The organism is Bradyrhizobium sp. USDA 4354, assembly GCF_054060315.1.
This window is the reverse complement of the sequence record NZ_JBSSDC010000001.1, coordinates 4,894,665-5,005,290: the sequence shown is the minus strand read 5'-3', so window position 1 is coordinate 5,005,290 and position 110,626 is coordinate 4,894,665. Positions and strand designations below refer to the sequence as shown.

At 65.1% G+C, this 110,626-nt stretch carries 110 protein-coding genes and 1 tRNA gene (2 of these 111 only partly in view); 45 read left to right on the top strand and 66 right to left on the bottom strand.

Annotated elements, in window-relative coordinates:
* Positions 1–366, top strand: partial view of an outer membrane protein assembly factor BamE gene (locus tag ACVIIV_RS23150; RefSeq protein ID WP_456746217.1) — the 3' portion only. It extends 120 nt beyond the left edge of the window; 366 of the gene's 486 nt are visible here — the last part of the coding sequence; its start codon lies off the left edge, out of view; its stop codon occupies positions 364–366.
* Between the two features lie 218 nt (positions 367–584).
* Positions 585–1,586 carry a Bug family tripartite tricarboxylate transporter substrate binding protein gene (locus ACVIIV_RS23145; protein WP_456746216.1) on the top strand — a complete coding sequence of 334 codons (1,002 nt, stop codon included), beginning with the start codon at positions 585–587 and terminating at the stop codon, positions 1,584–1,586.
* 170 nt (positions 1,587–1,756) lie between these two features.
* Here the strand turns inward: ACVIIV_RS23145 and ACVIIV_RS23140 are convergent, their stop codons facing one another.
* The 12 genes from ACVIIV_RS23140 to ACVIIV_RS23085 all read right to left on the bottom strand — a co-directional run bounded on the left by ACVIIV_RS23140 (position 1,757) and on the right by ACVIIV_RS23085 (position 12,473).
* Positions 1,757–3,877: a sodium-translocating pyrophosphatase gene (locus ACVIIV_RS23140; RefSeq protein WP_456746215.1), complete on the bottom strand. Its 2,121-nt coding sequence runs from the start codon at positions 3,875–3,877 to the stop codon at positions 1,757–1,759.
* Positions 3,878–4,113: 236 nt separating this feature from the next.
* Positions 4,114–5,106 (bottom strand): thiamine-phosphate kinase, encoded by a 993-nt coding sequence (gene thiL / locus ACVIIV_RS23135; protein ID WP_456746214.1) that lies wholly within the window; start codon positions 5,104–5,106, stop codon positions 4,114–4,116.
* A gap of 175 nt (positions 5,107–5,281) precedes the next feature.
* Complete coding sequence (gene nusB / locus ACVIIV_RS23130) at positions 5,282–5,779, bottom strand: transcription antitermination factor NusB (protein ID WP_456746213.1); 498 nt, start codon at positions 5,777–5,779, stop codon at positions 5,282–5,284.
* Positions 5,780–5,783: 4 nt separating this feature from the next.
* The gene (ribH, locus tag ACVIIV_RS23125) at positions 5,784–6,275 is read right to left on the bottom strand and encodes a 6,7-dimethyl-8-ribityllumazine synthase (protein ID WP_456746212.1); all 492 of its coding nucleotides are present in this window, start codon (positions 6,273–6,275) and stop codon (positions 5,784–5,786) included.
* Between the two features lie 62 nt (positions 6,276–6,337).
* Positions 6,338–6,964 carry a riboflavin synthase gene (locus tag ACVIIV_RS23120; RefSeq protein WP_456746211.1) on the bottom strand — a complete coding sequence of 209 codons (627 nt, stop codon included), beginning with the start codon at positions 6,962–6,964 and terminating at the stop codon, positions 6,338–6,340.
* A complete protein-coding gene (gene ribD / locus ACVIIV_RS23115; protein ID WP_456746210.1) occupies positions 6,964–8,112 on the bottom strand; it encodes a bifunctional diaminohydroxyphosphoribosylaminopyrimidine deaminase/5-amino-6-(5-phosphoribosylamino)uracil reductase RibD in 1,149 nt (382 codons plus the stop codon). Before ribD ends, ACVIIV_RS23120 begins: the two co-directional genes overlap by 1 nt.
* On the bottom strand, positions 8,109–8,591 hold the full coding sequence (gene nrdR / locus ACVIIV_RS23110; protein WP_011087793.1) for a transcriptional regulator NrdR: 483 nt from the start codon (positions 8,589–8,591) through the stop codon (positions 8,109–8,111). Before nrdR ends, ribD begins: the two co-directional genes overlap by 4 nt.
* 71 nt (positions 8,592–8,662) lie before the next feature.
* Entirely contained in the window at positions 8,663–9,961 is a 1,299-nt protein-coding gene (gene glyA / locus ACVIIV_RS23105; RefSeq protein WP_456746209.1) for a serine hydroxymethyltransferase, read from the bottom strand.
* A gap of 264 nt (positions 9,962–10,225) precedes the next feature.
* On the bottom strand, positions 10,226–10,447 hold the full coding sequence (locus ACVIIV_RS23100) for a hypothetical protein (protein ID WP_271590689.1): 222 nt from the start codon (positions 10,445–10,447) through the stop codon (positions 10,226–10,228).
* A gap of 37 nt (positions 10,448–10,484) precedes the next feature.
* Positions 10,485–10,721, bottom strand: a complete 237-nt coding sequence (locus ACVIIV_RS23095; protein ID WP_456746208.1) for a hypothetical protein — start codon at positions 10,719–10,721, stop codon at positions 10,485–10,487.
* 198 nt (positions 10,722–10,919) lie between these two features.
* Positions 10,920–11,438 carry a transcriptional regulator LdtR gene (gene ldtR, locus ACVIIV_RS23090; protein WP_018320040.1) on the bottom strand — a complete coding sequence of 173 codons (519 nt, stop codon included), beginning with the start codon at positions 11,436–11,438 and terminating at the stop codon, positions 10,920–10,922.
* 531 nt (positions 11,439–11,969) lie between these two features.
* The gene (locus tag ACVIIV_RS23085; RefSeq protein WP_456746207.1) at positions 11,970–12,473 is read right to left on the bottom strand and encodes a DUF6163 family protein; all 504 of its coding nucleotides are present in this window, start codon (positions 12,471–12,473) and stop codon (positions 11,970–11,972) included.
* A gap of 150 nt (positions 12,474–12,623) precedes the next feature.
* On the opposite strand from ACVIIV_RS23085, the gene hemB reads away from it, so the two are divergent.
* From hemB to ACVIIV_RS23070, 3 genes are all read left to right on the top strand, one after another.
* Complete coding sequence (hemB, locus tag ACVIIV_RS23080; RefSeq protein WP_456746206.1) at positions 12,624–13,685, top strand: porphobilinogen synthase; 1,062 nt, start codon at positions 12,624–12,626, stop codon at positions 13,683–13,685.
* 377 nt (positions 13,686–14,062) lie between these two features.
* Positions 14,063–14,605: an RDD family protein gene (locus tag ACVIIV_RS23075; RefSeq protein WP_456746205.1), complete on the top strand. Its 543-nt coding sequence runs from the start codon at positions 14,063–14,065 to the stop codon at positions 14,603–14,605.
* Between the two features lie 68 nt (positions 14,606–14,673).
* Complete coding sequence (locus ACVIIV_RS23070; RefSeq protein WP_456746204.1) at positions 14,674–15,450, top strand: arginyltransferase; 777 nt, start codon at positions 14,674–14,676, stop codon at positions 15,448–15,450.
* A gap of 71 nt (positions 15,451–15,521) precedes the next feature.
* On the opposite strand, the gene ACVIIV_RS23065 is transcribed toward ACVIIV_RS23070, so the two are convergent.
* A complete protein-coding gene (locus tag ACVIIV_RS23065) occupies positions 15,522–16,874 on the bottom strand; it encodes an Nramp family divalent metal transporter (RefSeq protein WP_456746203.1) in 1,353 nt (450 codons plus the stop codon).
* Between the two features lie 168 nt (positions 16,875–17,042).
* On the opposite strand from ACVIIV_RS23065, the gene ACVIIV_RS23060 reads away from it, so the two are divergent.
* Positions 17,043–18,287: an MFS transporter gene (locus ACVIIV_RS23060; protein ID WP_456746202.1), complete on the top strand. Its 1,245-nt coding sequence runs from the start codon at positions 17,043–17,045 to the stop codon at positions 18,285–18,287.
* 115 nt (positions 18,288–18,402) lie between these two features.
* On the opposite strand, the gene ACVIIV_RS23055 is transcribed toward ACVIIV_RS23060, so the two are convergent.
* On the bottom strand, positions 18,403–19,662 hold the full coding sequence (locus ACVIIV_RS23055; protein ID WP_456746201.1) for an adenylate/guanylate cyclase domain-containing protein: 1,260 nt from the start codon (positions 19,660–19,662) through the stop codon (positions 18,403–18,405).
* A 174-nt stretch (positions 19,663–19,836) separates the two neighbouring features.
* Here ACVIIV_RS23055 and ACVIIV_RS23050 point away from each other — a divergent pair, with 174 nt between their 5' ends.
* Both ACVIIV_RS23050 and ACVIIV_RS23045 read left to right on the top strand, forming a co-directional pair.
* Positions 19,837–20,994, top strand: a complete 1,158-nt coding sequence (locus tag ACVIIV_RS23050; RefSeq protein ID WP_456748797.1) for an MFS transporter — start codon at positions 19,837–19,839, stop codon at positions 20,992–20,994.
* Between the two features lie 31 nt (positions 20,995–21,025).
* Entirely contained in the window at positions 21,026–21,217 is a 192-nt protein-coding gene (locus tag ACVIIV_RS23045) for a hypothetical protein (RefSeq protein WP_456746200.1), read from the top strand.
* 6 nt (positions 21,218–21,223) lie between these two features.
* Here ACVIIV_RS23045 and ACVIIV_RS23040 read toward each other — a convergent pair whose 3' ends face one another.
* Together ACVIIV_RS23040 and dmeF are read right to left on the bottom strand one after the other, a co-directional pair.
* A complete protein-coding gene (locus ACVIIV_RS23040) occupies positions 21,224–22,054 on the bottom strand; it encodes an N-acyl homoserine lactonase family protein (RefSeq protein WP_456746199.1) in 831 nt (276 codons plus the stop codon).
* A gap of 73 nt (positions 22,055–22,127) precedes the next feature.
* On the bottom strand, positions 22,128–23,087 hold the full coding sequence (dmeF, locus tag ACVIIV_RS23035; protein WP_456746198.1) for a CDF family Co(II)/Ni(II) efflux transporter DmeF: 960 nt from the start codon (positions 23,085–23,087) through the stop codon (positions 22,128–22,130).
* 196 nt (positions 23,088–23,283) lie between these two features.
* On the opposite strand from dmeF, the gene ACVIIV_RS23030 reads away from it, so the two are divergent.
* Positions 23,284–24,102, top strand: a complete 819-nt coding sequence (locus tag ACVIIV_RS23030; RefSeq protein WP_456746197.1) for a chromate resistance protein ChrB domain-containing protein — start codon at positions 23,284–23,286, stop codon at positions 24,100–24,102.
* Positions 24,102–25,487, top strand: a complete 1,386-nt coding sequence (chrA, locus tag ACVIIV_RS23025; protein WP_456746196.1) for a chromate efflux transporter — start codon at positions 24,102–24,104, stop codon at positions 25,485–25,487. The genes ACVIIV_RS23030 and chrA overlap by 1 nt, the downstream gene beginning before the upstream one ends.
* A gap of 905 nt (positions 25,488–26,392) precedes the next feature.
* Here the strand turns inward: chrA and ACVIIV_RS23020 are convergent.
* The 13 genes from ACVIIV_RS23020 to rpoZ all read right to left on the bottom strand — a co-directional run bounded on the left by ACVIIV_RS23020 (position 26,393) and on the right by rpoZ (position 40,769).
* A complete protein-coding gene (locus tag ACVIIV_RS23020; protein WP_456746195.1) occupies positions 26,393–27,937 on the bottom strand; it encodes a GMC family oxidoreductase in 1,545 nt (514 codons plus the stop codon).
* A 4-nt stretch (positions 27,938–27,941) separates the two neighbouring features.
* Positions 27,942–29,492, bottom strand: a complete 1,551-nt coding sequence (locus tag ACVIIV_RS23015; RefSeq protein ID WP_456746194.1) for an ABC transporter substrate-binding protein — start codon at positions 29,490–29,492, stop codon at positions 27,942–27,944.
* 391 nt (positions 29,493–29,883) lie between these two features.
* Positions 29,884–32,142 carry a DNA topoisomerase IV subunit A gene (parC, locus tag ACVIIV_RS23010; protein WP_456746193.1) on the bottom strand — a complete coding sequence of 753 codons (2,259 nt, stop codon included), beginning with the start codon at positions 32,140–32,142 and terminating at the stop codon, positions 29,884–29,886.
* Positions 32,143–32,203: 61 nt separating this feature from the next.
* Positions 32,204–32,491, bottom strand: a complete 288-nt coding sequence (locus ACVIIV_RS23005; protein ID WP_456746192.1) for a hypothetical protein — start codon at positions 32,489–32,491, stop codon at positions 32,204–32,206.
* A gap of 100 nt (positions 32,492–32,591) precedes the next feature.
* A complete protein-coding gene (recO, locus tag ACVIIV_RS23000) occupies positions 32,592–33,344 on the bottom strand; it encodes a DNA repair protein RecO (RefSeq protein ID WP_456746191.1) in 753 nt (250 codons plus the stop codon).
* 147 nt (positions 33,345–33,491) lie between these two features.
* The gene (locus tag ACVIIV_RS22995) at positions 33,492–33,872 is read right to left on the bottom strand and encodes a hypothetical protein (protein ID WP_456746190.1); all 381 of its coding nucleotides are present in this window, start codon (positions 33,870–33,872) and stop codon (positions 33,492–33,494) included.
* 21 nt (positions 33,873–33,893) lie between these two features.
* The gene (gene era / locus ACVIIV_RS22990; protein ID WP_456746189.1) at positions 33,894–34,820 is read right to left on the bottom strand and encodes a GTPase Era; all 927 of its coding nucleotides are present in this window, start codon (positions 34,818–34,820) and stop codon (positions 33,894–33,896) included.
* On the bottom strand, positions 34,810–35,661 hold the full coding sequence (gene rnc / locus ACVIIV_RS22985; RefSeq protein ID WP_456746188.1) for a ribonuclease III: 852 nt from the start codon (positions 35,659–35,661) through the stop codon (positions 34,810–34,812). Before rnc ends, era begins: the two co-directional genes overlap by 11 nt.
* Positions 35,658–36,422 carry a signal peptidase I gene (gene lepB, locus ACVIIV_RS22980; protein WP_456746187.1) on the bottom strand — a complete coding sequence of 255 codons (765 nt, stop codon included), beginning with the start codon at positions 36,420–36,422 and terminating at the stop codon, positions 35,658–35,660. The genes rnc and lepB overlap by 4 nt, the downstream gene beginning before the upstream one ends.
* A gap of 249 nt (positions 36,423–36,671) precedes the next feature.
* Positions 36,672–37,091 (bottom strand): holo-ACP synthase, encoded by a 420-nt coding sequence (acpS, locus tag ACVIIV_RS22975; protein ID WP_456746186.1) that lies wholly within the window; start codon positions 37,089–37,091, stop codon positions 36,672–36,674.
* On the bottom strand, positions 37,088–37,840 hold the full coding sequence (locus tag ACVIIV_RS22970) for a pyridoxine 5'-phosphate synthase (RefSeq protein ID WP_456746185.1): 753 nt from the start codon (positions 37,838–37,840) through the stop codon (positions 37,088–37,090). The genes acpS and ACVIIV_RS22970 overlap by 4 nt, the downstream gene beginning before the upstream one ends.
* A 45-nt stretch (positions 37,841–37,885) precedes the next feature.
* Complete coding sequence (locus ACVIIV_RS22965; protein WP_456746184.1) at positions 37,886–40,168, bottom strand: RelA/SpoT family protein; 2,283 nt, start codon at positions 40,166–40,168, stop codon at positions 37,886–37,888.
* Positions 40,169–40,376: 208 nt separating this feature from the next.
* A complete protein-coding gene (gene rpoZ, locus ACVIIV_RS22960) occupies positions 40,377–40,769 on the bottom strand; it encodes a DNA-directed RNA polymerase subunit omega (protein ID WP_007603391.1) in 393 nt (130 codons plus the stop codon).
* Between the two features lie 329 nt (positions 40,770–41,098).
* On the opposite strand from rpoZ, the gene ACVIIV_RS22955 reads away from it, so the two are divergent.
* Positions 41,099–41,743 carry a LabA-like NYN domain-containing protein gene (locus tag ACVIIV_RS22955; protein WP_456746183.1) on the top strand — a complete coding sequence of 215 codons (645 nt, stop codon included), beginning with the start codon at positions 41,099–41,101 and terminating at the stop codon, positions 41,741–41,743.
* A complete protein-coding gene (locus ACVIIV_RS22950) occupies positions 41,724–42,398 on the top strand; it encodes a uracil-DNA glycosylase (RefSeq protein ID WP_456746182.1) in 675 nt (224 codons plus the stop codon). Before ACVIIV_RS22955 ends, ACVIIV_RS22950 begins: the two co-directional genes overlap by 20 nt.
* A gap of 248 nt (positions 42,399–42,646) precedes the next feature.
* On the opposite strand, the gene ACVIIV_RS22945 is transcribed toward ACVIIV_RS22950, so the two are convergent.
* Genes ACVIIV_RS22945 through dapA form a run of 4 tightly spaced genes read right to left on the bottom strand, consistent with a single transcriptional unit; the run spans position 42,647 to position 45,125 of the window.
* Entirely contained in the window at positions 42,647–43,228 is a 582-nt protein-coding gene (locus ACVIIV_RS22945) for a peroxiredoxin (protein ID WP_456746181.1), read from the bottom strand.
* Positions 43,229–43,232: 4 nt separating this feature from the next.
* Entirely contained in the window at positions 43,233–43,706 is a 474-nt protein-coding gene (gene smpB / locus ACVIIV_RS22940) for an SsrA-binding protein SmpB (protein ID WP_100232608.1), read from the bottom strand.
* Positions 43,707–43,765: 59 nt separating this feature from the next.
* Positions 43,766–44,179: a large conductance mechanosensitive channel protein MscL gene (gene mscL, locus ACVIIV_RS22935; RefSeq protein WP_456748796.1), complete on the bottom strand. Its 414-nt coding sequence runs from the start codon at positions 44,177–44,179 to the stop codon at positions 43,766–43,768.
* 55 nt (positions 44,180–44,234) lie between these two features.
* Complete coding sequence (gene dapA, locus ACVIIV_RS22930) at positions 44,235–45,125, bottom strand: 4-hydroxy-tetrahydrodipicolinate synthase (RefSeq protein WP_456746180.1); 891 nt, start codon at positions 45,123–45,125, stop codon at positions 44,235–44,237.
* Positions 45,126–45,405: 280 nt separating this feature from the next.
* Here dapA and ACVIIV_RS22925 point away from each other — a divergent pair, with 280 nt between their 5' ends.
* Entirely contained in the window at positions 45,406–47,766 is a 2,361-nt protein-coding gene (locus ACVIIV_RS22925; protein ID WP_456746179.1) for a lytic transglycosylase domain-containing protein, read from the top strand.
* 400 nt (positions 47,767–48,166) lie between these two features.
* Here ACVIIV_RS22925 and ACVIIV_RS22920 read toward each other — a convergent pair whose 3' ends face one another.
* The gene (locus tag ACVIIV_RS22920; protein ID WP_456746178.1) at positions 48,167–49,696 is read right to left on the bottom strand and encodes a porin; all 1,530 of its coding nucleotides are present in this window, start codon (positions 49,694–49,696) and stop codon (positions 48,167–48,169) included.
* Positions 49,697–50,534: 838 nt separating this feature from the next.
* Here ACVIIV_RS22920 and ACVIIV_RS22915 point away from each other — a divergent pair.
* A tRNA-Ser gene (locus ACVIIV_RS22915) sits at positions 50,535–50,627 on the top strand.
* Positions 50,628–51,068: 441 nt separating this feature from the next.
* Here ACVIIV_RS22915 and ACVIIV_RS22910 read toward each other — a convergent pair.
* The 7 genes from ACVIIV_RS22910 to ACVIIV_RS22880 all read right to left on the bottom strand — a co-directional run bounded on the left by ACVIIV_RS22910 (position 51,069) and on the right by ACVIIV_RS22880 (position 57,888).
* A complete protein-coding gene (locus tag ACVIIV_RS22910; protein WP_456746177.1) occupies positions 51,069–51,335 on the bottom strand; it encodes a hypothetical protein in 267 nt (88 codons plus the stop codon).
* Between the two features lie 1,615 nt (positions 51,336–52,950).
* Positions 52,951–54,429 (bottom strand): Asp-tRNA(Asn)/Glu-tRNA(Gln) amidotransferase subunit GatB, encoded by a 1,479-nt coding sequence (gatB, locus tag ACVIIV_RS22905; protein ID WP_456746176.1) that lies wholly within the window; start codon positions 54,427–54,429, stop codon positions 52,951–52,953.
* Complete coding sequence (locus tag ACVIIV_RS22900; RefSeq protein WP_456746175.1) at positions 54,426–54,728, bottom strand: hypothetical protein; 303 nt, start codon at positions 54,726–54,728, stop codon at positions 54,426–54,428. The genes gatB and ACVIIV_RS22900 overlap by 4 nt, the downstream gene beginning before the upstream one ends.
* A complete protein-coding gene (gene gatA, locus ACVIIV_RS22895) occupies positions 54,719–56,194 on the bottom strand; it encodes an Asp-tRNA(Asn)/Glu-tRNA(Gln) amidotransferase subunit GatA (protein ID WP_456746174.1) in 1,476 nt (491 codons plus the stop codon). Before gatA ends, ACVIIV_RS22900 begins: the two co-directional genes overlap by 10 nt.
* Positions 56,191–56,403 (bottom strand): hypothetical protein, encoded by a 213-nt coding sequence (locus ACVIIV_RS22890; RefSeq protein WP_027547180.1) that lies wholly within the window; start codon positions 56,401–56,403, stop codon positions 56,191–56,193. The genes gatA and ACVIIV_RS22890 overlap by 4 nt, the downstream gene beginning before the upstream one ends.
* Positions 56,404–56,417: 14 nt before the next feature.
* Positions 56,418–56,705 (bottom strand): Asp-tRNA(Asn)/Glu-tRNA(Gln) amidotransferase subunit GatC, encoded by a 288-nt coding sequence (gatC, locus tag ACVIIV_RS22885; protein ID WP_456746173.1) that lies wholly within the window; start codon positions 56,703–56,705, stop codon positions 56,418–56,420.
* 205 nt (positions 56,706–56,910) lie between these two features.
* A complete protein-coding gene (locus tag ACVIIV_RS22880; protein WP_456746172.1) occupies positions 56,911–57,888 on the bottom strand; it encodes an NAD(P)H-dependent flavin oxidoreductase in 978 nt (325 codons plus the stop codon).
* Between the two features lie 106 nt (positions 57,889–57,994).
* On the opposite strand from ACVIIV_RS22880, the gene ACVIIV_RS22875 reads away from it, so the two are divergent.
* Positions 57,995–58,885: a LysR substrate-binding domain-containing protein gene (locus tag ACVIIV_RS22875; protein WP_456746171.1), complete on the top strand. Its 891-nt coding sequence runs from the start codon at positions 57,995–57,997 to the stop codon at positions 58,883–58,885.
* Positions 58,886–59,075: 190 nt separating this feature from the next.
* Positions 59,076–60,011 carry a cyclase family protein gene (locus ACVIIV_RS22870; RefSeq protein WP_456746170.1) on the top strand — a complete coding sequence of 312 codons (936 nt, stop codon included), beginning with the start codon at positions 59,076–59,078 and terminating at the stop codon, positions 60,009–60,011.
* 85 nt (positions 60,012–60,096) lie between these two features.
* Here the strand turns inward: ACVIIV_RS22870 and ACVIIV_RS22865 are convergent, their stop codons facing one another.
* Positions 60,097–62,307: a DNA/RNA non-specific endonuclease gene (locus tag ACVIIV_RS22865; protein WP_456746169.1), complete on the bottom strand. Its 2,211-nt coding sequence runs from the start codon at positions 62,305–62,307 to the stop codon at positions 60,097–60,099.
* A 272-nt stretch (positions 62,308–62,579) separates the two neighbouring features.
* On the bottom strand, positions 62,580–62,807 hold the full coding sequence (locus ACVIIV_RS22860; protein ID WP_456746168.1) for a hypothetical protein: 228 nt from the start codon (positions 62,805–62,807) through the stop codon (positions 62,580–62,582).
* Between the two features lie 46 nt (positions 62,808–62,853).
* On the opposite strand from ACVIIV_RS22860, the gene ruvX reads away from it, so the two are divergent.
* Together ruvX and ACVIIV_RS22850 are read left to right on the top strand one after the other, a co-directional pair.
* Positions 62,854–63,345: a Holliday junction resolvase RuvX gene (ruvX, locus tag ACVIIV_RS22855; RefSeq protein WP_456746167.1), complete on the top strand. Its 492-nt coding sequence runs from the start codon at positions 62,854–62,856 to the stop codon at positions 63,343–63,345.
* A 3-nt stretch (positions 63,346–63,348) separates the two neighbouring features.
* Complete coding sequence (locus ACVIIV_RS22850; protein WP_456746166.1) at positions 63,349–64,272, top strand: AEC family transporter; 924 nt, start codon at positions 63,349–63,351, stop codon at positions 64,270–64,272.
* Here ACVIIV_RS22850 and ACVIIV_RS22845 read toward each other — a convergent pair.
* The 3 genes from ACVIIV_RS22845 to ACVIIV_RS22835 form a co-directional block, all read right to left on the bottom strand.
* Positions 64,269–65,039 carry a CPBP family intramembrane glutamic endopeptidase gene (locus tag ACVIIV_RS22845; protein WP_456746165.1) on the bottom strand — a complete coding sequence of 257 codons (771 nt, stop codon included), beginning with the start codon at positions 65,037–65,039 and terminating at the stop codon, positions 64,269–64,271. The two genes, ACVIIV_RS22850 and ACVIIV_RS22845, sit on opposite strands and share 4 nt — an antisense overlap.
* 138 nt (positions 65,040–65,177) lie before the next feature.
* Positions 65,178–66,821: an isovaleryl-CoA dehydrogenase gene (locus tag ACVIIV_RS22840; RefSeq protein ID WP_456746164.1), complete on the bottom strand. Its 1,644-nt coding sequence runs from the start codon at positions 66,819–66,821 to the stop codon at positions 65,178–65,180.
* A gap of 95 nt (positions 66,822–66,916) precedes the next feature.
* The gene (locus ACVIIV_RS22835) at positions 66,917–67,636 is read right to left on the bottom strand and encodes a M15 family metallopeptidase (protein WP_456748795.1); all 720 of its coding nucleotides are present in this window, start codon (positions 67,634–67,636) and stop codon (positions 66,917–66,919) included.
* A gap of 282 nt (positions 67,637–67,918) precedes the next feature.
* On the opposite strand from ACVIIV_RS22835, the gene ACVIIV_RS22830 reads away from it, so the two are divergent.
* The 4 genes from ACVIIV_RS22830 (at position 67,919) to ACVIIV_RS22815 (ending at position 72,210) form a co-directional block, all read left to right on the top strand.
* Complete coding sequence (locus ACVIIV_RS22830) at positions 67,919–68,866, top strand: aspartate carbamoyltransferase catalytic subunit (protein WP_008548449.1); 948 nt, start codon at positions 67,919–67,921, stop codon at positions 68,864–68,866.
* A gap of 5 nt (positions 68,867–68,871) precedes the next feature.
* Positions 68,872–70,173, top strand: coding sequence for a dihydroorotase (locus ACVIIV_RS22825; protein WP_456748794.1), 1,302 nt, complete (start codon positions 68,872–68,874; stop codon positions 70,171–70,173).
* 44 nt (positions 70,174–70,217) lie between these two features.
* The gene (gene plsY, locus ACVIIV_RS22820; RefSeq protein ID WP_456746163.1) at positions 70,218–70,814 is read left to right on the top strand and encodes a glycerol-3-phosphate 1-O-acyltransferase PlsY; all 597 of its coding nucleotides are present in this window, start codon (positions 70,218–70,220) and stop codon (positions 70,812–70,814) included.
* A gap of 223 nt (positions 70,815–71,037) precedes the next feature.
* Entirely contained in the window at positions 71,038–72,210 is a 1,173-nt protein-coding gene (locus ACVIIV_RS22815) for a patatin-like phospholipase family protein (protein ID WP_456746162.1), read from the top strand.
* 8 nt (positions 72,211–72,218) lie between these two features.
* Here the strand turns inward: ACVIIV_RS22815 and ACVIIV_RS22810 are convergent, their stop codons facing one another.
* The 3 genes from ACVIIV_RS22810 to ACVIIV_RS22800 all read right to left on the bottom strand — a co-directional run bounded on the left by ACVIIV_RS22810 (position 72,219) and on the right by ACVIIV_RS22800 (position 75,035).
* The gene (locus ACVIIV_RS22810) at positions 72,219–72,821 is read right to left on the bottom strand and encodes a cupin domain-containing protein (RefSeq protein ID WP_456746161.1); all 603 of its coding nucleotides are present in this window, start codon (positions 72,819–72,821) and stop codon (positions 72,219–72,221) included.
* Positions 72,822–72,865: 44 nt separating this feature from the next.
* A complete protein-coding gene (locus ACVIIV_RS22805) occupies positions 72,866–73,723 on the bottom strand; it encodes a helix-turn-helix domain-containing protein (RefSeq protein ID WP_456746160.1) in 858 nt (285 codons plus the stop codon).
* Positions 73,724–73,793: 70 nt separating this feature from the next.
* Positions 73,794–75,035, bottom strand: a complete 1,242-nt coding sequence (locus ACVIIV_RS22800) for an amidase (protein WP_456746159.1) — start codon at positions 75,033–75,035, stop codon at positions 73,794–73,796.
* Between the two features lie 91 nt (positions 75,036–75,126).
* Here ACVIIV_RS22800 and dprA point away from each other — a divergent pair, with 91 nt between their 5' ends.
* On the top strand, positions 75,127–76,269 hold the full coding sequence (gene dprA / locus ACVIIV_RS22795; RefSeq protein WP_456746158.1) for a DNA-processing protein DprA: 1,143 nt from the start codon (positions 75,127–75,129) through the stop codon (positions 76,267–76,269).
* 211 nt (positions 76,270–76,480) lie between these two features.
* Here dprA and ACVIIV_RS22790 read toward each other — a convergent pair whose 3' ends face one another.
* The gene (locus tag ACVIIV_RS22790; RefSeq protein ID WP_456746157.1) at positions 76,481–76,912 is read right to left on the bottom strand and encodes a winged helix-turn-helix transcriptional regulator; all 432 of its coding nucleotides are present in this window, start codon (positions 76,910–76,912) and stop codon (positions 76,481–76,483) included.
* An 83-nt stretch (positions 76,913–76,995) separates the two neighbouring features.
* Between ACVIIV_RS22790 and ACVIIV_RS22785 the strand changes: the two genes are divergently transcribed.
* A complete protein-coding gene (locus ACVIIV_RS22785) occupies positions 76,996–77,604 on the top strand; it encodes an FMN-dependent NADH-azoreductase (protein WP_456746156.1) in 609 nt (202 codons plus the stop codon).
* A gap of 63 nt (positions 77,605–77,667) precedes the next feature.
* Here ACVIIV_RS22785 and ACVIIV_RS22780 read toward each other — a convergent pair whose 3' ends face one another.
* The gene (locus ACVIIV_RS22780; protein WP_456746155.1) at positions 77,668–77,850 is read right to left on the bottom strand and encodes a hypothetical protein; all 183 of its coding nucleotides are present in this window, start codon (positions 77,848–77,850) and stop codon (positions 77,668–77,670) included.
* Positions 77,851–78,021: 171 nt separating this feature from the next.
* The gene (locus ACVIIV_RS22775) at positions 78,022–78,795 is read right to left on the bottom strand and encodes an SDR family oxidoreductase (RefSeq protein ID WP_456746154.1); all 774 of its coding nucleotides are present in this window, start codon (positions 78,793–78,795) and stop codon (positions 78,022–78,024) included.
* Between the two features lie 121 nt (positions 78,796–78,916).
* On the opposite strand from ACVIIV_RS22775, the gene ACVIIV_RS22770 reads away from it, so the two are divergent.
* Entirely contained in the window at positions 78,917–79,387 is a 471-nt protein-coding gene (locus ACVIIV_RS22770; RefSeq protein WP_456746153.1) for a winged helix-turn-helix transcriptional regulator, read from the top strand.
* Positions 79,388–79,580: 193 nt separating this feature from the next.
* On the opposite strand, the gene ACVIIV_RS22765 is transcribed toward ACVIIV_RS22770, so the two are convergent.
* Positions 79,581–79,820, bottom strand: a complete 240-nt coding sequence (locus tag ACVIIV_RS22765; protein WP_211402276.1) for a hypothetical protein — start codon at positions 79,818–79,820, stop codon at positions 79,581–79,583.
* A gap of 228 nt (positions 79,821–80,048) precedes the next feature.
* On the opposite strand from ACVIIV_RS22765, the gene topA reads away from it, so the two are divergent.
* The 6 genes from topA (at position 80,049) to rpmG (ending at position 88,218) form a co-directional block, all read left to right on the top strand.
* Positions 80,049–82,811: a type I DNA topoisomerase gene (gene topA / locus ACVIIV_RS22760; protein WP_456746152.1), complete on the top strand. Its 2,763-nt coding sequence runs from the start codon at positions 80,049–80,051 to the stop codon at positions 82,809–82,811.
* A 19-nt stretch (positions 82,812–82,830) separates the two neighbouring features.
* Positions 82,831–85,179 (top strand): ribonuclease R, encoded by a 2,349-nt coding sequence (rnr, locus tag ACVIIV_RS22755; RefSeq protein ID WP_456746151.1) that lies wholly within the window; start codon positions 82,831–82,833, stop codon positions 85,177–85,179.
* Entirely contained in the window at positions 85,173–85,613 is a 441-nt protein-coding gene (locus tag ACVIIV_RS22750) for a DUF983 domain-containing protein (protein ID WP_456746150.1), read from the top strand. Before rnr ends, ACVIIV_RS22750 begins: the two co-directional genes overlap by 7 nt.
* A 32-nt stretch (positions 85,614–85,645) precedes the next feature.
* Positions 85,646–86,398 carry an NUDIX hydrolase gene (locus ACVIIV_RS22745; RefSeq protein WP_456746149.1) on the top strand — a complete coding sequence of 251 codons (753 nt, stop codon included), beginning with the start codon at positions 85,646–85,648 and terminating at the stop codon, positions 86,396–86,398.
* Positions 86,399–86,599: 201 nt separating this feature from the next.
* Positions 86,600–87,925, top strand: coding sequence for an LLM class flavin-dependent oxidoreductase (locus ACVIIV_RS22740; RefSeq protein WP_456746148.1), 1,326 nt, complete (start codon positions 86,600–86,602; stop codon positions 87,923–87,925).
* Positions 87,926–88,050: 125 nt separating this feature from the next.
* Entirely contained in the window at positions 88,051–88,218 is a 168-nt protein-coding gene (gene rpmG / locus ACVIIV_RS22735) for a 50S ribosomal protein L33 (protein WP_007603295.1), read from the top strand.
* Between the two features lie 368 nt (positions 88,219–88,586).
* Here the strand turns inward: rpmG and ACVIIV_RS22730 are convergent, their stop codons facing one another.
* Positions 88,587–89,825 carry an MFS transporter gene (locus ACVIIV_RS22730; RefSeq protein ID WP_456746147.1) on the bottom strand — a complete coding sequence of 413 codons (1,239 nt, stop codon included), beginning with the start codon at positions 89,823–89,825 and terminating at the stop codon, positions 88,587–88,589.
* Between the two features lie 130 nt (positions 89,826–89,955).
* On the opposite strand from ACVIIV_RS22730, the gene ACVIIV_RS22725 reads away from it, so the two are divergent.
* Positions 89,956–90,564 (top strand): TetR/AcrR family transcriptional regulator, encoded by a 609-nt coding sequence (locus tag ACVIIV_RS22725; RefSeq protein ID WP_456746146.1) that lies wholly within the window; start codon positions 89,956–89,958, stop codon positions 90,562–90,564.
* A gap of 143 nt (positions 90,565–90,707) precedes the next feature.
* Here ACVIIV_RS22725 and ACVIIV_RS22720 read toward each other — a convergent pair whose 3' ends face one another.
* Together ACVIIV_RS22720 and ACVIIV_RS22715 are read right to left on the bottom strand one after the other, a co-directional pair.
* A complete protein-coding gene (locus tag ACVIIV_RS22720; protein ID WP_456746145.1) occupies positions 90,708–92,081 on the bottom strand; it encodes a PleD family two-component system response regulator in 1,374 nt (457 codons plus the stop codon).
* A 14-nt stretch (positions 92,082–92,095) separates the two neighbouring features.
* Complete coding sequence (locus tag ACVIIV_RS22715; RefSeq protein WP_027553080.1) at positions 92,096–92,461, bottom strand: response regulator; 366 nt, start codon at positions 92,459–92,461, stop codon at positions 92,096–92,098.
* 241 nt (positions 92,462–92,702) lie between these two features.
* Here ACVIIV_RS22715 and ACVIIV_RS22710 point away from each other — a divergent pair, with 241 nt between their 5' ends.
* On the top strand, positions 92,703–93,014 hold the full coding sequence (locus ACVIIV_RS22710; RefSeq protein WP_166815614.1) for a DUF3572 domain-containing protein: 312 nt from the start codon (positions 92,703–92,705) through the stop codon (positions 93,012–93,014).
* Positions 93,011–94,300 (top strand): DNA polymerase IV, encoded by a 1,290-nt coding sequence (locus ACVIIV_RS22705; protein ID WP_456746144.1) that lies wholly within the window; start codon positions 93,011–93,013, stop codon positions 94,298–94,300. Before ACVIIV_RS22710 ends, ACVIIV_RS22705 begins: the two co-directional genes overlap by 4 nt.
* Before the next feature lie 16 nt (positions 94,301–94,316).
* On the opposite strand, the gene ACVIIV_RS22700 is transcribed toward ACVIIV_RS22705, so the two are convergent.
* Positions 94,317–94,472: a hypothetical protein gene (locus tag ACVIIV_RS22700; RefSeq protein ID WP_008548553.1), complete on the bottom strand. Its 156-nt coding sequence runs from the start codon at positions 94,470–94,472 to the stop codon at positions 94,317–94,319.
* A gap of 199 nt (positions 94,473–94,671) precedes the next feature.
* Between ACVIIV_RS22700 and ACVIIV_RS22695 the strand changes: the two genes are divergently transcribed.
* Entirely contained in the window at positions 94,672–95,079 is a 408-nt protein-coding gene (locus ACVIIV_RS22695) for an ACT domain-containing protein (protein WP_456746143.1), read from the top strand.
* 41 nt (positions 95,080–95,120) lie between these two features.
* Here ACVIIV_RS22695 and ACVIIV_RS22690 read toward each other — a convergent pair whose 3' ends face one another.
* Together ACVIIV_RS22690 and ACVIIV_RS22685 are read right to left on the bottom strand one after the other, a co-directional pair.
* Complete coding sequence (locus ACVIIV_RS22690; RefSeq protein WP_456746142.1) at positions 95,121–95,522, bottom strand: RidA family protein; 402 nt, start codon at positions 95,520–95,522, stop codon at positions 95,121–95,123.
* Positions 95,523–95,690: 168 nt separating this feature from the next.
* On the bottom strand, positions 95,691–96,536 hold the full coding sequence (locus ACVIIV_RS22685) for a cell envelope integrity EipB family protein (protein ID WP_456746141.1): 846 nt from the start codon (positions 96,534–96,536) through the stop codon (positions 95,691–95,693).
* Positions 96,537–96,768: 232 nt separating this feature from the next.
* Between ACVIIV_RS22685 and ACVIIV_RS22680 the strand changes: the two genes are divergently transcribed.
* The 4 genes from ACVIIV_RS22680 (at position 96,769) to ACVIIV_RS22665 (ending at position 99,946) form a co-directional block, all read left to right on the top strand.
* Positions 96,769–97,236, top strand: a complete 468-nt coding sequence (locus ACVIIV_RS22680) for a RidA family protein (RefSeq protein WP_061021329.1) — start codon at positions 96,769–96,771, stop codon at positions 97,234–97,236.
* A gap of 6 nt (positions 97,237–97,242) precedes the next feature.
* Complete coding sequence (locus ACVIIV_RS22675) at positions 97,243–97,989, top strand: glycerophosphodiester phosphodiesterase (protein ID WP_456746140.1); 747 nt, start codon at positions 97,243–97,245, stop codon at positions 97,987–97,989.
* A 193-nt stretch (positions 97,990–98,182) separates the two neighbouring features.
* The gene (locus tag ACVIIV_RS22670; protein ID WP_456746139.1) at positions 98,183–99,454 is read left to right on the top strand and encodes a GNAT family N-acetyltransferase; all 1,272 of its coding nucleotides are present in this window, start codon (positions 98,183–98,185) and stop codon (positions 99,452–99,454) included.
* A 66-nt stretch (positions 99,455–99,520) separates the two neighbouring features.
* Positions 99,521–99,946: an HIT family protein gene (locus ACVIIV_RS22665; RefSeq protein ID WP_456746138.1), complete on the top strand. Its 426-nt coding sequence runs from the start codon at positions 99,521–99,523 to the stop codon at positions 99,944–99,946.
* 120 nt (positions 99,947–100,066) lie between these two features.
* On the opposite strand, the gene tsaA is transcribed toward ACVIIV_RS22665, so the two are convergent.
* The 4 genes from tsaA to ACVIIV_RS22645 form a co-directional block, all read right to left on the bottom strand.
* Positions 100,067–100,558 (bottom strand): tRNA (N6-threonylcarbamoyladenosine(37)-N6)-methyltransferase TrmO, encoded by a 492-nt coding sequence (gene tsaA / locus ACVIIV_RS22660; protein WP_456746137.1) that lies wholly within the window; start codon positions 100,556–100,558, stop codon positions 100,067–100,069.
* A gap of 32 nt (positions 100,559–100,590) precedes the next feature.
* On the bottom strand, positions 100,591–100,941 hold the full coding sequence (locus tag ACVIIV_RS22655; RefSeq protein WP_456746136.1) for an AzlD domain-containing protein: 351 nt from the start codon (positions 100,939–100,941) through the stop codon (positions 100,591–100,593).
* The gene (locus ACVIIV_RS22650) at positions 100,938–101,678 is read right to left on the bottom strand and encodes an AzlC family ABC transporter permease (RefSeq protein ID WP_456746135.1); all 741 of its coding nucleotides are present in this window, start codon (positions 101,676–101,678) and stop codon (positions 100,938–100,940) included. The genes ACVIIV_RS22655 and ACVIIV_RS22650 overlap by 4 nt, the downstream gene beginning before the upstream one ends.
* Before the next feature lie 179 nt (positions 101,679–101,857).
* Positions 101,858–102,823, bottom strand: coding sequence for a transglycosylase SLT domain-containing protein (locus tag ACVIIV_RS22645; RefSeq protein ID WP_456746134.1), 966 nt, complete (start codon positions 102,821–102,823; stop codon positions 101,858–101,860).
* A 76-nt stretch (positions 102,824–102,899) separates the two neighbouring features.
* Here ACVIIV_RS22645 and ACVIIV_RS22640 point away from each other — a divergent pair, with 76 nt between their 5' ends.
* Complete coding sequence (locus tag ACVIIV_RS22640) at positions 102,900–103,538, top strand: HAD family hydrolase (RefSeq protein ID WP_456746133.1); 639 nt, start codon at positions 102,900–102,902, stop codon at positions 103,536–103,538.
* Positions 103,539–103,542: 4 nt separating this feature from the next.
* Here the strand turns inward: ACVIIV_RS22640 and ACVIIV_RS22635 are convergent, their stop codons facing one another.
* Together ACVIIV_RS22635 and ACVIIV_RS22630 are read right to left on the bottom strand one after the other, a co-directional pair.
* Entirely contained in the window at positions 103,543–104,583 is a 1,041-nt protein-coding gene (locus tag ACVIIV_RS22635) for a phenylacetaldoxime dehydratase family protein (RefSeq protein WP_456746132.1), read from the bottom strand.
* A gap of 28 nt (positions 104,584–104,611) precedes the next feature.
* Positions 104,612–105,628 carry a carbon-nitrogen hydrolase family protein gene (locus ACVIIV_RS22630; protein WP_456746131.1) on the bottom strand — a complete coding sequence of 339 codons (1,017 nt, stop codon included), beginning with the start codon at positions 105,626–105,628 and terminating at the stop codon, positions 104,612–104,614.
* A 188-nt stretch (positions 105,629–105,816) separates the two neighbouring features.
* Here ACVIIV_RS22630 and ACVIIV_RS22625 point away from each other — a divergent pair, with 188 nt between their 5' ends.
* The 5 genes from ACVIIV_RS22625 (at position 105,817) to ACVIIV_RS22605 (ending at position 110,395) form a co-directional block, all read left to right on the top strand.
* Entirely contained in the window at positions 105,817–106,773 is a 957-nt protein-coding gene (locus tag ACVIIV_RS22625; protein WP_456746130.1) for an AraC-like ligand-binding domain-containing protein, read from the top strand.
* A 51-nt stretch (positions 106,774–106,824) separates the two neighbouring features.
* The gene (locus tag ACVIIV_RS22620; protein WP_456746129.1) at positions 106,825–107,115 is read left to right on the top strand and encodes a hypothetical protein; all 291 of its coding nucleotides are present in this window, start codon (positions 106,825–106,827) and stop codon (positions 107,113–107,115) included.
* A gap of 115 nt (positions 107,116–107,230) precedes the next feature.
* A complete protein-coding gene (locus ACVIIV_RS22615; RefSeq protein WP_456746128.1) occupies positions 107,231–108,256 on the top strand; it encodes an aldo/keto reductase in 1,026 nt (341 codons plus the stop codon).
* A 135-nt stretch (positions 108,257–108,391) separates the two neighbouring features.
* Positions 108,392–109,813, top strand: a complete 1,422-nt coding sequence (locus tag ACVIIV_RS22610) for an MFS transporter (protein WP_456746127.1) — start codon at positions 108,392–108,394, stop codon at positions 109,811–109,813.
* Between the two features lie 126 nt (positions 109,814–109,939).
* Positions 109,940–110,395: a PEGA domain-containing protein gene (locus ACVIIV_RS22605; RefSeq protein WP_456746126.1), complete on the top strand. Its 456-nt coding sequence runs from the start codon at positions 109,940–109,942 to the stop codon at positions 110,393–110,395.
* A 63-nt stretch (positions 110,396–110,458) separates the two neighbouring features.
* Here ACVIIV_RS22605 and clpA read toward each other — a convergent pair whose 3' ends face one another.
* Positions 110,459–110,626, bottom strand: the end of a protein-coding gene (gene clpA, locus ACVIIV_RS22600; RefSeq protein WP_456746125.1) for an ATP-dependent Clp protease ATP-binding subunit ClpA. The gene runs 2,241 nt beyond the window's last position; the window shows 168 of its 2,409 coding nt (coding positions 2,242–2,409); its start codon lies beyond the right edge, outside the window — the gene reads right to left on this strand; the stop codon is at positions 110,459–110,461.

Sequence of the window (110,626 nt, the reverse complement as noted above, 5' to 3'; positions counted from 1 at the left end):
ACCGGCGAGCAGTTCCAAAAGGGGTACATCCTGCCGCCCGGCGCACTCGAGCAGATTCCGATCGGTGCGAGTCAGGACCAGGTGCTAATCGTGATGGGCACGCCCTCGACGGTCGCGACCCTCGACGGCGAAGTGTTCTATTATATCTCGCAGCGCTCGGAACGCCCGGTCGCCTTCATGAACCAGAAGGTGGTCGATCAGCGCGTGATCGCGATCTATTTCGACAAGAACCGGCGCGTGCGCCGGCTTGCGAATTACGGCCTCCAGGACGGCAAGATCTTCGACTTCATCAGCCGCACCACGGCGACGTCGGGTCAGGAAATGAGCTACCTCGCGCCGCTGTTCAAGCTGCTCAGCTTCAACTGAGACGGTAAGAGAGTTTTCGAGCGAGGCGGCTACCGCTTCGCGTCGAGAATGCGCGTCGAAATGAGACTCTCGAGCCCGCCAAATTCCATCGGAAGGTAAATGGCTTGAGCCTGCGGCTTCGTGCCGCCCTCCACGCGGCACTTGCGCACGCGCGCGACTTGCGGTCGTACGAGCGGTTCCGTACCGTCTCTGCAAAGAAAGAAGCAGGGAGCGGATTCGTGCCTAAGCCTTTGTTGTCCCGTCGTCGTGTGCTCGCCGGCGCTGCCGGCCTTTCGGCCGCAGCCATTCTGCCGCGATCGAGCCTTGCCGATTGGAAGCCCACCGAAAACGTTCGCCTCATCGTGCCGGCTGCAGCTGGCGGCTCGACCGACGTGATGGGCCGGCTCCTGGCCGCGCATCTGCAAACCGCCTGGGGCCAGTCAGCGGTCGTGGAAAACCGCTCCGGCGGCGGCGGCACGATCGGCACAGCCGAGGCCGTGCGCGCCAAGCCGGATGGTCACACCATCCTAGTCGGCAACCCCGGGCCGAACGCGATCGCCTACAGCATCTTCAAGAACCTCAGCTACAAGCCGGACCAGCTTCAGCCGGTCTCGAACATGATCCGGATTCCGAACATCGTCTCGGCGCATCCGAAGACCGGCATCAAGTCGATCCCCGAGCTGATCGCTTACCTGAAGGCCAATCCAGACAAGCTCAGCTACGCCTCCTCGGGCGTCGGCCAGAGCCCTCACCTCACCGGCGCCTGGTTTCTCCAGCTCACCGGGTTGAAGATGACGCACATCCCGTTCCGCGGCGCCGGACCCGCGCTGCAAGCGGCTCTCGCCGGCGACATCCAGATCCTGTTCGACAATCTCTATCCGAGCCTGCCGCAGGTGCAGAGCGGCACGCTCAACGGCCTGTGCGTCACCACGCCCGAGCGCAGCGACCTCGCGAAAGACCTGCCGACCATGCGCGAGAGCGCGCCAGAGCTGGCGAACTTCGACGTCTCCTCCTGGTTCTCCGTGTTCCTGCCGAAGGGCGTCTCGCCCGACGTGCTCAATGCGCTCAATCTCCAGGTCAAGGCGATGCTGGAGCGCGACGACGTCAAGAAGCAGATCGCCGCCATGGGCGCCCGCGCGGACTACGGCACGCCGGAGCAGTTCGCCGCCTTCCTGGAGGCCGAGACGAAGAAATTCGCCGGCATCATCCAGAAGGAAGGGCTGCAGATGGACGTGCAGTGACGCGCAGCGTCATTCCGGGGCCGCTCGAAAGAGCCGAACTCCGGTGTGCAATGCGCACCTGAGAATCTCGAGATTCCGGGTTCGGTCCTGCGGACCGCCCCGGAATGACAGAGGGAAGCAAAAACCCCGCGGCTCGCGCCGCGGGGTTTTGTCTTATCTCTCCAACGCGCTCAGTGCGCCAGGATCGCCAGCAGCAGCAACGCCACGATGTTGGTGATCTTGATCATCGGATTCACGGCAGGTCCCGCCGTGTCCTTGTAGGGATCGCCGACGGTGTCACCGGTCACGGCCGACTTGTGGGCATCGGAGCCCTTGCCGCCGAAATGGCCGTCCTCGATGTACTTCTTGGCGTTATCCCAGGCGCCGCCGCCCGAGGTCATGGAGATCGCGACGAACAGGCCCGTCACGATGACGCCGAGCAGCATGGCACCGACGGCAGAGAACGCCGCCGACTTGCCGGCCGCGCCGCCGCCCGCGATTGCGTAGATCAGGAAGTAGACGACGATCGGCGACAATACCGGGAGCAGCGAGGGAATGATCATCTCCTTGATCGCTGCCTTGGTCAGCAGGTCGACCGCCTTGCCGTAGTCCGGCTTGTCAGTGCCCTGCATGATGCCCGGCTTCTCGCGGAACTGGCGACGGACCTCCTCCACGATCGCGCCGGCCGCACGGCCCACCGCGGTCATGCCCATCGCGCCGAACAGATACGGCAACAGGCCGCCGAACAGCAGCCCCACGACCACGTAGGGGTTGTTGAGCGAGAAGTCCGGATTGACGCCCGCGAAGTACGGATGCTGCGCGGAGCCGGCCACGAAGAACTTGAGGTCCTCGTTGTAGGCCGCGAACAGCACGAGAGCACCCAGGCCGGCCGAGCCGATCGCGTAGCCTTTGGTGACCGCCTTGGTGGTGTTGCCGACCGCGTCGAGCGCGTCGGTCGACTTGCGCACCTCCTTCGGCAGCCCCGCCATTTCGGCAATGCCGCCGGCATTGTCGGTGACGGGGCCGAAGGCGTCGAGGGCGACGATCATGCCGGCCAGCGCCAGCATGGTGGCGGTCGCAATGGCGATGCCGAACAGTCCGGCGAGGCTGTAGGTGACCAGGATGCCGGCGATGATGACGATCGCGGGCAACGCGGTCGCTTCCATCGAGATGGCGAGGCCCTGGATCACGTTGGTGCCGTGGCCGGTGACTGAGGACTGGGCGATCGACTTCACCGGACGATAGTCGGTGCCGGTGTAGTATTCGGTGATCCAGATGATCAGCGCGGTGACGACGAGGCCGACCACGCCGCATTCGAACAGCGCCATGCCCGTGTAGTCGACGCCGTCGAGCTTGCCGAAGCCGATCAGGTAGTAGATCACCAGCGCGATGCCGATCAGCGACAGGATGCCGGTCGCGATCAGGCCCTTATAGAGCGCGCCCATGATCGACTGGCTCGGCCCGAGCTTGACGAAGAAGGTGCCGATGATCGAGGTGATGATGCAGATGCCGCCGATCGCCAGCGGCAGCGTCATCATGTTGGCGAGGATCGGCGTCTTGGCGAAGAAGATCGCCGCCAGGACCATGGTCGCGACCGCGGTCACCGCATAGGTCTCGAACAGGTCGGCGGCCATGCCGGCGCAGTCGCCGACGTTGTCGCCGACGTTGTCGGCGATGGTCGCCGGGTTGCGCGGATCGTCCTCGGGAATGCCGGCCTCGACCTTGCCGACGAGGTCGCCGCCGACGTCCGCACCCTTGGTGAAGATGCCGCCGCCGAGACGGGCAAAGATCGAGATCAGCGAGGCGCCGAAGCCGAGCGCCACCAGGGCGTCGACGACGGTGCGGCTATCGGGCGCGAGCTTCAGCGAGTGGACCAGGAAGCCGAAATAGAGGGTCACGCCCAGCAGCGCGAGGCCGGCAACCAGAAGTCCGGTAATGGCGCCCGCCTTGAAGGCGAGCTCGAGGCCGCCGGCAAGTGACGTCGTTGCGGCCTGGGCCGTGCGCACATTGGCGCGGACCGAGACGTTCATGCCGATGAAGCCGGCCGCCCCCGACAGGACGGCGCCGATGGCGAATCCGATCGCGACATAAAGCCCGAGGAAATAGGCAAGCAGCACGAAGATGACGATGCCGACGAGACCGATCGTGGTGTATTGGCGCCGCAGATACGCCTGTGCGCCTTCGCGCACCGCTCCTGCGATCTCCTGCATGCGCGGCGACCCCGCATCCGCGCCCAACACCGAAGACGTCGCCCAAATCGCGTAGACGACGGAAAGCACTCCGCAGAGCACTATCAACCATAATGCTGTCATGTGATTTTTGCCTCAGATCCTTGATGTACCCCCGGCGCCTTTTGTTGTCCGTCGTGCGGTGCGGCGCCTTGATTTTGAACAAAGCCGCCCCCTTGCCCTTAAGGGGCGGCTCCAGTCGGCCGCGAGCTTGCCAAAATCAAATTGAGGGTGCAACGCCGGATAAGGCCGAAAACGCCGATCTCGGCGGGTATTTAGGACCAAGTGCTGCGAACTAAGATGCCGGTTTGGAGCAATTCCTAGAAGTGGCTGTAGGACAGCTGCGTCAAGAGCAGCTCCTGGCCCTGCCCGTCCAGGAAGCGCGGCCGCTCGTGCCCCTCCGCGATCGTACCGATCGCGGTCACGGCAACGCCCATGGCCTGCCCCGCGGCAATCAGCGCGTCGCTTTGCGCGGGCGGAACGGTGCACAGCACCTCATAGTCATCGCCTCCCGCAAGCAGCGTCTCCACGCGAACGACGTTGCCGGCGAGCAGGCCGGCCGCCGCGGCCGAGAGTGGCACGCTCGTCACGTCGACCGAAGCCGAAACCCCGGATGCTGCGCAGAGCTTGGTCAGATCGCCGGCGAGGCCGTCGGAGACGTCCATCGCTGCGGTCGCATGATCGCGCAAGGCTCGCGTCAGCGCGGTGCGCGGCTGCGGCACCCGATAGCGTGAGACCATAGCTTCCCTTGCAGCGGAATTGGACGCGAGCGCCGCGGCTGCGGCGCCGCCTCTGAGGACGTCGAGGCCGAGCGCCGCGTCGCCGATCGTCCCCGTCACCAGGATGCGGTCGCCCGGTCTCGCGCCGGTACGGCCGATCATCCGCCCCCGAGGCACACGGCCGAACGCCGTGATCGAGATCATCTGCGGGCCCGGCGTCGACACCGTGTCGCCGCCGAGCAGAGGACAAGCGAAGGTCTTTGCGTCCTCGCCCAGCGCGTCCGCAAAGGGACGGAGCCAGGCATCTTCCTTGCTGCGCAACGCCAGCGTCAGCACGAAGCCGGCAGGCAGCGCGCCCTTGGCGGCGAGATCGGACAGGTTCACCCGCAGCGCCTTGCGCGCGATGGTGTCAGGGGGATCATCGGCAAGATAATGCACACCCTCGACGACGGCATCGGTGGTGACGACGATGTCGTCGCCGGATGAGGACAGGACCGCAGCGTCATCGACCAGCCCGAACGCGCCGGGATCGGTCGCCAGCGGCTTGAAATAGCGCGCGATGAGGGCGTCTTCGCCGGAGGGATTGTTTGCCATCAGCGCCAGCCACATCCACCGCTGTCATCGCCCGGCTTGACCGGGCGATCCAGTATTCCAGAGACGGTTACGTAAGATGGATAGGCCGCGGCGTGCTGGATCACCCGCCTTCGCGGATGATGACAGCGGAATATGGGGCAGCCGTCTCGCATCAGTTTACCGCCCTCGCGGGTAACTACCCCCGCCCGAACTCGTCGCCACGAAACTGCCGGCCGATCTGGTCGAGCACGGCGTTGACCATGCCGGTCTCCTCGCGATCGACGAAGGCATTGGCGACATCGACATATTCCGAGATCACCACCCGGCCCGGCACGTCCTTACGATGCTGGAGCTCATAGGCCCCTGCGCGCAGCACCGCGCGCAGGATGGCTTCGATCCGCTTCAAGGGCCAGCCCTTCGACAACGCCTCGTCGATCAGCGGATCGAGCTTCTTCTGGTCGCGCACCACCCCCGAGACGACGTCGCGGAAGAACGCGGCTTCGGCCGGCAGGTACGTGTCGCCCTCGACCTCGTTGCCGAGCCAATGGCTCTCGAACTCGGCGAAGATGTCGTTGATGCCGGCGCCGGCGATGTCCATCTGGTACAGCGCCTGCACGGCTGCGAGCCGCGCCGCACCGCGCCGGTTCGCCTTCTTTTCCGTAAGCCCCGCCGGCTTCTTGGTGTTATCAGCCATGGCTTTAGGCCTGCGCCAGGCGGCGTTTGATGCGCAGCATCGCAAGCGCGGCGCGCGCGGCATCGCCGCCCTTGTTGAGCTCGCTGGCGCGCGCCCGCGCCCAGGCCTGCGCTTCGGTGTTGACGGTGAGGATGCCGTTGCCGAGCGGCAGTTTTCGCGCCACGGCGAGGTCCATCAGCGCGCGCGAGGATTCCTGCGAGACGATCTCGAAGTGGATGGTGTCGCCGCGGATCACGCAGCCGAGCGCGATCACCGCGTCATAGGGCTTGCCGTTCGCCGCCGCGGCATCGACCGCGATGGCGATTGCTGCCGGGATTTCCAGCGCACCGGGAACCGTGATGACGTCATGCGTCAGGCCAGCCGCCTTCAGCTCGGCCACCGCGCCATCCAGCAGCGCGTCCTGGAGATCGTCATAGAACCGTGCCTCGACAATCAGCGCGCGTGCGCCGGAAATGTCGGTCTGGTCCTTCAGGGGTGCGCGCCGCGCGTCTGCCATCGTTCAATCCGTTTCGAAAGGGGTCGGCGCTATGTAGTCGCCGGAAGCATGTAAGCCAAGTTCTAAGAGACCGTCATTTCCGTCAGCCGCGCCGCGTAGCGGGCCATCAGATCGACCTCGATATTGACCTCGTCCCCCGCCTTCCAGCCGCCGATGGTCGTAACCGTCAGCGTGTGCGGGATGATCAGCACCGAAAAGGTCGCGTCTGCAACCGTATTGATCGTCAGCGAGACGCCGTCGAGCGTGATCGAGCCCTTGGTGGCGATGAAACGCGCCAGCTCGCGTGTCGTCGAGAGGACGAACCGCGCCATGTCGGGCAGGTCCTCGCGGCTGACGATGGTGGCGATCCCGTCGGCATGGCCGGCGACGATATGCCCGCCCAGCTCGTCGCCGATCTTCAGCGCACGCTCGAGGTTGAGCTTCGTTCCCACCTTCCAGTGCTTGGCCGTCGTCAACGCCAGCGTCTCGGCCGCGGTATCGACGTCGAACCAGGTACTTTGCTTAGAGTCCCCATCCGCGACGCCCGAGGCGACCACGGTCAGGCAGACGCCATTGCAGGCGATCGAGGCGCCGTCGGCGATGGTGCTCTGATCGTAGCGGCAGGCGATGCGCAGCCGGTGCAGCTGCCCTTGCGCCGTTGGCGTGAAGCTGACGATCTCGCCGATATCGGTGACAATGCCGGTGAACATTACGCGCGCTCGTAGATGGTGAGAGTATCCTTGCCGAAGGTCTCGCTAGCATGAACCTTGTAGGCCTGCGACTGCGTGATTTTCGACAGGGGCAATGCATCGAGTGCATCGACGCCGTCGGAGCCGACCTCTTCCGCGCCGCGGAACAGCCAGATCTCATCGACGAGATCGGCCGCGACGAAGGACGCGGCAACGCGGCTGCCGCCCTCGACCATCAGCCGCGTGATGCCCTTCTCGGCCAGCGCATGCAGCACGGCCGGCAGATCGAGCCCTGATGCCGTTCCTGCCGGCACGCGCAACATTTGCGCACCGGCCGCCCCAAGCCGCGTTGCGGCGGCGGCTTCGGCGAGCTCAGAACCCACCACCCAGAGCGGCGTCTCGCGCGCGGAGCGCACGAGCTGGCTCGATGCGGGAATGCGCAGGCTCTGGTCGAGCACCACACGCACCGGCGAGCGCGTCGCCATGCCGGGCAGGCGGCAGCTGAGAAGCGGATCGTCCGCCAGCACCGTGCCGATGCCGACCAGGATGGCATCGCTCTGCGCGCGCAAGAGATGCACGCGATCGCGCACGGCCTCCCCCGTGATCGCAAGTGGCTTGCCGCCGGCCGCGCCGATCTTGCCGTCGGGCGAAACCGCGAGCTTCAGGATCACATGCGGGCGCTTGTCCCGGATGCGGCGGAAATGGCCGGCGTGGTCGAACGCGGCCTCTGCCGCGCAAAGACCGACATCCACCGTGATGCCCGCGGCGCGCAAGCGCGCATGGCCCTGGCCCGCGACCTCCGGATTGGGATCCTCGATCGCCGCCACCACGCGCTTGATGCCGGCTGCAATCACCGCATCGGCGCAAGGCGGTGATTTGCCGAAATGCGAGCACGGCTCGAGCGTGACGTAGAGTGTGGCGCCCCGCGCCGCCTCGCCCGCGCGACGCAACGCTTCAGGCTCGCCGTGCGGCCGTCCTCCGGGCTGCGTCCAGCCGCGGCCGACGATGACGCCGTCCTTGACGATGACCGCGCCCACAGCAGGATTGGGCCAGGTCCTCCCCTGCCCGCGCTTACCCAGCGCCAGTGCAAGCTCCATGAAGCGGCGATCGGCCTCTTTGGCCTCGCGGGCCTTCTGCGCGAACTGATCCTCCAGGATGCGGAAGATCATTTGCGGATCGCGGCGAGCCGCGCTTCCTCCTCACCGGAGAGCTCGCCGAGCACGTCGGCGAAATCCTTGGCCTCGCGGAAATTGCGGTACACCGAGGCGAAGCGCACATAGGCGACGTCGTCGAGCGTACGCAGATGCTCCATCACGGTCTCGCCGATCACCTCGGAGGAGATCTCGGCCTCGCCCCCGGTCTCGAGCTCGCGCACGATGGTGGAGACCATCTTCTCCACCCGCTCCGGCTCGACCTGCCGCTTGCGCAGCGAAATCTGTACCGAGCGCATCAGCTTGTCGCGATCGAACGGGACGCGACGGCCGTTACGCTTGATCACAGTAAGCTCGCGCAGCTGCACACGCTCGAAGGTGGTGAAGCGGAAATTGCAGGCGACGCACACGCGCCGCCTGCGGATCACGGACGAATCCTCGGTCGGACGCGAGTCCTTTACCTGCGTATCGAGACTGTTGCAGTTCGGGCAGCGCATCCAACGAGACCTTTATTTTCGCATGATCTTTTCGGAAAACAGGTACCCATTTTTCCGGATCATGCGGCGCCTTACTGGTAGATCGGGAACCGGTCGGTGAGCGCCTTGACCCGTTCCTTGATCGCGGCTTCCACCAACGGGGCCTTGCCGTCGGAGGATTGCGCGATCGCGCCCAGAACCTCGGCGATCATGCCGCCGACCTGCTGGAATTCGGCCACACCGAACCCGCGGCTGGTCGCGGCCGGCGTGCCGAGCCGAATCCCGGAGGTGACGAAAGGCGACTCCGGGTCGAACGGAATGCCGTTCTTGTTGCAGGTGATGGCCGCGCGGACCAGCGCCTTCTCCGAAACGTTGCCCTTCAGGCCCTTCGGCCGGAGATCGACCAGCATCAGATGATTGTCGGTGCCGCCGGAGACGATATCGAGACCGTGGCCCTTCAGGGTCTCAGCCAGTGCCTTGGCGTTCTCGACGACGTTCTTGGCGTAGACCTTGAAGTCCGGACGCAGCGCCTCACCGAAGGCAACCGCCTTCGCCGCGATCACATGCATCAGAGGACCGCCCTGGAGGCCCGGGAAGATCGCCCCGTTGAGCTTCTTGGTCAGCGTCTCGTCATTCCACAGCATGAGGCCGCCGCGCGGACCGCGCAGCGACTTGTGCGTCGTCGTCGTGGTGACGTGCGCGTACGGCACGGGCGAAGCATGCACGCCGCCGGCGACGAGCCCGGCGAAATGCGCCATGTCGACCAGGAGGTAGGCGCCGACGCTATCCGCGATCTCGCGGAAACGCTTGAAGTCCCAGGCGCGCGAATAAGCCGAGCCACCGGCGATGATCAGCTTCGGCTTGACCTGCTCGGCCTGCTTGGCCACCGCGTCCATGTCGATGATCTGGTCCTCGCGGCGCACGGTGTAGTGCGCGGCCTTGAACCACTTGCCGCTCATGTTGACGGGCGAGCCATGGGTGAGATGGCCGCCGGCGGCGAGATCGAGACCCATGAAGGTGTCGCCGGGCTGGAGCAGCGCCAGGAACACCGCCTGGTTCATCTGGCTGCCGGAGTTCGGCTGCACGTTGGCGAAGCCAGCGCCGAACAGCTTCTTGGCGCGATCGATCGCAAGATTCTCGGCGACGTCGACCCACTCACAACCGCCGTAATAGCGTGCGCCCGGATAGCCTTCCGCGTATTTGTTGGTCATCACCGAACCCTGCGCTTCCAGCACGGCCCGGCTGACGATGTTCTCGGAGGCGATCAGCTCGACCTCATGGCGCTGCCGGCCGAGCTCGCCCTTGATGGCGGCTGCGATTTCCGGGTCGGCCTGCTCGAGCGAGGCGGTGAAAAACGAATCGGGCGCGGAGGCGGTTTTTGCGAGGGTCATCTTGCGAATATCTCCACCGCCGCAGCCTTTTGGCGGGCTACGGGCGGGTCTGGTGTGGCGATCGGAAGCACGCGCGATCTACCACATCGCCCGCAACAGGCCAAGCATTTGCGGGTCGGGCGTGATATTTATGCAAGATATGGTGGGATTGGAGGTTTTCAGCCCGGGAGCGGTTCTATGGAACCGCTCCTCTGCACTACCTGGACTAGGGCCGCTTTGGGCCTCATCTCTCGCCAGCAGCCATCGGGCGAAGCCGGCGTCATTTCACAGCCCCGTATACCCCGCCTTCACTGGATCGACGCTGCCATCGAGCTGGCGCAGATAAGTCAGGCCGCACACTGTCAACCTGTGAGTGTCCGTCTCGCCGGCTTCCATCAGGATGTTGAGGTAGTTCGTGACCTTGACACGCGCCTCCTCGCTGGCCGCGGCGGTGCGGTTGGCGAGCAGGTCATAAGTCTGCATGATGCGGTCGATGGCAGCTTCCATAGCATCCTCTGGTTCGTGGGGATTTTGGGAGGTTTGATCAGGCAACCGCTTTGGCCTCGGTCTGCGCCTGGAACCGGGCGATCGCCTTGTTGGCCAGCCTGAGCTTGTTGAATTCACCTTGCTGGAGCAGCTTGACGATGAGGCCGAGCAGGCGTTCGTCGGTGACGAGAGAGTCGGGGATCGCGCCGCAGCGGCGAAGGTAGTTCGCGGCGATTGCGTAGGCCTCGCTTACGAGTTCCACGTTCATCGCCTGAAGCCCACGCTCGACCAGCATCGACGTTTCTCCGATCCGAAGGAGATAAGCACCGAGCGCGGAACTGGTTCCTCACGGCCAGGATATTTTTTCGCAAGTGCAAAAATATTGAACGCACCGGTCCGGAGAATCCGGGCCGGCGCGTTTGGGGAAGTCAGGCACGTTTGGGAGGGCTGCCGGTCTTGTTGCGGGCCGGCTTGGCCTTGATCCCTTCAGAACTCAGAGGCGATAGAGGATCTGGTCGGTCCAGAACCGCTCGAGCCGGTGCAGCGACTTGTTGAGGGTCGAGAACTCCTCGCCCGAGATGCCGCCGACCTGCTCCACCGTCTTGACGTGCTTCTGGTAGAGCGCGTCGACGATGCGGCGGACTTCCTGGCCCTGCGGGGTCAGGCGGATGCGCACCGAGCGGCGATCAACGCGCGAGCGCTGATGATCGAGGAAGCCGAGCTCGACGAGCTTCTTCAGATTGTAGGAGACGTTGGAGCCGAGATAGTAACCGCGCGTGCGCAGTTCGCCCGCGGTCAGCTCCTTATCGCCGATGTTGTAGAGCAAGAGCGCCTGGACCGAGTTGATGTCCGCACGGCCGCGGCGATCGAATTCGTCCTTGATGACGTCGAGGAGCCGGCGATGCAGCCGCTCCACCAGCGTCAAAGCTTCCAGATAGAGCGACTGCACCGAACCCTGCTGGCCGGAGACGCGCTCTGCGGTATCTGCCGCAGTTGCGACGGCTTTCATCATGACACTTCCCCTGTTGTCGTTTTTATCGACACTTATTCGACGAAACTTGTGTCCCGTCTGATAGGTGCAACTTAAGGGGCGCGTTTGAAGATCGGCTTAAATAAGAGAATAAAGAGATCATGAATTTAAGACAGTGAATTGCGCATTAAGCCTGTCCCACAAGCACTTTTCGAAAGCCTCTGTTGACCTTCGCAAGGTCCTGTTCACCCTCCGTCCGCCGCTGTTGTCGCATTCCAGAACAGCCCCGCCCCGTTTCGAAACGCACGCGTAACGGCTGTGGCGGAACCGGCTGGTCAATGAAAACTTACCGCGAATTTTAGGCAACCAACGGTCAACCAAGCGCAACATTCTCGTGTCCCGGACAAGCGAAGCGGAGCGCAGAGCCGGGACCTAGAAAGCCACAAGTGAGATCGGGGATAGATGGGCCCCGGCTCTGCAGCACATCACGCCGCACTGGACGATGCTTCGCATCGCCAGGGGCGCGCTGCGCTGCGTCCGGGGCACGAGAGCATTTCGGATCGAAGGTGTAGCCTATGGCGGCCGTTCGCGCGCGGCCATCCAGGCGAGCGCAAGATAGGCGGCAAGCATGAAGGCCTCGACGCCGACCACGACGAGGCTGCCGCCGTAGATTCCCGGGAACATCAGCTCGATCACGGCCATCGACACCACGGTCGTCAGCCACACCACCGCGCCCCAGGGCGTCGCGAGCCACAGGCCAACGGCGGCGACGAGCTCGATTACGGCGAAGTAGACGGTCGCGGCCTGCCAGGCCATCGACTGGTTCTCGAACGCCTCGTCCTCACCACCGACGAAACCCGTCACCTGCGCCCAGTGATAGAGACCTTTGAGGATCGAGAGCAGCGCCATCACCCGGAGGAACAGCACGAGCCGGCGCGTCCAGACATTGTCGTCGGACTCTGAGCGCTCCGATGAGATCGCCGCCACCGACAGTGCACTCTCTCTGGCATTGTCGCGGGCGGCGTCCCTGGCGTTGGCGCTGTCGCGGGTCGCATCGCGGGTGGATATCTCGGACATGGCCCCTTCTGGCTGCTTCGCCCCGCAAAATCAATCGGCTGCCCAAGATCGACTGCCAAGTCAGTTCAATTCTGCCTTGCGGCAGGTCAAGCCGCGGTGACGGGAACCATGCGAGCTGGTATAAGAATAATTCCAGTGGGAGGAAGAGTGATGGCGATCAAATACGGACGGCCGATCGAATTGCGCGAGGTTTCGCGCAAGGATGGCGGAGCGGCCTCCCCTGCCCTCGATCTGACCGTCCGTCCACGCCGCAACCGCAAGGCCGAATGGGCCCGACGCATGGTGCGCGAGAACGTCCTCACCACCGACGATCTGATCTGGCCGCTGTTCCTGATCGACGGCCACAACAAGCGTGAGCAGGTCGCCTCGATGCCGGGTGTCGACCGCCTCAGCGTCGACCAGGCCGTGCGCGAGGCTGAGCGCGCGATGAAGCTGACGATCCCCTGCATCGCGCTGTTCCCCTACACCGATCCCTCCTTGCGCGACGAGGAAGGCTCGGAAGCCACCAATCCGAACAACCTAGTCTGCCAGGCGGTGCGCGCGATCAAGAAGGAGTTTCCGGAGATCGGCATTCTCTGCGACGTCGCGCTCGATCCCTTCACCAGCCATGGCCATGACGGCCTGATCTCCGACGGCAAGATCCTGAACGACGAGACAGTGGCAGTGCTGGTGCGCCAGGCGCTGGTGCAGGCCGAAGCCGGCTGCGACATCATCGCGCCCTCCGACATGATGGACGGCCGCGTCGCTGCGATCCGCGAGGGACTGGATCGCTCAGGTCTGCTCGATGTGCAGATCATGGCCTATGCGGCCAAATATGCCTCCGCCTTCTACGGCCCGTTCCGCGATGCGATCGGCTCGGCCAAGACGCTGACGGGCGACAAGCGCACCTATCAGATGGACAGCGCCAACACCGATGAAGCGCTGCGCGAGGTCGAGCTCGACATCGCCGAGGGCGCCGACATGGTGATGGTGAAGCCCGGCATGCCCTATCTCGACGTGGTCCGCCGCGTGAAGGACACGTTTGCGATGCCGACCTTCGCCTACCAGGTCTCCGGCGAATACGCGATGATCGCCGCCGCCGCCAACAACGGCTGGCTCGACGGCGAACGTGCCATGATGGAAAGCCTGCTCGCCTTCAAGCGCGCCGGCGCCGACGGCGTGCTGAGCTATTTTGCGCCGACGGCCGCGGAGAAGCTGCGCGCGCAGGGATGAGTTCATCCACTTTATCCGTCATCCGTCTCCCGTGCCCCGGACGCAATGCAGCACGGCGCACTTGCGGCGTGATGCGTTGCAGAGCCGGGCCCATCTCACCGCGATCTCGCTTGTGGCCTGTGGGTCCCGGCTCTGCGCGCCGCTTGGCGGCGCTTGTCCGGGACACCAGGGCGGTTGCGCGGACATCGTTGCGGGATGGGTGGAGCGCAGCGAAACCCATCGATGCAAGCGGCTACCGCTGCGCTCTGCCCACGGCACCGCGCCGGTCCCGCCCCCGAATCGCCGGAATATTTCGGCTTGCTACCGCCAGCGCGCCCTTGGCACGGGCATGGCCTGTTCCCATGTCCTGCGACGGGGCTTCGCTGGGAGAACGGACTATGTCGTACGACTCGGGCAATTCAGGCGCCTGGCGCAATGACGGCGGGATGCAACCGCACGCTTACGACCCCTACCTGCATCCGGAGCTGTTCCGGGGCGTGGCGACGCGGCGGGTGTTTGCCTTCCTGATCGACATGGTCGTGATCTCGGTGCCGGTGATCCTCGGCTACATCTTCATCGGCTTGTTCGGCGTGGTCACCCTCGGCATCGGCTGGGCGCTGTTCTGGATCGCCTGGCCGGCCTCCGTGATCTGGGCCATCGTCTATTACGGCGCCAGCATCGGCGGTCCGTCCTCCGCCACGGTCGGCATGCGCCTGATGGACCTGGAATTGCGCACCTGGTACGGCGCGCCCGGCTACTTCGTGCTCGGCGCCACCCATGCCGTGCTGTTCTGGGTCACGGTCTCGTTCCTGTCGCCCTTCGTGGTGCTGGTCGGCCTGTTCAACGGCCGCCGTCGCCTGCTGCACGATTTCGTGCTGGGAACGGTCGTGATCAACAATTCGGTTCGCATACCCGCACCCCAGGCGGCGCGGACGTGGTGAGCTAACCGATTGACCGGAGGCTTCTGGAGCGCGATGCTGATGCCTGTTTCGGAGGCCCACGACGTCCCTTGACCCAGCACTCGCGCGACACCCCACAGTTCTACCTCACGGCGCCATCCCCCTGCCCGTACTTGCCGGGACGCCATGAGCGCAAGGTGTTCACGCATCTTGTTGGGGACCGGGCCGGCGACCTCAACGACCTCCTGACCCATGGCGGCTTCCGCCGCAGCCAGTCGATCGCCTACCGGCCGGCCTGCGACCAGTGCCGCGCCTGCGTCTCGGTCCGGGTCATCGCAAACGAGTTCCGGCCCTCCCGCAGCTTCCGCAAGGTGATGGCGCGCAATGCCGACATCATCGGCGAGCAGCGCAGTGCGGTGCCGACCTCCGAGCAATATTCGGTGTTCCGCGCCTATCTCGACGCCCGCCACCGCCATGGCGGCATGGCCGACATGACGGTGCTCGATTACGCCATGATGGTCGAGGACAGCCACGTCGAGACCCGCATCATCGAGTATCGCAAGCGCGGCCCCGACAGCGGCCTCACCGGCCGCGGCGAGGAGTTGATCGCGGTGGCACTCACCGACGTGCTCAGCGACGGCCTGTCGATGGTCTATTCGTTCTTCGATCCGAGCCAGGTCAGCCGCTCGATGGGCACCTTCATGATCCTCGACCACATCGCCCGCGCGCGCCGGCAGGGCCTGCCTTACGTCTATCTCGGCTACTGGATCGAAGGCTCCACGAAGATGGACTACAAGGCCCGCTTCCTGCCGCAGCAGCGCCTCGCGCCCTCAGGCTGGCTGCGCGTGGATGCGCAAGGGGACGCGGCGTCCGAGCCGCAGGACTGAAAAGGCGAATGGTGGGTGGCAAATCGCGATTAGAACTCAATTCGCTATTCGCCACTCACCATTCGCGCTCCTCACCCGAACAGCGTATCCGCCAGCAGCTTCACGTTCAAAATCACGATGACGCCCGCGACGATCCACGCGACCGCGGCGACTGACACCGGTATCGCGAACTTGCCCATCTTGCGGCGATCGGAGACGAAGCGGACCAGCGGGATGACGGCGAAGGGCAACTGCATCGACAGCACGACCTGGCTGAACACCAGCAAATCGGCCGTGCCTCGTTCGCCATAGATCGCCGTGACGATGATCACGGGAACGATGGCGATGCCGCGCGTGAGCAGGCGGCGCGCCCAGCTTGGCAGGCGCAGGTTGAGAAAGCCCTCCATCACGATCTGGCCGGCGAGTGTTGCCGTCACCGTCGAATTGAGACCGGAGGCGAGCAGCGCCACCGCGAACAGCGTCGAGGCGATGCCGAGACCGAGCAGCGGCGATAGCAGCTCGAACGCCTGGCCGATCTCGGCAACATCGGAATGACCGCTCTTGTGGAAGGTCGCGGCGGCCACGACGAGGATCGCGGCGTTGATGAACAGCGCCAGCATCAAAGCGATGGTGGAGTCGGTCGTCGCCCATTTGATCGCTTCGCGTCGGCCGCTGTCGTTGCGCTCATAAGCGCGCGTCTGCACGATCGAGGAATGCAGGTAGAGATTATGCGGCATCACCGTCGCGCCGATGATGCCGATCGCGATGTAGAGCATGTCGGAGTTGGTGAAGATCTCGCTCTTCGGCACGAAGCCCCGCAAAACCTCCGCCACCGGGGGAGCTGCCGCCGCGATCTGCACAACGAAGCAGACCGCGATCACCGCCAGCAGCGCAATGACGAAGGCCTCCAGGAAGCGGAAGCCGCGGTTCATCAGCAGCAGCAGCAGGAAGGCGTCGAGCGCGGCGAGCAATGCGCCGCCGATCAGGGGAATGCCGAACAATAGCTTTAGCGCGATCGCCGTGCCGATCACCTCGGCGAGATCGCAGGCGATGATCGCCGCCTCGCAGGCGAGCCAGAGCAGGAAGTTCACCGCCGGTGAATAGGTGGCGCGGCAGGCCTGCGCGAGGTCGCGGTCGGTGACGATGCCGAGCCGCGCTGCGAGTGACTGGAGCAGGATCGCCATCAAGTTCGAGAGCAGGATGACCGAGAGCAGCGTGTAGCCAAACTTCGACCCGCCGGCGAGGTCGGTCGCCCAGTTGCCGGGGTCCATGTAGCCGACGGAGACCAGATAGCCCGGCCCGACGAATGCCAGCAGCCGCCGCGACCAGTGGCCAGCGGCCGGGATCGCGACTGTGGAATTGACCTCGGCGAGGCTCTTGGTGACGGGTGCATCAGTGCGCCAGCCGCGGGCGTCGGGGCTCAGGTGGGGTGATCGGGCATCCATACCGGCAGAATACCCAAGTTCGTTCTTATTGCAACTCATTTGCAACTGCATCTAGCGGCACCGTTCCCGCCGCGGACCGTGGGTTTCGCCTCCTGTCGGGAAGCGGGTGGGTTTGGTGGTCGTCAGGGGCGAACATTGGCGCAAACTCGCCTTTGCAGGATATGAGCCATGTCAACGCCCCCTCGCCTCCCTGACACCTTCAACCGCCTCGCCTGGTCGAATCTCGCGGCGCAGTCGGCCGAGCAGATCGCGCTCGCTGCAGCGCCCATCGTCGCCGTGCTGACGCTGGGCGTTGCGGAAGGTCAGACCGGCCTGCTGCAGACCGCGCTCACCCTGCCCTTCGTCCTGTTCGCCATTCCCGCCGGCGTGCTCGCCGACCGCATCTCCCGGCGCTGGCTGATGGCAGGCGCCGAGGCGTTGCGGGCGGTGGCGCTCGCCGCCATCGTGCTGCTGCTGGCGCTGGGGGCCCTCAACTTGCCGCTGCTGGCGCTGCTCGGCTTCGCTGCCGTGTGCGGCACCGTCGTCTACAGCGTGGCGGCGCCGGCGCTGGTGCCCTCGCTGGTGAGCTCCGACCTGTTGCCGGCGGCGAATGCCCGCATCGAGCTCGCGCGCACCATCGCCTTCGCCAGCGGCCCCGCGCTCGGCGGAGTGCTGGTGGGATGGTGGGGCGCAAGCCCGGCCTTCGGTTTTGCCGCGGCGCTCTCGGCCATTGCCGTGGTGCTGCTCTCCGGGATCTACGAGCCCGCGCGAGCGCCTGCGCCGCGCCGTCATCCCTTCCAGGAGATCCGCGAAGGCGCGGCCTTCGTGTTTCACCATCCGCTGCTGCGGCCGGTGTTCATCACCCAGTTCATCTTCAACACCGGCTGGTTCCTGCAGATCGCGGTGTTCGTGCCCTACGCCGTGCGTCATCTCGGCTTGACCGCCGCCGGCGTCGGCACGGTGCTGACGATGTACGGTGTCGGCATGGTGATCGGCGCGCTGGTCGCCACGCGCGTGATGAAACGCATCGCGTTCGGCCTCGTGGTCGGACTAGGCCCCGTCACCGGCTTCGTCGCCGCATTGGTGATGGCGCTGACGGTGCTGCTCCCCTCGCCCTGGCTCGCGGGCTTGAGCTTCTTCCTGCTCGGCGCCGGGCCGATCCTGTGGGTGATCTCGACCACGACGTTGCGCCAGTCCGTGACGCCGCCGCGCCTGCTTGGTCGCGTCTCCGCCATCAACATCATGAGCTACGGCGCCCGTCCCCTCGGCTCGGCGCTGGGCGCTGTCGTCGGCGGACTCTGGAGCGCGGAAGCGTGCCTCTATGTCGCCGCCGCCGTCTTCGGCTTGCAGGCGCTGGTGATCCTGCTGTCACCGGCCGTGGCGCTGGATCGGCAGCCGGACATGGTGGGGGATGAGGCGGCGGCGCGGTGCTAGCCACAGCCGTCATTGCGAGGAGCTCTTGCGACGAAGCAATCCAGACTGCCTCAACAGAAAGACTCTGGATTGCTTCGCTGCGCTCGCAATGACGGAGTGTGTTGACGCGACCGGTCTAACCCGCCAGATAGCGCTCGTAGCTCCCCATCACCGGCTCGCTCGCGTCGACCTCCGGATCCAGCGTATAGAGATCCTGCGCGCGGCCGATGCCGCGCAGCGCATAGCGGCCGGTGGAGACGAGATAGCGGCGGCCGGCGGCATCGAGGCCCTTGTAGAACTCGGATGAGGCCAGCAGCTCGCGGTCGACCGAGCGGCTCATCGAGGCGATGCGGCTGACCTCGTTGACGGTCGGGCCTACAACCGTGAAATCAAGCCGGTCCTCGCTGCCGATATTGCCGTAAAAGACCTCGCCGACATGCAGGCCGATATAGGCTGACGTGGTCGGACGGCCCTCCGCCGCCCGCCGCTTGTTCAAGGCAGTGACATTCTTGCGGAACAGGTGCTCGGCCCGTAATGCGGACCGGCGCGCATCCGCCATGTCCTCGCCCCAGAACATCGCGAGCACGCCGTCGCCGATCAGCTTCAGCACGTCGCCGCCGGCGTCGTGGATCGCATCGATCACGGCCTGAGCATAGTCGTTGAGGAACGGAATGATCTCGTCGGGACCGATGCTCTCGCTGATCCCGGTCGAGCCGCGCAGGTCCGAATACCACAGCACCGCGTTGATGCGCTCGGTGACGCCGCGCGAGATGCGCCCGCGCAAGACCTGCTCGGAGGCGTCGCGGCCGAGATAGACGCGGCCGAGCGTGCGCGCGATGTCGACCTGCTGCGCCGATTTGATCGCGAGCCCCAGCACCGGCACGAGGTCGCGCAGCGCAGCCAGCTCGGATTGCGTGAAGCCGTCCTCGCGTCGCGTCGTCCAATAGGAGTAGAGACAGTCCATCTGCCCCAGCGCGCCGCTTTCGCCGAAGCGATGAACGAAGGCGAGGAAATGCCGATGGCCTTTCTCGGCGAGGTCGCCGATCTGCGAAAAATCGAGCGTGGCTGCCTCGGCGAGATCGATCACCATCTCGTCCTCGCCATGCTCGAGCAAATGATAGAACACCGACCGGCGCCAGTTCTTGTTCGGATCTCCCGCAGCTGTCGAGCCGTATTCGAACATGTCGCTCTCGTTGCTCGACCGATCGGTCCAGCGGAAGCCGCGGCCCTCATAGATCGGGTGCAACGTGTCGATGAAGACGAGCCCGCGCGACAGGTCGAGCCCTTCGGCGCAGCAGCGCTCGCAGAAGCCGCGGAGCAGTTCGGGTTCAGGTAGCCCCGTAAGCCCCTGGCTGGTGACCCAGTTCATCAGTGAGAGGCGCGAAGTGACTTGCATGCGCCATTATGGCGTGCATTCGTGACCGGCGAAAGGCGCGAGGGCCGGGCCTGCGCGCCAGGCTCCCGCCCCTTGCAGATCGAATATGTCGCGGCCGCGGTTGACGCACTTGCCGCGCGGGCGGCAAATGCCGGCGATGAAGACCACCTCGGCCAGAATCGGCGGCACGCGCCGATGACCCAGCGCCAGCTTCCAATCATCCTGGCGCTCGGCACCACACAGACCCTGGCCTGGGCCTCGAGCTACTATTTGCCGGCGCTGCTCGCCGATCCCATGGCGCACGACCTCGGCGTCTCCTCCAACTGGATCTTCGGCGCGTTTTCGGCCGCGCTGGTGATCTCGGCGATGCTCGGCCCGCGCATCGGACGGCAGATCGATCTCGTCGGCGGCCGTCAGGTGCTGTCGGCCTCGAACCTGACCATTGCCGCCGGCCTCGTGCTCCTTGGATTCTCGCAATCGATCGCGGTGATGGCGATCGCCTGGCTCGTGCTCGGCATCGGCATGGCGATGGGACTCTATGATGCCGCCTTCGCCGCTTTGGGGCGCATCTACGGCACCGAGGCGCGCAGGCCGATCACGGGGATCACGCTGATGGCGGGCTTCGCCTCCACCGTGGGCTGGCCGCTCACTGCCTGGGGCATCGCCCATATCGGCTGGCGCGATACTTGTTTTGCGTGGGCCGCCGCCAACATCCTGATCGGACTGCCGCTCAACTTCTTCATGCTGCCGGCGATCAAGGGCGCCAAGCAAGCCGCGGCAACTGCCGAGAAGCCGCATCTGCCGCTCGACCGCACCATGCTTCTGCTGGCCTTTATCTTCGCGGCGGTCTGGACCGTCACCGGCGCGATGGCCGCACATTTCCCGCGCATCCTGGAGACGACGGGGGCCACGCCGGCCGAGGCGATCGCGGCCGGCGCCTTGATCGGTCCGGCGCAAGTCGGTGCACGCATGCTGGAGGCCGGTTTCCTCAGCCGCTTCCATCCGCTGTGGTCGACGCGGCTCGCCAGCCTCACCCACCCGGTCGGCGCCGTGATCGTCGCGATCTTCGGCGGCGCTGCGGCGAGCGCGTTTGCGTTGTTCCACGGCTCCGGCAACGGCATTTTGACGATCGCACGCGGCACGCTGCCGCTGTCGATCTTCGGCCCGAAGGACTTTGGTTACCGTCTCGGCATCATCGGCGCCCCCGCGCGGATGGCGCAGGCGGTGGCGCCGCTCGCCTTCGGCCTGCTCATCGACCTCATGGGTGCCAAGGTGCTGATCGTCTCGTCTGCGCTCAGCCTCTCGGCGCTTGTGGCGCTGTTCCTGATCCGCCCCAAGCCGCGGCCGGATTGACCGCACCGTCGCTTTCGCGCACAAGCGAACCATGAGCAGCGACGCCGGCCCGCCCCGCACATTCAAAGGTCTCCTGCGCTGGGCGACCACGCCGCCGCAGGCCTGGGGCGTCTACCTGCTCGCCCTCCTCCTGGTCTGGCTGCTCTCGTTCTATGCCGGCACGCTGAAGCCGAAGAAGACGCCGGACGCGAGCCCGCCGACGGTGACCGCGCCGAAAGGCTGACCCGCCTCAGTCGTAAAACTCCGGCGCCATCTTCTGGCTGTCGCGCTGGGCCTTGTCGTGGTTGATCCAGAGCTGCGCCTTCTCCTTGGCGAGCGTGTCGGCGATCTTCTGCATCGAGGCCGCGGTCTGGTCTTTGTTGACGTTCATGCTCGGCACGCGGCGGTTGTCCCAATTATCCCTAAAGTGCACAGCATCGCCCGACAGCACCACGGCACCGGTCTTGGGCAATTTCACCAGCAGCGACTGGTGTCCCGGCGTGTGGCCCGGCGTCGACAGAATGATCACGCTGCCGTCGCCAAAGACATCCTTGTCGCCCGCGAGCAGCTCGACCGGATGTGAGGGCTTGAAGCGCGGCGCGTTGTTGGCGCCGGGCCAATCGTATTCAGTCTTCTGCACGTAGAGCATGGCCTGCGGAAACAGCTCGACATTGCCGGTATGGTCCGGGTGCGTATGCGAGACGGCCATGACCTTGATGTCCTCAGGCTTGAGGCCGAGCTGTTCGAGCTGTCCGGCAAGCGTCTTCGGACGGCGCCAGGTCACGGCTTTGGGATCGGCGGGCGCGAGACCATTCGGCATCGCGGCAACGGAATCGGCAATGCCGGTGTCCCAAAGGAACCAGCCCTTGGCGTGCTTGATCAGATAGCAGGTGTCGACGAAATCCATCGACTTGCCTTCGTTCAGGCCCGGCGTCCAGCGCGAGATGTCGCCGGCGGTACCCTCGCCGCAATTCAGCACGTAGAGCTTTTCGACGCCGGTCCTTTCCGATTGCGCCAGCGCCCCGGGGCCGGACAGAGCCAGTGCAGCGATGGCGAGCGCGAACGTGATCCTGGACATCATTGTTCCTCCCATACAGCCATGCAGGTTGCGACCGAGGATCAACCCCGGCCGCGCAGCAGAATTCCGGCCCCCGTCAATGCGGGCAGGTTTCGACCTCGACCGTGACGTGGCTGAGGCCCTTCAACCCCGCGAGCCGCCGCTTGTAGACGGCCGGCTGCTTCGGCTGGTCCGACACCAACGAGAGCAGCACGGCACAATGTCCGGGGCCGACCTGCCAGAGATGCAGGTCGGTCACGCGATCATCGCCGACCTCCATGCGGGCCCGGATCACCCGCTCCAGCTTCTCGTCGGCGCGCACGTCGAGCAGCACCGCACCTGATGTCTTGATCAGGCCGAACGCCCAGCTCGCGATCACGACGCTGCCGATCAGGCCCACCGCCGGATCGGCCCAGACCCAGCCCGAATACATGGCGACGGCGAGTGCTGCGATCGCCAGCACCGAGGTCGCGGCATCGGTCATGACATGGACATAGGCCGCGCGAAGGTTGTTGTCGTGGTGATGGTGACGATGGCCGTGATGGTCGTGGTCATCGTGCTCATCATGCGCATGGCCATGGCCGTGATGGTGATGATCGTGGCTATCGCGCAGCAGCCACACGCTGGCGAGATTGACGCACAAGCCGAGGGCAGCCACGGCCATGGCTTCGCCGTAGACGATCGGCACCGGCGTGATCAGCCGCAGCACGCTCTCATAGGCGATCTCGACCGCGATCAGGCCGAGGATGATCGCGCTGGCGAAGGCGGCGAGGTCGCCGAACTTGCCGGTGCCAAAGGTAAAATGCGCATTGCCCAGATGCCGCCGCGCGAAGCGATAGGCAAAGGCGGCAATGCCAAGCGCCGCCGCATGGGTGCCCATATGCCAGCCGTCGGCCAGAAGCGCCATCGAGCCGAACAGCGAGCCGGCAACGACCTCGCCGACCATCATGACCAGCGTCAGCACGACCACGAACCAGGTGCGGCGCTCGTTCTCGTCGTGCTTTTCGCCCAGGAACGCGTGGTCATGGGTCCATTGTTCGATGGAATGGGAATGCATCGAATTCTCCCGAAGATTCAGCTCTGTCGGCGCGCAATATAGACGGCGGGCAGCAATTTTCTAAGGCCCATTCGTCCCGCGGATTGACAGTGCTTCTTAGTTTCGCTGTAATCTGCCTCATGGGGATTTGAGCGATCTCCCCACGAGGCGACACGCCCAAGCATCGCGTCCCGTTCGTTTCTTGCGAGGACGCATCATGTCTACATTCACGACTATCTCATCTGACAAACTGGCACGGCTGATCGGCACGGCGAACGCGCCTGCCCTGATCGATGTTCGCACCGAGGAGGATTTCGCCGCCGATCGGCGGCTGATCCCCGGCTCCATCAAGCTCAGCCACGACAATGTGACGGACTGGGGCGGCGCCTTTGCCGGCCGCCGTGCCGTCGTCTCCTGCTTCCGCGGCGAGAAGCTCGCGCAGGGCACCGCGGCCTGGCTACGCCAGCTTGGCGTGCAGGCCGAAACGCTGGAGGGCGGCTTCGAGGGCTGGAAGGCGGCCAAGCTGCCGCTGGTCGACGCCCGCAAGCTGCCGCCGAGCGATGCCAAGGGGCGCACCGTCTGGGTCACCCGGGCGCGGCCGAAGGTCGATCGCATCGCCTGCCCCTGGCTGATCCGCCGCTTCGTCGATCCCAACGCGGTGTTCCTCTATGTGGCGCCGTCCGAGGTGGTCGCCGTCGGCGAGCGCTTTGGCGCAGCCCCCTTCGACATCGAGAACGTGTTCTGGAGCCACCGCGGCGAGCTCTGCACCTTCGACGTCATGATCGAGGAATTCGGCCTTGCGACGCCGCCTTTGCTGCGGCTGGCCACGCTGGTGCGCGGCGCCGACACCGCGCGACCGGATCTGGCGCCGGAGGCACCGGGCCTGCTGGCGGCCTCGCTCGGACTGTCGCGCATGTATGACGACGACCTCGAGCAGCTCGAGGCCGGCATGACGCTCTACGATGCCTTCTACCGCTGGTGCCGCGACGCCACCACCGAGACCCACAACTGGCCGACCAACAAGGTGAAGGCGTAATGGACACCCGTAACGTTCAAGCAGGAGCTGACGCCGGTCACGGCGTCAGCTTCAATGAGGCCTTTCGCGTCTGGCTCCGCGTCGCGTCCTTGAGCTTCGGCGGGCCCGCGGGCCAGATCGCGGTGATGCACCGCATCCTGGTCGAGGAGAAGAAGTGGATCTCCGAAGGCCGCTTCCTGCATGCGCTGAATTACTGCATGCTACTGCCGGGACCTGAGGCGCAGCAGCTCGCGACCTATGTCGGCTGGCTGATGCATCGCACCGCCGGCGGGCTGATGGCGGGCGGCCTGTTCATCCTGCCCGGCATCATCGCCATCATGGGCCTCAGCTACATCTATGCCGCCTTCGGCAATGTCAGCTTCGTCGAGGCGCTGTTCTTCGGCCTCAAGGCCGCCGTCCTCGCCATCGTCGTCGAGGCCGTGGTGCGCGTCGGCAAGCGCGCGCTGAAGAACCGCATCATGATCGCGCTCGCCGCCGCGGCCTTCGTCGCCATCTTCTTCTTCGCGGTCCCGTTCCCGATCATCATCATCGCCGCCGGCATGATCGGCTATGCCGGCGCGCGGGCTGGCCGTCCGGAATTCGCGCCGGCCGGCCACGGCCACGGCGACAGCAGCGCCGCGATCGACAGCATGCTCGGCGAAGCCGTGCCCGATCACGTCCGCCCCAACACGGCGCGCGCGATCCGCGTCGGTGCGCTGTGGCTTGCGCTCTGGCTGGTGCCGGTCGTTGCGCTGCTGGTGGCCGTTGGCCAAGCCAATGTGTTCAGCCAAATCGCACTGTTCTTCTCGAAAATGTCGCTCGTCACCTTTGGCGGCGCATATGCGGTGCTGGCCTATGTCGCGCAGCAGGCGGTCGAGCACTATCACTGGCTGAGGCCGCACGAGATGCTCGACGGCCTTGGCATGGCCGAGACCACGCCGGGCCCGCTGATCATGGTGCTCCAATTCGTGGGCTTCATGGCGGCCTATCGCGATCCCAGCGGCCTGTCGCCCATGCTCGCGGCTACGCTCGGCGGACTGCTTGCGACCTGGGTCACCTTCACGCCCTGCTTCCTCTGGATCTTCGTCGGCGCGCCCTATATCGAGCGCCTGCGCGGCAACACGGGATTGGCCGGCGCACTCGGTGCGATCACCGCCGCGGTTGTCGGCGTGATCCTGAACCTCTCGATCTGGTTCGCCCTGCACACGCTGTTCCGCGAGACGGTGCCGGTGCATGCGTTTCCGCTGGATTTCGATAGGCCGGTGCTGACGAGCGTCGATCTCCCGGCGCTGGTCCTGGCAATTGCGGCGGCGACCGCGATCTTCCGGTTCAAGCTCGGGATGCTGACGGTGCTGGCGGGTAGCTGTGCGGCAGGCGTGGCGCTAAGGCTGGCGGGGGTGATTTAGGGCGTGTATTCATAGAGTTCGTCGCCTCCGGTTTGCTGTCGGAAGGCGACGTTGAAGTTGACGGGGCTGCATGCGGGCTCGGGCCAGAAGCGGCTACGGCTTATGAAGGAGGTTGATAGCCTCTTCGACGCATTCCTCCAAAATGTGCTCGCCCCCGAAACCATGCGAAGACGCTGTCAGCGCCGTGTCGTCGGCGCGAACCCCTCGGATTCCCAGCGAGGACGTGCGCGGACGGAGAAGTCGTGTGGTCCTGACGCCCGGGGTCTGTGCGTCAAGGCTTGCGGCGATGTGGCGGCCGACCGGCACGCGCATCGATCATCCGCAAGGCGACGGGGGCAATAGTGCATCGCTCCCCGAGGAGAGCACGAAGGACACCGTTAAAACCATTCGCGCAGGGAAGGCCGGGCGACCGGCACCACCTGTGGTCCACCCCGTGTGCATTTCTCATCGCGCACGGATCTCGGGTGCCCGCCGGCGCCCGGTCTTCCCTGCGCCCTTGTCATTTTCGAGGGCGGCACATGGAGCAAAACTCGGGCGAGCTGCGCCGCGAGAAGGCGAACGTTTGTCTGCTGTTTGAAGAGTGTAACGAGCGATGGCCTCGCCCCTTGCTCGTCATTGCGAGGAGCCCTTGCGACGAAGCAATCCAGAATCCCTCCGCGGAAAGATTCTGGATTGCTTCGCTGCGCTCGCAATGACGTGGGACGCGCTCGCCTCGCACTCGGTGTCATCGCCCGGCTTGCCGCCTTCGCTGAAGCTTCGGCGGCCGAGCACACTTGTGGCCCGGCGTAGCCTTGGCGGAGCCGGGACCGGGCGATCCAGTACTCCGAGACGGTAATGGTTGAGAAGAGAGGCCGCGGCGTACTGGATGCCCCGCCTTCGCGGGGCATGACAGGGTCATTGTGGCACTACCGCATCATCATCCGCGCGATCGCCTCGCCAATCACCACTGTCGTGAAATGCGTATTGGCGCGGCAGTCGGACGGCATAATCGAGGCGTCGGCGACACGCAGGCCGCTTATCCCTTTCACGCTGCCGTCGGGGTTGACCACACCATCTCCGTCGTTGACGCCGCTCATGCGGCAGCTGCCGGCGGCGTGCTGGATGTCGCCGGTCTCCCGCCGCAGCACCGCGTCGAGCTCGTGATCCGGGAGGCTAGCGGCCTGCGGCAGCGACAGATCTGTGTCAGCGAGCCGGATCCAGTCGGCGATGCCTGATAGCGCCGGCTGCGAGGTGATCACCGCGAGGCGCGTCACCGCATCCATCATCCGCACCATGTCGCGGGGGTCGGCCAGCATGTTCTCCTCGACAATGGGATCGATTCCAGGATCGGTCGAGGCCAGCTTGAGCGTCCCACGCGAATAGGCGTTGAACAGCCCCGCGCCGATCGCCCCGGGGTTACCGATGCCGCGGTGGTTGAACGCGATCAGGATCATGTCGCGCTTGCCACCATTGGCGAGGCCCGAGGAGTAGGTCACGCAGCAATTGGTGTGGCGCGTATCGGGATCGGTGGGACGAAGCTCCTCCCGGAGCTGGATCGTGGCACGAAACAGCGGGTGATCGAAGAAATGGCGGCCGACCGGCAGATCGCGCTCGACCGCGATCCCCATCGCCTTCAATTCCTCGGCAGGGCCAATGCCCGAGCGCAGCAGGATCGCCGGACTGTGAATGGCGCCGGCACAGAGCACGATCTGGCGCGCGCTGATGTCGTGGGTGCCCTGCCCTTCGATGTGGACGCGGACGCCGGTTGCCCGCCCGTCGCTGATCAGCACGCGATCGACCAGCGCATGGCCGCGTATTTCCAGATTGGCGCGGCCGCGGGCGGGCTCGAGATAGCCCTCATTGGTGGTGATGCGGCGCAAGTTGCGGCTGTTGATGGGATAGCTGGCGACGCCCTCGCCATCAGGACCGTTGAGGTCCGCGCACCAGGGGTAACCGCTCGCCAGCGCTGCATCGCGCAAGCCCCGGTCGATCGGTCCCCATGTCTCGGGCGGCGCGCGGTACACCGGCAGCGGTCCGCCGCGGCCGTGGCCATCGGCATCGCCGAACTCCAGATCGTCCTCGATCACCGAGAACAGCGGCATCACCTCCTTGGCCGACCAGCCGGTGCAGCCATTGGCCGCCCATTCGTCGAACGCATCGGCAACACCGCGGATCGCAATCTGGCCGTTCATCATCGACGAGCCGCCCAGCCCCTTGCCACGCCAGTAGAAGCGCGGCTCCTGCCCCGCCACGCGGCGCGTCAGCAGATCGGGCCACTGCCATTTCTCCTGGTACTCGCGCTTGTGGATGATCGGGATGGGATTCGGCGTCCGCACCTCCCACGGCGCCTCATCGGCGCGCCAGTCGCGGCCCGCTTCGAGCAGCAGGACGCGCCGTGCGGGATCCTCGGAGAGCCGTGCCGCAACGGCGGCGCCGGCGGAGCCGCCGCCGACAACAATGACATCGTACATCGCGTTACTTCTCGACATTCCAGAACAATGGGATGGCGGACGGTATCAGACCGCGCAGAGTGGCGCGATAGGCTGCCGGCTGCGCGAACTGACCCCACGGGATTGCGGGCGCCTGATCGTACATGACGGCCTGGATCTCGCCCGCGATCTTCTTGCGGTCCTCCTCGGCCGGCGCCTTGGCGAAGGCTTCCATCAGCGGCGTGATGCGCGCATCGCATTGCCAGCCGGTGAAGTCGGCGCAGTTGAAGGCGACCATGACGTTGGTCAGCGGCGAGCCGAGATCGAAACCGCCGGCGTGGACGCCATAGACGCTCCAGCCCTCCTTCTTGGCACGGCGCGCCAGCACGCTCGCCCAGTCCATCACCTGCAGGTCGACGTTGAAGCCGGCAGCCTTCAGCCGTTCGGCCAGCACCTGCGCCGAGACGCGCGGAGCTTCGAGATCGTTGGCCTCCATGACGACGACGGGCTCGCCGGCATATCTGGTCGCCTTCAGCGCAGCCTTCGCCGCCTCGATCGAGGGCTTGGCGGCGGCTTCCGTGGCGGCCTTGCTCTCATAGGTGGTGCCGCAGGTGAAGTAGGTCGCGCAGGGCGTGGCGTACTTGGCATCGAGGCCGAGCGCATCCAGCACCTCGCGCTGGTCGACCAGCTTCCACAGCACGCGCCTGATCTCGGGATCGTCGAACGGTTTCGACGCGGCGTTGAGGCGGTAGGCGCCGGCGAACATGTTGCCGCCGGTGAAGTTGACGAGTTTGACGCGCGAGTTCTTCTCCAACTGCGGCAGCAGATCGAACGGCGCGTATTGCATGAAGTCGACTTCGCCGGCCTGCAGCGCAGACGCGGCCGTTGCGCCGTCGGGAATGACGCGGATCTCGAGCGTGTCGATGTTGGCGCGCTTGCCGCCGGCCAGGAAGTCGGCGGGCTCGGGACGCGGCACATAGTCGGCGAACTTCTTCAGGATCATCCGGTCGCCGGTGCGGTGGTCGGCCTTGCTGTAGACGAACGGTCCGGAGCCGATGATCTCGGTGATGCGTTGGTCGCCGGGCGTCTTCGCAATGCGCTCGGGCATCATGAAAGCGACAGGGCTGACGGGATTGCCGAGCGCATCGATGACGAGGCCGGAGGGCTCCTTCAGCGTCAGCACGAAGGTTGTGGCGTCGGTCGGCTCGAGCGAGGCCGTTATCGCGAAGATGCGGCGGCCGAGCGCGCTGCGGGTGCCCCAGCGGCGCAGCGAGGCCACGCAATCGGCCGCCGTGACCGGCTGGCCATCATGCCACTTCAGGCCGTCGCGTAGCGTAAACGTATAGGTCAAGCCGTCGGCCGAGACTTTCCAGTCCTGCACCATTTGCGGCTTGATGTCGCCCTTGGAATCCTTCGCAAACAGCGTGTCGAACACCATGTAGCCGAACGTGCGCGAAATATAGGCCGTGGAGAAATGCGGATCGAGCGTGACGATTTCCGCCTCGAGCACCGCGACCAGGTTGCCCGCCGCATGCGCGGGCGCCGCCACCAGCGCGAGGCCGAACAGCGCCGGAATGAAAGCCTTCAGTTTGAACATTGAGTGTGTTTTTGCCTTTTGACCAGCCGTTTGCAGTCGCCAGGAAAAAGCAATGTTCGTGCCCCTACTTATGCGCTCGTGGCTATCTGCCACGCGTTTGCGGGATGCACAAACTTTGAGTTGGAGAGCAGCGCTCTCACCTCTCGTCATTGCGAGCGCAGCGAAGCAATCCAGAGCCTTTCCGCTGTGGGATTCTGGATTGCTTCGCTGCGCTCGCAATGACGAGGGGGGACAAATGCGCGCCCCCCTCGTGCCCCGGACGCGGCGCAGCGCTTCTTCAGCGGTGCGCCGCAGAGCCGGGGCCCATGTCTCCGAGCAATCCGTGCAGCATGGGTCCCGGCTCTGCGCAGCAGCGTTGCACGCAGCCGCGCGTCCGAGACAAGCGACCGCCCTACCCGATCACCCGACCGAACTTGTTCGACTTCGGGAAACCCTTCGGCGGCAGGCGGCCGGCGTCGGCGCGGGTGCCCTGCCACTCCGCGAGCTCCTTCATGGTCGCCGAGAATTCGCGTCCCGCGGAGTCGTTCCAGGTCAGGCCCGCCTTGGAGTCGAATACCGCAACGTCGGAAAGGCCGCCGTCCTTGTACTTCTGCAGGCGCACGCCGCGGCCGCGGGCCATTTCCGGCACCTGGTCGAGCGGGAAGACCAGCATCTTGCGGTTCTCGCCGATCACCGCGACGGTGTCACCGAGCACTTCGGTGATCGCGCGCGCCTCGTTCGGCATGTCGACGTTGAGGACCTGCTTGCCCTTCTTGGTGGTGCCGACACAATCGTCCTCGTTGACGATAAAGCCCTGGCCCTCGTGGCTCGCGACCAGGAACTTGCGCCCGCCCTTGTTGACGAACAGCGCAACGGGCGCCGCTTCCTGCTCGAGGTCGATGAACAGGCGGATCGGCTCGCCGTGACCGCGGCCGCCCGGCAGCTTCGCAACGTCGAGCGAGTAGAACTTGCCGTTGGTGGCGAACAGCAGCAGCTTCGAGGTCGTCTCGGCGAAGAAGGCGAAGCCGAGCTTGTCGTCCTGCTTGAAGGCGAGACCCGAAAGATCCTCGACATGGCCCTTCATGGTGCGGATCCAGCCCTTGTCGGAGACGACGACCGTCACCGGCTCGCGTTCGACGAAGGCCTCCTCGATCGCGGCGAGATCGTGCTCGGGCGCATCGGCAAAAGTGGTGCGGCGCTTGCCGAGCGGCGTCTTCGGCCCGAACATGTCGCGGACCTTGCCGACCTGCTCGGCGACCTTCTTCCACTGCTCGGGCTCGGAGGCCAGCAGGGCCTGGATGCCCTTCAGCTCCTTCCGCAGATCCTTGTCCTCGGTGCGGATCTCCATTTCCTCGAGCTTGCGCAGATTGCGCAGCCGCATGTTGAGGATGGAGTCGGCCTGCAACTCGGTGAGCTTGAACGCCTTGATCAAGGCCGGCTTCGGCTCGTCCTCGGTGCGAATGATCCGGATCACCTCGTCGATGTTGAGATAGGCGATCAGCAGACCGCCGAGGATTTCGAGCCGATGCTCGATCTCGCCCTTGCGGTAATTGGTGCGGCGGATCAGGACGTCGCGCAAATGATCGAGCCATTCGCGCAAGGCTTCCGCGAGGCCGACCACCTTGGGGATGCGCCCCTTGATCAGGACGTTGAGATTCAGCGGGATCTTGTTTTCGAGCTCGGTGAGACGGAACAGCGATTCCATCATCAGCGCGGGATCGACGTTCTTCGATTTCGGCTCGATGACGATGCGGACGTCTTCGGCCGATTCGTCCCTGATGTCGCCGACCAGCGGCAGCTTCTTCTGGTCGAGCAGCTCGGCGACCTTCTCGATCAGCCGCGACTTCTGCACCAAGAAGGGAATCTCGGTGACGACGACGACCCAGGCGCCTCGCGCGCCCTCTTCCTGCTCCCACCGCGCGCGAACGCGGAACGAGCCGCGGCCCGTGGTGTAGGCTTCTGCAATGGCCTGCTTGGAATCGACGCAGATGCCGCCGGTCGGGAAATCGGGCCCCTTGACCCACCTCATCAGCGCCTTGGACTTGGCGTCGGGCTTCTCGATCAGATGCAGCGCGGCCTCGCACAGCTCGGCGGCGTTGTGCGGCGGGATCGAGGTGGCCATGCCGACCGCGATGCCCTGCGCGCCGTTGGCGAGCAGGTTCGGGAAGCCGCCGGGCAACACGACCGGCTCCTTCGACTGGCCGTCGTAATTGGCGCGGAATTCGACGCCGTCCTCGTCGATGCCCTCGAGCAGAAGCCGCGCGACATCGGTCATGCGCGCTTCGGTGTAGCGGTAGGCGGCGGGGTTATCGCCGTCGATATTGCCGAAATTGCCCTGACCGTCGACCAGCGGATAGCGCGAGGAGAAGTCCTGCGCGAGACGGACCATGGCGTCGTAGATCGCCTGGTCGCCATGCGGATGGAACGAGCCCATCACGTCGCCGACGATCTTTGCGGATTTCTTGAATGCCGTGCCGGGGTCGAGCCGGAGCAGCCGCATCCCGTAGAGGATGCGCCGGTGCACCGGCTTCAGGCCATCGCGCGCGTCCGGCAGCGCGCGGTGCATGATGGTGGAGAGCGCATAGGCGAGATAGCGCTCTTCCAGCGCTTCCTGCAGCCGGACCTCGTGAATTTCGGCCGGTTCTTCCGGCGGAACGATTCGTTTTCCCATGCCGCCCGGTTAAACCGTGGAAGCGAATCGGGCAAGGATCGAATGGTTCCCCGTGGGCGGCCTACTGGCCTGCCCAGCCGGCCGTGAATGTCTGGGTTTTGGCCTGACCTGGCGTTTGGGCGGGCGCCGGCGCATTGGTCACGCAGCGGCGGGCCGCCTCGATCTCGGCCTCGGTCGCGCCGTGCGACCGCGCCCATGTCTCTGCGGCGGCAGCGGAATATTTCGCCACATAATACCGGACGAGCGTGCAGGACGCCCGGCGAAACACGCCAGGTTGCGGCTCGCCGGCCATTGCATCAGGCGCAAACGCAAGCAGCGCCGCGGACAAGGCGAATCCTCTGATCAACATTTAGGCTGTCCCCCAATGTGGAACCTGAAGGCGAACTCGATCGGCCCGATTCCGTTCCGTGGAACTCCATGCGGTGGAGCAATACAGAATCCCGATTGGCTCATGGCGCAGGGATTGCCGCCCTCGCCTGCTGCCGCATCAAGGCGTTGATGAAGCCGGCCCGCGCATCGGAATGGCCCTGCCCGCGCGGCTCCAGCACGTGGCGCAGCAGGAACAGGCCGGTCAGCCGGAAGCCGTCCTGGAGATCCTGTTCGGTGAGATCGCTTGCGGTTTCGCCATGCCGCAGAAACGGGGGCAGACGCAGCAGCCGGTCACGCCACGGCTCGCCCGCGCCGCGCGACACCGCGCCGCCGGATTTCGGCGAGACGTAGATCAGGTCCGTGGTCTCGCCGGTCACCGCGCAATTGTCCAGCGCCAGGCCGAAGCCGAGCTCGGCGAGCATCGCCAGCTCGAAATGGATCACGTGCACGGCGGCGCTGCCGATGTCGTCGAAATCATCCAGCGAATGTTCGAGCAGCGCAAAGATGTCTTCGTGCGGATCGCGTTCCGGCAAGAGCCGCGCGACCGAGGCGAGATGGGTGACGCCATAGACGCCGTGGGACGATGCCAGCAGCGTCGCCGCGCGCAGCTTCAATCCCTCGATGGCATAGGTCCCGAGATGCTCGTCGAGCCGGGCTCGCCACACCGCGCTGACGCTGTTCCCCGGCTGCAGCAAGGGCCGCATCCGTGAGCCGGCGCCGCCGCGGACGAGCCCGAGATGCCGGCCGTGCGCGCGCGTCAGGAGCTCGACGATGGCGCTGCTCTCGCCATGCCGCCGCACGCCCAGCACGATGCCTTCGTCGGTCCATTCCATGGGAGAAAGTCTAGCGCAATTCGAGCTGTCGTAGGGTGGGCAAAGCGAAGCGTGCCCACCAATTTTCACCGACCATACGCCGGGGAATGCGGTGGGCACGGCGCGCGAAAGCGCGCCTTTGCCCACCCTACGGCATCGCCCGAAAACTCACGCGTCGAACCAGCCCTGCGCGTCGCCGGTGAAGGAGAAGTACAATCCCATCGTCGTCAGCGCGCAGGAGACGATCTCGATGGCGCTGTCGAGCTCCATGCCCTTCTCCCCGATGATCTGGCCGAGCGAGATCACCGACAGCACGAGGGCCGCCGCCAGCACCCAGCGCGGCCAGTTCTTGCGCCAGTGCGCAGCGAGCCAGACGAAATAGACCAGCAGCAGGATCATGCCGCCGGCGAGCAAAGTCGCCGTCATGATCATCTGCTCGGTCACCTCGGCGCTGGGCGTGCGGTCCTGCACGGCGACCGAGAGGGCGTCCAGCATCAACGATGCATAGAGCAGCGCTTCGAAGCGCCGGACGTTGCTGGGCACGCTCATCGGATACCGATCTTGTCTTGGTTATTCCTTGGGGAAGTCCAGGCCCATCTCGCGGTAGCGGTCGGGATCGTCGCCCCAATTCTCGCGCACCTTGACGAACAGGAACAGGTGCACCGGCACGTCCAGGATCTGCATCAGCTCTTTCCGCGAATCCGCGCCGATCGACTTGATGGTGGCGCCGCCCTTGCCGAGCACGATCTTGCGCTGGCTTTCGCGCTCGACGAAGATCGTCTGCTCGATGCGCACCGACTTGTCCTTGCGCTCCTCCCACTTGTCGGTCTCGACCGTGGACTGGTAGGGCAATTCCTGGTGCAGCTTCTGATAGATCTTCTCGCGCGTGATCTCGGCCGCGAGCTGCCGCATCGGCGCGTCCGACATCTGGTCCTCGGGATAGAGGAATGGGCCCGGCGGCACCATTTCCGCAAGCGTCTTGCGGATGTCGTCGACGCCGTCGCCCGAGATCGCCGCGATCATGAACGTCCGCGCGAACTTCATGCGCTCGTTGGCGGCCTGGGCCAGCGCCAGCAGCTTCTCGCGCTGGACCAGATCGACCTTGTTGATGACGAGGATCTTCTCGTGATTGACGCTGGCCGCCTTGGCGAGGATCGCCTCAGCCTCCTCGTCGATCCCGGTCTTGGCATCGAGCAGCACGCAGACGAGATCGGCGTCATGCGCCCCGCTCCAGGCGGTCGAGACCATGGCGCGGTCGAGCCGGCGCTTGGGCAGGAAGATGCCGGGCGTGTCGACCAGGATGATTTGCGCGTTGCTCTCGATGACGATGCCGCGGATCAGCGCACGCGTGGTCTGCACCTTGCGCGAGACGATCGTGACCTTGGCCCCGACCAGCGCGTTGACCAGTGTGGACTTGCCGACATTTGGCGCGCCGATCAGCGCAACGAAGCCGCAGCGCGTTGCGGTGGGCGCCTCGCCGCTTGCTTCAGCCGTCATTGCCGCCGCCAACGCCTTCGCGTTCGATCATCACCGAAGCTGCCACCTTCTCTGCCGCGCGCTTGCTGCCGCCGATGCCCTCGGCCGGCGCCAGCCCCGGCAGATCGACCGCGACACGGAACTGCGGATCGTGATGCGGGCCGGTGCGCTCGACCTCGCGGTAAACCGGCGTCGGCAATCCCTTGCCCTGCGCCCATTCCTGCAGCACGGTCTTGGGATCGCGCAAGGGACGGCGCGGCTTGTGCATGCGTTCGGTCCAGTTGCGCTTGACGAATTCGGCTGCCGCAGCATGGCCGCCGTCGAGGTAGATGGCGCCGATCACGGCCTCGCAGATGTCGCCGAGGATGGATTTGCGCAGACGGGCATCGGCGCTGGAGCCGACCGAGCCGAGCTTGATGTCGTCGAGCAGACCGAGCGACTTGGCGACGTCGGCGCAGCTTTCCTTGCGCACGAGCTCGGCAAGGCGCTTGGACAGCTCGCCCTCGTCGGCGTTCGGGAACGCATGATAGAGCATGTCGGAGACGACGAGCCCGAGCACGTGGTCGCCGAGGAATTCCAGCCGCTGATAGCTGTCGCCGCGCTTGCGACCGGACTTCAACGCCGAGACATGCGTGATCGCCTGCATCAGCATATTCGGGTCGGCGAAGCTGTGGCCGATGCGCGCCTCGAGCGCCGCGTTGGCATCCGTGCCCTTGGCCTTGCTGCTCCGCGCCCGCTTCTTCTTGGCAGGCGGCTTGTCTGCGGGCGTCTTGTTTGCAGGCGTGTTGGTCGCAGCTTCCCCTTCGGGGCCCGCTTGCGCCTCGATTGGTTGGGTCGCGATGTCCTTGGCTTCGTCTTTCATCGGACGATTTTGAAGAAGCGATTCCAGCGCACCGCCCACGGCCAGCGCCAGAACATCCAGGCATGCTCGCCTTCGGCGATGGAGAAGAAGATCATCTGGGCGCGGCCGATCAAATTCTCCTGCGGCACGTAGCCGACCTGGCCGAGAAAGCGGCTATCGGTGGAGTTGTCGCGGTTGTCGCCCATCATGAAGAAGTGACCGGGCGGCACCATGTAGACGTTGGTGTTGTCCATGTAGCCGTTGTCGGCGCAATCCAGCGTCTCGTAGGACACGCCGTTCGGTAGCGTCTCCTTCCAGCGCTTCACCCGGGAGATGCCCCCGCCTTCCGAGCCGCAGGGGTCCTCGCCGACATATTCGCTCATGCGCTGCCGCTCGACGGGCGCGTCGTTGATGTAGAGCAGCCCGTCCCGCATCTGGACGCGGTCGCCGGGAAGGCCGATCACGCGCTTGATGTAGTCGGTGGAATCGTCCTTCGGCAGGCGAAACACGACGATGTCGCCGCGGTTCGGATCCGAGCCCCAGATTCGTCCCGAGAACAGCGGGGGCGAGAACGGGACCGAATAGTGGCTGTAGCCGTAGGAGTATTTCGAGACGAACAGGTAATCGCCGACCAGCAACGTCGCCTTCATCGAGCCGGACGGGATGTTGAAGGGCTGAAACAGGAAGGTGCGGATCACCAGCGCGATCAGGAGAGCATGAATGACGACCCGGATCGTTTCACCGACGCCGCTCTCAGTTTTCGTTCCTGAAGTCACGCTCATTGCTCTCTCAATTCCGGCCGGCGGTCACAGAGCGCCCTCCTGGCGCGAACAGCCCATTGCTTCGCGGCCCATGGAGATTGTCCTGATTCTGATAGTGAGGGCCAATTCCGGCGTAAAGCCGAATTCGCCCAAGCTGATTTGCGTCGCCGGACTTTTAGACGGTTGTCGGAGGCCACGCAATCAAGGATCGCATCAAATCTGAATAAGGCATTGATTTCAAATACGAATTATAAAATCGAGCGGATCGCGTCAGGACTTCGCCTGCGGCACGGCGGAAATGATGACAAAGGCCTGCGCCAGCGGCCAGTCGTCGGTGATCGAGACGTCGATCCGCGCCTCGAACCCCTGCGGCGTCAGGGCCTGGAGCCGGGCCAGAGCGCCGCCGGTCAGTTGCATGGTCGGCCGTCCGCCCGGCAGGTTGACCACCCCCATGTCGCGCCACCAGACGCCCCGCCTGATGCCGGTGCCGAGCGCCTTGGAGCAGGCTTCCTTGGCGGCGAAGCGCTTGGCGTAGGTCGCCACCACCATCTTCTCGTTCTTGGCGCGCCGCTCCGCCTTGGCCCGCTCGGCCGCGGTAAAGATGCGGTCGAGGAAGCGCTCGCCATGGCGCTCGATCACCTTGGCCACGCGGGTGATGTCGATGAGGTCGGAGCCGATGCCGATGATCATGCCCGGCTCCGGCCGCGGTCCATCGCCGCGCGCATGCTGCGCACGGTCTCGGCCAGCCCCACGAACAGCGCCTCGCCGATCATGTAGTAGCCGATATTGAGCTCCTTGATCTCCGGCAGCGCCGCGATCGTCTCCGCCGTCGCATAGTCCAGGCCGTGCCCGGCATGGACCTCGAGGCCCGCTTCCTTGGCGAGCTTTGCCCCCGCCACGATCCGCTGCCATTCGGCCTCGGCCTTGTCGGTGTGGCCGTCGACGACGGCGTCGCACCAGGCGCCGGTGTGGATCTCGATCACGGGCGCGCGCAGCCCTGCCGCCATCTCGATCTGGGCGGGATCGGCAGCGATGAACAGCGAGACCCGGATGCCGGCATCGTTCAGCCGCGCGATATAGGGCGCGAGCGCGTTGTGCTGGCCGACCACATCCAACCCGCCTTCGGTCGTCACCTCCTGGCGCCGCTCCGGCACGAGGCACACCGCGTGCGGCTTGGTGGCCAGCGAGATGCGCATCATGTCGTCGGTCGCCGCCATCTCGAAATTGAGCGGCTTGGAGATCTCCGCCTTCAGCCGCGCCATGTCCTCGTCGCGGATATGCCTGCGATCTTCGCGCAGATGGGCGGTGATGCCGTCGGCGCCGGCCTCGATCGCGAGCAGCGCCGCGCGCACCGGATCTGGATTGCGGCCGCCGCGCGCGTTGCGCAGGGTTGCGACATGGTCGACATTGACGCCGAGGCGGAGCGGAGATGCGGGCATTTCAGAACTCACGAAATCAGGGCGATAGGCGCGTACGCAAAGCGTCTATCCATTAACACGTTCGACGCGGGCGACGACCGCCTTCGCACGCAGCTGGGCCAGGATCGCGCTCAGGTGCTTCAGGTCGTAGACTTCGAGATCGATCGTCGTCTCCGTGAAGTCGGGCGAGCGGCGCTGCATGCTGATGTTGTCGATGTTGCCGTCGTGCTCGGCGATCACGGTCGCGATCTGCGCCAACGCGCCGGGTTCGTTGACGTTCTCCACCTTGATGCGGGCCGGGAAGCGCTGCGGCGCGGAGTCCTCGATGTCCCAGCGGACGTCGAGCCAGCGCTCCGGCTCTTCCTCGAAATCCTTCAGGGCCGGCGCCTGGATCGGATAGATCGTGATGCCCTCGCCCGGCGTGACGATGCCGACGATGCGATCGCCGGGCACGGCGCCGCCGTTCGGAGCGAACTTCACCGGAAGGTCGGAATTGATGCCGCGGATCGGGATCGCAACCGGGCTGCGCGGCTCCGAGGATTTCTCCTTGAGCTTGGCCGCAAGCCCCTTCTTGACGCCGTAGCGCGCGATGCGTTCCTCCTTGTAGTCCGGATACATCGCACGCGCGACGTTGGAGGCCTTGATCTCGCCGCGGCCGACCGCCGCCATGACATCGTCGATCGAGGTGCGCGCGAGCCGCGGCAGCGCGCCCTTGAGCTTATCGTCGGCATAATCGATCTTGGCTCGCTCGAACAGACGCTCGACGATGCGCCGGCCGAGCCCGGCATATTGGTCGCGCACGGCGGTGCGCGTGGCGCGCCGGATCGCGGCGCGTGCCTTTCCAGTGACCGCCAGCGTCTCCCAGGCCGACGGCGGCGCCGATTGCGCCTCCGAGGTCAGCACCTCGACCTCGTCGCCGTTCTGGAGTTCCGAGGACAGCGGCGCGAACTTGCCGTTGATCTTGCAGCCCACCGCGCTGTTGCCGACGTCCGTGTGCACCGCATAGGCGAAGTCGATCACGTTGGCGTGGCGCGGCAGCGCGATCAGCTTGCCCTTCGGGGTGAAGCAGAACACCTGGTCGTGGAACAGCTCGAGCTTGGTGTGCTCGAGGAATTCCTCGGGATTGGCGCTCTCGGAGAGGATTCCGATGGTGTGGCGCAGCCAGGCGAACGCGTTGGACTCGCGCTTGAGGTATTCGGTCGGCGAGCCCACGTCCTCCTTGTAGAAGACGTGCGCGGCAATGCCGCGCTCGGCGATCTGGTCCATCGCCTCGGTGCGGATCTGGAGCTCGACGCGCTGATTGCCGGGGCCGATCACCGTGGTGTGGATCGAGCGGTAGTCGTTCTGCTTCGGCGTCGAGATGTAGTCCTTGAAGCGCCCCGGCACGACCGGCCAGGTGGTGTGGACGATCCCGAGCGCGCGATAGCAGGCCTCGATGTCGCTGACGACGAGGCGAAAGCCGAAAATGTCGGACAATTGCTCGAAGCCGACCGACTTGCGCTCCATCTTGGTCCAGATCGAGAACGGCTTCTTGCGGCGGCCATAGACCCGCGCCCCGAGACCCCTGTGGCGCAGATTGTTGGAGAGCTGGTCCTCGATCTCGCCGATCAGGTTGCGGTTGCGCTCGGCGAGCGCGTCGAGCCGCTGCATCACGACCGAATAGGCTTCGGGATCGAGGGTGCGGAAGGACAGATCCTCCAGCTCCTCGCGCATTTCCTGCATGCCCATGCGCCCCGCCAGCGGCGCGTAGATGTCGAGCGTTTCCTCGGCGATGCGCCGTCGCGATTCCGTCGGCACGAAATCCAGCGTGCGCATGTTGTGCAGGCGGTCGGCGAGCTTGACCAGAAGCACGCGGACATCATCGGCAATGGCCAGCAACAATTTGCGCAGGTTCTCGGCCTGCTTGGCCTCCCTCGAGACCAGCTCAAGCCGCTTCAGCTTGGTCAGGCCCTCGACCAGCGCGCCGATTTCGGGTCCGAAGATCTGGTCGATCTCGGCCCGCGTCGCCTCGGTGTCCTCGATCGTATCGTGAAGCAGCGCGGCCACGATGGTGGCATCGTCGAGCTTCAGGTCGGTGAGAATCGCCGCCACTTCGAGCGGGTGCGAGAAATACGGATCGCCCGAGGCGCGGGTCTGCGAACCGTGCGCCTTCATGGCGTAGACATAGGCGCGATTCAGCAGGTCTTCGTTGGTGTTGGGATTGTAGGATCTGACGCGCTCGACGAGGTCATATTGACGCATCATCCGCGTGCGGGGCCTGGCCGGGCGCGCGACCGGCGCAGTCGGGGCCACGGCAACCGATTCGGTTGCGGCCTGCATCTGCGTGGATCTGCGGCGCCGATATACCATGCCGTTCCTGCCTTCAAACGGGCCCTGAGCCGGCCCGTTGCATACATCCTAGCTCCGATCGCGCTTGTGTCCGATCAATTCGGTGACAGGGCGCAGCGCCAACCGGCAACGCTATGGTAACCACGAAAAGGTCAACAAAAGCAAAGGCCCGAACGACGGTTCGGGCCTTTGATAAGATCACAAGAAGTCGATGATCGCGACGGAGGAATTACTCGTCTTCCTCAGGCTGCTCCTCGGGCGGCGCGAGGCCTTCCAGGCCCTTCAGGAGCTCCTCCTCGGTCATGCGCTCCACGGCGACCTCGGTGTCGTCCGCATCGACGCTGGCGCCCGCGGAACCGATCAGAGGCACCGTATCCGGCTCGGGCTCATCCACCTCGACGAACTTCTGGAGCGAGTGCACCAGCTCCTCGCGGAGGTCCTCCGGCGAGATCGTCGTCTCGGCAATTTCACGCAAAGACACAACAGGGTTCTTGTCGTTATCGCGGTCAACCGTTAGTTGTGAACCGGACGAGATCATGCGGGCCCGGTGGGCGGCCAGCAGGACCAGGTCAAACCGGTTGTCGACCTTGTCGATACAATCTTCTACGGTGACGCGAGCCATGGACTGTCGCTCCGTTGTGGGTGGGACGAAAGATGTGGATGATCGGGGCTAGTTATAGGGGCCGGGACGGTTTCGCAAGGCCAATTTGTGATTTGGCCTCGCCAAACGGCTCTGATACCCCCACATTGGGGCTGGGACGGGTGGTTTTTCGGGCTGCCAGCGAGGGCGGCCCTCCGGTGTATGCGAGTCCGCCATAACTATACCTTGATTGCCCCGACTTCTCCGGATTGCGGTTTCGACGGGTCTCAGCGTCACTTTAGAACTGCGCGGCTTGCTGTCGCCGCGCCAACAAAAAACGATCAATCACGAACACTACGCGAGCAAACTGAATGTCACTTTCTCCTACCAACAAGATCGCGCTCTTCATCGACGGGGCCAATCTCTACGCGACGGCGAAAACTCTGGGCTTCGATATCGATTACAAGCGCCTGCTGAAGGAGTTTCAGAGCCGCGGGACGTTGTTGCGGGCGTTCTATTACACCGCCATCATCGAAGACCAGGAATACTCCTCGATCCGACCGTTGATCGACTGGCTGGACTACAACGGCTACACCGTCGTCACCAAGGCGACCAAGGAATTCATCGACGCCTCCGGCCGCCGCAAGGTGAAGGGCAACATGGACATCGAGCTCGCGGTGGACGCCATGGAGCTCGCCGAGCACATCGACCAGATGGTGCTGTTCTCGGGTGACGGCGACTTCCGCTCCCTGGTCGAGGCCGTGCAGCGCCGCGGCGTGCGGGTGACGGTGATCTCCACCATCGCCAGCCAGCCGCCGATGATCGCCGACGAGCTGCGCCGCCAGGCCGACGTCTTCACCGACCTCGTCGAGCTGCAATCCAAGCTCGGCCGCGATCCCTCCGAACGCCCCGCCCCGCGTGACCGCGGCGAGCGTGGCGAACGCCACCACGCCCCGCAATTCCTCCAGCGCGCAACCACGATGGCGCCGAGGGGCGATGACGACTTCGAGGAGTGAGGCGGCCCGGTCAAGCCGCCAGCCTTCCACCGTCGTTCCCGACCGTGACTGCCCGCTCTGTCCGCGCCTGGTCGCCTTTCGCGAGGCGAACCGCGCGCGCGAGCCATCGTGGCACAATGCGCCGGTTGCTCCCTTCGGCGACATCAGCGCGCGTCTCCTGATCGTCGGCCTCGCGCCGGGGATGCAGGGCGCCAATCGAACGGGGCGTCCCTTTACTGGCGACTACGCCGGCGACCTGCTCTACGCCACGCTGCTCGAATACGGCTTTGCCAAGGGCACCTATCAGGCGCGTCCCGACGACGGCCTGAAATTAGTCGACTGCCGTATCGCCAATGCCGTGCATTGCGTGCCGCCGCAGAACAAGCCGCTGCCGGTGGAGATCACCACCTGCCGCCGGTTTCTCATCGCGAATCTCGAGACGATGCCGAACCTGCGCGCGATCGTCGCGCTCGGGCGAATTGCGCACGACAGCGTGCTCAAGCCGCTGAACCTGAAGGCCTCTCAGGCCCCGTTCAGCCACGGCGCCGTGCATCAGGCCGGCGCATTCAGGCTCTACGACAGCTATCACTGCTCCCGCTACAACACCAACACCGGCGTGCTGACGCCGGACATGTTCCGGAGCGTGTTCGCGAAGGTGAAGGCGGATCTCGATTAAAGCACGGGCGCGCGTGCGGCCATGTGCAATGTTCAAACCGTCATCCTGAGGCGTGAGCCGTGCGGCGCGGAGCGGCGCTCGGCGAGCCTCGAAGGATGAGCGGCCGGGATGCAGCCGAGCCGTCGTCCTTCGAGGCTCACCCTGCTTTGCAGGACGAGCACCTCAGGATGACGGGGATAGATTGGGTGCGCGGCATTACTCGCGTTATTGGCGGGCGATTGGCCAGCCCGCGTGCGGGGGGACAAGCTTTACGCCTTGGCCGGATTGGCCTTCAGCCAATCGAGCACGTCGCCGGCGTTCCGGTCGGGCGGAAACACCGGATAGAACACATGCGTGATCCTGGCGTCGTCGATGATCAGCGCCAGGCGCTTGATCAGCGTCAGACCTGCGACCTCCATGGTCGGCAAGTTCAAGGCGCGCGTCAGCGCCAGCTTCTCATCCGAGAGCACCGGGAACGGCAGATGCAGGCGCGAGGCCATCTCGGTCTGGTAGTCGTTGCTCTGAGTCGAGAGGCCGAAGACGTGTGAGGCGCCGGCAGCTTTCAGCTCGGCGAACAGATCGCGAAATGCGCAAGTCTGGGGCGTGCAGCCGCGCGCCCCCGGGATCATGTCCCAATCGTCGACCAGGGCGATCTTGCCGGGCTCGCCGGTGCGGGGATAGGCGAACACGACGGTGCGGCCACGCAGCGCCGATAACGTGACCGACCTATCGTCGGTCGCGAGCAGGCCGATCGGCGGCAACGCCTTGCCCTTGAGATGCGCGGCTCCACCGTCATCGACGGGCGCGGGAATCTGGCTCCAGTCGACCTCGAGCAGGTTCCGTTGATTCATTGCGTCATCCCCTCGCCCGCATCAGGCGGCCCTTCTCCCGGCTCCAGTCGCGCTTTTTCTCGGACTCGCGCTTGTCGTGCAGCTTCTTGCCCTTCGCAACCGCCAGCTGCAATTTGGCGCGCCCGCGCTCGTTGAAGTAAAGCTTGAGCGGGATCAGCGTCATGCCCTCGCGATCGACCGCGCCGATCAGCTTGTTGATCTGCCGGCGGTGAAGAAGCAGCTTTCGCGGCCGCTTGGGCTCGTGATTGAAGCGATTGCCCTGGAGATATTCGGGAATGGTGGCGTTGATCAGCCAAATCTCGCCGTTCTTGGAATCGGCGTAGGATTCCGCGATCGTGCTCTTGCCGTTGCGGATCGACTTGACCTCGGTGCCGGTCAGCGCAATGCCCGCTTCGATCGTGTCTTCGATCGCATAGTTGAAGCGGGCCTTGCGATTTTCCGCCATGACCTTGATCGGGCGTTCGTTCTTATCGGCCATGATTGGCAAACCTGATCGAGATGCGCTCGGATTCTAACAGTTCGGATGAAGTGGGCGCGTCACTTCTTCAGGAGATCGCGGATCTCGGTCAGGAGCTCGACCTCGGCCGACGGTTTTGGCGGAGCGGCGGGCGCGGCCTCGTCCTTGCGCTTCAAGGTGTTCATGGCGCGGATCACCAGGAACAGCACGAAGGCGATGATGACGAAGTTGATCGTCAGCGTGAGGAAGCTGCCCCAAGCCAGCACGGCGCCTTGCTTTTTCGCATCGGCTAAGTTGGTGGCTGTAACCTTCGCCGACAAGGGGGTGAAGTAGTTCGAGAAGTCGAGCCCGCCGGTGACGGCACCGATCATCGGCATGATCACGTCGCCGACCAGCGAGTTGACGATGGCGCCGAACGCCGCGCCGATGATGACGCCGACCGCGAGATCGACGACATTGCCCTTCATCGCAAACTCTCGGAACTCCTTCAGCATCCGCGCGCCCTTCTCCTCGACGCTCATGAAAGGCTCCCCCCAACGTGCCAGCGCGTCAGTTGATCAGGCCGGCGTGAACCATCGCGCTGCGCACAGCAACGCGCGTCGGCTCGGAAACCGGAACCATCGGCAGCCGCAGCGTCTCATCCAGCTTGCCGAGCAGCGACATCGCGTACTTGATCGGCGCCGGGTTGCTCTCGATGAAGAGGTTGTTGTGCAGCGGCATCAGCTTGTCGTGGATCGCAAGCGCCGTCTTGGTGTCGCCCTTCTGCCAGGCGGCGTGGAACTCCGAGCACAGGCGGGGCGCGACGTTCGAGGTCACCGAGATGCAGCCATGGCCGCCATGGGCCATGTAGCCGATGATGGTGGCGTCCTCGCCCGAGAGCTGATTGAAATCCTCGCCCATCGCCGCGCGCTGCTGCGACACCCGAACCATGCTGGCGGTGGCATCCTTGACGCCGGCGATGTTCTTCAGCTCCCACAGCCGCTTCATAGTGTCGACCGACATGTCGATCACCGAACGCGGCGGGATGTTGTAGATGATGATCGGAATGCCGATCGCATCGTTGATCGCCTTGAAGTGCTGGTACATCCCTTCTTGCGTCGGCTTGTTGTAATAGGGCGTGACGATCAGCACGGCGTCTGCGCCCGCCTTCTCGGCGTGCTGGGAGAGCTCGATCGCCTCCTTGGTCGAGTTGGAGCCGGCCCCCGCGATGACAGGCACGCGGCCCTTGGCTTCAGCGATGCACCATTCGACGACCTTCTTGTGCTCATCATGGCTGAGCGTCGGGCTCTCGCCGGTGGTACCGACAGGGACGAGGCCATTGGTGCCCTCGGAAATCTGCCAGTTGACCAGGGAGCGGAACGCCGCCTCGTCCAGCGAGCCGTTCTTGAACGGCGTGACCAAGGCGGTGAACGACCCCCGGAATTTCGTCTTGGCTGCCATGGACTTCCTCCGTGCGCGGCTATCTCTTGAGCAAGCCCCATTCATATCGGGTCTATCCCGCCGGTAAAAGGCCCGCTTCGGTGCGAGGCTGCCTTTAGGCCGCGATTTTGCCGCGGTGATGGTGCAAATCGGCCCGAGGTAAGCGGCTGTTGGTATTTTCTCCGCATATTCAAGCAAATTCAGCTAGGTCTTGAGCCACTTCACTGATTCGGGGCGACGAAACGCCGTGACCTCCTTTGCTCGTGCCGCATGGCGATCCACCGGCTTGGTTGTGTGCCTGATGACCGGGCTGTCGGTGGGCTGCGCCGCCCTCGCCAAGTCCAATGAGACGACCGCGGAGACGAAGGATACCGCGAAGCCAGCCGCCAAGGATGCCGCGAAGGGGCCAGTCAAGGGATCGACCAAGGAAACAGCGAAGGGAACCGGCAAGGACGCAGCGAAAGGCACGAGCAAAGGCGCCGCTCCGGCCAAGGATGCCGCGAAGAAGCCCGCAAAGGACGCCGCTGGCAAGGAACCCGCGAAAGACAAGCCGAAGCCCGCGGCAGCGATCCCCGCGCCAAAATCACACCCCACGGCGTCCCCCAAGACAGCACCCGCGCCGGCCGTGACCGCCACCGTCAAACCCACCGCGCCGGCCGCTGCCAGACCGGTCGCAGCTCCCGTGCTGGCGCCTGCGACCCGCCAGCATGCCGCGCCCCGCAAGCCGGTTATCCCGGCCGCGGTCGCTGCGACGTCGTCGACGTCGCAAGCCGACAAGGACACGCTGGAAAGCGTCATCGAGCTCGTACGCAAGCGCAAGGCCGGCGACGCCACCAATGCCGCGGCCGGCATCTCGGATCCCGTCGCGCGAAAGCTCGCCGAATGGATCATCCTGCGCAGCGAGGACAACGGCGCGACCGTGGAACGCTATCGCGCCTTTCTCTCCGCCAATCCGAGCTGGCCGTCGCAGACCTTCCTGCGCCGGCGGCTCGAGGCCGCGATGTGGGACGACAGGCGCGACGATTCGGCCGCGTGGTCGTGGTTCGAGAACGAGTCTCCGATCTCCGCCAAGGGCCGCTTCACGCTCGCCAAGGCGATGCTGGCGCGCGGGGATCGCGCCAATGCCGAGCGGCTGGTGCGAGAAGCCTGGCGCAGCGATCCGATGTCGGAGGACACCGAAAACAACGCGCTCGACCAATTCGGTGCCCTGCTGACGCCGGGCGATCAGAAAGCGCGGATGGACACCCTGCTCTACGGCAGCGAGACCGAAGCCGCGCTGCGCGCTGCAAAGCGCCTCGGTGCCGGCTATGTCGCGCTCGCCAAGGCCCGCATCGCCGCGGTCAAGAAAGCGCCGAACGCGCGCGCGCTGCTCGACGTGGTGCCGCGCGAGCTGCACAACGATCCCGGCTTCCTCTTCAGCAAGATCCAGCTCTTGCGCCGCGAGGAGAAGTTCGCCGAGGCCGCCCAGCTGATGCTGTCCGTGCCGAAGGATCCGGGCCGCCTCCACAATCTCGACGAATGGTGGATCGAACGGCGCCTGCTGGCGCGCAAGATGATCGACACCGAGGAATTCCGCAGCGCCTATCTGATCGCGCGCGACGCCGCACTGCCTTCACGCGACATCTACAAGACCGAGCAGGAGTTCACCGCCGGGTGGATCGCACTGCGCTTCCTCAACGACCCCGCAACCGCCGCCCAGCATTTTGCCCGCATCGGCCTCGGCAGCGTCAATCCGACCGCACTGGCACGTGCCGGCTATTGGCAGGGCCGCGCTGCGGAAGCCATGGGCCGCCAGCAGGAAGCGCGCAACGCCTATGCGAGAGCCGCCGAACAGTCGACCAGCTATTACGGCCAGCTCGCACGCGCGAAGCTCGGCCTGCCGCAGATCGAGCTCAACAGCCAGCCGCGCGGCCGCGGCGCCGAGCGGCTGGAGATCGTGCGCGCTGCGCAGCTGCTGTACGAGCTCGACGAACGCGAGATGGCGATACCGCTGCTCGCCGACATGGGCGAGAACGGCGACCCCGAAGCGCTTGCCGGCCTCGGCGAGCTGACCCAGCGCTACAGCGACGCGCGCGGCATGCTGCTGCTTGGCAAGGCCGCGCTCAACCGCGGCCTGCCATTCGACTTCTATGCCTACCCGGTCAACGGCATTCCGCATTTCACGCCGATCGGCCCCGAGGTCGAGCGCAGCATCGTCTATGCGATTGCCCGGCAGGAGAGCGCATTCAATCCGTCGGTGGTCTCGCCGGCGCAGGCCTATGGGCTGATGCAGGTGACGCCGGATGCCGCGCGCTATGTCTGCAAGCGGCACGGCGCGACATACGACCTGGGACGGCTGAAGAACGATTCGGTCTACAACGCCACGCTCGGCTCGGCCGAGCTCGGCGGACTGCTCGAGGATTATCGCGGCTCCTACATCATGACCTTTGCCGCCTACAATGCCGGCCGCGGCAGCGTGAAGAAGTGGGTCGAGCGCTACGGCGATCCGCGCAACCCCAAGGTCGACGCAGTCGACTGGGTCGAGCTGATTCCGTTCTCCGAGACACGCAACTACGTGCAGCGGATCATGGAGAACCTGCAAGTCTACCGCGCCCGCTTCGGCGGCGGCACGCGGTTGCAGATCGAAGCCGACCTGCGTCGCGGCGCCGGAAGCGTCGAATAGCAGCATACCCAAGTGAGGTCGCGGCGGAGATGCCGTCGGGCCTGAAGGCGCCGCGCGAGACACGGTCGCCCCATCCCCATTCAACGAGCCGGCCCGCCTACTCCGTCATTGCGGGACGCGTGCGAAGCACGAAGGCCCGGTATCCATCGGGCCGCACGCTGTGCGGGGGAATGGATTCCGGGCTCGCCCTTCGGGCGCCCCGGAATGACGATTGGAGTCTGTGGACAGCGCCCACACCTACGCCGTGATTCCTGGATGCGCGTGAAGACCGCGGCAACAACCCAAGACCCCCGCCGCAGCCAAGTGCGTCAGCGCCATCGGTCGTCAACAAGCGCACTAGACAAAGAAAGAGCCCCGGCGGTTTCCCGCCGGGGCTCTCTGTCAGGTCGTTAGACCGAACTTACCAGTTGCGCTGAGCGCGGAGCAGCAGGGTGATGCTGTCCTGATCCTTCAGCTCGTACACGGTGGCCGGCTTGGCAGTGTTGGCAGCCGGGGCGACCGCGACCGTGCCGGAATACTTCTGATCCAGATGGGTCCAGTTCAGGTCGGCCGAGAACGTGAGGTTCTTGACCGGCGTCCAGCGGGTGATGATGCCGATCTGACCGATCGCGAAGTCCGGGTTACACGAGGTAACGCCAGCCACGGCGAACGTGCCGCCAACGCCGCAGAGCGAGGTCTTGGCGAGCGTGCCGAACTGCGCCTGAGCGTAAGCACCGTAGAGCGCGGTGTTCCAGTACGGATCCCAGTTGTGGGTGTACGCACCACGGAAGCCCCAGGTCTTGACCGTCTCCTGCTGCGAGCCGGTGATGAACACCGTGTCAGGAGCATTGGCGAAGCCGACGCTCTGATAGGCGATGCCCGAGCTGCCGTACATCGCGTACGAGCTGCCCGCCAGGTTCTGGAAGTTGTAGCGGGTCGCACCGTCGGTGTAGACGCCCTGGATATTGATCGTGTCACCCGCACCGGTCGGGATGTTCTTGATCGACAGAGCGAGCTGAACCGCCCAGCCCCACTTGTCGTCGGGGTGGCCAGTCGGCTCGGTCGCGCCGTAGTAGGCGACGTGGTTGTCGTGCGCAGCAACCGACGCCTGGAACAGGCCCCAGGCCTGGTCGACACGAACCTGAGCAACGAGGTTCGGCGAACGCGAGCCGCCGATGGCGTTGGAGCCGTACGAACCACCAACGATGCCAGCAACCGTGGCGCCCGTCATGTTGAGGTTGCCAGCCTGATAGTAGGCGGTGGCGTCTTCCGCCGAGAACGCAGCCGTGATGCCCTGACCGAAGTCAGCGGTGTAGGTGAACTGGTTGACACCAGTGACCGTGCCGCTGCCGCCGACGAGGCTGTCGATGTTGTTGCCGGGATAGTTGGTCCAGGGCGCGTCGAACTGCGATACGGCCTTACCCATGGTGAAGCCGGCGAACTGGATGAAGGCGTAGTACACGCCGAGCGAACCGCCCGAGGTGCCGCCGTCAGTCGGATTGATGGTGGTGGTACCAGCCGTGGTGGCGGTGTAACCAGTCGTACCCGTCGCAGAACCGGTGCCGACGTAGCCGCCGGTGGTCCAGGAGAACGTCGCATCGAAGAAGGTGCGGACGACGCCGTATTCGGTGGCGGTGCGCGTGTCGATGTTGAGATCTTCACGAGCGCGCGCGGTGTAGTAGTTGCTCAGGCGGTTGTGCACACCGGCGGGAACGCCGTTGGCAATGCCGTAGACGCTGTTGGTGCCCAGCGCGACTTCAGCGCGCAGATAACCGCCCAGCTTGATGCAGGTGTCGGTGCCCGGGATGTAGTAGAATCCAGCACCGTACAGGGAGCAGATCTTCACGTATTCGACCGCCTTGGCCTTCACGGGCAGATCGGCTGCCTGCGCTCCGCCCACGGCGATCAGACCCGCCGCTGAGCCGAGCAAAAGGCTCTTAACCAACTTCATGTTAAACCTCCAAGTTGCTCTTTCAGGGAAGGTCACTGACCGGACGGCCAATTCCCCAACCCCCTCTAAATCCCCGCTTTGGGCCCCTTCGCGCCTTCGGACACACCCGCATGAACGCGAGGGACTTAAGCGAATGACCTAAACGGGACGACCTTGGGATGCCCCCCTCCGTCGCTCAGTCACAATTACCGAACGTCCTTGCACACACAACAAGAGAACGCTCCGAAACGGGCCGATGAAACGTGTTTTCCGACGGGTGTTGCACAAATAACACGCAGATGTGATCAGATCGCCCTTGCAACGCTTTGTTTACATTGATGTTTTCGGAGTGGTTCCATTTGCCATCAAAGTTCCTCGCATGAGGCGCCGCAGCCGAGACCACGGTCTGGAGCCGCTTTGACGCGCTCGAATCGTGGAATCGGAAGGGAGACTCAACGAGCAGGCATCGACCGCCTCCGCGCCTCCAGCCTGACCAAGCACGGTCGCTGCAGCGCCTGAGGCGCGCTGCAAACACTCCTTATGGAGGTGAGGATGATTGGGGATCGGGCCGCAGCTCGGCGGCCAGGTTGCAGGGGATGCCGACTTTGCATAGGCCAGCCCCGCGTAGCATTGAATTTCCTAGCAAATTCAGCTTCCGACGCGAGCAAAGAGGCTTCCTGACGCGGAACATCCTTGCGCCGTGTGCCAGATGTTCCATTTTTGGGTCTGTTCTTACGCCGCCATACGCGCGCCCCGAGAACAAACCCGTTTTGTTTCGAAGATCACTGGGAATATTCGAGCGAAAACACGCGCTTCCAAATTGACCGCCCCAAGTAATTAGAGGCATAAGGCTCGCACCGGAGAGGTGGCCGAGTGGCTGAAGGCAACGCTTTGCTAAAGCGTCATACGGTCTCAAGCTGTATCGAGGGTTCGAATCCCTCCCTCTCCGCCACCCAGCAGCAGAATCAGTCAAGCGCTCTGCGTTCTTTCACCTGAAAGCGATCGCGACGCCGGCGCAAAAGCCTGGCGCAAGGATGAGCGCGGCGAGTCCAGCTCGATTCGCGCGCTCTTTATATATGTGTGCACGCACCTAGATACCGGATCGCCATATCCGCCAATGCGAGGGCGATATCAGCACGGCCTCGCCGGCCCAAACATTGAACCAGACGCCGCCCCTGCGGCGGCATGGAAAGGACCAGGGCAAAACCCCCGTCTTGTGCAAACGCCCGAGTTCCAGATCGCACTCATCGGGAGCGATCTGAATCGGCAGCCATCGTCCATTCGTGTCTTGGTCGCCCATGCCGTCGGGTCTTATGTGGCGGCACGACGCGGAAGCTTGATTCAGCGCAACCGGGCCCACCCGTGCAAATACGGGGCAGACGCGGTTTTGGTCTCAGTGCGTGGAGACCCAGGCCCTCGCCTCGCGCTGCGCGACCGAGATCTCGGCATCCGACATCTGCCCGGCGACTTCCTGGCGCAACGCCACGGCATCCTTGCGGCCCTTCAACGCGGCGAGGTTGAACCACTTGTGCGCGGCGACGAGATCGACGATTCCGGAGCGGCCGCTCGCCCAATAGATCCCGCGCTCGAACAGCACGTCCGACAGCGCGCTCGCGTCGATCGGCGTTGCCGTCTCCAGATCGAAAGTACCCTGAAACATCACGCATCCCCTTTGTTCTTATGCCGCCTCGTTCCCCCGAGCGCGGCTCCCGTCCAACTCTGCGCATGATCCTTCCCGGAAAACCGGAAGACCACTTTTCCGGGATCATGCGCTGCTCAACTCATCCCCGAGTCTTCTTGCACTTGCCGTTTGCCGGCTTGTTGGAGGCGATGATGGCGGGCAAATTTGAATGGCAGTTTAAGTATCGCGATGAAGCAGACGTAAACGCGAGCACGCGCCTCGCGCGCGGGAAATTCAGAAAGCCCCTGGTTTGCAGGCACTTCTGCGATTCGTCAGATTCGGTTTACCGTGGGATTTTGGGAGAACGATAACCATCGCGCGCGGTGGCGCGGATCCCGTGATTGCTTCCCTCCAACTGTCGTCACCCGCGACCCGGCTACGCCAAGGCTTCGCCGGGGCATGCGGTCTCGAGCCGCCGAAGCTTCGGCGAAGGCGGCAGGCGGGTGACCCAGTATTCCAGAGGCCGCAGTCGTCCCCCGAGAAGCCGCGGCGCACTGGATCGCCCGGTCGAAGCCGGGCGATGACACCGCGCGTGGAGAAACGGCGCGCAATCACGCCGCGGCCCGCCCTGCCTCTCTCAGCAAAGCGATCAAGCCAGCACTACAGAAGCGGCGCGGACGCGTCGCGATCAGATCAGCAATGTCGGGAGGGGAAAGGAATGCCGGCAATGCCCGGCTTCAAGAGAACGAGGGCGTCGGCGAACACGTCAGGACCAGATTTCACATTGGCCCGAAGGCCTCTCGTGAAATTGCGGAGCCCCTCAAGGAGAACCGCACCGAACGAAGAAAACTCGTTTCTTCTGCCGGACCGCGAAAGAGAACGGTCCGACCGTTGACCTGATGTCTCGCCGACACCCTCTATCGTCGACCAGAACCTCTGGGAGGCGCTGATGACGTGCCGGCTGCTTTAAGAGCCGGCAACTTCAGAAGTCGAAGTTACTTCTTCTTCTTCGCGACCTTGCGGGTCTTCTTCGCAGTCTTCTTCACTGCGCTCTTCGCCTTCTTCGCCTTCTTCGCTTTCTTGGCCATGTTGCCCTCCGATGTGTGAGATGGCTTTAATCGCTGCGTGCATTCGGGGATCGAATGCACTCACCCCGAATACACCAACACGACGAAAAAAACATCTTCTCACTTAAGGAAGTGTTGACGGCGCGGTGCGCGTGCGCCAGCCGCGCTTGATTTGCCGACACGCAGGGACAGGCGTCTGCGATTGCAAATGCTTCTCGCAGCATCGACGTCGTCAAGCGCAGCGATTGCAAAAAAACTCTATGCAGCAAGTATTATTCTGTGCGCGCACATCACGCGTGATCACTGCGACGAAGCACGCTGCAACGCGCGCTATCGCCTCGCAGAGGTGAGTCGCGGACTCTGAGTCGCGAATTTTGGCAACGAAATTATTTTCATGCTTAACGGCGGAAGCGCTCGTCAGAGCGTGTGCAAGCCGCCGTTTTGCGCGAATCGCGCGACGGCGATTCGGTGGCGCTGCGCGCCCTAAGCGGGTGATGTTTGCCGCCGACGATGCATGCGAACGTCGCATCGCGCCCCCGTAACGAGGTGACGAAACGTGTCCGTCACCTCGTTCGAGCGCGTGAGGACTAGACGCCGAGCTTGGACTTGAGCAGGTCGTTGACGCTCTGCGGGTTGGCCTTGCCGCCGGACGCCTTCATCACCTGGCCGACGAACCAGCCGAGCGACTGCGGCTTGTCCTTCACCTGCGCGGCCTTGTCGGGATTGGCCGCGATGATGTCGTCGACCACCTTCTCGATCGCCGAGAGGTCGGTGACCTGCTTCATGCCGCGGCTTTCGACCAGCGCGCGCGGATCGCCGCCTTCCTGCCAGACGATCTCGAACAGATCCTTGGCGATCTTGCCCGAGATCGTGCCCTCGCCGATCAGATCGATGATCGCAGCCAGCTGCTCGGCGTTGACGGGAGAGTCCGTAATACCCCGGCCTTCCTTGTTGAGACGGCCGAACAGCTCGTTGATCACCCAGTTCGCCGCCATCTTGCCGTCGCGGGCGCGATTGGCGAGCCTGTCGAGCACGGTCTCGTAGAACACCGCGCTCTCGCGCTCGGCAACCAGTACGCTCGCGTCATAGGCCGACAGGCCGAAATCGGCGACGAAGCGCGTCTTCTTCTGGTCCGGCAGCTCCGGGAGCTCAGCCTTCAGCTCGTCGACGAATTCCTGGCTGAACTCCAGCGGCAGTAGGTCCGGATCGGGGAAGTAGCGATAGTCGTGCGCCTCTTCCTTCGACCGCATCGAGCGCGTCTCGCCCTTGTTGGGATCGTAGAGCCGCGTTTCCTGATCGATCTCGCCGCCATCCTCGAGGATCTCGATCTGGCGTCGCGCTTCGTACTCGATTGCCTGGCCGATGAAGTTGATCGAGTTCATGTTCTTGATCTCGCAGCGGGTGCCGAGCGGCCCGCCGGGCTTACGCACGGAGACGTTGACGTCGGCGCGCAAAGATCCCTTCTCCATGTCGCCGTCGCAGGTGCCGAGATAGCGCAGGATCGAGCGCAGCTTGGTCACATAGGCCTTGGCCTGCTCGGCGTCGCGGATGTCAGGCTTGGAGACGATCTCCATCAGCGCCACGCCGGAGCGGTTGAGATCGACGTTGGACATGGTCGGCGACCGGTCGTGCAGCAACTTGCCGGCGTCCTGCTCCAGATGCAGCCGCTCGATACCGATGGTGACGCTGCGGCCGCCGTCGAGCTCGACCAGCACCTCGCCCTCGCCCACTACGGGCGATTTGTACTGGCTGATCTGGTAGCCCTGCGGCAGGTCCGGATAGAAATAGTTCTTGCGGTCGAACACCGAGCGCAGATTGATCTTGGCGTTGAGTCCAAGCCCAGTCCGGACAGCCTGCCTGACGCATTCCTCGTTGATCACGGGCAGCATGCCCGGCATCGCCGCATCGACCAGCGACACATGCGAGTTCGGCTCGCCACCGAACGCGGTCGAGGCGCCCGAGAACAATTTTGCGTTCGAGGTCACCTGGGCATGGATTTCCATGCCGATGACCATCTCCCATTCACCGGTGGCGCCCTTGAGAAGCTTGTGCGTGGCCGTGCTCATGTCGTGCTCCCGAGCAGCGTGGCAGCGATCCGCTCCCACTCTGCCTCCAATGAATCCTTTGCCGCGACCTGGCCGGCCTGGCGATACCAGTAGCCGGCATTGCCGAGATCGCCTTCGACGCGGTGCAGGTAGGCATGCACCCAGGCGGCCTCTCGGCTGCTCTCGTCCTGGACGATCTTATGCGCGCGATCCCAGTCGCCCTTCGCCGCCCACCAGAGACCTCTAAGCGGCGCGTTCAGATCCGGCGCTGGCGCCGCGCCGTCGAGGCTCGCGATGAAATCAGCGACATTCACCACCACCTCGCGGGCGTGAAGCGGCCGGCAGCCTGTTCGATCACCTCGCCGAGCGAGAACAGCGTCTCCTCGTCGAAGGGACGGCCGATCAGTTGCAAGCCGAGCGGAAGGCCCTGCGCGTCCTTGCCGGCGGGCACGGCAATGCCCGGCAGGCCCGCCATGTTCACGGTCACCGTGAAGATGTCGTTCAGATACATCTCGACCGGATCAGCGCCGCCCTTCTCGCCGATGCCGAAGGCCGCCGACGGCGTCGCCGGCGTGAGGATCGCGTCGACGCCCCTCGCGAAGCAATCCTCAAAGTCCTTCTTGATCAGCGTGCGCACCTTCTGGGCGCGCAGATAATAGGCATCGTAATAGCCGGCCGAGAGCACATAGGTGCCGATCATGACGCGGCGCTTCACCTCCGCGCCAAAGCCCTCGGCGCGGGTGTTCTCGTAGAGCTCGATGATGTTCTTAGCCTGCTCGCGCAGGCCGTAGCGCACGCCGTCATAGCGCGCGAGATTGGAGGAAGCCTCCGCGGGCGCCACGATGTAATAGGCCGGCAGCGCGTATTTGGTGTGCGGCAGCGACACCTCGACCAGCTCGGCGCCGGCGCTCTTGAGCCAATCCGCGCCCGCTTGCCAGAGCTTCTCGATCTCCGCCGGCATGCCATCGAGGCGATACTCCCGGGGGATGCCGATCTTCATGCCCTTCACCGACTTGCCGATCGCGACCTCGTAGTCCGGCACCGGGATGTCGACCGAGGTCGTGTCCTTCGGATCGTGCCCCGCCATCGAGCGCAGCAGCATCGCGGCGTCGCGCACGCTGCGCGCGATCGGACCGGCCTGGTCGAGCGAGGACGCAAAGGCGACGATGCCCCAGCGCGAGCAGCGGCCATAGGTCGGCTTGATGCCCACGGTCGCGGTGAACGCCGCCGGCTGGCGGATCGAACCGCCGGTGTCGGTTGCGGTCGCGCCCATGCACAGCAGCGCCGCCACGGCCGAGGCCGAGCCGCCGGACGAGCCGCCCGGCACCAGCGTGGTGTTGCTGCCGTCGCGCCGCCAGGGATTGCCGACGGGCCCGAAGCAGGAGGTCTCGTTCGACGAGCCCATCGCGAACTCGTCATTGTTGAGCTTGCCGAGCATCACCGCGCCGTCGCGCCACAGCTGCGAGGTCACCGTCGACTCATATGTCGGCACGAAATTGCCGAGGATCTTCGAGCAGGCCGTGGTGCGCACGCCTTTGGTCGCGAACAGATCCTTGATGCCGAGCGGGATGCCGGCGAGCGGGCCCGCGTCACCCCTGGCGATGTTGCTGTCCGCCTCGCGCGCCATGGCGCGCGCCTGGTCGGGCGTCTCCATCACGAAGGCATTGAGCACGCGCGCGGCTTCGATCGCGGAAAGATGCGCGTCGGTCAGCTCGAGCGACGTGAAAGTCTTGTCGGCGAGGCCCTTGCGGGCCTCGGCGAGCGTCAGCGATGTCAAATCAGTCATTTATTGATCGGGCTGCAGAAGAACGGAGACAGGGTCTTGTCGTTGGCCGGGTCGTCTTTTTTGGCGGCGGCTTTCGCGGCAGCCTCGATCTCGTCGAGCACGGCATTGACGGCGACGTTGGGATCGGCAGCCTTGCCCTGCCGCTCCATCTTGTCGAGGTAATTCATGTAGGCCTGATAGGCCTTCTCATCGTCGCATAGCAGGCACATCGGACCTAACCTGTTTATTCAACGACCTTCGGCACCAGGAAGAAGTGACCTTCGGTCGCGGGCGCGTTGGCAACGATATCGTCGGCGATCTCGCCGTCATCGACCACGTCCTGCCGCTTCTTCATCTGCATCGGGGTCACCGAGGTCATGGGGTCCACGCCCTCGACATTGACCTCCGAGAGCTGCTCGACAAAGGCAAGCATGGCGTTGAGCTCGCCCTGCAGATGCGGAACCTCGTCCTCGAAAACCGCAATGCGCGCCAGATGCGCGATGCGGCGGACGGTAGCGGCGTCGACGGACATTATATAAGGCCTCTCACGGCAAATCCTACGTGCCGTATAGCAGAGGCCGGTTTTGCGCCGCAACCGGCGCTTTCCCCCCTACCCAGCCAGCGCTTTCATGCGCGCCAGCGCCGATTTGGCGGGATTCCGGGCCGGTTCAACGGCCCGAAACGCGCGGCCGAGTACCACCGCCCGCCCGGCCGAAATTGCCGCGTCACACGGTTGGCTATGCCGCGCTGACGAAATTGCGGCGTCCGAGCAGAAGCTGTTCGGCCTCCGTGACAATCCGGTCGACGATTTCGGCCGCGGGCGGAATATCATGGATCAGCCCGACGCCTTCTCCGGCGCTGACAGCCGCGACGTCGTAATTGCGGGCGGCCCGGGCGGCCGCATATTCGACGGCAACCGTCTTCAGGTTCTGCATCAGCTCGACTTCATGACCGACCCAGCGACGCGCATGATCGTTGATGAGGCAGCGCCCGGTGAACGGAGCTGGCCAGACATGATCCCGGGACAAGTCAAAGACGATGCTGCGCACGGAGCTTCCGCTGCCCGCCGCGCAGATCCGCTTCTTGGCCTCGTCCGCTCCGTCGGCTTCGATGCTGGCGTAAAAGCGCGTGCCCAAGAGGACACCCGACGCGCCGAGCATCATCATCGCCGCCAGTCCGCGGCCATCCGCAAGACCGCCCGCGGCGACAACGGGCACGCGGCCAGCAGCCAGATCGATCACGGTCGGCACGACATCGATGAGAGCGCGGTCGGTGCCATGTCCACCGGCCTCGGTACCCTGCGCGACGAGAATGTCCGCGCCTGCGTCGAGCGCCTGTTGCGCCGTGGCTTCGTCCTGCACCTGACAAATCAACCGTGCGCCAGTCGCCTTGATGCGCGGTGCAAAGAGCCTCGGATCGCCGAACGACAGCATGATTGCGCGCGGCCGCGCAGCGAGCGCGATATCGAGAAGCTCAGGCTGCTCCGCCAGGCTCCAGGTAATGAAGCCGATGCCGAATGGACCGGAAAACTGCTTCAGCTTCGCAGTCTGGGCTTCAAGCCAGGCACGATCGCCATAGCCCCCGCCCAGGATGCCGAAGCCGCCGGCGTCGCTGACCGCCGCAGTGAGGCGCGCTCCAGAGACCAGATCCATCGGCGCCAGCAGAATCGGGTGCTTGATGCCCAGAAGCTCAGATAATGGTGTGCTGATCGGCATGTCCGTCTCTCCTCATGATCTGGACAAGGAGCTTAGACGGGAATAGCATTCTCTAAAAATGAATACTTTAGAACGCTACGATCTCTAAAATGAAACTTTACACACCATGGAACTGACCGACCTGCAGACCTTCGCCGCGGTCGCCCGCACCGGTGGCATCACCCGCGCTGCCGAAGAGCTCAGCACAGTGCAATCCAACGTCACCCAGCGCGTGAAGGCGCTGGAGGCCGAGATCGGCGCGGCGCTGTTCGAGCGCCATAGCCGCGGCATGACGCTGACCGGCGCCGGCAAGCGCCTCCTTCCCTACGCGCAAAAGATGGCGGCGCTGTCGCGCGAGGCCGTGCTCGCGGCGCGCGACGATGGCGAGCCGAAGGGACCGCTCGCAATCGGCTCGATGGAGACAACGGCGGCCGTGCGGCTGCCGCCGCTGCTCGCCGACTTCCACCGCCGCTTTCCCGGCGTGCGCCTTTCCCTGCGCACCGCGCCGACTGCCGACCTCGTCGCTGGCGTGCTCGAAGGCACGCTCGACGGCGCCTTCGTCGCAGGGCCAATCACGCATGACGACCTCACCGCGACGAGCGCGTTCCGCGAAGAGCTGGTGCTGGTCAGCGCGCGGCGCTGGGCTTCGCTGCCCGAGCTGCGCGCCGGCACGCCGGAGTCAGGCCCGACCGCGCTGGTGTTCCGCACCGGCTGCACCTACCGCCAGCGGCTCGAACAGGTGTTCGTCGAGTTCGGCTGGCCGTCGGCGACACGCTTCGAGCTCGGCACGCTCGACGGCATGATCGGCTGTGTCGCCGCCGACATGGGCGTGACGCTGCTGCCGCGCGCAGTCGTCGAGCGCAGCACGATGTACGGCAGCGTGTCGATCCACACGCTGAGCCCCTCGCACGCACGCGCGGAGACGCTTTTCATCCAACGCTCCGCCGGACATCAAACCAGCGCGCTCTGCGGCTTTGCCGCATGCCTGAAGCAGGACGAAGACGTCATCGCAGCCTGACGCGACGCCTCGTTCCACCGCACGAAATTCGCGGTCACAAATCCATCGCGTTTCCATATTGCGTTGTGCCGCCGCAGCGCAGCACATCAAAGGCTTTGAAGCCCGCGATCATTCTACGTTAGGATGACTGACTGACCAGCGCAAAACCATAACGAAGCCAAACATCGGCAAGATATTGGGAGGACTATCGATGCGCAATACGCTCGTGTTGTGCTGTGTCGCTGCGTTGTCGGCGATATCAGCAACAGCAAATGCACAGGATTGGACCAAGTCGAAATGGGGGCCGAACGACGAAATCGGCGCCGCTAACTACATGACGCCCGAGCTCGTGGTGAAGGCGGCATCGCTGGTGAAGACGGGCAAGACCTACGCACTCGGCATTCCCGTCACATCGCAGACACCGGCCTACCCGCCGCGCACCTACAAGATCACCGTGGTGCAGCCCGGACAGGCCGGCAGCCCAGGGCTTGGTCCCAACAAGGCCACCTACAATGACGACATCCTCGACACCTGGGTCGGCGTCGGCAGCCAGCTCGACGGGCTCGGCCATCTCGGCGTCGAGCACGTCTATTACAACGGCAACAAGCTCGCCGATTTCGCCGACCCGACCGGGCTGAAGAAGCTCGGCATCGAGAAGGTGCCGCCGATGGTCACGCGCGGCGTGCTGCTCGACATGGCCGCCTATTTCAAGACCGACGTGGTGAAGGAAGGCACCGCCTTCAACGTCAAGGAAATCGAGGAAGCCGCCAAGCAGCAGAACGTCGAGATCCGTCAGGGCGACGTCGTCATCTTCCACACCGGCTGGCTCAGCCTGGTCGGCAAGGACGACAAGCGCTATTCGGCCGGCGAGCCGGGGCTCGGCGTCGAAGGCGCGAAGTATCTGACCGGCAAGGGCGTCGTCGCCGTTGGCGCCGACACCTGGGGACTCGAAGTGCTGCCGTTCGAATCCAAGAACGTGTTCGAGGTGCACCAGATTCTGCTCGCGATGAACGGGACCTACATCCTCGAAAACATGGACACCGCGGCGCTCGCCAGAGACAAGGGCTACGAATTCCTGTTCGTGCTGGGACAGCCGCGCTGGACCGGCGGCGTCCAGGCGATGATCAACCCGATCGCGATCCGCTGACGCCCGAGACTGGCCTGGAAGAAAGTCGGGTGAGGTCTTGCAGTGCCTCTACGGAGCGCACTGCCGCCCTCACCCGACCCGCCCTTCAGGTTCGGATGTCCTCATAGGATTCGATCCGCCGCGGGCCGACCGAGGTCGCCTCGTGCGAGTCCGCGTCGGCGAGACTGCCGAAGTCGAGCTTGGTCAATTTCGCGAGATCCGCGATCGAGACCTGGAAGACGCTGACATCCTCTTCGGACATCCGCTCGAGCAGATCCGCCTCCTGGATGCGGTCAATCTCCATGACCTGCTTACGCTGGCTCATCAGGAATGCCGCGGCCTTGAGAACGTCGTCATCCTTGTCGCGCCGGATCAGGATCTTCCAGAAATATTTCGGAATTTGAACGCCGCCGAAGCTCGGATCCTTGTGCGGCCGGCCGGCAGGATTGGGCAGATCGGATCCGTCGGCATCCGGTCCGTCGAACACCGGGCCGTTCATGACGATGCCCTTCTCCTCGCCTTCGAGCAGGACATCGCGCGTGTAGTCCTCCAGTCCTGCCCAGAGCTGCTTGCCCTGATTGAACGAGAAGAATTGCGGCGAGCAATTGGTGAAATGGAAGGAATCGTCGCCATGCTGCTTGGCCGCGGCGACGGTGTCGCCCCAGGTCGCATCGAGGCGGCGCACGAGATGACCGCGGTCGAACGGATTCTTGCTGCGGTCCGCCTCGAAAGTGGCCTGCTTGCGGTAGAACTCGTCGCCGATCTGGGCATCGTCGTCGATGCGCGGATCGCGCAGCCAGGAATCACCTTCACGCTTGCCGACGTCCTGCTGCTTGCCGCCGTCGATATTGACACAGCTGAAGAAGGCGAGCCGGCGCGCCTTGTTCATGACGACGCTATAGTTGAAATATTTCAGCTCGGACTGCTTGGAGCGTCCCTTGAGCATCGCAATCCTGGACTTGAGGGCGGCCGGGATCTTCGGCAACGGGACCGAGAACTTGCCGGTGCCCAGGAAATTCGCCTTGTATCCGGGACGCGATTTCAGCGTGCTCTGGTCGATATGCACGGCCTCCATGGGCAGGCCGTTCTTCGCACTGATGTGAGGCAAGAGGCCGGCCGGCGGGGCGATCAACGGCTTGCCGCCGTTTGGCGCCCGTCCGTTGCTCCCGACAGGGCCCGGCACGGGCGCGAGCGGAGCCATCGGAATTTCCTTCCTGAACATGGGCAATGGCACGCGGATTGGAACCACGAGCGAGGTCCCGTCAAGGGATTGCTCGACCCAGGCATTGGCGCCGAAAGCAGGCGCGGCAGCCGTCGGCCGGACTTTCGCGACCTCGTCCCGGATCGGCGGCTCCTCCTCGTCGAGCACCGGCCGGATCATGGGATGAGAACCGACCGCAGCCTTGAGATCGGCGACGATCGCGCTGATCCGAATGCCTTCGTTGGCGATCCAGTCGATCAGGGATTCGTCCATCGACGGCTTCCACACCTTGCCGTCCTTGGTCAGGGTGCGACCCTGCCCATCCTTCCGGGGAACGCCGCTGTGGTGCAGCCCGACCACCTGCCAGAAGCGGTTGAACGCCGGCGAGCCCGACGATCCGGCCGTCGTATCGGTGTTGTACCAGAGGAAGTCGCCGACATATTTGAGCAGCTTGTTCTCGCGGACGCAGACCTGCTTCATCTGCCCGCTGGGATGCTGGATGATGGTGAGGTACTCGCCGGGATCTGCCTTGCCGGGCGCACCGCTCAGCGGCAGCCATCCCCAATCCTCGAGCTCCTCGTGGCCTGACAACGAGGTTGGCGCTACCGCAACGACCGAGAAATCCAGCCTGTCATTGGTGTAGAAGAATCTGCCGGGTTCGAATCCGAACCGCACCGGCACACGCTCGTGTCCCGAAACATCCAATTCGTAGTTGAAATCGGCAATCGAATTCGCCGCCTCGGCCGGCTTGCCGAAGACATGATGGTTCGTCAGCAGCAGGCCGGGCCCGATCAGAAAGCCGGAGCCATAGCCGAGCAGATTCGACTTGAGGTCCCTGAGCTGAATGCGGCAGACCGAGCGCGAGGCGGCCGTCCCCTTGGCGAGATAGTTGATGCCGTCGAGATCATTGCCCTGGAGGATCCGTTCCAGGCCGATCTCGGCCGCTTGCACGTCCTGCGTCTCGGCCAGGAGCTGGCGCTGGCGCTGGCGAATCTTCTCAGCGGTCAGTTCGATCGGGCCGTCGCCCAATTTTCGGTTCAAGGCATCGGGTGAGAACTCGGCTTGCTTGAATCGCCTTTCTGAGCCCGCGATCAGGCTTGGCTTGATGAGCATCATGACCTCTCAAAATACTTGGCGAATATGGACATGGTCGGCGCCTGAAAATCTGCGCCAAGGTTGCAGCGCGGGCCAAACTGCCGGGCGCTGCCGATCGTTCTGAACATCGGGGCACGCGCCGCCCCACACTACTTTAGACCTATATATTTACCGCTCCGCAACCAGAGCGTCAATCGACATGCGCTGCTGAGGACGCGACATCATGCCATGGCCTGCGACGCCGCCCGTGTGAGATTTGCCACAAATGATCGTTGCGTTTGTGCGTCACCATTTCACGCGCATCTTCCTGTCGCCTTCAGCTGCCAACGCCGCAGCGCCACGACGGACCAGATCGCCTCGACCACGCCGAACGGCCAGGCTCCTTGCAGGAAGCCATAGGCCGAGCCGAGCGCGCAGGATGCGGCGAACAGCAGCACGAACCAATGGCTGCGATCCTCCAGGGCATAAGTGACCAGCATCGCCGTGACGGCGAACAGGCCGAATAATGTCAGCGCATCCATGTTCCGGGTTCACTCCGCGGCGTGACGCGTGATATGCGCTAACGCCATGCCGGCTCTTATCCTGCCTCTCGTCGAAGCTGCAACCCATTGGCCCGCGCGCGGCGCGCTGGTCGGGCTCGATCTCGGCACCAAGACCATCGGCGTTGCCGTGTCCGACCCCGATCGTCGGCTTGCGACCGGCGTCGAGACCATCTCCCGCAAGGCGTTCAAGCAGGACGCCGCCCGTCTTCTCGCGATCGCGGCCGAGCGCAAGGCGACCGGCTTCGTGCTCGGCCTGCCCATCAACATGGACGGCAGCGAGGGCCCGCGCGCGCAATCCACCCGCGCCTTCGCGCGCAACCTTGCCGGCCTGACCACGCTCCCCATCGGTCTCTGGGACGAGCGCCTCTCGACCGCGGCGGTCGAGCGCGAGCTGATCGGCATGGACGTCAGCCGCGCCAAGCGCGCCGAGGTGATCGACGAGCATGCCGCGATCTTCATCCTGCAAGGCGCGCTCGACCGTCTCGCCAATCTTCGCGCCAGCCCGGGAATCGATTGATCCATGGCCGTCGTCGTCGCGGCGCTGCTGCCGGTCTTCGTCCTCATCGTGCTCGGCGTCGTGCTGAAGCGCAGCCTGATGCGGCTCGACACGCAATGGCACGGGCTGGAGCGGGTGACCTATTTCGTGCTGTTCCCGATGCTGCTGATCCAGACGCTGGTGAAGGCGGACCTCTCAAAGGTGCCGGTCGCCGGCGTCGGCGGCGCGCTGCTGCTGTCGGCGCTCGCAATGTCACTCCTGTGCCTCGCGCTGCGCCCGGCCCTTTCGCGGCTCGGTATCGACGGCCCCGCCTTCACCTCGATCTTCCAGGGCGCGACGCGCTGGCAGACCTTCGTCGGGCTGTCGGTAGCCGCCAACATGTTCGGTGATATCGGGCTGGCACTCGCCTCCGTGGCGATGGTCGCAATCATTCCGCTGGTCAACGTGTTCAGCGTCGCGGTGCTCGCCCATTACGCATCGCCCGAGAAGCAATCCGGCCGCGCCATCGTCATGACATTGGTGCGAAATCCCCTGATCTGGGCCTGCGCGATCGGCCTCTTCATCAATGTCGTCCACCTGCCGCTGCCGAAGCTCTGGCACGAGGTTGCCGACGCGCTCAGCCGTTCCTCGCTCGCCATCGGCCTGCTGGTCACCGGCGCGGGGCTGCATCTCGAAGGACTGCTGCGCCCGAGCGCTGCCGCTGCGATCGGCGTCGCTTTCAAGCTGGTGCTGATGCCGGCAATCGCCCTCACTCTCGCCGTCTGGTTCGGGCTGTCGGGCGAGAGCCTGGCGATCGTTGCGATCTGCTCGGCGGTGCCGACCTCGTCGAGTGCCTATGTCCTCGCCCGCCAGATGGGCGGCGACGCGCCGCTGCTGGCGCAGATCATCACGCTGCAGACGATCCTGGCGGCCATCACGATGCCGCTGGCGATCGCGCTGGCGGCTTAGCTCCCCAGCCACATCGTCAGCCCCACCGCGGTCAGATTGTTCAACGCGTGCAGCACGATGGTGAGCCACAGCGAGCCGGCGCGATAGCGCATATAGCCGAACCACAGGCCGATGGTGAAGACTTCGGCGAGGAAGTACAGGTCGTATTGCAGGTGCACGATCGTCCACACCAGCGACGACAGCAGGATCGCACCTGGCACGCGCAGGAAGCTCGCCGACCAGCCGCGATAGAGGAAGCCCCGCGCCAGGATCTCTTCCGACATCGGCGCGGCCACGCTGAAGGCGAACAGAAGCGACAGCGCAGCGCCCTTGTCGCGTCCTGATTTCAACAGATCGGTCATGAAGCCCGGCGTCGCCTCGCGGCCGAGCGCGCGCGACATCGTCTCCCAGATCAGCACGATCAGGACGAGGCCGACGGCGCCGAACAGCAGCTGCTTCCAGGACGGCCAATGCAGCGCGAGATAGTCGACAAAAGAGGCCTTCTTGATGCGAATGGCGAGCCAGACCGCGGCTAGCGTCGCCGGCAGGCCCATGATGACCGAAAGCGCGAGCGTCTGGGGCTCATGGCCGACGAGCTGGAGCGAGGCAAGGTCCATGGGAAGACCACGTTGCACGGTCAGCAGAGCGACGGCGCCGATCTGCCCGACGAACATCGCGACGAAGATGAAGAGCCCCCACAGCGCCGTGCCCCAGAACTTCCAGACACGTGGCGCGTGCTCTGCCGGCGTCATGACGAGCGGCGGATGATCAGGATTGAGGGAGTCCATCAGGAGACTTTCGTTGGAACTTCACCGTCATTCCGGGCCGATGCGCAGCATCGAATCCGGAATCTCGAGATTCTCGGGTGCGCAAGGGCGCACCATAGTTCGGTCCTTCGGACCGCCCCGGAATGACGTGATAAACATTCACGGCAGCGCCCGCTCCAGCAGCGCGCGCACGTCGCCGCTGTCGAGTTCGACGGCGCCATACATGCTGGCGTGATTGGCGGCGAGGCGCGTCGCGGCGAACAATTCGGCATTCTGCGGCGACACGCTGTTGAGCGCGGCAGCCGCGGCGAGCAGCGCCAGCTTCTCGACCGCAAGGCGCGCGACGCGCTCGCCGTCGGGGCGGCGGAAGGACTTGCCGATGAACGCGACCGCCTCACCAGCCCCTGGCAGGCCCTTCGTGTCGGCCGCCAGCGATTGCAGGACTGCCATCGCCGGCTCCGGCTCGCGCGAGAGCGCGCGGAGCACGTCGAGGCACATCACGTTGCCCGAGCCTTCCCAGATCGCATTGACCGGCGACTCGCGATAGTGGCGCGCCAAAATGCCGTCCTCGACATAGCCGTTGCCACCGAGGCACTCCATCGCCTCGTAGAGGAAGGGAGGCGCACTCTTGCAGGTCCAATATTTGATCGCGGGCGTCAGCAGCCGCATGTACGCAGCCTCCGCAGCATCGTGCGGCGTGCGATCGAAGGCGCGGCAGAGCCGCATCACGAGCGCCGTGCTCGCCTCGACAAGCAGCGCCATGTCCGACAGCACCGCCTGCATCAGGGGCTGATCGGCGAGGTGCTTCTGGAACACGCTGCGGTGTCGGGCGTGATGCAGCGCATGGGCGAGGCCCGAACGCATCAAGCCGACGGAAGCGATCGCGCAATCCTGCCGCGTCAGCTGCACCATCTGGATGATGGTGCGGATGCCCTTGCCCTCCTCGCCGACGGCTTCCGCATAGGCGCCGATGAACTCGACCTCGGACGAGGCATTGGAGCGGTTGCCGAGCTTGTCCTTCAGCCGCTGGAACTGGATGGCGTTGACCGAACCATCCGGCGCGAAGCGCGGCATGAAGAAACAGGTCAGCCCGCCATCGGCCTGCGCCAGCACCAGGAACGCATCGCACATCGGCGCCGACATGAACCATTTGTGGCCGGTGATGCGATAGCCGTCGCCGTCGCGCACGGCGCGCGTCATGTTGGCGCGCACGTCGGTGCCGCCCTGCTTCTCGGTCATGCCCATACCGAGCGTCATGCCACGCTTCTGCCACCACGGCGCAAAGCTGGGGTCGTAGCTCTTCGTCGACAACACCGGCATCACGCGCGCGAGCAGGTCGGGCTGCATCGCCAGCGCACCGATGGAGGCGCGCGTCATCGTGATCGGGCAGAGGTGGCCGGTCTCGACTTGCGCGGCGATATAGAATTTCGCGGCGCGAATGACCTCGGCGGCATCGCCAGCAGGTTTTCCATCCGCCGTCCACGTCGAATTGTGCACGCCCGCATGTGCACTGTGCGCCATCAGCTCGTGATAGGCCGGATGAAACTCGACTTGGTCGCGCCGGTTACCTTTGGCATCGAAAGTGCGCAGCTTCGGCGTGTTCTCGTTCGCCACGCGCCCGCGATCGGCCATTGCCGCCGAGCCCCATTGCTTGCCGAATTCCGACAGCTCCCGTTCCGCCTTAGCCCCGCCATTGGCCCTGACCGCCTCGACCAGCGGCCGGTCCGTGGCGAACAGGTCGACGTCCTCGAATGGCGGCGACTGGTTGAAGACCTCGTGGGTCGCAAAGCTCGGCTGGGTCATGGTGCGTCCATCGAATCTATCTCAGCTCGAGCCGGGCCACCTCTCCCGTTGGGAGAGGTGGCCCGGCTCGCGGCTGCTTCCGTTTCAATCGAACTCTACCTCGTCCGCGGCTGGATCGGGAAATCATAGGCCGCCCCGCCCGCCCCCGGCAGGGAAAAATGCCACCACTCCTTCGAATAGTTCACAAAGCCTTGCCTGCCCATCGCGCTGACCAGCCGCTTGCGCCAGGCGCGCTGCTCCGGATTGATCGATGGTGCCGCAGTGTGGCCCTTCGCGTCGGTACAGTCGTAGCCTGTGCCCATGTCGACGCTGCCTTCGGGCGCGCGCATCCCGACCGGCGCCGTGCAATCGGCATAGGTTCTTGTCGGGTCGTATCTGCCGGAATTGTCGGCTTTGAGATCGACCAACGTGAGATCGAGCGCTGCACCCGTGGAATGCTGCGAGCGGCTCGCAATGTAGCCGAGGCGGAACAGCTCGGTTTTCGGAATCTTCGGGTTGTAGCGCCGCTCGGCCACGGTCTCATGACCGTTCTGCGACCACTTCACCATGTCGAGCGAGGCCCGCGCAGGCCGGTAGCAGTCGAACATTTTCAGCGACAGGTTCTGCGCGGCGAGCTCCTGCTGGACCGCCTTCAACCGCAGCCCCACCTCGCGCTTCACCACGCATTCGCCGGCGCCGTAGCCGGCGAGCGGACGGCCGACGAAATTGTTCGATGTGGCGTAGCGGATGTCCTGGATGATGCTGGGGTCGATGTCGCGCAGGTAGACGAAGCCGCCGGGGAGAGGTTGGGCGTGAGAAGGCGAAACGATAGCCATCACGACAGTCGCAATCAGAAGTGATCTCACGCTATGGCCTCCGACCGTCATGGCCGGGCTTGTCCCGGCCATCCACGTTCTTTTGCGTCAAATGCGATAGAAGAACGTGGATGCCCGGGCCTCCGCCTCGCCGAAGCGGCTTCGGCCGCGCAGGCGGGACAAGCCCGGGCATGACAGAGAGGATGACGTCGCGCCGCCCGCACCGACAGATCAGGGGATAACTCGCCTCCCGCCGTTTGCCCCTTGCTCCCCCCGCCATCCCCCCCTATAGCTCTGCTTTTAATGACATCGAAATCGACCTTCGTCCTCGGCCACCGGCATTTGCTGGGCATCGAGGGCCTTTCCGCGGCCGACATCAGCGGCCTCCTCGACCTGTCCGAAGAATATGTCGAGCTCAACCGCCAGGTTGACAAGAAGCGCACCGTCCTGCGGGGACGGACGCAGGTGAACCTTTTCTTCGAGGCCTCAACCCGGACCCAGTCCTCGTTCGAGCTCGCCGGCAAGCGGCTGGGTGCCGACGTCATGAACATGTCGGTGTCCTCGTCCTCGATCCGCAAGGGCGAGACCCTGATCGACACCGCCGTGACACTGAACGCGATGCACCCGGACATCCTAGTGGTGCGCCATCACGCCTCCGGCGCGGTGGAACTGCTGGCGCGCAAGGTCGACGGTTCCGTGATCAATGCCGGCGACGGCGCACACGAGCATCCGACGCAGGCGCTGCTGGATGCGCTCACCATCCGCCGCAACAAGGGCCGGATCGAGGGCCTCGTCGTCGCGATCTGCGGCGACGTTCTGCATTCGCGCGTCGCCCGCTCCAACATCATCCTACTCAATACCATGGGCGCCCGCGTCCGCGTCGTCGGGCCCTCCACGCTCTTGCCGCCCGGCATCGAGCGGATGGGCGTCGAGGTCGCGCGCGACATGCGCGAGGGTCTCGAAGGCGCCGACATCGTCATGATGCTGCGGCTGCAGCGCGAGCGCATGAACGGCTCCTTCGTGCCTTCCTCATCGGAATACTTCCATTATTTCGGGCTCGACCAGAAGAAGCTCGCCTACGCCAAGCCGGATGCCCTGGTGATGCATCCGGGTCCCATGAACCGCGGCGTGGAGATCGACTCGATCGTGGCCGACGGCGCGCAGTCCCTGATCCGCGAACAGGTGGAAATGGGCGTCGCCGTGCGCATGGCCGTGCTGGAAGCGCTCGCCCGCAATCTGCCGAACGCGTGATGCCGATGTTGACCGATCGCCGCCCCATCCTGCTCGCCAACGCCCGCGTCGTCGATCCCGGCAGGGATTTCGACGGTATCGGCGACGTCCTGATCGCCGACGGCACCATCCGCGAGACCCGCCGCGGCATCGGCGCGGCCGGCGTCCCCGAAGGTACCGACATCATCAACTGCTCCGGCAAGATCGTGGCGCCGGGCCTGATCGACATGCGCGCCTTCGTCGGCGAGCCCGGCCTCAGCCACCGCGAGACCTTCGCCTCGGCGAGCCAGGCCGCCGCGACCGGCGGCATCACCACCATCATCTGCCAGCCCGCCACCTCGCCCGTCATCGACAATTCGGCGACGGTCGATTTCGTGATGCGCCGCGCCCGCGACACCGCGATCGTCAACATCCAGCCGATGGCGGCGCTGACCAAGGGCATGCATGGCGAGGAGATGACCGAGTTCGGCCTGTTGAAGGCGGCCGGCGCGGTCGCCTTCAGCGACGGCGACAAGAGCGTAACCAACGCCCAGGTGATGCGGCGCGCGCTGACCTATGCCCGCGACTTCGACGCGCTGATCGTGCATCACACCGAGGACCCCAACCTGGTCGGCGAAGGCGTGATGAACGAGGGCGAGTTCGCGACCCGGCTCGGCCTGATGGGCATCCCGAATGCCGCCGAGGCCGTCATGTTGGAGCGCGATCTGCGCCTCGTCGCCCTCACCGGCGGCCGCTACCACGCGGCTTCGCTGACCTGCATCGACTCCCTCGACGTCCTCCAGCGGGCCCGCGACGCCGGGCTCGCCGTCAGCGCCTCGGTCTCGATCAACCATCTGGCGCTGAACGAGAACGACATCGGCCCTTACCGTTCGTTCCTGAAGCTGTCGCCGCCGCTACGCACCGAGGACGACCGCCGCGCGGTGGTGGCGGCGCTCGCCTCCGGCCTGCTCGACGTCATCATGTCCGATCACAATCCGCAGGACGTCGAGGTCAAGCGCCTGCCGTTCGCGGAAGCCGCGCCCGGCGCCGTCGGGCTCGAGACCATGCTGCCGGCCGGCTTGCGGCTGGTGCATAATGGCGAGATGGAACTGAAGACGCTGATCCGGGCGATGTCGACCCGGCCCGCCGAGCTGCTCGGGCTGCCGGGCGGAACCCTGCGCGCCGGCAGCCCGGCCGATGTCATCGTGATCGACCCCGATACGCCCTGGGTGGTCGATCCCGCCGATCTCAAATCGCCCTGCAAGAACACCCCGTTCGACGAGGCCCGCTTTACCGGCCGCGTTGTGCGCACGATTGTCGGGGGGCGGACGGTGTACGAGCATGTCTGACGTGAGCCGTTTGACACGGAGAATGGGCCTTTGGAGCTGCCGCCATGGGGCTTGAAGCACTTTTGCCGGTGGCCTTCGTCATCGGCTACCTCCTCGGCTCGATCCCGTTCGGGCTGATCCTGACCAGGCTCGCGGGCACGCAGGACATCCGCTCGATGGGCTCCGGCAGCATCGGCGCCACCAATGTGCTGCGCACGGGACGCAAGAGCCTCGCCGCGGGCACCCTGCTGTTCGACGCCCTCAAGGGCACCGTGGCCGTCGTGATCGCCGGCTACATCGCAGGCCCCAATGCCGCGATGGCGGCCGGGCTCGGCGCGTTCCTCGGCCATCTCTTCCCGGTCTGGCTCAAGTTCAAAGGCGGCAAGGGCGTCGCGGTCTATATCGGCATCCTGCTCGGGCTGTTCTGGCCCGGTGCCGTCGTGTTCTGCCTGCTCTGGCTGGCCACCGCCTTCACCACCCGCTACTCCTCGCTCTCGGCGCTGGTGGCGGCATTCATCACGCCGATGTTCCTGTGGTGGTTCGGCCACCTCGCATTGTCCGCACTGGCAGCAGTGCTGACGCTGCTGCTGTTCTACGCGCATCGCGAGAACATCAAGCGCCTGCAAGCCGGCAAGGAAAGCCGGATCGGCGAGAAGGCCTAGAGCGTTTTCGAGCGAAGTGGATGCCGCTTCGCGTCAAGAAAACGCGTCAAACAAGAATCTGAGGCCGGAAAAAGTACGGATACCGCCGCACCCTTTCCGCATTATATGCCAAATCCTGTTCGCAACTGTGCTGCGAGTCACGGCAGGCTGTAGCGAATGGGTTCCGAGCCTGTCATCCTGACACAGGAAACGGCGTTACGCGGTTGCTCAGAATGAGCGAGAGATGATGGGCGCGCATGACGGAGATGGTTCGCTAGGTGCTTCCGGCACCGCGGCAAGCCGGCTGCTCTCGGCGACCAACATCTGGTCCGATGCGCCAGCGCCTGCCCCTATTTCATGGCCAGCGCCGCAGCCTGAGCCCGTCGCGCAAGCCGCCGCTCCGCTCGATATCGTGGTCACCAAGGCTGCACCGGTCGCGCCCGCGCAGGCGCGTTCCGACCAATGGCCGCCGCGAAAACTCTCGCTGGCGCTACAGGGCGGCGGCACCTTTGCCGCCTTCACCTGGGGCGTGCTGGAGCGGCTGCTGGAAGAGCCTGATATCGCGATCGACACCATCAGCGGCGCCAGCGCCGGCGCCATCAATGCGCTGCTGCTCGCTTGCGGCCTGGCCGAAGGCGGCCGCGAAGGCGCCCGGTCGCGACTAAGCCGGTTCTGGGTCCGGCTGATGCACGAGGCCTCGTTCCGCTCGCTGATGCTGATCGGCGGCTTTTCGCCAGCGGGAAGCTCGGTCGCGTTCGGCCCGACCCTGCGCTCAGGCCAGTTCGATCCGTTCGATCTCGATCCGCTGCGGCAGGCGCTGTCGCGCGACATCGACTTTTCCGTCTTGCGCGATGCGCGGTGCCCCAAGCTGCTGATCGCGGCGACGCGGATCCGCGACGGGCAGCAACAGATTTTTGGCAACGAGGCCATCACGGCCGACGTCGCGCTGGCCTCGACCTGCCCGCCACTGGTCCATTGTGCAGTCGAGATCGACGGCGAAGCCTATTGGGACGGCGGCTTTGGCGGCAATCCGCCGCTGCTGCGGCTGGTGCAGGACGCGGCGGCAACCGATCTGCTGCTCGTCCAGGTCACGCCGAGGCGCGACAGCTATGTGCCGATCACGCTCGCCGCGATCGACCGCAGGCTCGACCAGATCGCGGCCAACGCCGCGCTCAATGCCGAGATCGCCGCGATCGAATGGGCGCAGGCCCATGCTGCGCCCTCGCTGCGCCTCTCCAGGATCGCGGCCGAAGACACCGTCGACGGCCTGGCGCAGCGCTCATCGACCGATCTCGGCCGCGGCTTCATTCGCCTGCTGCACCGGAGCGGCCGCGAGGCCGCCGAGCGCTGGCTCGGGCAAGGTGCGGTCGGGACACAGGATGCCGCGCCCGCGCGAGCCGAGCCGGCACTGGTCTGATCCCTCGCCTACGCGGCAAAGCCTGAACTTCCGGACGCAGCCGCCACACGCAACGGCTCGATCGCCAACCGGTAGCCGGCAAGGCGCGCCATCGGCGCAAGCACGGCGAACAGCAGTTTTTGCAGCCAGATCGGTACGCCAGCAAGATACATGTGATCGCGATAGGCGTGTAGCACCAGCGCGATGAGCAGGAAGTTGGGATCGCCAGCGCTGGAGAACCATTTGGGCTGCTTCACCGTGAGCGTGACGAAATTGGCGAAGAAGCGCAGATGCTGCTGCGCCGGCACGAACGAGACCTCGAGCTCGGCGTTACCGTCGCCGGCATTGGCGAAATAATGCGGTCTGCCACGTGGCACGGTCACGCTGCCGCCGGCGTCCACCAGCTGCTCTCGCCCGTCGACGACAAACTTGATGCGTCCACTCTTCACCGCAAAGTGCTCGTCCGCGCCGGGATGCACGTGCACGAGTGCGTTGCCGCCGCCCGAGCCGCCCTTTTCGAGGATCACACCGAAACGCCCGACGTCACTTCTGTCGAGCAGTCCGGAGAAGACAAACGTCTCCTTGTTGAAGGCATTGCGCAGCCGAGTGCCGCGGGCGAACTCTGTCGACATGTTTTGCGTCTCCTTGCGAAGTCTGGAGACGCGCTGGTAGCGGGCTAAGTGAGGAACGTATTGTAAAAATCCGACGACGCGAGTTCGTCATTCCACCCCTGCACCCTGTCGGTCGCGGCACGCCGGCAGAACACGTCCGGCGAGCTTCCCGCGAAAGTGCGGAAGTCGCGGATCAGATGCGCCTGGTCGGTGAATCCGCCCGCATGCGCGACATCGGCCCAATCGGCGCCGGAGCGGCGCGCGGCGATCGCCTGCAGCATCCGCTCGATCCGTGCGAATCGCTTCGCGCTCGCACCGGTCTCGGTCTTGAAGCGGCGCTGAAGGCTGCGTTCGCTGATGTCGAGGCGATCGGCGAGCCCGCGCATCAAGATCGCCGGATTTCGCCTGATCGCCCGCATCGCCCGTGCAACCAGCGGATCGAGGCGCGACGACCTCCGCCTCCGCTCGAGAAAGTCCTGCATGCATGTCACGCGCGCAGTTGCGCTGCCTGCCCCGGCGAGCCGTTCTTCAAGCCATGCGGCCGCGTTGTCGCCGAAGATGTCGGAGATTTCGACGCTGGCATCGAGCAGGTCGGCAGGCCTGACCCCGAGCACGCGATCGGCCGCCTCAGGCTTCAACCGCACCAGCACAACACCGACCGGACCACTCGGCTTCAGCGCCGCCGCGCGCGTGTGCATGCCGTTGACGGTGCGCTTGTAGACTCCGCGTTGCGAGGCCATTGGCGATCGATAATGCACGATCAGTACCGGCGACGTCGTCGGCAGCACCTTGATCGTTCGCGCGCACGCGGTCGCGGCATCCGCGAGATCGACATCACAAAATGCCTCGACGATCTCGCCGAGACTTTCGCTCGGGGCGAAGAATTGTGGGCCGTATGGACCCTGTCGGTGCGGAAGAGTCATGAGTTCAATTGGTCGGCCGAGCGGCGGCCCAGTTGCCTCCGCCCCATTCACATAAAGTTGAGGCGCGCGCTCACGCCCGCGCCAGCGCCTTCTCCAGGAACCAGGCCGTCGCGAGCGCGAGCGGATCATTGCCGAAGCGCGCGATCACCTGCACGCCGATCGGCAGGCCGCCGACCTTCAGCACCGGCACGTTGACGCAAGGATTGCCCATCAGCGTCCAGAGCCGGTTGTAGCGGGGGTCGCCGGTGGTCGCGAGCTCCTTGGCTGGCGCCGTGCCGGGCGCGGAATAGGTTAGAAGCACGTCGACACCTTCGAACAGCTCGCCGAGCTCGCGCCGGCCGCGTCGGCTGATCCGGCGCGCCTCGTCATACTCTTTCGGCGTCAGCCCGACCGTCGCATCGAGACTGGCGCGCAGCATCGGCGCGATCTCGTCGTGACGCTCGGAAAATTCCCAGGCGAGCGCGCGATGCGCCTCAAAGTCCTGGATGATGGGATGGATGCGCCAGGCCTCCTGCACCGCCTTGGGCAGATCGATGGTCTGCACGCTGGCACCGGCGCGCTCGGCCGCCTTGATGGCAGCTTGCAGCCCCTCTTCGGCCGCAGCCTCCACGGCGCTCGCGAACTCCTGCCTGACCACGCCGATGCGCGGCGACTTCGCCGGGGCGATGCCGTCGAACTCCGTGCGCCCCGTCATCGCCAGCAGACCACGCGCAAGATCCTCTGCCCGGGCGCCGAACAGGCCGACCGTATCGAGCGCCCACGAGTAGCACTTCACACCAACCGTCGGCAGCATCCGGAATGACGGCTTGATCGCGGCCGTCCCGCAATAGGCGGCGGGCCGGATCACCGAGCCGCCGGTCTGGGTGCCCACCGCCAGCGGGACCATGCCGGCGCCAACGGCCGCCGCCGAGCCCGCGGACGAGCCGCCCGGCGAGTGGCCGAGATTGTGCGGATTGAGCGTCGGCGTCGGATCGCGCGAGGCGAACGCTGTCGTGGTGGTCTTGCCGATGATGGTGGCCCCTGCCCGCTTCAGCATCATCACGACAGGTGCGTCAGCGCGCGGCTGCCAGTCGCGATAGATCTCCGAGCCCATCTCGGTCGGCATATCAGCGGTGTCGATGATGTCCTTGATGCCGACCGCAATGCCGCGCAGCGGGCCGGAGGCTTGCGCCTTCGCGGATTTGTCATGACGGACGAAGGCGTGGACGTCCTTCTCCTTGGCCTCGATCGTCGCATGCGAGTGGGCGATGGCGGCCTCGGGCGAAAGCTCCCCCGCTTCGATGCGGCGCTGGAGGTCGGCAAGTGAGATCATGGCAACATCCTTCTTATTGTGATCGCTTTTAGCATCGCGACGAAGCCACGCAAGCGCACGTCCCTGTTGCGCAACGCCCTCAGGTTGTTCCATGCTGTCCCTGCAAGGAGACACCGTGGACGCCATCAATCCGAGCGTGGAGCTGACCGAGCAGGAGCGCATTGACCGCCTGCGGCTGATCCGCTCCGACAATGTCGGGCCGCGCACCTTCCGTTCGCTGCTCGACCATTTCGGCAGCCCGCGCGCCGCGCTGGAGCGTTTGCCCGATCTGGCACGCCGCGGCGGTGCGGCGCGGTCGGGGCGCATCTGTAGTGCGGATGAGGCAAAGGCCGAGCTCGCCGCGAGCCGCAAGTGCGGCATCGCCTGGCTTGCGCCTGGCGAGGACGGCTATCCGGCGCGGCTGGCAACGCTCGATGATGCGCCGCCGCTGCTTGCCGTGCGCGGCGACACCAAAACCTTGATGCGGCCGATGATCGCGATCGTCGGCTCGCGCAACGCCTCCGGCGCCGGCTTGAAGTTCGCCGGCCAGCTCGCGCGCGAGCTCGGCGAAGCCGGATTCGTCGTCATCTCGGGCCTCGCTCGCGGCGTCGACCAGGCCGCGCATCGCACCAGCATCGAAAGCGGCACGATCGCCGTGCTCGCCGGCGGACATGACTGCATCTATCCGCCCGAGCATGGCGACCTGCTTGCCGCGATCCTCGACCATAACGGCGCGGCGATCTCCGAGATGCCGCTCGGCCACGAGCCGCGCGCCCGCGACTTTCCCCGCCGCAACCGACTGATCTCGGGCGCCGCGCTCGGCGTGGTCGTGGTGGAAGCGGCGCACCGCTCGGGCTCGCTGATCACCGCGCGCATGGCAGCCGAACAGGGCCGCGAGGTGTTCGCGGTCCCGGGCTCGCCGCTCGACCCGCGCGCCGCCGGCACCAACGACCTGATCAAGCAGGGCGCAACGCTCGTCACGGAAGCCGCCGACATCGTCAATGCGGTTCAGCCGATCATGGAGCGGCCGCTGATGCACCCCGCTGGCGAGCCCGACAGCGAGCCGTTCGAGAACGATCCGCAAGGCCACGACCGTGACCAGATCACCGGCCTGCTCGGCCCGGTCCCAATCTCGATCGACGATCTCGTACGGATGTCCGGCGCTTCGCCCGCAATCGTGCGCACCGTGCTGCTGGAGCTCGAGCTAGCCGGAAAGCTCGAACGTCACGGCGGCGGGCTGGTGTCGCTGCTGTAGGGCGTTTGAAAATGAGGCTCGATCGATGGCTCGTCCCCTTACCCTCCCCTTGAGGGATAGGGTCGATCGCGCGCAGCGCGAGCGGGGTGGGGTGGTCTCTCCACTCGGGCACTGCATCGGCGGCGAGACTGTCACCCCACCCCGTCTCACATTTCGCTGCGCTCAATGTGAGCCGACCCTCCCCCTCCAGGGGAGGGTGAACCGCGCCTTCTCACTCGTTACGCTGGTCGAACTTCGTGCGCGCGGCCTCGATTTGATCGAGATGGTCCTTCGCCCATTTGCCGAGCGCCTCGACGGGCCGCGACAGGCCGCGGCCGAGATCGGTCAGCTCATAATCGACTCGCGGTGGAATGGTCGGGAAGATCGTGCGTGTGACGAGGCCATCGCGCTCGAGGCCACGCAGCGTCAACGTCAGCATCCGCTGCGAGATGCCGTTGATCATCCGCTTCAGCTCGTTGAAGCGTTTCGGTCCGTCACTCAGCATCATGATCACGAACACGCTCCATTTGTCGCCGACGCGGGACAGCACGGAAGCGACCCCGCGGCAGTCCGCATGGTTGGGATCCGGCCTCTGATTTGGCCCTGGATTTGGCCTCAACGGAGCAGGCAAATCGGTGTTCTCAGGTTTCAAAGATGTGCCCATGGCTCAAAAAAGTGCGTTCTTGCGGGGATTTCGACAGTCACTCATGTAGCGCTGGTTACAAACTTATACCAGGGTGATCCCACATGAAACTCCTCCACATCGACTCCAGCGTGCTCGGCCCCCACTCCGTCAGCCGGCAGGTTTCCGCCGCCATCGTCGACCGGCTCCGGCAGGCGACGCCCTCGCTTGAGGTGGTCTATCGCGACCTGAGCCAGACGCCGCTTGCCCATCTCTCCGGCTCGCATCTCGCCGCCGCGCAAGGCGCCCCCGCGCCGGCGGAACTCGCGCCCGACCTTGCCGCAAGCGCGGCGGCGCTGGAGGAGTTCCTGGCCGCCGAAATCGTCGTCATCGGCGCGCCCATGTACAACTTCACGATTCCGAGCCAGCTCAAGGCCTGGATCGACCGCATCCTGGTGGCGGGGAAGACTTTCAAATACGGCGCGACCGGACCTGAGGGGCTCGCCGGCGGCAAGCGCGTGATCGTGGCAATCTCACGCGGCGGCTATTACGGCGCGGGCTCACCCGCCGCAGCGCTGGAGCACCTCGAAAGCTATCTGCGCGGTGTGTTCGGCTTCATGGGCATCCACAATGCCGAGTTCATCATCGCCGACGGCATCCAGGTCGGACCGGATCACCGCGAGAAAGCACTTGCGGGCGCGCTTCAGGCAGCCACTAGCCTGCACGCGGCCTGACGCGGTGCCGAAATCGGCCGCCGCCGGATTGCGCGGCGGCTGACGGCGGCACGATCCGCAACGCTAAGACCAGACGCCCTGCATGCCCAGGATCACGGCAACGAGCGAGACGAACAGGCCGATCCCGGAGAACAACGCGATGGCGACGAGCTCGGCGGCGTCGGAATGCTTGCCCGGTATGGCGGACCGTTCGGTGAAAACGCGCGGTGACGAAATCGACGAGAAAAGGCGGGTTGCTTTCGTCATAGCCGACTCCGTTAAGTGCCGACTCCGTTAAGTAATGAGTCTGCCTCCTGCCCGTAAAAAGGTCTTTGCAGCTTGCGCGAAGGTTCAACGCCTCGTCAATGCATCTCAAGACGTAGGAACCGGCAGGCGCGACCGCACTGCGCCGGCCGATTCAATTTGCGCTTGATTTGATCAGCCGCGATAGATCGGCGCACCGCTCGGGGAGGCCACCGCGCCGCCGTCGACGAAGATTTCCTGGCCCTGCACGTGCGCGGAATCATCGGAGGCGAGGAACAGCACCGTCTTCGCGACATGATCCGTTTCACCGAGGCGGCCGAGCGGCGTCGACAGCGCAATCCGCTTCTCGAATGCCTTCTCGGCTTCCGGCGTCGCGGTCGCGGGCCCCCAGATCGGCGTGCGGATCGCACCCGGTGCGACCACGTTGACCCGGATGCCGCGCGGCGAGAGCTCCGAGGCCATGATCCGCGCCATCGCCCGCACACCGGCCTTGGCGGCGCCGTAAGCCGAGTAACCGGGAATGCCGAGCACTGATATCACCGAGCCATTGAGGATGATCGAGGCATTGTCGGTGAGATAAGGCAGCGCGGACTGCACGGTGAAGAACACGCCGGTCAGGTTGGTGCTGATGACCTTCTCGAACACCTCGAGCGTCGCCGCGCCAAGCGGCGTGCCGCCGGCGATGCCGGCATTGGCGAACACGATGTCGAACTTGCCGAACTTATCCGCGCCCTGCCGGATCGCAGCTTCCGTGGCGGCGATGTCGGTGGCATCGGCAGGCACGGCGAGCGCGTTCGGCCCGAGCTCCTTGGCGGCCGCCTCCAGCGTCTGCCTGTTGCGACCGGTGATCACCACCTTGGCGCCCTCGGCCACGAACAGTTTTGCCGTCGCAAGCCCGATGCCGCTGTTGCCGCCGGTGATCAGGGCCGTCTTGTCCTTCAGTCTCACGCTCGCCTCCAGTAGTTGCATGATGAAACTAGATTGCCATCTAGGGCATATGGTTTTATGATGCAACCACACAAGCGCGTGATCGGCGGCAGGACCGTGCGAACGCGACAGGACCAAGGTGATGGTGAAGAGAACGAGCTTCGAGGGCGATGCCTGCCCGATCGCGCGGTCGCTGGACGCGCTCGGCGATTGGTGGTCGCTCTTGATCATCCGCGAGGCGCTGTTCGGCGTCCGCCGCTTCGGCGAGTTTCAGAGCAAGCTCGGCATGGCCAAGAACATCCTGGCGGCGCGCCTGCGCTCGCTGGTCGACCACGGCATTCTGGAAACTGCCCCCGCCTCCGACGGCAGCGCATACCAGGAATATGTGCTGACGCCCAAGGGCCGCGGCACTTTCCCGATCCTGGTCGCGCTGCGGCAATGGAGCGAGGAGTTCGACGATCGCCCCGAGGAGATCGCGACCATCCTGGTCGACCGCGAGAAAGGCCGCCCGGTGAAGAAGCTGGAAATGCGCGCCGAGGATGGGCGGCTGCTCAGCCCGGCGGACACCACGCTGAAGCCGCGGCCGGCGCGACGGCGGCGGTCGGCGGGATAACGGCGAATTGCCGCCACACCGTCATTGCGAGCGAAGCGAAGCAATCCAGAGTCGTTCCGAGGAGGTAGTCTGGATTGCTTCGCTACGCTCGCAATGACGAGGTTGAAACTGCGTACCCGCATCACCGTCACCCTGAGGCGCCCGCCTCTTTGGCGAGCCTCGAAGGGCGACGGGATTGATAGAGACCCGGGCCTCACGACAACTTGCGCTTGGTCCGCAGCCGCAGATGCTCATCGGCCTCCAGCTGCGTCATCCCCAAGAGATAGTGCAGCACGTCGAGCTTGTGACGCTCGGCCAGCTTGCGCAAAGCAGCCACCTGCTCGGCGATGAAGGCCACCGCCTCATCCGCCCCGCCCTCCCCCGGCTCCTCGTTGCGCGAGCCCCCCGGCACGCCTGATACAGCGCGCGCCCGTTTCTTTCCCGGCCTTGTCACCAGACCCCACCCGAATCCATGCCCCGCAGGAAACATTACGCCGACATGGATCGCAACTCCAAGGTGGTATTTTGCAACTTTCTCGATATGAAACTTTTCCCATCGCAGAGGGTTTCAATATCCCCCGATTTGACAGGGGCCGGCTCACCACCCATGTTCGGGTCGAAACGGCCGACCCGAGTCCTTTCGTTTTCGGCCTGAGATTTTCCCGTAAGTTACTGGAACTACATGAATATCGTCATTGTGGAGTCGCCGGCGAAAGCCAAGACGATCAACAAGTATTTGGGCTCGTCCTATGAGGTTCTGGCCTCGTTCGGCCATGTCCGCGATCTCCCGGCGAAGAACGGTTCCGTTGATCCCGACGCCAATTTCAAGATGATCTGGGAGGTCGATCCCAAGGCGGCCAGCCGGCTCAACGAGATCGCCAAATCCCTGAAGGGCGCTGACCGCCTGATTCTCGCCACCGACCCTGATCGCGAGGGCGAGGCCATCTCCTGGCACGTGCTGGAGGTGATGAAGGAAAAGCGCGCGCTGAAGGACCAGAAGATCGAGCGGGTGGTGTTCAACGCCATCACCAAGCAGGCCGTCTCGGACGCGATGAAGCATCCGCGCCAGATCGACGGCGCGCTGGTCGACGCTTACATGGCGCGCCGCGCGCTGGACTATCTGGTCGGCTTCACCCTTTCCCCCGTGCTGTGGCGCAAGCTGCCGGGCGCCCGCTCGGCCGGCCGCGTGCAGTCGGTGGCGCTGCGCCTCGTCTGCGACCGCGAGCTCGAGATCGAGAAGTTCGTGCCGCGCGAATATTGGTCGCTGATCGCGACCCTGCTCACGCCGCGCGGCGATGCCTTCGAGGCCCGCCTCGTCGGCGCCGACGGCAAGAAGATCCAGCGCCTCGACATCGGCACCGGCGCGGAAGCCGAGGACTTCAAGAAGGCGCTGGAAGCAGCCGCCTATGCCGTGACCGCGGTCGATGCAAAACCCGCCCGGCGCAATCCGCAGGCTCCCTTCACCACCTCGACGCTGCAGCAGGAAGCCAGCCGCAAATACGGCTTTGCGCCGGCGCACACGATGCGCATCGCCCAGCGCCTCTATGAAGGCATCGACATCGGCGGCGAGACCACCGGACTCATTACTTATATGCGGACCGACGGCGTGCAGATCGCGCCCGAGGCGATCACCCAGGCCCGCAAGGTGATCGGCGAGGACTACGGCAACGCCTATGTGCCGGATGCCCCGCGCCAGTACCAGGCCAAGGCCAAGAACGCGCAGGAAGCGCACGAAGCGATCCGCCCGACCGACCTCTCCCGCCGCCCCGACAGCATGAGCCGCAAGCTCGATGCCGATCAGGCCAAGCTTTATGAGCTGATCTGGAAGCGCACCATCGCGAGCCAGATGGAATCCGCCGAGCTCGAGCGCACCACGGTCGACATCACGGCGAAGGCCGGCGGCCGGACGCTGGAGCTGCGCGCCACCGGCCAGGTCGTGAAGTTCGACGGCTTCCTCGCGCTCTACCAGGAAGGTCGGGACGACGAGGAGGACGAGGACTCACGTCGCCTGCCCGCGATGAGCCAAGGCGAGGCCGTGAAACGGCAGAGCCTGTCCGTCACCCAGCATTTCACCGAGCCGCCGCCGCGCTTCTCGGAAGCATCCCTCGTCAAGCGCATGGAAGAGCTCGGCATCGGCCGGCCCTCGACCTATGCCTCGATCCTGCAGGTCCTGAAGGACCGCGGCTACGTCAAGCTGGAGAAGAAGCGCCTGCACGGCGAGGACAAGGGCCGCGTCGTGATCGCGTTCCTGGAGAGCTTCTTCAGCCGCTACGTCGAATACGACTTCACCGCCGGCCTGGAGGAGCAGCTCGACCGCATCTCCAACAACGAGATCTCCTGGCAGCAGGTGCTGAAGGACTTCTGGCGCGACTTCATCGGCGCCGTCGACGACATCAAGGATCTGCGCGTCGCGCAGGTGCTGGACGTGCTCGACGAGATGCTCGGGCCGCACATCTATCCGCCCCGCCCTGATGGCGGCGACGTCAGGCAGTGCCCGAACTGCGGCACCGGCCGGCTCAATCTGAAGGCCGGCAAGTTCGGCGCCTTCGTCGGCTGCTCGAACTATCCGGAATGCCGCTACACCCGTCAGCTGGCCGCCGATGGCGAGGCGACCGCCGACCGTTCGCTCGGCCAGGACCCTGATACGGGTCGCGACGTCTGGGTCAAGGCCGGCCGCTTCGGCCCCTATATCCAGCTCGGCGAGCAGAAGGATTATGAGGAAGGCGAGAAGCCGAAGCGCGCCGGCATCCCGAAGGGCACCTCGCCCGCCGATGTCGACCTCGAGCTTGCGCTGAAGCTGCTGTCGCTGCCGCGCGAGATCGGCAAGCATCCGGAAACCGGTCAGCCGATTATCGCCGGCCTCGGCCGCTTCGGGCCGTTCGTGAAGCACGAGAAAACCTATGCGAGCCTCGAAGCCGGCGACGAAGTGTTCGACATCGGTCTCAACCGCGCCGTGACGCTGATCGCGGAGAAGGTGGCAAAGGGCCCGAGCCGCCGCTTCGGTGCGGATCCCGGCAAGGCGCTCGGCGATCATCCGACCCTCGGCACCGTCACCGTCAAGAGCGGTCGCTACGGCGCCTACGTCACGGCCGGCGGCGTCAACGCGACGATCCCGGCCGAGTTCGAAAAGGATGCGATCACGCTGCCGCAGGCGATCGCGCTGATCGACGAGCGCGCGGCCAAAGGGGGCGGAAAGAGCGGCGGCAAGACCAAGGCGAAGAAGGCGGCCAAGCCCACCAAGGCCAAAAAGGCTACCGAGAAGGCTGCGGACGGCGAGGACGCCGCGCCGAAGCCGAAGAAACCGGCCGCGAAGAAAGCCGCGGCCAAATCGAAAACTGAATCCACCAGCAAGGCGCGCGCCGCCGTGTCGTCGACCGCAAAGACGTCGCCGACCAAGACCGCCGCCGCCAAGGCTCCGGCCAAGAAGAGTGCCGGCAAGACTTAGATCAAGAATTAGAGGTTAAGTGAAACGCACGAATGACCGTGGCTTTCCCGACAGGAACGCCATCGTCGCCTTCATCAAGGCAAATCCAGGAAAGGTCGGAACTCGCGAAATTGCGCGCGAGTTCGGCCTGAAGAACGCCGATCGCGCCGAGCTCAGGCGCATGCTGCGCGAGCTCGCCGATGACGGCGTCATCAAGAAGAAGCGCCACAAGGTCTCCGAGCCCGACGCGCTGCCGCCCACGCTGCTCGCCGACATCACCGGACGCGACTCCGACGGCGAATTGATCGCCTCCCCCGCCGAATGGGACGAGGTCGAGAGCGGCGAGCCGCCAAAAATCCTCATCGAGATGCCGCGCCGGGCCAAGCCCGGCACCGCCGCCGGCGTCGGCGACCGCGCGCTGCTGCGCGTCGAGCGCGGCGACGAGACAGAAGGCCCCGCCTATCGCGGCCGCATCATCAAGGTCATCGACAAGGCCAAGAGCCGCATCCTCGGCGTATTCCGCGAGCTTCCCGAAGGCGGCGGACGGCTCGTCCCCGTCGACAAGAAGTTCGCCGACCGCGAGCTGAACATTGCGAAGGCCGACACGCAAGGCGCGCATGACGGCGATCTCGTTAGTGTCGACATCGTCCGCTCGCGCGGCTTCGGCCTGGCGTCCGGACGGGTCAAGGAGAGGCTCGGCTCGGTCAAGTCCGAGAAGGCGATCAGCCTGATCGCGATCTACGCCCACGACATTCCGCTGCAATTCTCCTCCGCCGCCGAGCGCGATGCGGAAGCCGCCGAGCCAGCTAACCTGAAAGGGCGCGAAGACTGGCGCGACGTCCCGCTCGTCACCATCGATCCGCCCGACGCCAAGGATCACGACGACGCGGTGCATGCGCAAGCCGACGACGATCCCAACAACCGAGGCGGCTTCATCGTCAACGTCGCCATCGCCGATGTCAGCTTCTACGTGCGGCCGGGCACCGCACTCGATCGTGATGCGCTCGATCGCGGCAACTCGGTCTACTTCCCCGACCGCGTCGTGCCGATGCTGCCCGAGCGCATCTCCAACAATCTCTGCTCGCTGGTGCCGGGCGAGCCGCGCGGCGCGCTCGCGGTGCGCATGGTGCTCGGCCCCGACGGCCGCAAGCGCTCGCACAGTTTTCATCGCATCTTGATGCGCTCGGCCGCGAAGCTGAGCTATGCGCAGGCCCAGGCGGCGATCGACGGACGGCCCGACGACACCACCGGCCCCCTGCTCGATCCGATCCTGAAGCCGCTGTACGCGGCTTACGCCTGCGCCAAGCGCGCACGCGACGAGCGCGATCCGCTCAATCTCGATTTGCCCGAGCGCAAGATCCTGCTCAAGAGCGACGGCACCGTCGACCGCGTAGTGGTGCCGGAGCGTCTCGACGCGCACAAGCTGATCGAGGAGTTCATGATCCTCGCCAACGTCGCCGCGGCGGAGACGCTGGAGAAGAAGTCGCTGCCGCTGATCTACCGCGTGCATGACGAGCCCACGCTCGAGAAGGTCCACGCGCTCAGCGAGTTCCTGGAGACGCTCGACGTCCCCTTCGCCAAATCGGGCGCGCTGCGCCCGACGCTGTTCAACCGCGTGCTGGCCCAGCTCGAAGGCCACGACTATTACCCGCTGGTCAGCGAGGTCGTGCTGCGCGCCCAGGCGCAGGCGGAATATTCCGCGGAGAACTACGGTCATTTCGGCCTGAACCTGCGCCGCTATGCACATTTCACCTCGCCGATCCGCCGCTATGCCGATCTCGTCGTGCACCGCGCGCTGGTCCGCGCGCTCGGGCTCGGCGAAGGCGCCCTGCCCGACAGCGAGACGCCGGAGAGCCTCGGCGAGGTCGCCGCGCATATTTCGCTGACCGAGCGGCGCGCGATGAAAGCGGAGCGCGAGACCGTCGACCGCCTGATCGCGCATCATCTCGCCGACCGCATCGGCGCCAGCTTCCAGGGCCGCGTCTCCGGCGTCACCCGCGCCGGCCTGTTCGTCAAGCTGAGCGAGACCGGCGCCGACGGATTGATCCCGATCCGATCCCTCGGCACGGAATATTTCAACTATGACGAGAGCCGTCACGCCCTTGTCGGCACCCGCAGCGGCACCACGTATCAGCTTGGTGACGTCGTTGACGTCCGTCTGATTGAAGCTGCCCCCATCGCCGGCGCGCTACGCTTCGAATTGCTGTCGTCGGAGGGAGACGCCGCACCGCGCGAGCGCAGGCCATTCCGCCCGCAGCGCAAATCATCAAAGACGCACCCTGGACGCAGCCCGGAGAAAAAACGCAAGCCGGAGAAGCAAAAGTCCGGCAAGGGGAAAAGCGCCAAAGGAAAGAACAAGGGAAAAGGCAAGAAGGGCAAGGCATGGTGACGATGAGCACGGCCCCAAAAATCTGGACGCGCGAGAGCGGCCTCGTCGAGAAGCGCGACGTCTGGCCTGCGATGAAGCGCGGCTTTCGCGGCCGTTGCCCGCGCTGCGGCGAGGGAAAGCTGTTCCGCGCCTTCCTGAAGACGGCGGACAATTGCGCCAAATGCGGCCTCGATTTCACGCCGCACCGCGCCGACGATCTGCCGGCCTATCTCGTCATCGTCATCGTCGGCCACGTCGTGGTGCCCGCGATCCTCTGGATCGAGACCAATTACACGACGCCGGTCTGGATCAGCTTCGCGGCCTATCTGCCCTTCACCTTCGCCGCCTCGCTCGCGCTGTTGCAGCCCGTCAAGGGAGCTGTGGTCGGCTTGCAATGGGCTCTGCGTATGCACGGGTTTGACGAGAACCCTCCCGATGGTATTCCGCCTGTGTAAAGCAATAAGCAAGAAACGGTTTGGGTGAGGACATGACGGATATTGCGCAGGCAACGGAGAAAACCAGGGTTCACGAGGAGAAGGAAGCCGACCATCATCCCTATTTCCGCCCGCGGGATGCGGCGACCCTGATCCTGGTCGATCGCAGCGGCACCGTTCCGAAAGTGCTGGTCGGCAAGCGCCACGACAAGGTGGTGTTCATGCCCGGAAAATTCGTCTTCCCGGGCGGACGAGTCGACAAGGCCGACTATCGCGTGCCCTGTGCCGCGCCCATCACCACGGAGTTAGAGGCCAATCTCGCCAAGGGCAGCCCGAAGACGCCGGCCTCGCGCGCGAAGTCGCTGGCGATCGCCGCGATCCGCGAGGCCTGCGAAGAGACCGGTCTCTGCCTCGGACGCAAGGCGGAAGGCAAGTTGGCCAAGCTCGAAGGCCCCTGGAAGCCGTTCGCGGATGCGGGCCTCCTTCCCGATCCTTCCGGCCTGTTCCTGATCGCACGCGCGATCACCCCGCCCGGCCGCGTCAAGCGGTTCGACACGCGCTTCTTCACCGCAGATGCCTCCGCGATCACCCATCGCGTCGAGGGCGTGATCCACGCGGACGCGGAGCTGGTCGAACTGGTCTGGGTCGAGCTCGGCTCGAAGCCGCTCGCCGACCTGCATCCGATGACGCGCAACGTGCTCAACGAGCTCGACACCCGCCTCGCCACCGGCTCGCTCCGTCACGATGCACCGGTGCCGTTCTTCCATTTCTACGGCGGCAAGATGCAAAAGGATATTTTGAGTTAGTAGTCGGACGTGGCCCATCTCCGCTGTCGTCCCGGACAAGCGCGCCTCAAGCGCGCGCCGATCCGGGACGACAGCGAAGGGTGTGGCGCGAACATGCTGGGATAACGCTCAAAAACAAAATAATCTTCCCGCCTTCCCCAATGGCGGAGTTCCCACTCGTCCCTATGTCTTCCCGAGCGTCACCAAGAAGGACAGCGGGCGATGGCACAACGGCAACTCAAGCTTGGCGCGTTCATGCGCCCGATCAGCATTCACACCGGCGCCTGGCGCTATCCCGGGGCCTGGCCCGACGCCAATTTCAATTTCGGTCACATCAAGCAGCTGATCCAAAAGCTCGAGGCCGGCAAGTTCGACGCCTTCTTCATGGCCGATCACCTCGCCGTCCTCAACATGCCGATCAACGCACTCAAGCGCAGCCACACCGTGACCTCGTTCGAGCCGTTCACGCTGCTGTCGGCACTCTCGGCGGTCACCGAGCGCATCGGCCTGATCGCGACGGGCTCGACCACGTTCGACGAGCCCTATCACGTCGCCCGGCGCTTCGCCTCGCTCGACCAGCTCAGCGGCGGCCGGGCCGGCTGGAATATCGTCACCACCTCGAACCCGGACGCGGCGCTGAATTTCGGCCTCGACGACCACATGGAGCACGCCGAGCGCTACAAGCGCGCCCGCGAATTCTACGACGTCGTCACGGGCTTATGGGATTCCTTCGCCGACGACGCCTTCGTGCGCGACGTCGAAAGCGGCCTGTTCTTCGATCCCGCGAAGATGCACACGCTCGACCACAACGGCAAATACTTCAAAGTGCGCGGTCCCCTCAACATCGCCCGCCCCGTGCAGGGCTGGCCGGTGATCGTGCAGGCCGGCGCCTCCGAGGACGGCAAGCAGCTCGCGGCTGAAACCGCGGAAGCCGTGTTCACCGGCGGCGGCAGCCTCGCCGACGGTCAAAAACTCTACGCCGACATCAAGGGCCGCATGGAGAAGGTCGGCCGCGATCCCGAGCACCTCAAGATCCTGCCCGGCGCCTTCGTCGTGGTCGGCGACAGCGTCGATGAGGCCAAGGAGAAGCGCGCCCTGCTCGACAGCCGCGTGCATTACGACAGCGCCATCGCGTCGCTGTCGGTCATCCTCGGCACCGACGCCTCCGGCTTCGATCCGGATGGTCCCCTCCCCGACATCCCCGAGACCAACGCCAGCAAGAGCGGCCGCCAGCGCATGGTCGATCTGGCCGCCCGCGACAAGCTCACCGTGCGCCAGCTCGCCCAACGCGTCGGCGGCTATGGCGGGCTGTCCTTCGTCGGCACGGCCAAGACCATCGCCGACCAGATGGAGGAATGGCTGGTCGGGCGCGGCTCCGACGGCTTCAACATCATGTTCCCGTTCCTGCCCGCCGGCCTCGACGATTTCGTCGACAAGGTGGTCCCGGAGCTGCAGCGCCGCGGGATTTTCCGCAAAGAGTATGAAGGGGCCACTTTGAGGGAGAATCTGGGCTTGCCCCGGCCGAAAAACCGGTTCTTTGACGTCTGATCGGGCCGATTTGAGCAGTTCGCTGGCCCGAAAACCTTGACATCAGGCGGTTTCTGGCTAGGTTGCCGGCCAACGCGGGCCATTTGGCCGGCTCCAGATTCCCCTGATATTCTGAGGTTCAGAACATGGCCAAAGCGGTCACCATCAAGGTCAAGCTCGTGTCCTCGGCCGACACCGGCTTCTACTACGTCGCCAAGAAGAATTCGCGCACCATGACCGACAAGCTGGTCAAGAAGAAGTATGACCCGGTCGCGCGCAAGCACGTCGAATTCCGCGAAGCCAAGATCAAGTAAGATCGGCGTAGCGTGAAGCGTTTTGCGGGGCCCTGTCGGGCCCCGTTTCATTTTGTCCCCCTCTCGTGTCCCGGACGCGCTGCAGCGCGCTTGCGCTGCTGCGCAGAGCCGGGACCCAGCAGGCCACACAGCACGATACCGCGGCATGGGCCCCGGCTCAGCAGCGCACCGTCGAAGTGACGCTGCGCTGCGTCCGGGGCACGAGAGCCGAACCAGGCGTGCTTCTGGAGTCGCGTCCTTATATACGCGCAGAAGACGCCTTGTCGGCTTTGGGTCCAGCGAGAGACATCGCGGGCCGGGGCCTGATACAAGCAGGCAACCAACTTGGGCAAATGAGACGAGCTTGGTTCCGCTTCTGACACGCTCCACTACGCCGTCCGCAACACCGGCGCCGGTGGCTGCGACGGCCTGGCAAGCGCGAACGCCACCTGCACGATGCCGCCGGCAAGGCCGAGCGCCACGCCGATGCGCCAGGCCATGGTGTAGGAGCCGAGCGCGTCGTAGAGCACCCCGCCTCCGTAGGCGCCGAGGAAGCTGCCGATCTGGTGGCTCATGAAGGCGAGGCCCTGGATCATCGCCTGCCAGCGCAGGCCGAACATCTCGGCGACCGCGCCCGCGACCAGCGGGCCGACGCCCATCCAGAGGAAGCCCATGATCGCGCCGAACAGCAGCGTCGAGAACGGCGTCGCCGGCAGCATGAAGTACCAGGCGAGCGCGAGCGAGCGCAGGATGTAGATCCCGCCCAGCAGCGCCAGCTTGTTCCAGCGCTGGCCGGCCCAGCCGAAGAACAGCGAGCCCAGCACGTTGAAGCCGCCGATCATGCCGAGCGTCTGCGCGCTCAGCATCGGATCGAGGCCGCAGATCGCGAGATATGACGGCAGATGCGTGGTGAGGAACACGAGCTGCATGCCGCAGACGAGATAGGCGCAGGTCATCACCACGAAGGACACGTTGCCGAACGCGGTCCTCGCAGCCGTCGCGGCCGTGGCATCGTCGATCTCGTCGGCCGCCGGCTTGGGCAGCGGAATCTGGTCGACGCGCCCGGCGTACCAGGCGGCGGGGACCATCAGCACCGACATGATGACGAAACCGGCAATGCCAATGCGCCAGCCAAAGCCTTCGTTGAGCATCTGCCCGATCGGCGCCGACAAGAGCGCGCCGAGCGAGCCCGCACCGGAGACGATGCCGAGCACGGTGGAGCGCACCGTCTCCGGCACCGCACGCGCCGCCACCGACATCGCGATCGCCGCTGCGGTGCAGGCGAGCGAGGTCCCGATCAGCACGCCAGCGCCGATCATGATGCTGATCATCCCGTTCGCGGTCGCCATCAGCGCGAGGCCTGCGATGTACATCAGCGCGCCTGCGATCATGATCGGACGGAAGCCGTAGCGCACCGTCAGCGCTCCGGCAGGCGGCTGGAGGAAGCCCCAAGCGAGGTTTTGCACGGCCAGCGCCAGCGTGAAATCCGAGATCGAAATGTGAATGTCCTGCGTCAGCGGCTGCATGAAGATGCCGAGCGACTGCCGCAGCCCCATGCTCAGCGTCAGCATGATCGAGGCGCCGATCAGGATCGGCAATGTCGGACGCAGGACCTGCAACAGGGGCATTCTTCTTCTCCCTTTTGGGCGCGGCACGCGTGCCGTCGTCTGCTTTTGCCGATGTTTTTGGTTACACAGACCTGTGTACTTAGGCTATAGATGGCCTCAGCTGTCAAGCGAACAGGACGCACGCGACCGCATGGCTCCCCCGCCTGCCCCTCAGTCGATGAAAGAGCGGATCCTTCAGACCGCCGACAAGCTGTTCTATCTGCAAGGCATTCGCGCGATCGGCGTCGACACCATCGCGGCCGAGATCGGCATCTCCAAGCGCACGCTCTACAACCACTTCCCGTCCAAGGACGCGCTGATCGCGGCTTACCTCGAGCGCCGCTTCGTAAGCGCACGCGCCTCCGACAAGCCGCCGGCCGAGCAGATCCTCGCCACCTTCGATTCGCTGGAACGGCGCTTTGCGGCGAAAGACTTCCGCGGCTGCCCGTTCGTGAATGCGGTCGCCGAGCTCGGGCCTTCGGATCGCGCCGTGAAGAAGATTGCAATCGCCTTCAAGGAAAGCCGCCGCCTCTGGTTTCGCGACCGGTTGAACGAGCTCGGTGTGACGGAAGCGGATGCGCTCGCAACGCAGCTCGTGCTGCTCGTGGATGGCTCCATCGCGCAGGACCTCGTCCGCGATGATCCCGCAATGGCGAGGGCCGCGAAGGAAGCTGCGAAGGTGTTGTTGCGCAATGCGGGGGTGGACGTGGTCGGCGATGCGGACAAGCCGGTGAAGGGACGCAAGCGTGCGCCACAATAATCGCCTCCGCCGCATCACACGGTGTCATGCTCCGCGCAGGCGGGGCATCCAGTATTCGCCCAGCCCCCGCGTAAGCCCTTGATCCGACTAGCGTCGGCTACTGTGCATGGGGTTGTTTTCGCAAATATTGTGTCGCCGCGGCCTCACGCCGCCTGCGACACCACCCGATTGCGGCCGTCGTGCTTGGCCCGGTACAGCGCGGTGTCGGCGCGCTTGAGGACGTCGGCGACCGCCTCGCCTTTTCTCTCCAGCGTGGTGAGGCCAATCGAGATCGTGACCTCGATGCGCTTCGCCCCTTTGTGGATCGCGAACGGCTCGCCCGCGATCGAGCGGCGCAGGCGCTCGGCGACCATGCCGGCGACGTGGAGATCGGTCTCCGGCATCACGATCACGAACTCCTCGCCGCCGTAGCGGCAGGCGAGATCAATGCCGCGGATCGACTTGCGCACGCGTACTGCGAACTCGCGCAGCACGTCGTCGCCGGCGTCGTGGCCGTAATTGTCGTTGATCGATTTGAAATAGTCGATGTCCAGGATCATCAGCGCCAGCGGCTTGCCGCGGATCGCGGCCTGCTCGGCGAGCGTTGCCAGATGGCTCTCCATGTAGCGGCGATTGTGCAGGCCGGTGAGCGCATCGGTGATCGCCATCTCGATCGAGTTCTGCACGTTGTCGCGCAAATGATCGGTGTAGCGGCGGCGGCGGATCTGGGTGCGGGCGCGCGCCAAGAGCTCGGTCTTGTCGATGGGGCGCAGCAGGTAGTCGTTGACGCCGATCTCGAGGCCGCGCAGCAGCCGCGTCGAGTTCTCGGGGTTGGCGATTGCCAGGATCGGCACGTGGCGCGTGCGCTCCAGCGAGCGCGCCTGGCTGCATAGCCTGAGGCCGTCGAAATTGTTGAGGTCGAGCGAGACGATCAGGAGATCGTAGTTGCCCTCAGCGGCATGGAACAGCGCTTCCGTCGGGTTCGGCTCGACGTCGATGGTGTGCTCGGCGGCGAGGATCGTCGCCAGCCGCTCATAGGAGGACTCGCGGTCGTCGACCAGCAGGATGCGGCCGCCCTTGCCGGTGTCGGCGACGGCGCTGCGCTCGGGCGCCTGCATCCCGATCTCGAGCGAGGTGATGGCGCGCATGCGCAGCTCATCCGTCATCATCTTCAGCCGCGTCAGCGATCGCACGCGCGCGATCAGCACGACATCGGAGACGGGTTTGGTGAGGAAATCGTCGGCACCGGCTTCCAGCCCGCGATTGCGGTCGGCGGGGCTGTCGAGCGCGGTGACCATCACGACCGGGATGTGATGCGTGGCCGGATCGGTCTTGAGGCGGCGGCAGACTTCAAAACCGTCGATGTCGGGCATCATCACGTCGAGCAGGATGATGTCGCATTCGGCGCGGTGACAGATCGCCAGCGCCTCGGTGCCGTTCGAGGCGGTCATCACGTCGAAATATTCGGCGGAGAGGCGGGCTTCGAGGAGCTTGACGTTGGCGGGGACGTCGTCGACGACCAGGATACGCGCGGACACTGTGAACTCACTTCCTATCCGATGAAACGCCGGACCGTCTCAATGAATTTGCCGACCGAGATCGGCTTGGACAAATAGGCTTCGCAGCCGCCCTCGCGGATGCGCTCTTCGTCGCCCTTCATCGCGAAGGCCGTGACCGCGACGACGGGAATGGTGCGCAGCTCCGGATCGTCCTTGATCCAGCGCGTCACCTCGAGACCGGAGACCTGCGGCAGCTGGATGTCCATCAGCACGAGGTCGGGCCGCATCTTGCGAACGAGGTCGAGCGCCTCGTAGCCGTTGCTGGTGCCGGAGGTCTGGTAGCCGTGCGCCTCCAATAGGTCGCGGAAGAGCTTCATGTTGAGCTCGTTGTCTTCCACGATCAGGACGGTCTTAGCCATCCCGCCCTCCTGATTGGTCCGCAGACCGGTACATGTGACGCCTCAGACGCCGCTTCCCGGCGTTTCGAAAACTGGATTCAAACTAGCCTCAGATTCGCTTGAGTTTCGTTAAACCCGAGGGTCGACTTTCTGCGATCTGGTTTCCAGTTGCTTGTCGCGGGTCGCAAGACTCAAGACGAAGACTCGGGCATGATGATTCCAAAGTAGACACTGAAAGTTAACGGAAAGGCAAACCGGCCCCGTGAAAAAGCCTGTTCACAACCCCCGCGAAGTCGCTGAAATCGTTGCGATTCAGGCCCTGTCCTTCGTCGCCGGCGAGCCCGAGCGGCTGGGCCTGTTCCTGGCCGAGACGGGGGTCGGTCCGGAGACCCTCCGCAATGCCGCCTCCGACCCCAATTTCCTCCTCAGCGTGCTCGATTTCGTGCTGCGCGATGACGACACCGTGAAGGCCTTTGCCAAGGCCGCAGAACTGCATCCGACCAACGTTGCCGCAGCGCGGCAGGTCCTCGGCGACGCGCTCGGCGACCCCTCCTGGGAGCGCGACGTGCCGTGAGCGCCCCAGAGGCGGCCGGGCCCCGCTGCTTCTGCCGGGATTGTCTGGCCGATCTGGATATGGGCGTGCGGCGCTGTTCCGCCTGCGGATCCCCTCGCCTCGTCCGCCACCGCGCTCTGGCAGGCCTGACCATCGCCCATATCGACTGCGACGCCTTCTATGCGACGGTCGAGAAGCGCGACAACCCTGGTATCGCCGACAAGCCGGTCATCATCGGCGGCGGCAAGCGCGGCGTGGTATCGGCCGCCTGCTACATCGCGCGCACCTACGGCGTGCGCTCGGCGATGCCGATGTTCAAGGCGCTCGAGGCCTGCCCGCATGCGACCGTGATCCGCCCGGATATGGCGAAGTACGTCCGGGTCGGCCGCGAGGTACGGCAGGCCATGCAGGCGCTGACGCCGCTGGTCGAGCCGCTCTCGATCGACGAGGCTTTCCTCGATCTCTCCGGCACCGAGCGCGTGCACGGCATGATCCCGGCAAAAGTGCTGGCGCGCTTTGCCCGTGACGTCGAGCGCGACATCGGCATCACCGTCTCGGTCGGCCTGTCCTGCAACAAGTTTCTGGCCAAGATCGCCTCCGACCTCGACAAGCCGCGCGGCTTTGCCGCGCTCGACCAGGAGGAAGCGCTGACGATGCTGGCTTCGAGGCCGGTCGGCTTCATCTTCGGCGTCGGCCCCGCCACGCAGGAGCGCCTCGTGCAGCGCGGCTTCCGCATCATCGCCGACCTCCAGAAGGCCGACGAGATCGAGATGATGCGGCAGTTTCCGAGCGACGGACGCAGGCTGTGGCGGCTCGCGCGCGGCATCGACGACCGCCGCGTCGAGCCTGATCGCGGCGCCAAGACGATCTCCAGCGAAACCACTTTCGAGACCGACATCCGCGATTTCGTGACACTGGAGAAGATCCTGTGGCGGCTCTGCGAGAAGACGTCGTCGCGGCTCAAGAGCAGCGAGCTGGCGGGCTCGACCGTCACGCTGAAGCTGAAGACCGCCGATTTCCGCCAGCGCACCCGCTCGCAGTCGATCGCAGCGCCAACGCAGCTCGCCGCAAAGATCTTCTCGATCTGCCGCGAGATGCTCGCGAAAGAGATCGACGGCACCGCCTTCCGCCTGATGGGCGCCGGCGTCAGCGCGCTGCGCGAAGGCTCGGCCAGCGACGACACCGATATGCTCGACCGCCGCGCTGCGCACGCCGAACGTGCGGTGGACAGCCTGCGCAAGAAGTTCGGCAGCGCCGCGGTGATCCGCGGCATTGCGTATGAGGGGCCGGAGAAGGCGCAGGAGTGATCTAGTCCTGCTCTGCTCAGTCGCGTTCGAATATCCGTGCGCCCGGATAGGCGCGCCTGGCATACTGAACGACCAACTGTCGATCCTGAGTTTCCAGGAACGGCGTTCGGATCTGACAAGACCCGACGATGAGGTGCCACAAGCCGTTGAGCTTTCGAATGACCACGTTCATTTGAGCGTCCTCGCAGTGACCCGAATGGACTCAAATTGTAGGAATCTCCCGCCGTCGCTCAATTGTACCAGCGTAAGGTCAGCGCATGAGAAGGATTGGAGGAGATATACAAAGGTATGTTGACCATGGCTTCAACAGCCGCCGGCGCCGATAGCTTCGCGGGGGCTCAAACGATCTTACCGGTTCGGAGACTGGCACCGTGACAGGCGAACGCGATCTCGACGCGCTGCTGGGCAACATCAAGCCGGAAATGCTGGACGGCGTCTTCGTGTTTTGCACGCTTGCGCCGAGCGCGAGCATTCCAGCCACCATCAGCCCGATGCTGATGTTCCGCGAACGCGAAGGAACGACGCTGGTGATACTGCGCGAGGAGGCGGAACGTGCCGGACTACGCCATGAATTTCCCTCGCGCCTGATCACCTTGACAGTTCGCTCCGCGCTCGATGCGGTGGGCTTTCTGGCGGCAATCACGGCGCGTCTGGCCGAAGCCGGCATCAGCGTGAACGCCGTGTCGGCCTTCTATCACGATCATCTCTTCGTGCCCGCTGACAGGGCCGACGAAGCGATGGCACTGCTCCAAGAGCTGTCTGGCGCGAGGCACGCGTAGCCCGAATGGAGCGCAGCGAAATCCGGGCTACAGGAAAAACCTCAATCTGCGATCGCGATCGCCTCGATCTCGATCAGCCATTCCGGCGCGGCGAGCGCGGAGACGCCGACGAGCGTGGATGCCGGCGGCTCCATGCCTTCGAAGAAGGCCGAGCGGGCCTTACCGATGATGGGGCGCAGCTCCGGCTTGTAGTTGACGACGAAGGTCGTGATTTTCACGATGTTGGAATAGCTCGCCCCCGCCGCCTTCAGCGCCAGGCCGAGATTCTGCATCACCTGCGTCGTCTGCGCGGCGATATCGCCCTCGCCCACGATCCGGCCCTCCTCGTCCACCGAGACCTGCCCGGAGATGTAGATCGTGCGCGCGCCGGAAGCCGTTACCACGTGCGAATAGGCCGGATTGTGGTGCAGACCACTGGGGCGGAGATGGTCGAGCTTGGGCATGGGGTTGCTCCCGTAGGTTTATACTTGGGAGGGAGCCTAGCTGGAGAGCGTGCCGAGGGCTAGCCCGTCATTGCGAGGAGCTCTTGCGACGAAGCAATCCAGAATCCTCCCGCGGAGGGATTCTGGATTGCTTCGCTGCGCTCGCAATGACGAAGGAGAGACAAACCCTCAATTGCAGGGTTTGCTGTCCTTCACGTCGAACTTGCCCATCGCGCCGGAGATCACGAAATCGTTGTAATCCAGCACGAGCTGGCGCGAGACGCCGTTCTCGTAGAGCTCGAACGACATCGCATAGACCGGCGTCTGCTCGCCTTCCTTCTGCTGGGCGTCGCGATCGAAATAGCTGACGGTGACGGGCCAGCGCTTCAGCGACTTCATGTGCTCGTCCGAGGTCGACGGATCGGTCGAGGTGGCGCGGTCGGCGGGGATCGGCTGGCCGATCACGGTCAGCGTGTTGTAGACCTTCTGGCCGTCGTCGGAGCCGTCATAGACGGAGAGCTCCAGCAGCGATTTGCCGTCCTTGGCGGCGGCGATGATGCGCTGGATCTGCTCGGTCGGGAATACGATCTTCCCGTCGAGCGTGAACGTCTTCGGCGCCGGCAGCTTCAGCTTGACATTGATATGGTCGCCGTCGCGCTCGGCCGAGCCGTCGACGCGGCCGGCGTCCGCCTCGTTCATGCGCGTCTCGATCTTGAAGCGGTAGCTCTTGCCGGCGGCGTCCTCCCAGGAATTGGAGCGAAGGTCGCTGAGCGTAACCTTGCCTTCGCCGCTGTCGAGCTCGGAGACCTGGCGGAATTCGGAGGTGTAGCCCTCGCAGGCGCTGCCAGTGAAGTTGTAGAGGATCCGGCCCCGCGCGCTGTTGACCGAATTGGACCGCGATTTGACGAGGCTGAGGTCATAGAGCGCCTGGTGCGCGAGAAACGGACCGTTGGCGGCCTGAGCCCCGCCACCAAGGCCGACACTGGCCGCGGCGAGCGCCATCACACCGAGCGAAGTCCGGAAAAGGTGCACCATGTCTGTTCCCTGAGGAAGCGCAGATTCGACATTTTAATGACCGTTCCATTGCGTCGCAACTGAGGCCGTTTCACGTAAAGTTGCCCCTTCGCGTTGAACCTGCTGCCCTGCCCCAACCAAATGCAGCCCCCTCCGGTTGCTTGCATGTGGCGGCACGATGGGCGAAACAGGGCGCGACCGGCCTTCAGACGGACGTGCCGGGAGCGAATGATTTTGGACAACGAGGTCGGACATGGCGGGCACGGTCGAGCAGAAACTGGCGGAGCAGGGCATCAAGCTACATGAAGCCCCCACCCCCGTCGCCAACTACGTCCCGTTCGTGCGCACCGGCAATTTGCTGTTCGTCTCCGGCCAGGTCTGTTTTGATCCCGCCGGCAAGCTGATCGCCAAGGGCAAGCTCGGCGCTGGCGTCTCCATCGAGGAAGGGGCTGCGGCTGCGCGCGGCTGTGCCGTCAATCTGCTGGCCCAGGTCAAGGCGGCACTCGGCGACCTCGACAAGGTCGTGCGGGTAGTCCGCCTCGGCGGCTTCATCAACTCGGCCCCGGATTTCCTGGACGGGCCGAAGGTGCTCAACGGCGCCTCCGACCTGATGGTCGCCGCCTTCGGCGACAAGGGCCGCCACGCCCGGACCACCGTCGGTGTCGCCTCGCTGCCCGCGGACGCGGCGGTCGAGGTCGACGGCGTGTTCGAGGTCGCCTGACACGAAATGCGCGCTCCGGATTGGCTGACAGCCCGGCCGGTCGCCCATCGCGGCCTGCACGACATTTCCCGCGGCATCGTCGAGAACATGCCGGGGGCAGTCCAGGCTGCAATCACGGGCAATTTCTCGATCGAGGTCGATATCCAGCTCTCCGCCGATGGCGAGGCCATGGTGCATCACGACCATGCCCTCGGCCGCCTCACCGAGGCCGCCGGTGACGTGATCTCAAAAACCGCGGCGGAGCTGAAGGCGGTCAAGTTCAGGGATACCGACGAGCGGATGATGTCGCTCAGCGACCTCTGCGCCATGCTCGCCGGCCGCGTGCCCCTCGTGATCGAGGTGAAGAGCCATTTTGGCGGCGACCGCAAGCTGGTGAAGCGGATGGCCGAGGTGCTGGCGTCCTATGACGGCCCCGCGGTCGGCATGTCGTTCGATCCCGACCAGGTGCTGGCGCTGCGGGAATTGCTCCCCTCCCGTCCGCGCGGCATCGTCGCGCAGCGGACCTATGGGGACGAGTACTGGGCCAAGCTCACCCAGGAGCAGCGCGACAGCATGCTGTACCTGCGCCATGGCTTTCAGACCCAGCCGCATTTCGTCGCCTTCAAGGTCGATCACCTTCCGGCCCCGGCGCCCTGGATCGCCCGCAACGTCTTCGGCTGCGCCCTGCTCGGCTGGACCGTCCGCACCCCGGAGCAGCGGACGCGGGTCGGACAGTATGCAGATCAGATGATCTTCGAGGGGTTCGTGCCGTAGGGTTAGCTCTCGTGTCCCGGACAAGCTGCAACGCAAGCGTTGCGGCGCAGAGCCGGGACCCAGCAAGCGGCACGCTGCGCGGTGAGATGGGCCCCGGCTCTGCAGCGCGCCGGGGCGCTGCGCTGCGTCCGGGGCACGCGACCTGTGTTCCCGCCCCTTGAAGTCGCTGCTGCAATGCACGATCTTGGGCGCAATGGCATCATCCGACATTACGCTCGAGGCTGTACCGTCCATCGGCGAAATCTCGCCCGCGGATTGGGACGCCTGCGCCAATCCCGGCAAGGGCTTTAACGAGAAGGCCTTTAACGAGAAGGCCTGCAACGGTCATGGCGCGGGAACCTCATCCGGCCTTCCAGGCGATTCCCTCGGGCTCTCAAGGCCTGCCTATAACCCGTTCGTCTCCCACGCCTTTCTCTCCGCCGTCGAGAAATCGGGTTCAGCCACGATCCGCACCGGGTGGGGTCCGCGGCATCTCGTGGCCAAGCTCGACGGCCGCGTCGCCGGAATCGTGCCCTGCTATCTGAAATCGCACAGCCAAGGCGAATACGTCTTCGACCGGGGCTGGGCGGATGCCTATGAGCGCGCCGGCGGGCGCTACTACCCGAAGCTCCAGGTCTCGGTTCCCTTCACCCCGGCGACGGGACCGCGGCTGCTGGTCCGCGACGGCGTCGATCGCGAGCGCATCATGGACGCGCTGGCGAGCGGGTTGGTGGCGCTGTGCGGCGTCAGCAAGGCCTCCTCCGTCCATGTCACCTTCGCGCGCGAAGCCGAATGGAAGCTGCTCGCCGAGCACGGCTTCCTGCAGCGCACGGACCAGCAGTTCCACTGGCACAACGAGGGTTTTACGAGCTTCGACGATTTCCTGGCGACGCTGAACTCCCGCCACCGCAAATCGATCAAGCGCGAGCGGCGCGATGCGCTCGCCGCCGGCATCACCATCCACTGGCTCACGGGAAAAGACATCAGCGAGGATGCCTGGGACGCCTTTTTCGAATTCTACATGGAGACTGGCTCGCGCAAATGGGGCCGGCCGTATCTGACGCGCGAGTTCTTCTCGCTGATCGGCGAGACCATGAGCGAGGACGTGCTGCTGGTAATGGCCCGCCGCAACAATCGCTGGATCGCGGGTGCGATCAACTTCATCGGCTCGGACACCCTGTTCGGCCGCAACTGGGGCGCGGTCGAGCATCATCCGTTCCTGCATTTCGAGATCTGCTATTACCAAGCGATCGACTTCGCGATCAAACACGGCCTCAAACATGTCGAGGCCGGCGCGCAAGGCGAGCACAAGATCGCGCGGGGCTACCTGCCGAAGACCACCCATTCCGCGCACTTCATCGCCGATCCCGGCCTGCGCCGCGCCATCGACGACTACCTCAAGCGCGAGCGCGCCTATGTCGCCGAGGCCGGACGGGAGCTTGCCGAGCTCGGCCCGTTCCGCAAGGGCGCCGACGAGGCGCCTTGACGATTTGCCGTGCCTGGTGACAGTAAGCGCAAAATACTACGCGCAAGTCTCTTGGGAGCCGTCGCCATGACCGCCTACGACACCAACAACATTTTCGCAAAGATCCTGCGCGGCGAACTGCCCTGCAACAAGGTGTACGAGGACGAGCACGTCTTCGCCTTCCTCGACATCATGCCGCGCGTGCCCGGCCACACGCTGGTGATCCCGAAGGCCCCTGCCCGCAACATCCTCGACATCAAGCCCGACGACTACGCCCATGTCGCGCGCGGCGCGCACAAGATCGCAGCGGCCGCGATGAAGGCGTTCAACGCCGACGGCATCACCGTGCAGCAGTTCAACGAGCCCGCTGGCGGTCAGGTGGTGTTCCATCTGCACATGCACGTGATGCCGCGCCACGACGGCGTCGCCATGCTGCCGCCTGCGAGCCGCAAGGAAGATGCCAGGGTGCTGGAAGAGCACGCGGCGAAGCTGATCGCGGCGCTGAAGGGGTAGCCGCCTCACACTCCGTCATTGCGAGGAGCCCTTGCGACGAAGCAATCCAGACTGTCTCTGCGGAAGCAGCCTGGATTGCTTCGCTTCGCTCGCAATGACGGGGTTAGAGCGGAGCGCCCTTCACTCCGTTTCGAAATCGCCTTTCTGCGGCGCGGCCAGTGGCGTGAACTCGCAGCGATCCGGCTTGATGTCGATCAGCGGCGTATTGTCGATGCAATCGAGCCCGCGCACCAGGATCGCATTGCCCTCGATACCGACCAGCTTCACGATCGACGTGCCGATCGGGTTGGGCCGCACCGGCGAGCGCAGCGAAAATGTGCCGCGGGTTTTCTCGTTGTTCTTCGGGCTTTGCAGGATGATGTCGCGGCGCGATTTGTCGAGCCAGTAGAGCACTTCGAGATTGCTGTAGAAATCGACGCCCTTGATCGCCGGCACGAACGGCTCGAAGATCTCGAGGCGGCATATCGGGCCGTCCTGACGCCCCTGCCGCGGCGTCTCCAGCCGCGACGACCAGGGCGTGCGGATACGGCCGATGAAGACGAGGCCGGCATCTTGCGTCGGCGGCAGCTCGATGGCGACCTCGCCCTCGCGGAGCTCCTGTTCGCGAACCATATGTCCTGTTCCTTAGCTGTTCGCCGGCGGTTTTAGCCTAACCACCACTTGCCGGCCAGCATGAAGACTTCGCCCGTCACCACGCCCGCGAAGATAGAGCGGCGGGTCAGCAGGAAGACGACCAGCCCGGCAGCGACTGCACCGTAGCGAAGGACATCAGGCACGCTTGCGAGCGCGCCTGGCGGCTGGACCACGATCTGGGCGATAACGCCGGCCAGGATCGCCGTTGCGACCGCCCTCACCCAGACCAGCAGCTCGGAGCCCTCGTCGATGCCGCCGCCGAACCACAGGCCCAGCATGCGCCAGATCTGGTTAGGAACGACACCGGCGACGAACAGCACAGCGAGCGCGTGCCAGTCGCCGATCGCTTGCGCAAAGCTCATGCGCGCACCTCCCGCCACCAATGCACGCCGTAGGCGACCGTACCGGCGATGACGCCGCTGACGAGGATGTCGAGGCCGGAGTTCATCTTCGCTGCCAGCGGATACAGCAAGATGCCCAGCACCAGCGCGACGACATCGGCGAGCTCGCGGCTGTTGCGCGCGGTGGAGAACAGGAAGGACAGCGGCGTCAGCAGCAGGATCGCCGCTCCAAGCGTCTGCGTCAGGTTGGCGGCGAGGAAATAGCCAACCGTGTTGGCACAGAGACACACCGAAACAAGCCCACAGCCGAGTCCGTGAACGAAGGCGATCCGCCGTTCGCGCGGTACCTGTGGCAGGAAGCGGTGGCATTCGACCCACAGCGTCACGGCGGTGAGGTGCGCAGCGAAGATCAGCTCGCGCCGTTTCGTCGTCGGCGTGCGCATCAACGGCAGGACCGAGACCACCATCGGAAACAGGCGGATGGCGCTGACCGTAACTGCAATCGCGGACTGGATGATGGTCGCACCCGAGCCGAGCGTGGTGATCAAAATGATCTGCGCCGGACCTGCCCAGACGAACAGCGTCGAGCAGAGCGCCCAGAGCAGGCTGAACTGCGTGTCATGGGCGAGCGCGCCGATGCCGAGATAAGTCACGAACAGCACGATGGTGAGGATCGTCTGCGTGATCGAGCGCAGCCCCCACGCAAAGGCGCGCCACGGACTTTGCCATTGAGGGGAATCGAGCGGAGGAAGCGCCACAGGAGTTTTGGCCGGCGAGGAATCGTGCCTGCATAACGGACAATGCGGCGCCGCGCGTCAAGGAAGCGGGCGGCGGGGCTGGCATGCGCGCGGGGCGCGCGGCACGGACCCCACCGCCGTCATTCCGGGGCGCGCCACTTGGCGCGAACCCGGAATGACGGCCAGAGAGAGTGTGCGACCTACCCGCTCACACCGCGGTTCTTCAGCACAAAGCAGGCCCCGCCCGCCTTGCGGATGCGGCTGCACAGATCATCCGCCTCGGCTCGGGTATCCGCGCCGATGCGCACCTGGTAGAAGGCGCGCGTGCCGCGGCTGCGCATCACCGAGCGTAGCAGGCTCGGATCACGCTCGCCGATCACGGCGCTCAGTTTCGTGACGGCCCGGGAATACATCGCCAGCGCCTTATTGCGGTCGAACCCGGCCGCGAGCTGCACACCCCAGATCTTTGCGGCGGCAAGCTCGACATGCTGCTCGAGCTCGGCGACGAACGGATTCGGCGCGCGCTTCAGCAGCGCCATCAGATCACGACAGCTCGTCGGCGGCGAGCTCAGCGGTCCCTTGCCGGTGCTGCCTGCCTTGGCCCAGGCATCGACGCTCGTGCCGGTGATGGCGAAGACATAGTTGCGGGTCTGTTCCGGCATCGGCCCGGTGCCGGCGAGCCATTCCTGCACGCGCCGCGGACCGGCATTGTAGGCAGCCGCAGCAAGGCCGAGATTGCCGAACTGGTTGCGCAGCTCGTTCAAAAACTCCGCCGACTTCGGCAATGCCTGCACCGGATTGAACGGATTGAGCAGCCCGCGCTCGCTTGCAGTGCCCGGCATGAACTGCGCGATCCCTTGTGCGTGCTCGCCGCTGCGCGTCATGGGACCTACCGCATCGGCCTGGAAACGGCTTTCCTGCCAGATCACCCTGGCGAAGAATTCGAGCGGGAGATTGGCATCGCGCGCGGCCGCCTCCACAATCAGGCAGATCGACTCCCGCGTGTCGCTCTCGCGCCCCGGCTCGGAGGATGGCGCCGGTTTTGCGGGCGCTTCGGGGCCGAGCTGCGTGGCAGGAACCGATGCATCCTCGGCCAGCGCCGACGTGCAGACGACCGCTACCACGAGCAACTGCCAGATCAGCTTCTGAGCCCCACCAAATCGCATTTTGCTCCAAGCCCTTGAACTCGGACCTTAAGGCAACTAGCAACAGCCGGGATAATCAACGCTGAGCCCGGCCAGAATGCGGACAATCTATTTTGATCTCGACGGCACACTCACCGATCCCAAGCCCGGGATCACCGGTTCGATCCAGTATGCGCTGAAAAAACTCGGCCAGCCGGTCCCGAGCCAGGACGAGTTGACCTGGTGCATCGGGCCCCCGCTGCATGCCAGTCTGAAGAGGCTCGTGGGAACCGACGACTTCGCTGACCAGGCGCTATTGCTCTATCGCGAGCGCTTTTCCGAGGTCGGCCTGTTCGAGAACACGCCCTATCAGGGCATCCACGACACGCTAGCCGCGGTGGCCGCGACCGGCGCGCGCATGTTCGTGGCGACCAGCAAGCCCGCCGTCTATGCCAGGCGCATCGTCGACCATTTCGGTCTGAAGCCGTATTTCGAGCGCGTGTTCGGCTCCGAGCTCGATGGCACCCGCGTCGACAAGCGCGACCTGCTGCGCTATGCGCTCGACGAGGCCAAGGTCGATGCGAACAGCGCGATCATGATCGGCGACCGCAGTCACGATGTGATCGGCGCCCGCACCAACGGCATGACCGCGATCGGCGTGCTCTATGGCTATGGCAGCGAGGCCGAGCTCAAGGATGCCGGCGCGCATCACATCTGCGCCGCGCATCCGGAGCTGCTCGGCCATTGCGTGGCCTAGTCGATCAGGCTCCGACGGTCTCCACCGCCGCCAGCATGCCCGTCCTTGGGTGACAGTTCACATATTCGAAGAACTGTTCGTCGGCGGCTGCCACCGTCACCTCGTGATAGAGCCGCAGCTTGGCTGACGGCCCGAGCGTCGATAGATATTTCATCGCCGCGCCGAAGATCTTGACGTGGGTCGGATGCGACTCCGCCCAGCGTTCGAGCGCGGCGAGACTCTTCCACCAGCTCTGACCGTAGGACTTTTCGCTGACGCTGCCGTCGGTCGCGAGCACCCGCATGTAGCGGTTGGCATAGCAGCCGATCGCGAGGCCATCATCGCGCAGAAAGTCCATGCCCTCGCGTAGCACCGGTTCGACGTCGTCGAGATAGAGCTTTCGCTCGGACGCCTCGGTATCGCTCCAGTCCTGCCCGGAGCGGATCAGGCAGAGATTGTCATGAGCCTTCACGCGCAGCCGCGCGCCGTCGCAGATCAGCTCAGGCGCGCCACCAGGCGCCATCGCATCAGTCTGCGACAGCGGGATACGGTCACGCATCCCGCCCCAATAGGCGTGCTCCTGCACCTCGCCGCTCATGCCTTCCGCAACGACGGCGACACCTTCGGGCCGATCGGGCGAGGAGAACAGCGTCTCATGACGCGACACGGTCGGACGCAGCACCTCGATGAAGGTGCCGATGCCCTCGCGCTGCTGTCCGGTCCAGGCCTCGCGCGCCGATGCGAACCACGCATCGAAACGCGCGGTGTCGTCCCAATAGCCCACCGAGACGATGGTCTCGTATCCGGCCTGGTCGCGGTAGCGGGCACGGTCCCAATGCAAAGGCCCGCCTTGCGCAGCAAACAGGCGCGCGATGTCGGCGAGCGCCTCCGTTGCGGCCGCCGGCGCCGTGCCGCGATATTGCACGCCGAAATAGGCCATCACGACGCGGCTCACGGTCGGCTTGTAGCGCGCCACGAACGATGGATATGGCGGCTGGTAATCCTCCGGCACGCGCTTGTGGCGCGTGCGCGTGGTTTCAAGATGCAGAGGAATTGCGGATTCCATGATCATGTCCTCCCCTTGATCACGTTGATCAGCTTGCCGCCGCGCCAATGTCGATCGGCTCGACGGTATCCACCGGCAGCGCGAACTGCTCGACGCGCTGGTACCGCTTCTTGTTCAGCAAAAGGCGCGTCACGTCGGGCCGCGAATAATGCCCGGCCGGATCGGCCGCGTTCTTGGCGACGCCAATCGCGCCGAGATCGATTTCGGCGATCAGTAACCCCTCCTGGTCCGGCGCGAGCTTGTCGCCGATCTGGCTGCCGTCGGGGCCGTAGATCGCGGCAAAGCCGCCGCCGGCGTGCAGCAGCGCGTGCTTGTCGGGCCGATCGCAGAGCTCGTCGATCATCGCCTGCGACACCGTCGCGCACGGCGCGAGCACGAAGCAGGAGCCCTCCACCGCATAGACGCGCGAGGCCGCGTTGTTGACCTCGGCGCCGAGCGCCGGCGCGAACGGATCGTAAAGCGAGAAGCTCGGCCAGGCCGCGACATGCACCTGCTCGTTCTGGGCGTACATCGCGTATTTCGACAGCGGCTGGAGATGCTCCCAGCAGCACAGTGCCCCCAGGCGGCCAATGTCGGGCCTCGCGTGCACGGCGAGGTCGCTGCCGTCACCTTCGCCATAGACGGTGCGCTCGGCATGGGTCGGCCGCAGCTTGCGGCGCTTTGCGATGGTCTCGCCATCAGGGCCGATCAGCCATTGCGCCAGATAGAGGCTGCCGCCGTCGCGCTCGGACAGTCCGATCACGGCGGTGAGCTTTGCCTTGCGCACGGCGTCGCGCAGCCGCTCGGCCTGCGGGCTGTCATAGGACAGCGAGTTGTCGAAATAGCGCTGCACGAAGCCGCGGCCGATCGCCCAGGCCGGCGAGTCCATCCAGATGTGCCAGGGGTAACCGGGGATGAAAGCTTCGGGAAAGGCAATCAGCCTGGCGCCCTTTTCGGCGGCCTCCCTGATCAACGCGATCGACTTGTCGATCGAAGCGTCGAGATCGAGCCAGGCCGGCGCCGCCTGCACCACCGCAACCTTGTATTTCGGATGTTCGATGCCCATTCCCGCCTCCATTGCCGGTTGATCGGAAGCCGCGTCCGATGCAGTCTATTTGACCAGGCTGGACGGCCTGGCGCTCGACCGCGGCGGCACAAAAACTCGACCGGACGCGCTGCGGACCGGTACAGGATTTGCCTCCGGTCCGTCTGGATCCCAGGCGATTTTGCAGGGTGTGAAAGGGAGGCTTGCCGATGCCAATCCAGTTCACGACGGACGGCAGCCCCGGCTATCGGCGGCTCGCCCTCTGGCAGGACATCGTCTGCGACGTCTTCGTCGGGCTCGACTGCAAGTCGGACCTCGGCAGCGCCTTTCGCGGCTCGGTGACGCAGGCTTCGCTCGGCAAAGCGGTATGCTCTGAGGTCTGCTCGGACCGCCAGCACGTGTTCCGCACGCCCTCGCGCATCGCGCGCTCGGATCAGGATTTTGTTCTCATCGCGCTCGGCAATCGCGGCGACGGCGGCGTGGTGCAGGACGGGCGCGAGACCGTGATCCATCCCGGCGAGTTCGCACTCTACGACACCACGCGCCCATACGAGCTGAAGTTCAACGACACCTTCACGCAGACCATCTTCAAGGTGCCGCGCGAGATGTTGCAGCGCCGGCTCGGCGGCACCGAGACGCTGACTGCAATGTCATTTGGCGCCGACGCGCCGCTCGAGCGGCTGGCCTATGAATTCATCTTCCGGCTCTGCCAGAACGCGGACGGGCTGGCTCCGGACACCGCCGCCGCGCTGTCGGAGCAGGCGGTCGATCTGCTCGCCATGGTGTTGAGCGAGCGGCTCGGCAAGACATCGCTGCCGTCCTCGACCCACCGCTCGGCCCTGCTCTACCGATTGAAGGCGCACATCCGCGCGCATCTTCCCGATCCCGATCTCTCGCTCGCGGAAACCGCGGCCGCGCTCGGCATCTCGCCGCGCTACGTCAACGACCTTCTCGGCGACGAGGACACCTCTTTCCAGCGCCATGTCCTTGCCGAACGTCTCGCCCGGTGCCGGCGTGATCTCGCCTCTCCCGTGCTCGCCCATCGCCACATCAGCGAGATCGCCTTTGCCTGGGGCTTCAATGACCTCTCGCATTTCGGCCGGGTCTTCCGCGAGCATTTTGGAATGTCGCCGCGCGACTTCCGGCAGAGTCAGTTGCGGCACTGAGATCTCATTCCAGTCAGCCATCACCTCAAGTCTTCGCTTCCAACGAAGGCCATGCTCGCCAATTCCGGATTGTCTTGCTTGGTGGCCTGCATCAGGCTGGCGCACATGAGGACTCACCACACCATAAGCGGATCGGAGCTGTTGCTGGGTATGATCGCGATCCGGCTCGCGGCGCTGGTCCTGGTGGGCTGGAGCCTGACGCTGCTGCCGCGGCAAACGCGTGACGGCGAAGCCGCGTGCTTCCCCTCGCCCGCAACAAGGCTCGAAGCTCAATCTTTGGTGAAGACGCCCGGCTCGCACGTTGCCAATGCAGCGTTCGACGACATGCGCCTGCACGATTAGGGCAATCCCAAGCAAAGCCGCTATGTGAGCAGGTGATAGGACGCGCCGCCTGCTTGCAGTATCCTTTGCCACCGAGCCGCAGTGATCGATCAGCGGCCAGCCAGGGAGCCAATCGATGGAATACCGACGCTTGGGCCGGTCCGGCCTCATGGTGCCCGCCTTGAGTCTGGGCACCGGCACCTTCGGCGGCGTCGGCCGCCTCGCCGCGTGGGGCGCGACCGACGCGACCGAAGCGCGGCGCCTTCTGGACATCTGCCTCGAGGCCGGCGTGTCGATGTTCGACACAGCGAACGTCTATTCGCTCGGCGAGTCCGAGCGGGTGCTCGGCGAAGCGATCAAAGGTCGCCGCGACAAGGTCCTGATCTCGACCAAGGCAACGTTCCGCTTCGGCGACGGCCCCAACGACATCGGCTCATCGCGCCAGCACCTGCTCACCGCCATCGACGGTTCGCTGAGCCGGCTCGGCACCGACTACATCGACTTGTTCCAGCTCCATGGCTTCGATGCCTTCACTCCGCCCGAAGAGGTGCTTGCCACCCTCGACGTGCTCGTGCGCGCCGGCAAGATCCGCTACGTCGGCGTCTCGAATTTTTCGGGCTGGCACCTGATGAAGTCGCTGGCACTTGCCGACAAGCACGGTTTTCCGCGCTACGTCGCCAACCAGACCTACTATTCACTGATCGGGCGTGACTACGAATGGGAGCTGATGCCGCTCGGCCTCGACCAGGGGCTGGGTGCCGTGGTCTGGTCGCCGCTTGGATGGGGACGCCTCACCGGCAAGATCCGGCGGGGGCAGCCGAAGCCCGAGGTCAGCCGGCTGCCCAAGACCGCCGAATTCGGCCCGCCCGTGCCGGACGAGCACGTCTACCGTGTCGTCGAGGCGATCGACGAGGTTGCGAAGGAAACGGGCAAGAGCGTGTCGCAGATCGCGCTCAACTGGCTGCTGCAGCGCCCCACCGTGTCGACGCTGATCATCGGCGCGCGCAACGAGACCCAGCTGCGCGAAAATCTTGGCGCGGTCGGCTGGTCCTTGACCAAGGACCAGGTGGCAAGGCTCGATGCCGCGAGCACGGTGACGCTGCCCTATCCCTATTGGCACCAGCGCACGACCTTCATCGACCGCAATCCGCCGGCGGTGTAGCAAACTTGAGCTGCATCGGCCGCGAAGACGACCGCGCTGGTGGCGGCGGTTTCCGGAACTATCGCGGTCCTGCCCTGTTGGCGCAATACTCGGCCTCCTGGCAGAGTCCGATTCGCCAACAACACGCCGCTCACAATGTCGACAGTCACCATCGAGCAGGCCGACGGCCTGCCGCTGCCGCAGCGTCGATGGGCGATCCTCACCATCGCGCTCGGCATCACCATGTCCGTGATCGACGGCGCCATCGCCAATGTGGCGCTGCCGACGATCGCGGCCGACCTCGATGCGAGCCCCGCTTTCTCGATCTGGATCGTCAACGGCTATCAACTTGCCATCACGATCTCGCTGCTGCCGCTGGCCTCGCTCGGCGAGATCGTCGGCTACCGGCGTGTCTATCTGGCGGGGCTTGCGCTGTTCACCCTGGCCTCTGCACTTTGCGCGGTCGCGCACTCACTGCCGCTGCTGACCGTCGCGCGCATCATCCAGGGTTTTGGCGCGGCCGGCATCATGAGCGTCAACACCGCGCTGGTGCGGTTCACCTATCCGCATGCGCTGCTCGGTCGCGGCATCGCGCGCAACGCGCTCGTCGTGGCAGTGTCGGCCGCGATCGGGCCGACGCTGGCCTCGGGCATCCTGGCCGTGGCAAGCTGGCCCTGGCTGTTCGCGATCAACGTGCCGATCGGTGCGGTCGCAGTTGCGCTCGGCGCGCGCTGCCTGCCGCACACGCGCCTGGCGGCGCATTCATTCGACTGGCAGAGCGCCGGATTGAGCGCCATCACCTTCGGTGTCGGCATTTTCGCCGTCGACAGCGTCGGCCATGGCGAGCCGCTCCTCACCTGCCTGATCGAATTCGCCGTCGCCGCGATCGCGGGCGCCGCCCTGATCTGGCGCGAGACGCATATGGCCGCACCGCTGCTGCCGGTCGATCTCCTGCGCATCCCGATCTTCGCCCTGTCGATCGCGACCTCGATCGCCTCGTTCTGCGCCCAGATGCTCGCCTTCGTCGCGATCCCGTTCTACCTGCAAAGTCGCTTCGGCTATTCAGCCGTGCATATGGGCCTTCTGATCACGCCGTGGCCGATCACGGTCGCATTCGCCGCACCGCTTGCCGGGCGCCTCGTCGAGTATTATCCGGCCGGCCTGCTCGGCGGCATCGGCTTATTGCTGTTCGCAGGCGGACTCGCCTCGCTCGCGATGCTGCCAGACGAGCCCGGCGCATTCGACATCGCCTGGCGCATGGCCCTCGCCGGCTTCGGCTTCGGCCTGTTCCAGACGCCGAACAACCGCACCATGATCGCAGCCGCCCCGCGCGAGCGCTCCGGCGGCGCCAGCGGCATGCTGGGCACCGCCCGCCTGCTCGGCCAGACCACTGGCGCGGCGCTGGTCGCACTGTTCCTCGGCCGCTACCCGCAGGAGGGCACCAGGATCGCGCTGCTCGCCGGCGTCGGCTTTGCCCTGTGCGGCGCGCTGCTCAGCATGCTGCGATTGTCCCCAGCCGCGACCCGCGGCGCCGAACACGTGCGGGTGCAGGAGGGGCAGCGGATGAAAGGGGAGTGAGTGCATCACGGCCGCGTTCTCGGTGCCTCGCACACAACCTGTGCGTGGCCTAACTATTTGGACGGTTGACGTATTGCCCTCTCGCTCCGGTTGCGCTTCATTGCCGACGGGACAAGGGGCAATTTCATGCGTTCATTTGGAATAGTGGCGCTCAGCGTCATGCTGGGCGGCTGCGCGTCGGTCACGCGCGGCACGACGGAAAATATCAGCATCTCATCGACACCTTCAGGCGTGGAAGCCGTGGTCAGCGGAATGGAGGTTCCGACCACCTGCACGACGCCCTGCTCCGTGGTCGTCAAGCGGAACGCCGACATCTCGATCACCTTCCAGAAGGAAGGTTATGAGCCGCAGATCGTGCCGCTCAGCCGGGACATCCAGACCGGCGGGGCCGCGGGCTTTGCGGGCAATCTCCTGCTGGGCGGTGTCGTTGGTATGGGCGTCGACGCCGCGACCGGGGCTGCGACCGATCACAAGCCCAATCCGGTCATCGTGACGATGCAGCCGTCGGCGCCTGCCCGCGCACGGCCCGCCGCTCCGAGAAAGCCGCGGCCGCCGGCGGCAGCGCCAGAGGCCGGAACGTAGGGCTACGACCCAAAACAAAAAGGCCGGCTTCGCAGCCGGCCTTTTCAAATCGTCATATGCCGATCAAGCCTTGACCAGCGGCCCCTTGGAGGTTGGCCCCTTCGAGCCGCCGGGGCCGCCCGGCTTGGACTTGCCTGGCGGGCGCTTGCGGGCGCCGGGCAGCTTCTCCTGCTTCGGCGTTACCGGGCCCTCGACGAACTCGAAGCCGATCTTCTCCTTGGTCTCGTCGGC

Excerpts from the sequence above, each read along its gene's own strand:
- ACVIIV_RS23030 (WP_456746197.1), top strand. The coding sequence starts at position 23,284 with ATGTCTACATTCACGACTATCTCATCTGACAAACTGGCACGGCTGATC.
- ACVIIV_RS22790 (WP_456746157.1), bottom strand. The coding sequence starts at position 76,912 with ATGGGCACATCTTTGAAACCTGAGAACACCGATTTGCCTGCTCCGTTG.
- ACVIIV_RS22610 (WP_456746127.1), top strand. The coding sequence starts at position 108,392 with ATGTCGACAGTCACCATCGAGCAGGCCGACGGCCTGCCGCTGCCGCAG.
- acpS (WP_456746186.1), bottom strand. The coding sequence starts at position 37,091 with ATGATCATCGGCATCGGCTCCGACCTCATCGACATCACCCGCGTGGCC.
- tsaA (WP_456746137.1), bottom strand. The coding sequence starts at position 100,558 with ATGGTTCGCGAACAGGAGCTCCGCGAGGGCGAGGTCGCCATCGAGCTG.
- ACVIIV_RS22865 (WP_456746169.1), bottom strand. The coding sequence starts at position 62,307 with ATGATGCTCATCAAGCCAAGCCTGATCGCGGGCTCAGAAAGGCGATTC.
- ACVIIV_RS23045 (WP_456746200.1), top strand. The coding sequence starts at position 21,026 with ATGAGCAGCGACGCCGGCCCGCCCCGCACATTCAAAGGTCTCCTGCGC.
- topA (WP_456746152.1), top strand. The coding sequence starts at position 80,049 with ATGAATATCGTCATTGTGGAGTCGCCGGCGAAAGCCAAGACGATCAAC.
- ACVIIV_RS22740 (WP_456746148.1), top strand. The coding sequence starts at position 86,600 with ATGGCACAACGGCAACTCAAGCTTGGCGCGTTCATGCGCCCGATCAGC.
- ACVIIV_RS22825 (WP_456748794.1), top strand. The coding sequence starts at position 68,872 with ATGTTGACCGATCGCCGCCCCATCCTGCTCGCCAACGCCCGCGTCGTC.
- ACVIIV_RS22995 (WP_456746190.1), bottom strand. The coding sequence starts at position 33,872 with ATGAGCGTGCCCAGCAACGTCCGGCGCTTCGAAGCGCTGCTCTATGCA.
- ACVIIV_RS23120 (WP_456746211.1), bottom strand. The coding sequence starts at position 6,964 with ATGTTCACCGGCATTGTCACCGATATCGGCGAGATCGTCAGCTTCACG.
- gatB (WP_456746176.1), bottom strand. The coding sequence starts at position 54,429 with ATGAGCACGGCCACGCACAAGCTTCTCAAGGGCGCCACCGGTGAATGG.
- hemB (WP_456746206.1), top strand. The coding sequence starts at position 12,624 with ATGGCGATCAAATACGGACGGCCGATCGAATTGCGCGAGGTTTCGCGC.
- ACVIIV_RS22690 (WP_456746142.1), bottom strand. The coding sequence starts at position 95,522 with ATGCCCAAGCTCGACCATCTCCGCCCCAGTGGTCTGCACCACAATCCG.
- ACVIIV_RS22955 (WP_456746183.1), top strand. The coding sequence starts at position 41,099 with ATGTCACTTTCTCCTACCAACAAGATCGCGCTCTTCATCGACGGGGCC.
- ACVIIV_RS23015 (WP_456746194.1), bottom strand. The coding sequence starts at position 29,492 with ATGTTCAAACTGAAGGCTTTCATTCCGGCGCTGTTCGGCCTCGCGCTG.
- gatA (WP_456746174.1), bottom strand. The coding sequence starts at position 56,194 with ATGACTGATTTGACATCGCTGACGCTCGCCGAGGCCCGCAAGGGCCTC.
- ACVIIV_RS23040 (WP_456746199.1), bottom strand. The coding sequence starts at position 22,054 with ATGATGTCCAGGATCACGTTCGCGCTCGCCATCGCTGCACTGGCTCTG.
- ACVIIV_RS22620 (WP_456746129.1), top strand. The coding sequence starts at position 106,825 with ATGCTCGCCAATTCCGGATTGTCTTGCTTGGTGGCCTGCATCAGGCTG.
- ACVIIV_RS22810 (WP_456746161.1), bottom strand. The coding sequence starts at position 72,821 with ATGTCGACAGAGTTCGCCCGCGGCACTCGGCTGCGCAATGCCTTCAAC.
- gatC (WP_456746173.1), bottom strand. The coding sequence starts at position 56,705 with ATGTCCGTCGACGCCGCTACCGTCCGCCGCATCGCGCATCTGGCGCGC.
- ACVIIV_RS23050 (WP_456748797.1), top strand. The coding sequence starts at position 19,837 with ATGACCCAGCGCCAGCTTCCAATCATCCTGGCGCTCGGCACCACACAG.
- ACVIIV_RS22800 (WP_456746159.1), bottom strand. The coding sequence starts at position 75,035 with ATGATCTCACTTGCCGACCTCCAGCGCCGCATCGAAGCGGGGGAGCTT.
- thiL (WP_456746214.1), bottom strand. The coding sequence starts at position 5,106 with ATGGCAAACAATCCCTCCGGCGAAGACGCCCTCATCGCGCGCTATTTC.
- rpoZ (WP_007603391.1), bottom strand. The coding sequence starts at position 40,769 with ATGGCTCGCGTCACCGTAGAAGATTGTATCGACAAGGTCGACAACCGG.
- ACVIIV_RS22700 (WP_008548553.1), bottom strand. The coding sequence starts at position 94,472 with ATGAACGTGGTCATTCGAAAGCTCAACGGCTTGTGGCACCTCATCGTC.
- ACVIIV_RS22655 (WP_456746136.1), bottom strand. The coding sequence starts at position 100,941 with ATGAGCTTTGCGCAAGCGATCGGCGACTGGCACGCGCTCGCTGTGCTG.
- nrdR (WP_011087793.1), bottom strand. The coding sequence starts at position 8,591 with ATGCGCTGCCCGAACTGCAACAGTCTCGATACGCAGGTAAAGGACTCG.
- era (WP_456746189.1), bottom strand. The coding sequence starts at position 34,820 with ATGACGGCTGAAGCAAGCGGCGAGGCGCCCACCGCAACGCGCTGCGGC.
- glyA (WP_456746209.1), bottom strand. The coding sequence starts at position 9,961 with ATGACCCTCGCAAAAACCGCCTCCGCGCCCGATTCGTTTTTCACCGCC.
- ACVIIV_RS23065 (WP_456746203.1), bottom strand. The coding sequence starts at position 16,874 with ATGGATGCCCGATCACCCCACCTGAGCCCCGACGCCCGCGGCTGGCGC.
- ACVIIV_RS22835 (WP_456748795.1), bottom strand. The coding sequence starts at position 67,636 with ATGGCTATCGTTTCGCCTTCTCACGCCCAACCTCTCCCCGGCGGCTTC.
- ACVIIV_RS23060 (WP_456746202.1), top strand. The coding sequence starts at position 17,043 with ATGTCAACGCCCCCTCGCCTCCCTGACACCTTCAACCGCCTCGCCTGG.
- ACVIIV_RS22910 (WP_456746177.1), bottom strand. The coding sequence starts at position 51,335 with ATGTTTCAGGGTACTTTCGATCTGGAGACGGCAACGCCGATCGACGCG.
- ACVIIV_RS22945 (WP_456746181.1), bottom strand. The coding sequence starts at position 43,228 with ATGAATCAACGGAACCTGCTCGAGGTCGACTGGAGCCAGATTCCCGCG.
- dprA (WP_456746158.1), top strand. The coding sequence starts at position 75,127 with ATGCTGTCCCTGCAAGGAGACACCGTGGACGCCATCAATCCGAGCGTG.
- ribH (WP_456746212.1), bottom strand. The coding sequence starts at position 6,275 with ATGGCAGACGCGCGGCGCGCACCCCTGAAGGACCAGACCGACATTTCC.
- ACVIIV_RS22805 (WP_456746160.1), bottom strand. The coding sequence starts at position 73,723 with ATGACTCTTCCGCACCGACAGGGTCCATACGGCCCACAATTCTTCGCC.
- dmeF (WP_456746198.1), bottom strand. The coding sequence starts at position 23,087 with ATGCATTCCCATTCCATCGAACAATGGACCCATGACCACGCGTTCCTG.
- ACVIIV_RS23020 (WP_456746195.1), bottom strand. The coding sequence starts at position 27,937 with ATGTACGATGTCATTGTTGTCGGCGGCGGCTCCGCCGGCGCCGCCGTT.
- ACVIIV_RS22670 (WP_456746139.1), top strand. The coding sequence starts at position 98,183 with ATGGCATCATCCGACATTACGCTCGAGGCTGTACCGTCCATCGGCGAA.
- smpB (WP_100232608.1), bottom strand. The coding sequence starts at position 43,706 with ATGGCCGATAAGAACGAACGCCCGATCAAGGTCATGGCGGAAAATCGC.
- ACVIIV_RS22785 (WP_456746156.1), top strand. The coding sequence starts at position 76,996 with ATGAAACTCCTCCACATCGACTCCAGCGTGCTCGGCCCCCACTCCGTC.
- ruvX (WP_456746167.1), top strand. The coding sequence starts at position 62,854 with ATGCCGGCTCTTATCCTGCCTCTCGTCGAAGCTGCAACCCATTGGCCC.
- ACVIIV_RS22685 (WP_456746141.1), bottom strand. The coding sequence starts at position 96,536 with ATGGTGCACCTTTTCCGGACTTCGCTCGGTGTGATGGCGCTCGCCGCG.
- ACVIIV_RS22845 (WP_456746165.1), bottom strand. The coding sequence starts at position 65,039 with ATGGACTCCCTCAATCCTGATCATCCGCCGCTCGTCATGACGCCGGCA.
- ACVIIV_RS23005 (WP_456746192.1), bottom strand. The coding sequence starts at position 32,491 with ATGTTGATCAGAGGATTCGCCTTGTCCGCGGCGCTGCTTGCGTTTGCG.
- ACVIIV_RS22665 (WP_456746138.1), top strand. The coding sequence starts at position 99,521 with ATGACCGCCTACGACACCAACAACATTTTCGCAAAGATCCTGCGCGGC.
- ldtR (WP_018320040.1), bottom strand. The coding sequence starts at position 11,438 with ATGATGAAAGCCGTCGCAACTGCGGCAGATACCGCAGAGCGCGTCTCC.
- lepB (WP_456746187.1), bottom strand. The coding sequence starts at position 36,422 with ATGAGCGTGACTTCAGGAACGAAAACTGAGAGCGGCGTCGGTGAAACG.
- ACVIIV_RS22890 (WP_027547180.1), bottom strand. The coding sequence starts at position 56,403 with ATGTGCCTGCTATGCGACGATGAGAAGGCCTATCAGGCCTACATGAAT.
- ACVIIV_RS22715 (WP_027553080.1), bottom strand. The coding sequence starts at position 92,461 with ATGGCTAAGACCGTCCTGATCGTGGAAGACAACGAGCTCAACATGAAG.
- ACVIIV_RS22630 (WP_456746131.1), bottom strand. The coding sequence starts at position 105,628 with ATGGGCATCGAACATCCGAAATACAAGGTTGCGGTGGTGCAGGCGGCG.
- chrA (WP_456746196.1), top strand. The coding sequence starts at position 24,102 with ATGGACACCCGTAACGTTCAAGCAGGAGCTGACGCCGGTCACGGCGTC.
- nusB (WP_456746213.1), bottom strand. The coding sequence starts at position 5,779 with ATGGCTGATAACACCAAGAAGCCGGCGGGGCTTACGGAAAAGAAGGCG.
- ACVIIV_RS22750 (WP_456746150.1), top strand. The coding sequence starts at position 85,173 with ATGGTGACGATGAGCACGGCCCCAAAAATCTGGACGCGCGAGAGCGGC.
- ACVIIV_RS22625 (WP_456746130.1), top strand. The coding sequence starts at position 105,817 with ATGCCAATCCAGTTCACGACGGACGGCAGCCCCGGCTATCGGCGGCTC.
- ACVIIV_RS22680 (WP_061021329.1), top strand. The coding sequence starts at position 96,769 with ATGGCGGGCACGGTCGAGCAGAAACTGGCGGAGCAGGGCATCAAGCTA.
- ACVIIV_RS22725 (WP_456746146.1), top strand. The coding sequence starts at position 89,956 with ATGGCTCCCCCGCCTGCCCCTCAGTCGATGAAAGAGCGGATCCTTCAG.
- dapA (WP_456746180.1), bottom strand. The coding sequence starts at position 45,125 with ATGGCAGCCAAGACGAAATTCCGGGGGTCGTTCACCGCCTTGGTCACG.
- rpmG (WP_007603295.1), top strand. The coding sequence starts at position 88,051 with ATGGCCAAAGCGGTCACCATCAAGGTCAAGCTCGTGTCCTCGGCCGAC.
- ACVIIV_RS22730 (WP_456746147.1), bottom strand. The coding sequence starts at position 89,825 with ATGCCCCTGTTGCAGGTCCTGCGTCCGACATTGCCGATCCTGATCGGC.
- ACVIIV_RS22635 (WP_456746132.1), bottom strand. The coding sequence starts at position 104,583 with ATGGAATCCGCAATTCCTCTGCATCTTGAAACCACGCGCACGCGCCAC.
- ACVIIV_RS22875 (WP_456746171.1), top strand. The coding sequence starts at position 57,995 with ATGGAACTGACCGACCTGCAGACCTTCGCCGCGGTCGCCCGCACCGGT.
- ACVIIV_RS22640 (WP_456746133.1), top strand. The coding sequence starts at position 102,900 with ATGCGGACAATCTATTTTGATCTCGACGGCACACTCACCGATCCCAAG.
- ACVIIV_RS22615 (WP_456746128.1), top strand. The coding sequence starts at position 107,231 with ATGGAATACCGACGCTTGGGCCGGTCCGGCCTCATGGTGCCCGCCTTG.
- ACVIIV_RS22675 (WP_456746140.1), top strand. The coding sequence starts at position 97,243 with ATGCGCGCTCCGGATTGGCTGACAGCCCGGCCGGTCGCCCATCGCGGC.
- ACVIIV_RS22870 (WP_456746170.1), top strand. The coding sequence starts at position 59,076 with ATGCGCAATACGCTCGTGTTGTGCTGTGTCGCTGCGTTGTCGGCGATA.
- ACVIIV_RS22920 (WP_456746178.1), bottom strand. The coding sequence starts at position 49,696 with ATGAAGTTGGTTAAGAGCCTTTTGCTCGGCTCAGCGGCGGGTCTGATC.
- ACVIIV_RS22770 (WP_456746153.1), top strand. The coding sequence starts at position 78,917 with ATGGTGAAGAGAACGAGCTTCGAGGGCGATGCCTGCCCGATCGCGCGG.
- ACVIIV_RS22850 (WP_456746166.1), top strand. The coding sequence starts at position 63,349 with ATGGCCGTCGTCGTCGCGGCGCTGCTGCCGGTCTTCGTCCTCATCGTG.
- rnc (WP_456746188.1), bottom strand. The coding sequence starts at position 35,661 with ATGAAAGACGAAGCCAAGGACATCGCGACCCAACCAATCGAGGCGCAA.
- plsY (WP_456746163.1), top strand. The coding sequence starts at position 70,218 with ATGGGGCTTGAAGCACTTTTGCCGGTGGCCTTCGTCATCGGCTACCTC.
- ribD (WP_456746210.1), bottom strand. The coding sequence starts at position 8,112 with ATGATCTTCCGCATCCTGGAGGATCAGTTCGCGCAGAAGGCCCGCGAG.
- ACVIIV_RS23085 (WP_456746207.1), bottom strand. The coding sequence starts at position 12,473 with ATGTCCGAGATATCCACCCGCGATGCGACCCGCGACAGCGCCAACGCC.
- ACVIIV_RS22830 (WP_008548449.1), top strand. The coding sequence starts at position 67,919 with ATGACATCGAAATCGACCTTCGTCCTCGGCCACCGGCATTTGCTGGGC.
- ACVIIV_RS23075 (WP_456746205.1), top strand. The coding sequence starts at position 14,063 with ATGTCGTACGACTCGGGCAATTCAGGCGCCTGGCGCAATGACGGCGGG.
- ACVIIV_RS22745 (WP_456746149.1), top strand. The coding sequence starts at position 85,646 with ATGACGGATATTGCGCAGGCAACGGAGAAAACCAGGGTTCACGAGGAG.
- ACVIIV_RS22840 (WP_456746164.1), bottom strand. The coding sequence starts at position 66,821 with ATGACCCAGCCGAGCTTTGCGACCCACGAGGTCTTCAACCAGTCGCCG.
- ACVIIV_RS22950 (WP_456746182.1), top strand. The coding sequence starts at position 41,724 with ATGACGACTTCGAGGAGTGAGGCGGCCCGGTCAAGCCGCCAGCCTTCC.
- ACVIIV_RS22815 (WP_456746162.1), top strand. The coding sequence starts at position 71,038 with ATGATGGGCGCGCATGACGGAGATGGTTCGCTAGGTGCTTCCGGCACC.
- mscL (WP_456748796.1), bottom strand. The coding sequence starts at position 44,179 with ATGCTGAAGGAGTTCCGAGAGTTTGCGATGAAGGGCAATGTCGTCGAT.
- ACVIIV_RS23095 (WP_456746208.1), bottom strand. The coding sequence starts at position 10,721 with ATGCTGGTCGAGCGTGGGCTTCAGGCGATGAACGTGGAACTCGTAAGC.
- ACVIIV_RS22860 (WP_456746168.1), bottom strand. The coding sequence starts at position 62,807 with ATGGATGCGCTGACATTATTCGGCCTGTTCGCCGTCACGGCGATGCTG.
- ACVIIV_RS22645 (WP_456746134.1), bottom strand. The coding sequence starts at position 102,823 with ATGCGATTTGGTGGGGCTCAGAAGCTGATCTGGCAGTTGCTCGTGGTA.
- parC (WP_456746193.1), bottom strand. The coding sequence starts at position 32,142 with ATGGGAAAACGAATCGTTCCGCCGGAAGAACCGGCCGAAATTCACGAG.
- ACVIIV_RS22780 (WP_456746155.1), bottom strand. The coding sequence starts at position 77,850 with ATGACGAAAGCAACCCGCCTTTTCTCGTCGATTTCGTCACCGCGCGTT.
- ACVIIV_RS23055 (WP_456746201.1), bottom strand. The coding sequence starts at position 19,662 with ATGCAAGTCACTTCGCGCCTCTCACTGATGAACTGGGTCACCAGCCAG.
- ACVIIV_RS22965 (WP_456746184.1), bottom strand. The coding sequence starts at position 40,168 with ATGGTATATCGGCGCCGCAGATCCACGCAGATGCAGGCCGCAACCGAA.
- ACVIIV_RS22880 (WP_456746172.1), bottom strand. The coding sequence starts at position 57,888 with ATGCCGATCAGCACACCATTATCTGAGCTTCTGGGCATCAAGCACCCG.
- ACVIIV_RS22925 (WP_456746179.1), top strand. The coding sequence starts at position 45,406 with ATGACCGGGCTGTCGGTGGGCTGCGCCGCCCTCGCCAAGTCCAATGAG.
- ACVIIV_RS23100 (WP_271590689.1), bottom strand. The coding sequence starts at position 10,447 with ATGGAAGCTGCCATCGACCGCATCATGCAGACTTATGACCTGCTCGCC.
- ACVIIV_RS22970 (WP_456746185.1), bottom strand. The coding sequence starts at position 37,840 with ATGCCCGCATCTCCGCTCCGCCTCGGCGTCAATGTCGACCATGTCGCA.
- ACVIIV_RS23140 (WP_456746215.1), bottom strand. The coding sequence starts at position 3,877 with ATGACAGCATTATGGTTGATAGTGCTCTGCGGAGTGCTTTCCGTCGTC.
- ACVIIV_RS22605 (WP_456746126.1), top strand. The coding sequence starts at position 109,940 with ATGCGTTCATTTGGAATAGTGGCGCTCAGCGTCATGCTGGGCGGCTGC.
- recO (WP_456746191.1), bottom strand. The coding sequence starts at position 33,344 with ATGGAATGGACCGACGAAGGCATCGTGCTGGGCGTGCGGCGGCATGGC.